At 59.5% G+C, this 112,684-nt stretch carries 110 protein-coding genes, 3 pseudogenes and 1 riboswitch (2 of these 114 only partly in view); of the genes and pseudogenes, 70 read left to right on the forward strand and 43 right to left on the reverse strand.

Translation table 11 applies throughout. The features are described from left to right. On the forward strand, positions 1-498 hold the 3' portion of the coding sequence (locus RGAI101_RS14210) for an NAD(P)H-quinone oxidoreductase (RefSeq protein WP_037229631.1). 489 nt of this gene lie to the left of the window's left edge; only the last 498 of its 987 coding nucleotides appear in the window; the start codon falls outside the window, past its left edge; it ends in the stop codon at positions 496-498. 11 nt (positions 499-509) lie between these two features. Then, on the forward strand, positions 510-1,487 hold the full coding sequence (locus tag RGAI101_RS14215) for a quinone oxidoreductase family protein (RefSeq protein WP_008225829.1): 978 nt from the start codon (positions 510-512) through the stop codon (positions 1,485-1,487). A 125-nt stretch (positions 1,488-1,612) separates the two neighbouring features. On the opposite strand, the gene RGAI101_RS14220 is transcribed toward RGAI101_RS14215, so the two are convergent. Then, the gene (locus RGAI101_RS14220; RefSeq protein WP_037228355.1) at positions 1,613-2,257 is read right to left on the reverse strand and encodes a ribonuclease T2 family protein; all 645 of its coding nucleotides are present in this window, start codon (positions 2,255-2,257) and stop codon (positions 1,613-1,615) included. Between the two features lie 129 nt (positions 2,258-2,386). Between RGAI101_RS14220 and RGAI101_RS14225 the strand changes: the two genes are divergently transcribed. The 4 genes from RGAI101_RS14225 (at position 2,387) to aspS (ending at position 7,809) form a co-directional block, all read left to right on the forward strand. Further along, complete coding sequence (locus RGAI101_RS14225) at positions 2,387-3,151, forward strand: DUF1013 domain-containing protein (RefSeq protein WP_037228357.1); 765 nt, start codon at positions 2,387-2,389, stop codon at positions 3,149-3,151. Positions 3,152-3,263: 112 nt separating this feature from the next. Then, entirely contained in the window at positions 3,264-4,364 is a 1,101-nt protein-coding gene (locus RGAI101_RS14230; protein ID WP_008226119.1) for an endonuclease/exonuclease/phosphatase family protein, read from the forward strand. Between the two features lie 252 nt (positions 4,365-4,616). Then, the gene (locus RGAI101_RS14235; RefSeq protein ID WP_008228172.1) at positions 4,617-5,789 is read left to right on the forward strand and encodes a type III PLP-dependent enzyme; all 1,173 of its coding nucleotides are present in this window, start codon (positions 4,617-4,619) and stop codon (positions 5,787-5,789) included. A gap of 169 nt (positions 5,790-5,958) precedes the next feature. Continuing rightward, the gene (aspS, locus tag RGAI101_RS14240; protein ID WP_008228169.1) at positions 5,959-7,809 is read left to right on the forward strand and encodes an aspartate--tRNA ligase; all 1,851 of its coding nucleotides are present in this window, start codon (positions 5,959-5,961) and stop codon (positions 7,807-7,809) included. 67 nt (positions 7,810-7,876) lie between these two features. On the opposite strand, the gene RGAI101_RS14245 is transcribed toward aspS, so the two are convergent. Both RGAI101_RS14245 and RGAI101_RS21930 read right to left on the reverse strand, forming a co-directional pair. Beyond that, positions 7,877-8,353 carry a hemerythrin domain-containing protein gene (locus tag RGAI101_RS14245; RefSeq protein WP_008224999.1) on the reverse strand — a complete coding sequence of 159 codons (477 nt, stop codon included), beginning with the start codon at positions 8,351-8,353 and terminating at the stop codon, positions 7,877-7,879. A gap of 89 nt (positions 8,354-8,442) precedes the next feature. Next, positions 8,443-8,616 carry a hypothetical protein gene (locus RGAI101_RS21930; protein WP_157044687.1) on the reverse strand — a complete coding sequence of 58 codons (174 nt, stop codon included), beginning with the start codon at positions 8,614-8,616 and terminating at the stop codon, positions 8,443-8,445. Between the two features lie 153 nt (positions 8,617-8,769). Here RGAI101_RS21930 and RGAI101_RS14250 point away from each other — a divergent pair, with 153 nt between their 5' ends. After that, positions 8,770-9,495, forward strand: a complete 726-nt coding sequence (locus tag RGAI101_RS14250; protein ID WP_037229634.1) for a GNAT family N-acetyltransferase — start codon at positions 8,770-8,772, stop codon at positions 9,493-9,495. 6 nt (positions 9,496-9,501) lie between these two features. Here RGAI101_RS14250 and RGAI101_RS14255 read toward each other — a convergent pair whose 3' ends face one another. Continuing rightward, positions 9,502-10,218, reverse strand: coding sequence for a response regulator (locus RGAI101_RS14255; protein ID WP_008225138.1), 717 nt, complete (start codon positions 10,216-10,218; stop codon positions 9,502-9,504). A 132-nt stretch (positions 10,219-10,350) separates the two neighbouring features. Between RGAI101_RS14255 and mce the strand changes: the two genes are divergently transcribed. After that, positions 10,351-10,755, forward strand: coding sequence for a methylmalonyl-CoA epimerase (gene mce, locus RGAI101_RS14260; RefSeq protein ID WP_037229637.1), 405 nt, complete (start codon positions 10,351-10,353; stop codon positions 10,753-10,755). A 2-nt stretch (positions 10,756-10,757) separates the two neighbouring features. Next, complete coding sequence (locus RGAI101_RS14265) at positions 10,758-11,051, forward strand: DUF1467 family protein (RefSeq protein WP_037228361.1); 294 nt, start codon at positions 10,758-10,760, stop codon at positions 11,049-11,051. On the opposite strand, the gene RGAI101_RS14270 is transcribed toward RGAI101_RS14265, so the two are convergent. The 4 genes from RGAI101_RS14270 to RGAI101_RS14285 all read right to left on the reverse strand — a co-directional run bounded on the left by RGAI101_RS14270 (position 10,984) and on the right by RGAI101_RS14285 (position 13,935). Continuing rightward, positions 10,984-11,718: an EI24 domain-containing protein gene (locus RGAI101_RS14270; RefSeq protein ID WP_008225025.1), complete on the reverse strand. Its 735-nt coding sequence runs from the start codon at positions 11,716-11,718 to the stop codon at positions 10,984-10,986. The two genes, RGAI101_RS14265 and RGAI101_RS14270, sit on opposite strands and share 68 nt — an antisense overlap. Continuing rightward, positions 11,709-12,281: a nitroreductase family protein gene (locus RGAI101_RS14275; RefSeq protein ID WP_008225816.1), complete on the reverse strand. Its 573-nt coding sequence runs from the start codon at positions 12,279-12,281 to the stop codon at positions 11,709-11,711. The genes RGAI101_RS14270 and RGAI101_RS14275 overlap by 10 nt, the downstream gene beginning before the upstream one ends. A gap of 10 nt (positions 12,282-12,291) precedes the next feature. Next, positions 12,292-13,398 (reverse strand): class II histone deacetylase, encoded by a 1,107-nt coding sequence (locus tag RGAI101_RS14280; RefSeq protein ID WP_008227805.1) that lies wholly within the window; start codon positions 13,396-13,398, stop codon positions 12,292-12,294. A gap of 63 nt (positions 13,399-13,461) precedes the next feature. Next, entirely contained in the window at positions 13,462-13,935 is a 474-nt protein-coding gene (locus RGAI101_RS14285; RefSeq protein WP_037228364.1) for a VOC family protein, read from the reverse strand. Positions 13,936-14,076: 141 nt separating this feature from the next. On the opposite strand from RGAI101_RS14285, the gene RGAI101_RS14290 reads away from it, so the two are divergent. Further along, the gene (locus RGAI101_RS14290; protein ID WP_008225817.1) at positions 14,077-15,000 is read left to right on the forward strand and encodes a DMT family transporter; all 924 of its coding nucleotides are present in this window, start codon (positions 14,077-14,079) and stop codon (positions 14,998-15,000) included. Here the strand turns inward: RGAI101_RS14290 and trpS are convergent. Further along, positions 14,997-16,019, reverse strand: a complete 1,023-nt coding sequence (gene trpS / locus RGAI101_RS14295; protein WP_037228367.1) for a tryptophan--tRNA ligase — start codon at positions 16,017-16,019, stop codon at positions 14,997-14,999. The two genes, RGAI101_RS14290 and trpS, sit on opposite strands and share 4 nt — an antisense overlap. 75 nt (positions 16,020-16,094) lie before the next feature. Between trpS and RGAI101_RS14300 the strand changes: the two genes are divergently transcribed. Further along, entirely contained in the window at positions 16,095-16,781 is a 687-nt protein-coding gene (locus RGAI101_RS14300; protein ID WP_008225636.1) for a rhomboid family intramembrane serine protease, read from the forward strand. A gap of 72 nt (positions 16,782-16,853) precedes the next feature. On the opposite strand, the gene murJ is transcribed toward RGAI101_RS14300, so the two are convergent. The 3 genes from murJ to RGAI101_RS14315 form a co-directional block, all read right to left on the reverse strand. After that, positions 16,854-18,446: a murein biosynthesis integral membrane protein MurJ gene (gene murJ, locus RGAI101_RS14305; RefSeq protein WP_008225506.1), complete on the reverse strand. Its 1,593-nt coding sequence runs from the start codon at positions 18,444-18,446 to the stop codon at positions 16,854-16,856. Between the two features lie 270 nt (positions 18,447-18,716). Continuing rightward, positions 18,717-21,503 (reverse strand): [protein-PII] uridylyltransferase, encoded by a 2,787-nt coding sequence (locus RGAI101_RS14310; RefSeq protein WP_008228214.1) that lies wholly within the window; start codon positions 21,501-21,503, stop codon positions 18,717-18,719. Between the two features lie 10 nt (positions 21,504-21,513). Beyond that, positions 21,514-22,698, reverse strand: a complete 1,185-nt coding sequence (locus tag RGAI101_RS14315; protein WP_008227868.1) for a penicillin-binding protein activator — start codon at positions 22,696-22,698, stop codon at positions 21,514-21,516. Positions 22,699-22,787: 89 nt separating this feature from the next. Here RGAI101_RS14315 and rsmI point away from each other — a divergent pair, with 89 nt between their 5' ends. From rsmI to RGAI101_RS14335, 4 genes are read left to right on the forward strand one after another with little or no spacing between them, the layout of a single operon-like run. Then, positions 22,788-23,654 carry a 16S rRNA (cytidine(1402)-2'-O)-methyltransferase gene (gene rsmI / locus RGAI101_RS14320; protein WP_037229640.1) on the forward strand — a complete coding sequence of 289 codons (867 nt, stop codon included), beginning with the start codon at positions 22,788-22,790 and terminating at the stop codon, positions 23,652-23,654. After that, the gene (locus RGAI101_RS14325) at positions 23,651-24,028 is read left to right on the forward strand and encodes a YraN family protein (RefSeq protein ID WP_008228124.1); all 378 of its coding nucleotides are present in this window, start codon (positions 23,651-23,653) and stop codon (positions 24,026-24,028) included. Before rsmI ends, RGAI101_RS14325 begins: the two co-directional genes overlap by 4 nt. 58 nt (positions 24,029-24,086) lie before the next feature. Further along, positions 24,087-25,022 carry a glutathione synthase gene (gene gshB / locus RGAI101_RS14330; RefSeq protein WP_008227491.1) on the forward strand — a complete coding sequence of 312 codons (936 nt, stop codon included), beginning with the start codon at positions 24,087-24,089 and terminating at the stop codon, positions 25,020-25,022. Beyond that, positions 25,019-25,936 carry an alpha/beta hydrolase gene (locus RGAI101_RS14335; protein WP_008226597.1) on the forward strand — a complete coding sequence of 306 codons (918 nt, stop codon included), beginning with the start codon at positions 25,019-25,021 and terminating at the stop codon, positions 25,934-25,936. The genes gshB and RGAI101_RS14335 overlap by 4 nt, the downstream gene beginning before the upstream one ends. Here the strand turns inward: RGAI101_RS14335 and RGAI101_RS14340 are convergent. The 3 genes from RGAI101_RS14340 to RGAI101_RS14350 form a co-directional block, all read right to left on the reverse strand. Continuing rightward, positions 25,902-27,416: a YifB family Mg chelatase-like AAA ATPase gene (locus tag RGAI101_RS14340; protein WP_008228195.1), complete on the reverse strand. Its 1,515-nt coding sequence runs from the start codon at positions 27,414-27,416 to the stop codon at positions 25,902-25,904. The two genes, RGAI101_RS14335 and RGAI101_RS14340, sit on opposite strands and share 35 nt — an antisense overlap. A gap of 113 nt (positions 27,417-27,529) precedes the next feature. Further along, positions 27,530-28,213, reverse strand: coding sequence for a glutathione S-transferase (locus RGAI101_RS14345; RefSeq protein WP_008228763.1), 684 nt, complete (start codon positions 28,211-28,213; stop codon positions 27,530-27,532). A 59-nt stretch (positions 28,214-28,272) separates the two neighbouring features. Beyond that, a complete protein-coding gene (locus RGAI101_RS14350; RefSeq protein ID WP_037228371.1) occupies positions 28,273-28,854 on the reverse strand; it encodes a histidine phosphatase family protein in 582 nt (193 codons plus the stop codon). Positions 28,855-29,135: 281 nt separating this feature from the next. Here RGAI101_RS14350 and RGAI101_RS14355 point away from each other — a divergent pair, with 281 nt between their 5' ends. The 7 genes from RGAI101_RS14355 to RGAI101_RS14385 all read left to right on the forward strand — a co-directional run bounded on the left by RGAI101_RS14355 (position 29,136) and on the right by RGAI101_RS14385 (position 36,542). Next, entirely contained in the window at positions 29,136-30,014 is an 879-nt protein-coding gene (locus tag RGAI101_RS14355; protein ID WP_037228372.1) for an RNA polymerase factor sigma-32, read from the forward strand. Beyond that, positions 30,011-30,817 carry a ChaN family lipoprotein gene (locus RGAI101_RS14360; RefSeq protein WP_008225003.1) on the forward strand — a complete coding sequence of 269 codons (807 nt, stop codon included), beginning with the start codon at positions 30,011-30,013 and terminating at the stop codon, positions 30,815-30,817. Before RGAI101_RS14355 ends, RGAI101_RS14360 begins: the two co-directional genes overlap by 4 nt. Before the next feature lie 65 nt (positions 30,818-30,882). Next, positions 30,883-32,076, forward strand: a complete 1,194-nt coding sequence (gene coaBC / locus RGAI101_RS14365; RefSeq protein WP_008228129.1) for a bifunctional phosphopantothenoylcysteine decarboxylase/phosphopantothenate--cysteine ligase CoaBC — start codon at positions 30,883-30,885, stop codon at positions 32,074-32,076. A 76-nt stretch (positions 32,077-32,152) separates the two neighbouring features. Continuing rightward, the gene (gene dut, locus RGAI101_RS14370; protein ID WP_008225764.1) at positions 32,153-32,602 is read left to right on the forward strand and encodes a dUTP diphosphatase; all 450 of its coding nucleotides are present in this window, start codon (positions 32,153-32,155) and stop codon (positions 32,600-32,602) included. A 205-nt stretch (positions 32,603-32,807) separates the two neighbouring features. Beyond that, positions 32,808-33,857, forward strand: a complete 1,050-nt coding sequence (locus tag RGAI101_RS14375; protein WP_008228907.1) for a HesA/MoeB/ThiF family protein — start codon at positions 32,808-32,810, stop codon at positions 33,855-33,857. A gap of 62 nt (positions 33,858-33,919) precedes the next feature. After that, complete coding sequence (locus tag RGAI101_RS14380) at positions 33,920-34,351, forward strand: DsrE family protein (protein WP_008228656.1); 432 nt, start codon at positions 33,920-33,922, stop codon at positions 34,349-34,351. Positions 34,352-34,526: 175 nt separating this feature from the next. Next, the gene (locus tag RGAI101_RS14385) at positions 34,527-36,542 is read left to right on the forward strand and encodes a M3 family metallopeptidase (RefSeq protein WP_008228138.1); all 2,016 of its coding nucleotides are present in this window, start codon (positions 34,527-34,529) and stop codon (positions 36,540-36,542) included. A 116-nt stretch (positions 36,543-36,658) separates the two neighbouring features. On the opposite strand, the gene RGAI101_RS14390 is transcribed toward RGAI101_RS14385, so the two are convergent. From RGAI101_RS14390 to RGAI101_RS14415, 6 genes are all read right to left on the reverse strand, one after another. Further along, positions 36,659-37,591 carry a 2-hydroxyacid dehydrogenase gene (locus tag RGAI101_RS14390; protein ID WP_008229203.1) on the reverse strand — a complete coding sequence of 311 codons (933 nt, stop codon included), beginning with the start codon at positions 37,589-37,591 and terminating at the stop codon, positions 36,659-36,661. 6 nt (positions 37,592-37,597) lie between these two features. Continuing rightward, complete coding sequence (gene rodA / locus RGAI101_RS14395; protein ID WP_008228720.1) at positions 37,598-38,737, reverse strand: rod shape-determining protein RodA; 1,140 nt, start codon at positions 38,735-38,737, stop codon at positions 37,598-37,600. Continuing rightward, positions 38,734-40,677 (reverse strand): penicillin-binding protein 2, encoded by a 1,944-nt coding sequence (mrdA, locus tag RGAI101_RS14400; protein ID WP_008228003.1) that lies wholly within the window; start codon positions 40,675-40,677, stop codon positions 38,734-38,736. The genes rodA and mrdA overlap by 4 nt, the downstream gene beginning before the upstream one ends. A gap of 16 nt (positions 40,678-40,693) precedes the next feature. After that, entirely contained in the window at positions 40,694-41,233 is a 540-nt protein-coding gene (locus RGAI101_RS14405; protein ID WP_008225855.1) for a hypothetical protein, read from the reverse strand. After that, positions 41,230-42,135 (reverse strand): rod shape-determining protein MreC, encoded by a 906-nt coding sequence (gene mreC, locus RGAI101_RS14410; protein WP_037228376.1) that lies wholly within the window; start codon positions 42,133-42,135, stop codon positions 41,230-41,232. Before mreC ends, RGAI101_RS14405 begins: the two co-directional genes overlap by 4 nt. Before the next feature lie 73 nt (positions 42,136-42,208). After that, positions 42,209-43,255, reverse strand: a complete 1,047-nt coding sequence (locus RGAI101_RS14415; RefSeq protein WP_008225554.1) for a rod shape-determining protein — start codon at positions 43,253-43,255, stop codon at positions 42,209-42,211. A gap of 175 nt (positions 43,256-43,430) precedes the next feature. On the opposite strand from RGAI101_RS14415, the gene RGAI101_RS14420 reads away from it, so the two are divergent. Further along, positions 43,431-44,012 carry a VOC family protein gene (locus RGAI101_RS14420; RefSeq protein WP_008225483.1) on the forward strand — a complete coding sequence of 194 codons (582 nt, stop codon included), beginning with the start codon at positions 43,431-43,433 and terminating at the stop codon, positions 44,010-44,012. 34 nt (positions 44,013-44,046) lie between these two features. Here the strand turns inward: RGAI101_RS14420 and RGAI101_RS14425 are convergent, their stop codons facing one another. Then, positions 44,047-45,618: a 2-isopropylmalate synthase gene (locus RGAI101_RS14425; protein WP_008227520.1), complete on the reverse strand. Its 1,572-nt coding sequence runs from the start codon at positions 45,616-45,618 to the stop codon at positions 44,047-44,049. A gap of 265 nt (positions 45,619-45,883) precedes the next feature. Between RGAI101_RS14425 and RGAI101_RS14430 the strand changes: the two genes are divergently transcribed. Then, the gene (locus tag RGAI101_RS14430; protein WP_008225551.1) at positions 45,884-46,549 is read left to right on the forward strand and encodes an SDR family NAD(P)-dependent oxidoreductase; all 666 of its coding nucleotides are present in this window, start codon (positions 45,884-45,886) and stop codon (positions 46,547-46,549) included. Then, entirely contained in the window at positions 46,543-48,072 is a 1,530-nt protein-coding gene (locus RGAI101_RS14435; protein WP_008225096.1) for a cryptochrome/photolyase family protein, read from the forward strand. Before RGAI101_RS14430 ends, RGAI101_RS14435 begins: the two co-directional genes overlap by 7 nt. Before the next feature lie 86 nt (positions 48,073-48,158). Here RGAI101_RS14435 and RGAI101_RS14440 read toward each other — a convergent pair whose 3' ends face one another. Together RGAI101_RS14440 and RGAI101_RS14445 are read right to left on the reverse strand one after the other, a co-directional pair. After that, complete coding sequence (locus RGAI101_RS14440) at positions 48,159-48,509, reverse strand: antibiotic biosynthesis monooxygenase family protein (RefSeq protein ID WP_008226810.1); 351 nt, start codon at positions 48,507-48,509, stop codon at positions 48,159-48,161. Next, the gene (locus RGAI101_RS14445; protein WP_008226470.1) at positions 48,506-49,888 is read right to left on the reverse strand and encodes an MORN repeat-containing protein; all 1,383 of its coding nucleotides are present in this window, start codon (positions 49,886-49,888) and stop codon (positions 48,506-48,508) included. The genes RGAI101_RS14440 and RGAI101_RS14445 overlap by 4 nt, the downstream gene beginning before the upstream one ends. Before the next feature lie 182 nt (positions 49,889-50,070). Between RGAI101_RS14445 and RGAI101_RS14450 the strand changes: the two genes are divergently transcribed. The 3 genes from RGAI101_RS14450 to RGAI101_RS14460 all read left to right on the forward strand — a co-directional run bounded on the left by RGAI101_RS14450 (position 50,071) and on the right by RGAI101_RS14460 (position 54,615). After that, positions 50,071-51,729 (forward strand): NAD+ synthase, encoded by a 1,659-nt coding sequence (locus RGAI101_RS14450; protein WP_008227593.1) that lies wholly within the window; start codon positions 50,071-50,073, stop codon positions 51,727-51,729. A gap of 66 nt (positions 51,730-51,795) precedes the next feature. Further along, the gene (gltX, locus tag RGAI101_RS14455) at positions 51,796-53,121 is read left to right on the forward strand and encodes a glutamate--tRNA ligase (protein ID WP_008226499.1); all 1,326 of its coding nucleotides are present in this window, start codon (positions 51,796-51,798) and stop codon (positions 53,119-53,121) included. Positions 53,122-53,217: 96 nt separating this feature from the next. Continuing rightward, positions 53,218-54,615: an MATE family efflux transporter gene (locus tag RGAI101_RS14460; RefSeq protein ID WP_008226974.1), complete on the forward strand. Its 1,398-nt coding sequence runs from the start codon at positions 53,218-53,220 to the stop codon at positions 54,613-54,615. Here the strand turns inward: RGAI101_RS14460 and RGAI101_RS14465 are convergent. Next, entirely contained in the window at positions 54,595-55,149 is a 555-nt protein-coding gene (locus RGAI101_RS14465; RefSeq protein ID WP_037228382.1) for a gamma-glutamylcyclotransferase family protein, read from the reverse strand. The genes RGAI101_RS14460 and RGAI101_RS14465 overlap by 21 nt on opposite strands. 137 nt (positions 55,150-55,286) lie before the next feature. Further along, a riboswitch (glycine riboswitch) is annotated at positions 55,287-55,373 on the forward strand. 156 nt (positions 55,374-55,529) lie between these two features. Between RGAI101_RS14465 and gcvT the strand changes: the two genes are divergently transcribed. From gcvT to gcvP, 3 genes are all read left to right on the forward strand, one after another. Next, a complete protein-coding gene (gcvT, locus tag RGAI101_RS14470; RefSeq protein ID WP_037228385.1) occupies positions 55,530-56,654 on the forward strand; it encodes a glycine cleavage system aminomethyltransferase GcvT in 1,125 nt (374 codons plus the stop codon). Between the two features lie 18 nt (positions 56,655-56,672). Continuing rightward, positions 56,673-57,032 carry a glycine cleavage system protein GcvH gene (gene gcvH / locus RGAI101_RS14475; protein WP_008225285.1) on the forward strand — a complete coding sequence of 120 codons (360 nt, stop codon included), beginning with the start codon at positions 56,673-56,675 and terminating at the stop codon, positions 57,030-57,032. Positions 57,033-57,097: 65 nt separating this feature from the next. Beyond that, complete coding sequence (gene gcvP / locus RGAI101_RS14480; RefSeq protein ID WP_008228394.1) at positions 57,098-59,941, forward strand: aminomethyl-transferring glycine dehydrogenase; 2,844 nt, start codon at positions 57,098-57,100, stop codon at positions 59,939-59,941. A gap of 31 nt (positions 59,942-59,972) precedes the next feature. Here gcvP and RGAI101_RS14485 read toward each other — a convergent pair whose 3' ends face one another. From RGAI101_RS14485 to RGAI101_RS14495, 3 genes are read right to left on the reverse strand one after another with little or no spacing between them, the layout of a single operon-like run. Next, the gene (locus RGAI101_RS14485; protein ID WP_008225419.1) at positions 59,973-60,836 is read right to left on the reverse strand and encodes an inositol monophosphatase family protein; all 864 of its coding nucleotides are present in this window, start codon (positions 60,834-60,836) and stop codon (positions 59,973-59,975) included. A gap of 35 nt (positions 60,837-60,871) precedes the next feature. Then, a complete protein-coding gene (locus RGAI101_RS14490; protein WP_008225451.1) occupies positions 60,872-63,400 on the reverse strand; it encodes an ABC transporter permease in 2,529 nt (842 codons plus the stop codon). Next, positions 63,397-64,065, reverse strand: a complete 669-nt coding sequence (locus RGAI101_RS14495) for an ABC transporter ATP-binding protein (protein WP_008225972.1) — start codon at positions 64,063-64,065, stop codon at positions 63,397-63,399. Before RGAI101_RS14495 ends, RGAI101_RS14490 begins: the two co-directional genes overlap by 4 nt. Before the next feature lie 48 nt (positions 64,066-64,113). On the opposite strand from RGAI101_RS14495, the gene RGAI101_RS14500 reads away from it, so the two are divergent. Then, entirely contained in the window at positions 64,114-64,761 is a 648-nt protein-coding gene (locus RGAI101_RS14500; protein ID WP_008227660.1) for an arylesterase, read from the forward strand. 47 nt (positions 64,762-64,808) lie between these two features. Here RGAI101_RS14500 and RGAI101_RS14505 read toward each other — a convergent pair whose 3' ends face one another. Next, positions 64,809-65,015 (reverse strand): cold-shock protein, encoded by a 207-nt coding sequence (locus RGAI101_RS14505; RefSeq protein ID WP_008227897.1) that lies wholly within the window; start codon positions 65,013-65,015, stop codon positions 64,809-64,811. A gap of 285 nt (positions 65,016-65,300) precedes the next feature. Here RGAI101_RS14505 and RGAI101_RS14510 point away from each other — a divergent pair, with 285 nt between their 5' ends. Both RGAI101_RS14510 and preA read left to right on the forward strand, forming a co-directional pair. Beyond that, positions 65,301-66,623: an NAD(P)-dependent oxidoreductase gene (locus RGAI101_RS14510; RefSeq protein WP_008224944.1), complete on the forward strand. Its 1,323-nt coding sequence runs from the start codon at positions 65,301-65,303 to the stop codon at positions 66,621-66,623. A 22-nt stretch (positions 66,624-66,645) separates the two neighbouring features. After that, entirely contained in the window at positions 66,646-67,947 is a 1,302-nt protein-coding gene (preA, locus tag RGAI101_RS14515) for an NAD-dependent dihydropyrimidine dehydrogenase subunit PreA (RefSeq protein ID WP_037228390.1), read from the forward strand. Positions 67,948-67,953: 6 nt separating this feature from the next. Here preA and RGAI101_RS21935 read toward each other — a convergent pair whose 3' ends face one another. Both RGAI101_RS21935 and RGAI101_RS14525 read right to left on the reverse strand, forming a co-directional pair. Then, positions 67,954-68,424 (reverse strand): hypothetical protein, encoded by a 471-nt coding sequence (locus RGAI101_RS21935; protein ID WP_157044688.1) that lies wholly within the window; start codon positions 68,422-68,424, stop codon positions 67,954-67,956. A 118-nt stretch (positions 68,425-68,542) separates the two neighbouring features. Beyond that, positions 68,543-69,160 carry a TetR family transcriptional regulator C-terminal domain-containing protein gene (locus RGAI101_RS14525; protein ID WP_037228392.1) on the reverse strand — a complete coding sequence of 206 codons (618 nt, stop codon included), beginning with the start codon at positions 69,158-69,160 and terminating at the stop codon, positions 68,543-68,545. A gap of 169 nt (positions 69,161-69,329) precedes the next feature. Here RGAI101_RS14525 and RGAI101_RS14530 point away from each other — a divergent pair, with 169 nt between their 5' ends. The 7 genes from RGAI101_RS14530 (at position 69,330) to RGAI101_RS14560 (ending at position 76,232) form a co-directional block, all read left to right on the forward strand. After that, positions 69,330-70,580 carry a Zn-dependent hydrolase gene (locus tag RGAI101_RS14530; RefSeq protein WP_008225629.1) on the forward strand — a complete coding sequence of 417 codons (1,251 nt, stop codon included), beginning with the start codon at positions 69,330-69,332 and terminating at the stop codon, positions 70,578-70,580. 64 nt (positions 70,581-70,644) lie between these two features. Then, the gene (locus RGAI101_RS14535; protein ID WP_008224917.1) at positions 70,645-70,968 is read left to right on the forward strand and encodes a hypothetical protein; all 324 of its coding nucleotides are present in this window, start codon (positions 70,645-70,647) and stop codon (positions 70,966-70,968) included. Positions 70,969-71,081: 113 nt separating this feature from the next. Continuing rightward, a complete protein-coding gene (hydA, locus tag RGAI101_RS14540; RefSeq protein WP_008229111.1) occupies positions 71,082-72,542 on the forward strand; it encodes a dihydropyrimidinase in 1,461 nt (486 codons plus the stop codon). 108 nt (positions 72,543-72,650) lie between these two features. Then, on the forward strand, positions 72,651-73,433 hold the full coding sequence (locus RGAI101_RS14545) for an ABC transporter ATP-binding protein (RefSeq protein WP_008226666.1): 783 nt from the start codon (positions 72,651-72,653) through the stop codon (positions 73,431-73,433). Positions 73,434-73,502: 69 nt separating this feature from the next. Next, positions 73,503-74,369, forward strand: a complete 867-nt coding sequence (locus RGAI101_RS14550) for an ABC transporter permease (protein WP_008225208.1) — start codon at positions 73,503-73,505, stop codon at positions 74,367-74,369. Continuing rightward, on the forward strand, positions 74,366-75,205 hold the full coding sequence (locus RGAI101_RS14555) for an ABC transporter permease (RefSeq protein WP_008225928.1): 840 nt from the start codon (positions 74,366-74,368) through the stop codon (positions 75,203-75,205). The genes RGAI101_RS14550 and RGAI101_RS14555 overlap by 4 nt, the downstream gene beginning before the upstream one ends. 37 nt (positions 75,206-75,242) lie before the next feature. Next, a complete protein-coding gene (locus tag RGAI101_RS14560) occupies positions 75,243-76,232 on the forward strand; it encodes an ABC transporter substrate-binding protein (protein ID WP_008224975.1) in 990 nt (329 codons plus the stop codon). 77 nt (positions 76,233-76,309) lie between these two features. Here the strand turns inward: RGAI101_RS14560 and RGAI101_RS14565 are convergent, their stop codons facing one another. The 3 genes from RGAI101_RS14565 to ettA form a co-directional block, all read right to left on the reverse strand. After that, positions 76,310-76,861, reverse strand: coding sequence for a L,D-transpeptidase (locus RGAI101_RS14565; RefSeq protein WP_008228442.1), 552 nt, complete (start codon positions 76,859-76,861; stop codon positions 76,310-76,312). A 139-nt stretch (positions 76,862-77,000) separates the two neighbouring features. Next, positions 77,001-77,207 carry a cold-shock protein gene (locus RGAI101_RS14570; protein ID WP_005851393.1) on the reverse strand — a complete coding sequence of 69 codons (207 nt, stop codon included), beginning with the start codon at positions 77,205-77,207 and terminating at the stop codon, positions 77,001-77,003. A 281-nt stretch (positions 77,208-77,488) separates the two neighbouring features. After that, positions 77,489-79,144, reverse strand: a complete 1,656-nt coding sequence (gene ettA / locus RGAI101_RS14575; RefSeq protein WP_037228394.1) for an energy-dependent translational throttle protein EttA — start codon at positions 79,142-79,144, stop codon at positions 77,489-77,491. A gap of 88 nt (positions 79,145-79,232) precedes the next feature. Here ettA and RGAI101_RS14580 point away from each other — a divergent pair, with 88 nt between their 5' ends. The 4 genes and pseudogenes from RGAI101_RS14580 to RGAI101_RS14590 all read left to right on the forward strand — a co-directional run bounded on the left by RGAI101_RS14580 (position 79,233) and on the right by RGAI101_RS14590 (position 82,569). Continuing rightward, on the forward strand, positions 79,233-79,700 hold the full coding sequence (locus RGAI101_RS14580) for an MOSC domain-containing protein (protein WP_008228623.1): 468 nt from the start codon (positions 79,233-79,235) through the stop codon (positions 79,698-79,700). A 195-nt stretch (positions 79,701-79,895) separates the two neighbouring features. Beyond that, positions 79,896-80,222: pseudogene (locus RGAI101_RS22440) on the forward strand (universal stress protein); the annotation flags it as partial. Positions 80,223-80,327: 105 nt separating this feature from the next. Further along, the gene (locus tag RGAI101_RS14585; RefSeq protein ID WP_037229643.1) at positions 80,328-81,881 is read left to right on the forward strand and encodes an alanine/glycine:cation symporter family protein; all 1,554 of its coding nucleotides are present in this window, start codon (positions 80,328-80,330) and stop codon (positions 81,879-81,881) included. Between the two features lie 76 nt (positions 81,882-81,957). Then, a complete protein-coding gene (locus RGAI101_RS14590) occupies positions 81,958-82,569 on the forward strand; it encodes a nicotinate-nucleotide adenylyltransferase (protein ID WP_037228396.1) in 612 nt (203 codons plus the stop codon). On the opposite strand, the gene RGAI101_RS14595 is transcribed toward RGAI101_RS14590, so the two are convergent. After that, positions 82,552-83,376 (reverse strand): DMT family transporter, encoded by an 825-nt coding sequence (locus tag RGAI101_RS14595; protein WP_008227362.1) that lies wholly within the window; start codon positions 83,374-83,376, stop codon positions 82,552-82,554. The two genes, RGAI101_RS14590 and RGAI101_RS14595, sit on opposite strands and share 18 nt — an antisense overlap. Before the next feature lie 89 nt (positions 83,377-83,465). Here RGAI101_RS14595 and dacB point away from each other — a divergent pair, with 89 nt between their 5' ends. Continuing rightward, the gene (gene dacB, locus RGAI101_RS14600) at positions 83,466-84,959 is read left to right on the forward strand and encodes a D-alanyl-D-alanine carboxypeptidase/D-alanyl-D-alanine endopeptidase (RefSeq protein ID WP_008226769.1); all 1,494 of its coding nucleotides are present in this window, start codon (positions 83,466-83,468) and stop codon (positions 84,957-84,959) included. A 51-nt stretch (positions 84,960-85,010) separates the two neighbouring features. Here the strand turns inward: dacB and RGAI101_RS14605 are convergent, their stop codons facing one another. Beyond that, the gene (locus tag RGAI101_RS14605) at positions 85,011-85,433 is read right to left on the reverse strand and encodes a tellurite resistance TerB family protein (RefSeq protein ID WP_008229269.1); all 423 of its coding nucleotides are present in this window, start codon (positions 85,431-85,433) and stop codon (positions 85,011-85,013) included. A 118-nt stretch (positions 85,434-85,551) separates the two neighbouring features. On the opposite strand from RGAI101_RS14605, the gene RGAI101_RS14610 reads away from it, so the two are divergent. From RGAI101_RS14610 to RGAI101_RS14620, 3 genes are all read left to right on the forward strand, one after another. Next, entirely contained in the window at positions 85,552-87,132 is a 1,581-nt protein-coding gene (locus RGAI101_RS14610; protein WP_037228398.1) for a lysine--tRNA ligase, read from the forward strand. Positions 87,133-87,193: 61 nt separating this feature from the next. Next, positions 87,194-87,607: a DUF4864 domain-containing protein gene (locus RGAI101_RS14615; protein ID WP_008229461.1), complete on the forward strand. Its 414-nt coding sequence runs from the start codon at positions 87,194-87,196 to the stop codon at positions 87,605-87,607. A 202-nt stretch (positions 87,608-87,809) separates the two neighbouring features. Then, the gene (locus RGAI101_RS14620) at positions 87,810-90,098 is read left to right on the forward strand and encodes a glycosyl hydrolase family 28-related protein (protein WP_008227468.1); all 2,289 of its coding nucleotides are present in this window, start codon (positions 87,810-87,812) and stop codon (positions 90,096-90,098) included. 36 nt (positions 90,099-90,134) lie between these two features. On the opposite strand, the gene RGAI101_RS14625 is transcribed toward RGAI101_RS14620, so the two are convergent. From RGAI101_RS14625 to RGAI101_RS14640, 4 genes are all read right to left on the reverse strand, one after another. Then, positions 90,135-90,806, reverse strand: a complete 672-nt coding sequence (locus tag RGAI101_RS14625; protein ID WP_008226555.1) for a hypothetical protein — start codon at positions 90,804-90,806, stop codon at positions 90,135-90,137. Between the two features lie 136 nt (positions 90,807-90,942). After that, a complete protein-coding gene (locus tag RGAI101_RS14630; protein ID WP_008228860.1) occupies positions 90,943-91,128 on the reverse strand; it encodes a PLDc N-terminal domain-containing protein in 186 nt (61 codons plus the stop codon). 186 nt (positions 91,129-91,314) lie between these two features. Next, positions 91,315-93,531, reverse strand: coding sequence for an excinuclease ABC subunit UvrB (gene uvrB, locus RGAI101_RS14635; protein WP_008228471.1), 2,217 nt, complete (start codon positions 93,529-93,531; stop codon positions 91,315-91,317). 69 nt (positions 93,532-93,600) lie between these two features. Continuing rightward, the gene (locus RGAI101_RS14640; protein ID WP_037228402.1) at positions 93,601-93,885 is read right to left on the reverse strand and encodes a hypothetical protein; all 285 of its coding nucleotides are present in this window, start codon (positions 93,883-93,885) and stop codon (positions 93,601-93,603) included. Between the two features lie 139 nt (positions 93,886-94,024). Between RGAI101_RS14640 and RGAI101_RS14645 the strand changes: the two genes are divergently transcribed. The 6 genes from RGAI101_RS14645 (at position 94,025) to RGAI101_RS14670 (ending at position 99,547) form a co-directional block, all read left to right on the forward strand. Then, the gene (locus tag RGAI101_RS14645; protein WP_037228405.1) at positions 94,025-94,336 is read left to right on the forward strand and encodes an ETC complex I subunit; all 312 of its coding nucleotides are present in this window, start codon (positions 94,025-94,027) and stop codon (positions 94,334-94,336) included. A 413-nt stretch (positions 94,337-94,749) separates the two neighbouring features. Then, positions 94,750-95,241, forward strand: a complete 492-nt coding sequence (locus RGAI101_RS14650) for an Lrp/AsnC family transcriptional regulator (protein ID WP_008225176.1) — start codon at positions 94,750-94,752, stop codon at positions 95,239-95,241. A gap of 161 nt (positions 95,242-95,402) precedes the next feature. Next, positions 95,403-96,545: a glycine cleavage T C-terminal barrel domain-containing protein gene (locus RGAI101_RS14655; RefSeq protein WP_008224978.1), complete on the forward strand. Its 1,143-nt coding sequence runs from the start codon at positions 95,403-95,405 to the stop codon at positions 96,543-96,545. 84 nt (positions 96,546-96,629) lie between these two features. Continuing rightward, a complete protein-coding gene (locus RGAI101_RS14660; RefSeq protein ID WP_008226582.1) occupies positions 96,630-97,079 on the forward strand; it encodes an OsmC family protein in 450 nt (149 codons plus the stop codon). A gap of 22 nt (positions 97,080-97,101) precedes the next feature. Continuing rightward, positions 97,102-97,902, forward strand: coding sequence for an enoyl-CoA hydratase (locus RGAI101_RS14665; RefSeq protein WP_008227744.1), 801 nt, complete (start codon positions 97,102-97,104; stop codon positions 97,900-97,902). 1 nt (position 97,903) lies between these two features. Beyond that, entirely contained in the window at positions 97,904-99,547 is a 1,644-nt protein-coding gene (locus tag RGAI101_RS14670; protein WP_008225194.1) for an acyl-CoA synthetase, read from the forward strand. Between the two features lie 338 nt (positions 99,548-99,885). Here RGAI101_RS14670 and RGAI101_RS14675 read toward each other — a convergent pair whose 3' ends face one another. Next, on the reverse strand, positions 99,886-100,782 hold the full coding sequence (locus RGAI101_RS14675; protein WP_008227165.1) for a LysR family transcriptional regulator: 897 nt from the start codon (positions 100,780-100,782) through the stop codon (positions 99,886-99,888). Positions 100,783-100,893: 111 nt separating this feature from the next. Here RGAI101_RS14675 and RGAI101_RS22165 point away from each other — a divergent pair, with 111 nt between their 5' ends. The 9 genes and pseudogenes from RGAI101_RS22165 to RGAI101_RS14700 all read left to right on the forward strand — a co-directional run bounded on the left by RGAI101_RS22165 (position 100,894) and on the right by RGAI101_RS14700 (position 105,544). After that, positions 100,894-101,295 carry an MFS transporter gene (locus RGAI101_RS22165; RefSeq protein WP_008226612.1) on the forward strand — a complete coding sequence of 134 codons (402 nt, stop codon included), beginning with the start codon at positions 100,894-100,896 and terminating at the stop codon, positions 101,293-101,295. Beyond that, complete coding sequence (locus RGAI101_RS22170) at positions 101,256-101,582, forward strand: MFS transporter (RefSeq protein WP_198133703.1); 327 nt, start codon at positions 101,256-101,258, stop codon at positions 101,580-101,582. The genes RGAI101_RS22165 and RGAI101_RS22170 overlap by 40 nt, the downstream gene beginning before the upstream one ends. Before the next feature lie 18 nt (positions 101,583-101,600). Continuing rightward, positions 101,601-102,041 (forward strand): annotated as a pseudogene (locus RGAI101_RS22175) (MFS transporter); the annotation flags it as partial. 3 nt (positions 102,042-102,044) lie between these two features. Continuing rightward, on the forward strand, positions 102,045-102,887 hold the full coding sequence (locus RGAI101_RS14685) for an SDR family NAD(P)-dependent oxidoreductase (protein ID WP_037228410.1): 843 nt from the start codon (positions 102,045-102,047) through the stop codon (positions 102,885-102,887). After that, positions 102,872-103,177, forward strand: coding sequence for an SDR family NAD(P)-dependent oxidoreductase (locus RGAI101_RS21820; protein WP_008225727.1), 306 nt, complete (start codon positions 102,872-102,874; stop codon positions 103,175-103,177). Before RGAI101_RS14685 ends, RGAI101_RS21820 begins: the two co-directional genes overlap by 16 nt. Positions 103,178-103,321: 144 nt before the next feature. Then, positions 103,322-103,564, forward strand: a pseudogene (locus RGAI101_RS21825) (SDR family NAD(P)-dependent oxidoreductase); the annotation flags it as partial. Positions 103,565-103,672: 108 nt separating this feature from the next. Then, on the forward strand, positions 103,673-104,500 hold the full coding sequence (locus tag RGAI101_RS14695) for an aldo/keto reductase (RefSeq protein ID WP_037228412.1): 828 nt from the start codon (positions 103,673-103,675) through the stop codon (positions 104,498-104,500). A 69-nt stretch (positions 104,501-104,569) separates the two neighbouring features. Next, positions 104,570-104,743: a hypothetical protein gene (locus RGAI101_RS21945; protein WP_008226264.1), complete on the forward strand. Its 174-nt coding sequence runs from the start codon at positions 104,570-104,572 to the stop codon at positions 104,741-104,743. A 237-nt stretch (positions 104,744-104,980) separates the two neighbouring features. After that, on the forward strand, positions 104,981-105,544 hold the full coding sequence (locus RGAI101_RS14700; protein ID WP_037228415.1) for an MOSC domain-containing protein: 564 nt from the start codon (positions 104,981-104,983) through the stop codon (positions 105,542-105,544). Between the two features lie 168 nt (positions 105,545-105,712). Here the strand turns inward: RGAI101_RS14700 and RGAI101_RS14705 are convergent, their stop codons facing one another. Next, complete coding sequence (locus RGAI101_RS14705) at positions 105,713-106,234, reverse strand: Crp/Fnr family transcriptional regulator (RefSeq protein WP_198133704.1); 522 nt, start codon at positions 106,232-106,234, stop codon at positions 105,713-105,715. A 69-nt stretch (positions 106,235-106,303) separates the two neighbouring features. Here RGAI101_RS14705 and RGAI101_RS14710 point away from each other — a divergent pair, with 69 nt between their 5' ends. The 6 genes from RGAI101_RS14710 (at position 106,304) to RGAI101_RS14730 (ending at position 112,398) form a co-directional block, all read left to right on the forward strand. Beyond that, entirely contained in the window at positions 106,304-106,891 is a 588-nt protein-coding gene (locus tag RGAI101_RS14710) for a hypothetical protein (RefSeq protein ID WP_198133705.1), read from the forward strand. 253 nt (positions 106,892-107,144) lie between these two features. Next, positions 107,145-107,651, forward strand: coding sequence for a molybdopterin-dependent oxidoreductase (locus tag RGAI101_RS14715; protein WP_008226712.1), 507 nt, complete (start codon positions 107,145-107,147; stop codon positions 107,649-107,651). Between the two features lie 15 nt (positions 107,652-107,666). Further along, positions 107,667-107,870, forward strand: coding sequence for a hypothetical protein (locus RGAI101_RS22445; protein WP_008225496.1), 204 nt, complete (start codon positions 107,667-107,669; stop codon positions 107,868-107,870). A 36-nt stretch (positions 107,871-107,906) separates the two neighbouring features. Next, the gene (locus RGAI101_RS14720) at positions 107,907-110,267 is read left to right on the forward strand and encodes an ATP-binding protein (RefSeq protein ID WP_008228072.1); all 2,361 of its coding nucleotides are present in this window, start codon (positions 107,907-107,909) and stop codon (positions 110,265-110,267) included. Between the two features lie 60 nt (positions 110,268-110,327). Further along, a complete protein-coding gene (locus RGAI101_RS14725) occupies positions 110,328-111,788 on the forward strand; it encodes a cobyric acid synthase (protein ID WP_008226101.1) in 1,461 nt (486 codons plus the stop codon). Between the two features lie 64 nt (positions 111,789-111,852). After that, complete coding sequence (locus RGAI101_RS14730) at positions 111,853-112,398, forward strand: biotin transporter BioY (protein WP_008226610.1); 546 nt, start codon at positions 111,853-111,855, stop codon at positions 112,396-112,398. Between the two features lie 64 nt (positions 112,399-112,462). On the opposite strand, the gene RGAI101_RS14735 is transcribed toward RGAI101_RS14730, so the two are convergent. Next, positions 112,463-112,684, reverse strand: partial view of a mannose-1-phosphate guanylyltransferase/mannose-6-phosphate isomerase gene (locus tag RGAI101_RS14735; RefSeq protein WP_008225762.1) — the 3' portion only. It continues 1,200 nt past the right edge of the window; the window shows 222 of its 1,422 coding nt (coding positions 1,201-1,422); its start codon lies beyond the right edge, outside the window; the stop codon is at positions 112,463-112,465.

Below are 112,684 nucleotides of genomic sequence, written 5' to 3' on the forward strand. Positions count from 1 at the left end.
GCCCGCGAACTGGGTGCGCGCGTGTTTGCAACGGCTGGCACCGACAGCAAATGCGCCGCCTGCGCCAAGCTGGGGGCCGAAGCCGCGATCAATTATCGCGACACGGATTTTGTCGATGTGCTCAAGGCCGAAGGCGGGGCGGATCTGATCCTTGACATGGTCGGCGGCGATTACATCCCGCGCAACCTGCAGGCGCTCGCCGAAGACGGTCGTCTTGTGCAGATCGCATTCCTGACCGGCCCCAAGGTCGAAGTGAACTTTGCAACCTTGATGACGCGTCGCCTTACCATGACGGGCAGCACCCTGCGCCCGCAAAGCGATCTGGCCAAAGCCCGCATCGCAGACCAGCTGCGCGAACATGTCTGGCCGCTTCTGGATGCCGGTAAAATCGCGCCGGTCATGGACAGCGAATATGAATTCGAGCAAGCCAGCGAAGCCCACGCGCGGATGGAAACCAGCGGTCACATCGGCAAAATCGTTCTGAAAGTGAATGGATAGGGGTTACGCATATGGCACTGACAGCAATCATCGAAGCCCATGGCGGGCCGGAACAGTTCAAACTGGTCGATCGCCCCGTCGGCGACCCCGGCAAAGGTGAAATTCGCATTGCGCAAAAGGCCGTAGGCCTGAACTTTATCGACGTCTACCAGCGCACGGGCCTGTACCCCATGCAACTTCCCCATGCGATGGGGATGGAAGCTGCCGGTATCATCGAAGCGGTCGGTGAAGGGGTCACGCACCTGAAGGTCGGCGATCGTGCCGCCTATGCCGCACAACCGCCCGGTGCCTATGCCGAGGCCCGCGTGATGCCCGCCGCGCAGGTCTGCCCCTTGCCTGACGGCATCTCCTTTGAGGAAGGGGCGGCTATGATGCTCAAAGGCCTGACGGTCGAATATCTGTTCCACCGCACGACGCCCCTGAAACGCGGCGACACCGTCCTGTTCCACGCAGCGGCTGGCGGGGTCGGCCTGATCGCATGCCAATGGGCACGGTCCGAAGGGGTCACGCTGATCGGTACGGCGGGGACGGATGAGAAATGCCAGCTGGCCCTGGATCACGGGGCGGCGCATTGCATCAATTACCGTGATGGCGATTGGGCCGCACGCGTTCAGGAACTGACAGACGGCAAGGGCGTTGATGCGGTCATGGATGCGGTTGGCGCGGATACGTTCGAGGGATCTCTGAACAGCCTCAAACCGCTTGGCATGATGATTTCATTCGGCAATGCCTCTGGCCCGGTACCGCTTTTCAATCTGGGTATTCTTGGCCCCAAAGGGTCGCTGAAAATTACCCGGCCAACAATTTTCACCCATATCGGGGATCATGCCACCTGTCAGGAAATGGCCAAACATCTCAGTGACAAGGTGCTGTCGGGGGATGTGAAAATAAACATCGGCCAACGGTTTGCGCTGAAAGATATCGCACAGGCGCATGAGGCACTTGAGGCGCGCCAGACAACCGGCAGCACCGTGCTTGAAATCAGGTAAAGCGCCGCATCCGCGCCGCTGCCTCCGGCGGGGATATTTAGGAAGCCAGAGAAGGGGAGAAGGCGTACCATCTTCTTTGGCTCTTAAATATCCTCGCCGAAGGCTATCGCCCGCAGGGCGATTTCCTATCTGATTGGTGTGAACACTGCGTTGTCCATGGTGCAGTCTTTTATGACATCACGTCCGCATGGAACCGGTACCAGGTCTTTTGACAGGCAGATCCGGACGTCCTGGATGAAGCCACTCTTGCAGGTCACAGTAATTCCATCTCGGTCCATGTCAGGGTTCGCTTTTACGAAGGCGTCTTCCACCACTGATGCCGGTAACCTGATATCGGTTTTGACTTTGCGAAATACAGGCGGGCGCACCACAGTTTCATACGCGGCACGGGATGTTGCATAGTAGCGCTGGGCGGACAGGCCCGTGCAACTGCCGTGCTTTTTCCATTGGTGCCAGGCAAGGCCCGGGGTCCCCATAATGTCGGCCATCGCGGCGGTCCTCCCACGTGACGGGGAAATTTCGACGGTGCGGCAATAGGAGGGGTACCCGCGGTGAAACTGTGGCCAAAGGCCATGCATGATCCAGCCATGATCCTGTGCGTCGTCGCATTGTGGTGACCGCCTTGCATCGCCTTCAAGCGTGCACCAATTGGGCGACCAGCTTAGCGCCAGGACGTAATAGTCGAACTCTCCTGCGATTTCGTCTGCTGCCGTGGCAGTTTGCGGCAAGGCGTGGCACGTCAATAGCAGGCATAAAAAGAGCGAACGCATTGAGGTCTTTCCTTATTTGCAAAATCCCAGTATAAGCCACGCAAGTTCCCCCACAATGGAAACCGTTCTGCCCCGGCAGGACAGCCAGTTTCAGGCGACGGGGAAGGTGCGTTTTAAGGAGAGACCGACATGGCAAAACCAATTATGGCCCGCGCCACTGCCGTATGGCTGGTGGACAACACGACCCTCAGCTTCAAGCAGATTGCGGATTTTGTTGGGATGCACGAGCTTGAAATCCAGGGCATTGCGGACGGTGATGTGGCCCAGGGCGTCAAAGGGTTTGACCCGGTCGCCAACAACCAGCTGACCGAAGATGAGATCGAGAAGGCGCAAGCCAATCCGCTGCACAAGCTGAAGCTGAAGTTCAACGCCGCAGCCCAGGGCGAGGAAAAGCGCCGTGGCCCGCGCTATACGCCTTTGTCCAAACGTCAGGACCGGCCCGCGTCGATCTATTGGCTGGTCAAGTTCCACCCGGAATTGTCAGACGGTCAGATCAGCAAGCTTGTCGGCACGACCAAGCCCACGATTCAGGCGATCCGCGAGCGGACCCATTGGAACATCGCCAACATCCAGCCGATCGATCCTGTTGCTCTTGGCCTGTGCAAACAGTCCGAACTGGACGCGGCCGTCCAGAAAGCGGCAGCCAAGAAGGCAGCCGAAGGCGGATTGATGAGCGACGACGAACGCCGCCGTCTGGTCAGCACGGAACAGTCCTTGGGCATGGATACGGAACCCAAGATCCCGACCGCCATCGAAGAGCTTGAAACCTTCACCCTGTCTGGCAATCCGGCAGATGATGACGACCGGGACCGGGGGGATTACTCTGATGCGGACAGTTTCTTCAAGCTGCCTGAAAACGGTGCAGATGACGAAGATGAAGACGACGACAAGTAATAACTGATCTTGTTTTTGATTGTTTTCGGAACAATCCGGATCAAGCGGTCGTTATATTTGGGGTAAAGGGCAGTGATCCTTTACCCCATTTGTTTTTGAAAGGACCGAATAAATGAGCCTGATTTTGAAATCTTTATTCTGGCTCGTGGTCGGTATCCTGTTTTTATCCAGCGTTCTGCCGCTCAGCAAAATCCCGCATGGCGCGATACGCGGTCTTGCCTTCCCCCGAGAGCAATTTTTCCTCCTCACCTTGGTGATGTTCGTTTTTGCGCTGGTGTTTTTCGACTCACATCTCAGGCTTTATGCTGTGATCACGCTGACAGTCGTCGCGGCGATCCATCTGGCCTATGTGGTCAAATTCACCCCGCTCTGGACACAGCAATCAGTAGATGCGTCCCAGGCCGAGCTTGACGATACGGACAGTCACGTGACCATTCTTGCGTCCAACGTGAAACAGTCCAACCGCGATTTTGGTGCATTGATCGACTTGATCAAAGAGAAAAAGCCCGAGATCGCGACGGCGCTGGAGGTGGATCAAGAATGGACCGATGAACTTCATGCCGCGCTCAAGGATGATTACGCCCATTGGGTGACTGTGCCCAAGGATAACTCCTATGGCATGGTCCTGATGTCCAAGCTGCCCTTGGCCGAAACGCAGGTTCGCGAGCTGCTGGTCGAGGACGTGCCGTCGATCAGGACCACGGTGCGTAACGCCAACGGGCAGGAATGGCGCTTGTACATCGTGCACCCCGAACCCCCCGTTCCCAACCACGACACCAAGGGGCGCGATGGCGAGATTGCGCTGATCGGGATCGAGGCCAGCAAGGACGACATGCCTGCGATCGTCACTGGTGACTTGAACGATGTCGCATGGTCCACGACCACGCGCCGTTTCCAACGCCTGTCTGGGTTGCTGGATCCGCGTGTGGGTCGCGGGTTCTACAACACCTTTCATGCGGGCATTCCGATGATGCGCTGGCCGCTGGACCATCTGTTTCACGATGCCGAATTCCGTCTGATCAGCATGTCGCGGCTGCGCAACATCGGCTCCGACCACTTTCCGATCATGTTTTCGCTTGCGCTGACCCAGACGGAGGCGGCGATTACCACCCCCGAGCCGAGTGACGCAGAAGAACGTGACGAGGTCAGGGAAATCGTCCAGGATGAAAAGGAAAAAGACCGCGAAGCCATCGGGACCGACTGGGAAAAATAGCCCGGTTCCGGGGGTGAAACACAGACGAGAGACAACGGATTTGCGTGCCGGAAAATAAAATTATGCGGCTTGGATTTTGCCACTTGCAAGAATCTGAAAACAGCGTAAATGCGCCGCTACAGACGCCAACGCACGCGCCTCTGGCCGGTCAGCCCTTGTACTGATTGACCCGCGTTTATGCAGCGACGGTAACGTCTCTTGAAACGACAGGTTTGGGCGATCCTGCCCACCCATGCTCTTTGGAGATGACACATGACCGCTCTTGATTCTGGCGCTGCACCTGCGCCTGCACCATCGAACTTTGACGAATCCGCAGAATACATCTGGAACAACAGCTTTGATAAACCGACGCTTGTGGTCAGCCGCGAACGTGTGGGCATCCAATACGACGCGCTGAGTGCCGGGTTGGGAAATGCGCACATCCATTATGCCGTCAAAGCCAACCCCGCCCCCGAGATCATCCGCCTGTTGGTCGAACGCGGTTCGGGCTTTGACGCCGCATCGCGCCAAGAGATCGAGCTTTGTCTGTCCCAAGGGGCGGATCCCAAAAGCATTTCCTTCGGCAATACCATCAAGCGTGGTGTCGATATTGCATTCGCCCATTCCATCGGCGTGACCCTGTTTGCCGCCGATTGCGAATCCGAGCTGGACAAAATCGCAACGCACGCCCCCGGTGCGCGGGTCTATATCCGCCTGATCGTGGAAAATTCGCTGGCCGATTGGCCGCTGACCCGCAAATTCGGGTGCGCCGATACCCTGCTGCCAACTCTGCTGGATTATGCAAAATCCGTTGGTCTCGTGCCTTATGGCCTGTCCTTCCACGTCGGCTCGCAGACCCGCAAGGCGGAATACTGGAACCCTGTGCTGGATCAGGTGGCCCCGCTGTGGCACGCCGCCAAGGCAGCCGGTCATGATCTGCAACTGCTCAACATCGGCGGCGGCTTTCCGGCGTATCACGGTGATGTCGTGGACGCGCCGCGCGGCTATGCGGCTGCTGTCATGGCCGCGGTCAAGGAACGCTTTGGCGAGATCGCATATATCATGGCGGAACCGGGTCGCGGTATGGTCGCCGAAGCGGGCCACATCGCTGCCGAGGTGCTTTTGGTGTCGCGCAAATCCGCTGTGGCCGAACGCCGCTGGGTGTACCTCGACATCGGCCGTTTTTCCGGGCTGGCCGAAACCGAAGGTGAAGCGATCCGGTATGAATTCATCACCGCACATGACGGCGGGCCGGTCGGACCGTGCGTGATGGCTGGACCATCTTGCGATTCTGCAGATATCCTGTATGAAAGAAATCCGGTCGACTTGCCGCTCGCCTTGCGGGATGGTGACAAGATCATGATTAAGAATTGCGGGGCCTACACGAGCTCTTACAGCTCTGTCGGCTTCAACGGATTTCCGCCGCTTGATGTGCTGGTTCTGTAAAGAACCGGAAACGTCGCGCGGGAAGGACCGCCTGCTTTGGGAGGAGCAGGCGGTCTAATTTTTTTTGCCCTAGAGTTCCTTATGCTGAATAGTCCAGAAACTCTTGACTTCCCCGGTGCCAAAAGGTGTACCTGCCCCGAACATTTCCAGCCCTAGGAAGGGACCCGTCATGCATCCATATCGCAGCCACACATGCGCCGATCTGAGCAAAGAAAACGTAGGCGACAAGGTGCGTCTGTCCGGTTGGGTGCACCGCGTGCGCGACCATGGCGGCATCCTGTTCATCGACCTGCGTGACCATTACGGCATCACCCAAGTGCTGTGTGACCCTGATTCGCCGGCTTTTGCCGATGTCGAAAAGGTTCGTTCGGAATGGTGCATTCGCATCGACGGCGAAGTCAAAGCACGCGCGGACGATCTGGTGAACGCCAAGATCCCGACCGGCGAAATCGAAGTTTTCGTGCGCGACATCGAAGTATTGGGCGCGTCGAAAGAGCTGCCGTTGCAGGTGTTCGGCGATCAGGAATACCCCGAGGAAACGCGCCTGCGCTACCGCTACCTGGACCTGCGTCGCGAGAAGATGCAGGCGAACATGGTTCTGCGCTCCGATGTGGTTTCGTCGATTCGCAAGCGCATGTGGGACCGCAAGTTCAAGGAATTCCAGACGCCGATCATCACCGCATCTTCCCCCGAAGGTGCGCGCGACTTTTTGGTGCCGTCCCGTTTGCATCCCGGCAAATTCTACGCGCTGCCCCAGGCCCCCCAGCAGTTCAAGCAGCTGTTGATGGTGTCCGGCTTTGACAAGTATTTCCAGATTGCCCCGTGTTTCCGTGACGAAGACCCGCGTGCCGACCGGTCGCCCACGGATTTCTACCAGCTCGACCTCGAGATGTCCTTTGTCGAACAGCAGGACGTGTTCGACACCATCCAGCCCGTGCTGACCGGTATTTTTGAAGAATTCGGTGGTGGTAAATCGGTCGATCAGGAATGGCCGCAGATTTCCTACAAGGACGCGGCGCTTTGGTATGGGTCGGACAAGCCCGACCTGCGCAACCCGATCAAGATGCAGGTTGTATCCGAACATTTCGCGGGTTCCGGCTTTGCGATCTTCGCCAAGCTGCTTGAGCAGGAAGGCACGCAAATCCGTGCGATCCCGGCACCGACCGGCGGGTCGCGCAAGTTCTGTGATCGCATGAATGCCTTCGCGCAAAAAGAAGGTCTGCCCGGCATGGGGTATATCTTCTGGCGCGAAAAGACCGCTGACAGCGTTGCGCAAGAACTGGGTATTCCGGTGAAAGAAGCCCAGGCCAAGCTGAAATCCGGCGAAGTCGAAGGCGGCATGGAAGCGGCAGGCCCGCTGGCCAAGAACATTGGACCAGAGCGTACCGAGGCCATTCGCCAGCAGCTTGGTCTGTCCGTCGGCGATGCGGCGTTCTTCCTTGGTGGCAAGCCAAAGGCGTTCGAGGGCGTTGCAGGACGTGCCCGCAACGTTATCGGTTCCGAGTTGGGCCTGACGGACGAAAACCGCTTTGCCTTTGCATGGATCGTCGATTTCCCGATCTACGAAAAAGATGCCGAAACCGGCAAGATCGATTTTGAACATAACCCGTTCTCCATGCCCCAGGGCGGGATGGACGCGCTGATGGGCGATCCGCTCGAGGTGCTGGGCTATCAGTATGACTTGGCCTGTAACGGTTATGAGCTGGTGTCGGGTGCCATCCGGAACCACAAGCCAGAGATCATGTTCAAGGCGTTCGAGATCGCTGGATATGGTAAGGATGAGGTTGAAAAGCGTTTCGGCGGCATGGTTAACGCCTTTCAGTATGGTGCCCCGCCCCACGGCGGTTGTGCTGCGGGCATTGACCGCATCGTGATGCTGTTGGCCGAAGAGGCGAACATTCGCGAAGTCATCCTGTTCCCGATGAACCAGCGCGCCGAAGACCTGATGATGAACGCGCCCAACGACCCGATGCCGGATCAGTTGATGGAACTTGGTTTGCGTGTGATCCCGCAAGACTGACCGCTGACCAAATAAAAAGCCCGCCTCCGATAATCCGGGGCGGGCTTTTTGCTGCCTTCAAGGCGGATTAGTCTTCCAGACTGTCTTCGCGCTTTTCGTCGACCAGCTTCATCTCTTCTTTTTTGCGCTCTTCGAAGCGCTTGCCAAAGGCGTCGTTGTGTTCTTCGCCGATCACTTCCTTGGCGCGTTTGAACACGTCTTCCTCTTCTTCTTCCATGTGATGTTCGTAATCATGCTTGAGCGTTTTGAACTTTTGCAACCATGCAGGCGATGACATGTCCGTGACGTTCAACTCCTCCATCAGATCGTCCAGTTCCTTATGTTCGGAGACCGAGTGGCGGGCGGCGTCCTGCCCCCAAGTTTCCTGCATCAGCTTGGAATAGAACGTTTCTTCCTCGGCAGCGGCATGGGATTTGACGTCGTTGAAAAATTCTTGCCATGCGTGTTGGCGGTCCTTGCTGTCGCCGGACGTGTCGGCGATTTTGTCAAGCAATGTCCGGTGGTTATCGTGGTCCGCCTTGATGGCGTCATAGATCGAAGTCATTGTGTGTCCTCTCGTCAAATTCAGTGATCAACGCGAGGGCAATTCAGTTTGTTCCGGCTCTTGGCCAAATGGCCAAAGATGACCCCGATTCAGAAGCCGGAACTGGCGATCTGGACGACCGCAGCCGTGCTGTCTGTGCTATGGGCGATAAAATAGGCGACGGACACGATGATGGCCCCCGTCATGTTGGCCCCCCAGACGATCCAGTCCAGACGGGTTTCGTCGCGGTAGATCGCGTGCGCTTTTCGAAGCGTGGTCAACATGCGTCGGAATCCTTGGGTCTGGTACCGGTTTACGTTCTAAAGCAGTGCAGGGGGTTTGTGTCCAAAATTTGCCATGATGGTGAACACGATTGGGCACGTCGAAGCGATTTTGAGGGCTTGGCGCTGGCTACACTTCATCTTAACGTGATCGGTATGAACAAGATTGATCCCGTTGAGGCCCCCGTTGGCCCACCCGTCCCCGGCTTTACCCCACCGCCGTTACCGCCCCGCGAAGTGATGCAGGGGACGTATGCGATGCTTCAACCTTTGAATGCCCAGGATCACGCCGCCCTTCTGTTCCGTGTGTTCGAAGGGCAGGATCAGCTTTGGCGCTATATGTATGATGGCCCGTTTTCGTCCTCTGCGCAGTTCCATCGCTGGGTAAGGGACGTTGAAACCCGTGATGATCCGCTGTTTTACGCGATCAAGAACCTCGAGACGGGACATTGGGAAGGTGTGGCCAGCTATTTGCGAATCGCACCGGCGGCAGGGTCGATCGAGGTGGGATCGATCACGTTCAGCCCGGCACTGCAACAGACCCGCGCGGCCACGGAAGCGATGTATCTGATGATGGCGTGGGCCTTTGATGCCGGCTACCGGCGTTATGAATGGAAGTGCAACGCGCTGAACATGCCGTCGCGGCGCGCGGCACAGCGGCTGGGTTTCAGCTATGAAGGTATTTTCCGTCAGGCGGCAGTGGTGAAGGGGCATAACCGGGACACCGCCTGGTTTGCCGCGATTGATTCTGAATGGCCGGGCCTGAAAGAAGCGTTCGAAGCGTGGCTTTCGCCCGCCAATTTTGACGAAACAGGCAATCAGCTGGAACGGCTGGGCGATTTGACGGGCCTGGTGCGGGTGGCAAGTGATCCGTTGATCTGAACGCGTTCAGATGGCGACGCGCTGCGCCAGACGTGTCTGCACCAACCCGGCGACAACTGCCTTTTCGGATTCTGCTGAGTGTCCCAAGGCGCGTTTGCGGGCCAAGGCCAGTGCCGCCGTTTCAAGCGCCTTGTCACTGGCGCTGCGGGCGACGCCGCCCAGAAACTGCGCCACATAATCCAGCGTCGTGCTGTCGCCCGCGTCGTCCAGCACGTCGGCAATATGGGCCATATCGTCCTGAAAGGCGATGTGATCGGGTTCGACCATCTCGTCAACGATCATGCGCAACCCTTTGGGCTGGCGTTCGGGCGGCAATGTCGACAGCACCGATTGTTGGAACTGAACCAGTGACGTCAGGGGTTTTTCGATGAATCCGTCCGCGCCTGCTGCAATGGCATCGCCCGCCAGATGGGTATCGCCGGAAATCGCCAGCAGGGCATCCACACGCGGCTGTGCCTTGGACAGTTCCTCGATCAGGTCAATGCCGTTGCCATCCGGCAGGCCCAAATCGGCGATCACCACCGAAGGGCGGTAAACCTGAAGGTGGCGGCGTGCGGCACGCAGGCAATCGGCGCGCCGGATGCGCGCACCGGACCGCAAGCACAGCAGGCGCATCGCCTCGCAGGCGAAGCGGCTGTCTTCGATGACCAGGATGGTCAGGCCCAACAGGGGCCGTTCAGCCGTGGGGGCAGGGCTGTGCGCATGTGTTTCAAGCTTGTCCATGATTCCTCCGGTGAAATGACTGATGTCCTCATGGTTAGGGGCGCTTGGCTAATAGGCCGTTAACGTGACGCATTGCTCTTGCGCACAGGGCAGCCCATAACCTTGGCAACATTTGAAGTTGAGGAGAAGATGATGATCGGTCGCCTAAACCACGTAGCCATCGCCGTGCCGGATCTTGAGGCCGCGGCAGACCAGTATCGCAACGCGTTGGGGGCCAAGGTCGGGCCTGCACAAGATGAACCGGACCACGGTGTGACGGTGGTGTTCATTGAATTGCCGAACACCAAGATCGAGTTGCTTTATCCGCTGGGCGACGACAGCCCGATCAATGGCTTTCTGGAAAAGAACCCCGCGGGGGGCATTCACCACATCTGCTACGAAGTCGATGACATCATCGCTGCCCGTGACCACCTGAAGTCCACCGGTGCGCGTGTTCTGGGCACCGGAGAGCCCAAGATAGGGGCCCATGGCAAGCCCGTCCTGTTCCTGCATCCCAAGGACTTTAACGGCGCGCTTGTCGAGCTGGAGCAGGTGTAACCATGGCTGTTATGTCAGGCATTGTTCTGTTTACCGTGATCTGGGCGATGGTTTTCATGATCGCCCTCCCGATCCGTGTACAGACCCAAGGCGACTTGGGCGAAATCGTCGAAGGTACCCACGCAGGCGCGCCCGAACATCACCACCTCAAGAAAAAGGCGCTTTGGACGACGGGCATTTCCATCGTCCTTTGGGCGTTCATCGCGGGCTTTATCGTGTCAGGCTGGGTTACCGTGGCGGATATTGAACATTGGTTGCACGGCGAGGCGACACCAATTGGTGGAACAAATGGGTAAAGGTCGCCGCGCCTAGGATCGGTACGATCAGGTTCAGGAGCGGCACCGACAGAGGTACCGCCATCAACACGCCTGCAGCCCAGATCGTGGGCATGTGACGCCGGCGCAGGCGCTTTGCCTCGGTCGGCCCCACCCGGCGGATCGCCGCGAGGGTGAAATACTCACGCCCCAGCAAAAAGCCGTTGAGCCCCCAGAAGATCAGCGGGGCCAGCGGTGCGAAAAACAGATACAGCACCAACGCCAGCAGGTTGGCCGCAATCAACACCCCCAGAAAGCTTATCGTATCGCGCAGTCCATCCGCGAAAGACACATGGCTGGCGGGGGGCAGCTGTGGGTAGTGCTCGGCCTCGACCGCGTCGGCCACATCGTCCAGAAAGAACGACGTGATGGCAGACGCAACCGGCATCATTAAAAACACTGACAGTACCAACAGCAGAACTGCGGCCCCCCAGCTGAACAAATCATCCAGCCATGTGACCGTACCGATCAGGGGCAAACTGTTGTCGTCGCCCACCAGCCAGTCGACCAGCCACACGAACCCCGCCGATGCCCCGATCAGCATAAGCAGGGCCAGTCCGATCCCCAGGAAGAACACCCGCCGAAAGCGCGGATCGGACAGCTGCCCGACCGCCAGCCGGAAGGCGTGAAATATCTGCGTCAAAGCCATGTGGTAAGCGCTGCGATGTCGGGGCGCGGGCGCTCTGGCGGGGCGGCGGTTTCGGTCCCGATATGGATGATCCCCGCGATCCGTTCATTGTCGGCCAGACCAAAGCCTTCGGTCATGAAGCCGCGGTCATGGCTGGGCCACCCGCTTAGCCAATTTGCACCCCAACCGGCGGCAAGGGCGGCATTCAGCAGTGCTAGGCATACGGCACCCGCCGAATAGGTCTGTTCAAGAGGGGGGATCTTTGGCGACGGTTTTTGCACCTCGACCACGACCACGGCCAGATGACCCTGATCGAACTGCCCGCGCCCTTTCTGGATTTGCTCTGCATCAAGGCCAAGCGCCGCGCCGCGGGTCTCTGCGATGTCGGCCAGACGGCCCATGGCGGGTTTGTCGATGACGATAAAGCGCCACGGCTCAAGCTTGCCATGGTCCGGCGTGCGCGCGGCGGCTGTCAGCAAGGGCAGCAGCGTGTCGCGGTCCGGTACAGGGGTGGTCAGCGTCTTGGCAGGGCGTGAACGGCGGGTTTGCAGGAAATGCAGCGCGTCTGGGTTCGGTGTCGGCATGGGGTCTCTCTTACAGGTTCAGCTCTTGCGCCATCGCATCAATGGAATCGCGCAGGAAGGCGTCAAATTTGGGGCTGGGCTGGCGGATACGATAGTTCTCCGCGTGCGGATCTGGCGCGATGGTATCACTGTCTGCGAGGGCTGCGATGGTGGCGTGGCCACAGAACGGGACATAGGCCTCTGAATAGCCGCCTTCGTGGACAAGCACCAGCTTGCCGTCGCAAAGTTTTTGTGAAGTCTCTTTGATCTTGCGGGTCATGGCGGCAAAGGTTTCCGCCGTAGCCTGCATTCGCGCCAGCGGGTCCACGATGGCGGCGTCAAAGCCGCAGGCGACGATGATCATGTCCGGCTGGAACGCCTCGAGCGCGGGGATCACGATACGGTCCAGCGCGTGCAGATAGGCGGTGTGCCCGGATCCGGCATGGAGCGGCAGGTTGATGTTATACCCTTCGCCAGCGCCCTTGCCACGGTCCGTCAGCGCGCCGGTATCAAGCGGATAGTTGCCTTCCTGATGCAGGGAAATGGTCAGTACGTCGTCGCGGTCGTAGAATATCGCCTCGGTGCCGTTGCCATGGTGCACATCCCAGTCCAGCACTGCGACGCGGTTGACCAGCCCTTTGGCTTTGGCGGCTTCGATCGCGATGGCGATGTTGGCGAGCAGGCAGAAGCCGTTGGGGAAATCGGGGAGGGCGTGGTGGCCGGGGGGGCGGCTAAGCGCGTAGGCGTTTTCAATGTCACCCGATGCAACCGCTTCGACAGCGGCAATGGACAGCCCTGCGGAAAGCGCCGCAATCTCGAACCCGCCGGCGGCGAAAGGCGTGCGCAGGCCCAGTTCTCCACCGCCAGTGTCAGAGAGACGCTTGAACTCGTCCAGATAGGCTGCGGGATGGACGCGTAACAGATCGTCATGCGTGGCCTGCGGCGCACTGCGCACGTCCAGTTCGGCCATCAGGCCGGTGACTTCCATCAGGTTGCGCAGCCGCCGCTTGGTTTCGGGATTCTCGGGCAGCCCGCCCGAGGCCAGCGGCTGTACCAGCCCGCCGATGGGCATGGTAAACGCATAATTTCCGCCCGCATGCCAAAAGCAGCGTTCATCCATGAAAAAGCCTGTCGTCATTGCCTTGCCTCCGGTTTGTTCAGCGGCAAGGCTGGCGCAGCGGCGCTGATTTGTCCATGGCTGCTAGGCGGGTGCTTCGGCCAGAAGCGCGTCCAGATCAAGGCGGCTGTTTGACATCTTGATCGCGCCATCTGCCGTGCGCGGCCAGTCGGCTCGGGGCTTGTCGCAGTAGATTTCGACGCCGTTATTGTCAGGATCGCGCAGATAGATCGCCTCGCTGACGCCATGATCGGCGGCACCGTCCGACGGTATGCCCGCCTGAAGGACGCGTTTCAGAACGGTGGCCAGCGCAGCGCGGTCAGGATAGAGAAAAGCGGAATGGTACAAGCCGGTGTGGCCCGGTGGCGGCGGTGTGGCCCCGGCGCTTTCCCAGGTGTTAAGCCCGATATGGTGATGGTAGCCGCCCGCCCCAAGGAATGCCGCCTGGTTGCCCATCTGCGTGACCAGATCAAAGCCCAGGACGTCGCGGTAAAATTTGATTGCGCGGTCAAGGTCCGCGACCTTGAGGTGAACGTGACCGATAGATGCGTGTGACATGGGCTGTGCCTTTCGTTGTTTGAGGCCAAGCATCCGGGGGAATTGCATAAAACGCCAGAGATTTGACCGCGCGGACCCTGTGCGAAAATGCGCAGCGCCGTGCCAGATTGCATCGCCGCTGATCTGTGATAGCCAGAAAGCATGACAGATAACGCCATCCCCCTTCAGACAGGCACGACACCGGCGTTTGCGTTGGTGCTGGTCGCGGCGGCCATGTTCGGCACGGTGCCTTACTTTGCGCTATCCCTGACGCAATCGGGCATGGCCCCTGCTGCGGTGGCTTTCTACCGCTATCTGATCGCGGCGATGATCTTCTTGCCGGCCCTTTGGGGCGCACGGCAGGAATGGCGGGTTCTGCTTTGGGGCGTCGGTACCGGAATGTGCATGTCGCTGGGCTGGCTGGGCTATGTCAGCGCGCTGAAGGTGATCCCGGTCAGCACCGCAGGCGTGATCTACATGAGCTATCCGATCTTCACGCTGATCATCGGCTGGCTGCTTTGGGGCGAACGCCCGACACGGCGGGCGGTGGTCGCCTCCGGGCTGGTGCTTGCTGCCGCAGTTCTGGCGACAGGCGTGGCACGGATCGGGGTGGGGCAGGCGGTATGGATCGCGGCGGCCTTTGCGGCCCCGCTGGGCTTTGGTTTCGGCATCACGGTGCTGGTGCACAAGCTGACAGGCGTCCCTGCAATGGCGCGGATATCGGCAATTTCCCTAGGGTCGGTCTTGGGGCTGGCACCGTTGATCCTGGCGCTTGAGACGGAACAGCTGATCCCGCAAACCATGCAAGGCTGGTCTTGGGTGGCTGGCATTGCCTTGGTCACGGCAACGGTGCCGCAGCTGATCTATACCTATTTCGCGCCAATGATCGGGTCCGCGCGCACCGCCACGGCAGGCAGCATTGAACTGCCCACGATGTTCATCATCGGCTGGCTGGCTTTCGACGAAACCATCGGCCCCGCGCAATGGGCCGCCTGCGGGCTGATTTTACTGTCGGTGCTGTTGGTGCAGGCACGGGTGACGCGGCCCTTTTTCGGCAGGGCCGCGACGGAAAAAACCGACGTTTAGCTGACCATCCCGACGATTTCGTAGGTTTTCTTGAGGATCGGTGCCGTGATCTCGCGCGCCTGGTTGGCCCCATGGGCAAGGATGCGGTCGATTTCGGCGGTGTCGGCCATCAGCTCGGCCATCCGGGTGCTGATTGGTGACATCTTGGCGACCGCCAGATCGGCCAGAAGAGGTTTGAACGCGCCAAACTGCTGGCCGCCGACCTCGGCAAGAACCTGTTCGACCGTCTGGTCATTCAACGCGGCATAGATATTCACCAGATTGCGCGCCTCGGGGCGGTCCTTCAGGCCTTCGACTTCGGAGGGCAAGGCATCCGGATCGGTCTTGGCCTTGCGGATTTTCTTGGCGATCGTGTCGGCGTCATCGGTCAGGTTGATGCGGCTGGCATCCGACGGATCGGATTTCGACATTTTCTTGGACCCGTCCCGCAAGGACATCACGCGGGTCGCAGCCCCTTCGATCACGGGTTCGGTCAGCGGAAAGAAATCAACGCCGTAGTCGTGGTTGAACTTGGCCGCGATGTCGCGGGTCAGTTCCAGATGCTGCTTTTGATCTTCGCCCACAGGCACATGGGTGGCGTGATAAATCAGGATGTCGGCGGCCATCAGCGCGGGGTAGGCGAACAGGCCCAAGGACGCGGCTTCGGCATTCTTGCCGGCCTTGTCCTTCCACTGTGTCATGCGGCCCATCCAGCCCATGCGGGCGACGCAGTTGAAAATCCAGGCAAGCTGCGCATGTTCGGGGACCTGGCTTTGATTGATCAGAATGGACTGTTCAGGGTCGATCCCCGCCGCGATGAAACCTGCGGCCAATTCACGGGTGTTGTGGCGCAGGGTGGCAGGGTCCAGCCATTTCGCGGTGATCGCATGCAGGTCGACCATGCAGTAAACGGTCTGGAAGGACCCTTCGTTCTGCATGTCGACGAAACGCTTCATCGCGCCCAGATAGTTGCCAAGCGTCAGACCCCCGGAGGGCTGAATGCCCGAGAACACGCGCGGGGTGAATTGGGTGTCGGTCATGGAACGCTCCGATAAGGCTGGAAAAGACGGCACGATGGGCTTACCCATGCGCACCAACCCCGTCAAGGAGGCCCTATGGAAGACCCCGATTTTCAACCGCCCGTGAACCCCATGCCAGCGGTGGTGACCCTGCTGTTCCTGGCCATTGCCGGCATTGAGGCCGGGCTGTCGCTGGCCGAGGCAGGCATTATCGGCGGCCCCGGTGCTGTCGGATGGCGGCTGGCGCTGATCCGCGACTATGGGTTTTCAGGTGAAATCTTTGACTGGATGATTGCCAATTGGCGGTTTCCGCTGGCCGAAATCCCCCGCGCGGTGACCTATTCCTTTGTGCATCTGGGGTTCACCCACGCGATTTTTGCGATGGTGCTGCTGCTGGCGCTTGGCAAGATGGTGGCAGAGGTCATGGGGCAGGTCGCATTTCTGGCGATCTTCTTTGTCTCGGGCATTCTGGGCGCTGTTTTCTATGCGCTGGTAATGAATGACCCTGTCTGGATGGTGGGGGCCTATCCCAATGTTTACGGGCTGATCGGCGGTTATTCCTTTGTGATGTGGCGCAAGTTGTCGACCCTCGGGGAACAGCAGCTTCGGGCATTTTCACTGATTGCGGTGCTGATGGGGATCCAGCTTTTGTGGGGCGTGTTCTTTGACGCAGGTACCCAGTGGCTGGCCGAGTTGTTCGGATTTGCCGTGGGATTTGGATTGTGTTTCGTTCTGGCACCCGGAGAATGGGTCAAGCTGCGCGAGCGTGTCCGGCATCGTTGAGTATCCGGCGCGGCAAGGGGGGCCAGCCCCCCTGACCCCCCGGGATTTTGAGCCATTTGGAAACGGGGGGCGTTAGCTGCGTTTCAGCGAGCGTTTGAATTCACCCAGTTTGAAGGCCCCGATCAGGTGGCCCGATCCGAAGTAACTGATTGCGGCGATGACCAGCAAGGCCAGCAGCGCCATACCGCGCCACCAGGGCTGGCCAAGAAGCGGTTGCATCAGGAGGTTGCTGATCCAGAGGGTGACGCCCATGATTGCCGAGGCCGCAAGGATGCGCCAGATGCGCGTGTGAAACCGCGCATCGAATTTCGCGGCAAGCCCGAAGCCGCGCGCCCCGAAGGCGAGCAGACCGAACATCGCCCAGCCCGCCAGCGTCGTGGCGATCGCGGGCGCGATCCAGCCGACGACGGGGCTGAGGCCGACGGCAAGAACGACGTTTACAACCATGGCGCAGACGGCAAAGTAAAAGGGGCGTTTGGTATCTTCGCGTGCGTAGTAAAGCGGCTGCAGGATTTTTTGCAGCACGAAGGCGGGCAGGCCCAGACCGTAGATGGCCACCGCGATGGCTATGGCGGCAGCGTCATCCACAGAGGTGGCTCCGCGTTGGAAGAGAACCGATGCCAGCGTGAAGGGGATTACCATCAGCGCCACGGCAGAGGGAATGGTGAGGGCGAGGGATACCTCGGCTGCGCGGCTGATCTGGGTGTGCGAGCCTTGCTCGTCCCCTGCCTTGAGGCGGCGGGAGAGATCAGGGAGCAGGACGACCCCGATCGCGATGCCGACCACACCGAGGGGCAGTTGGTAAAGCCGGTCGGCATAGCTGAGCCATGCGACAGCGCCTTCGTAGAAGCTGGCGACCTGGCGTCCGACCAGCAGGTTGACCTGCATCACGCCACCGGCCAACGCGGCGGGGGCCGCGATGATGGCCAGGCGTTTGAGTTCGGGGGTCATGCGGGGGCGGCGGGAGAAGCCCAGGGAAAACCCGGCGCGCTTGGCTGCCCACCACACCAGCGCCAGTTGCGCGATGCCCGCAACAGGGACCGACATCGCAAGCGTATCGCCGACACGCAGGCCAAGTGCCCGGTCGATCCCCAGACCAAGGGCTTCTGAGCCATCGCGCCCCAGGGCTGCGCCGATCAGCACGGCGGCGATGAACACGATGTTAAGAACGACCGGGGCGGCGGCGGCGGCCATGAACCGGCCCGTGGCGTTCAGGACCCCGGACACAAGGGCGGCCAGCGAAATGAACAGGATATAGGGAAAGGCGAGGCGACCGTATTCGACCGCCAGATCAAAGCGTTCATCGCCCGCGAAGCCGGAAGCCATCAGCAGCACCAGACCGGGCATGGCGATGATGCCGATGATGGTGAACAGGGTCAGGATGAACGCCATGCCGACAAATGCATCCTGGGCGAATTCCTCGGGGCCATCACCACTTTCGAGCTTTTTTGAGAACATCGGCACGAAGGCCATGTTGAACGCGCCTTCTGCAAAGAAGCGGCGGAACATGTTCGGCAGGGAAAAAGCAACCAGGAATGCTTCGGCTGCGGGGCCGGAGCCCAGATAGCCCGCGACCATCACGTCGCGCAGAAACCCCAGAACGCGGCTAAGGAGGGTCCAGATTCCCACGGTGAAAAAACCGGACATGAGGCGGATGGGTTTCATTGGATGGGCTGCCCTGTAACTGCGTTGCAGTGGGGGTAGCGGTTGGCGCGGGCTTGCGCAATTGGTGATGTTTGGATGGAAGGGGGAAGGGGGCTTCAGACCGCCGACTTTGGCGGTCTGGGGCAGGGGGGCGCAAGACAGGCAAGCGGGTCTGAAGCGGCCAGATCAGGCCTGAAGCCTGTACCTTGCCTACTACCTCCGGCCTGGGGGCGAGGCCGTTCGACGGTGACCTTGTCTGCCTTGACCGCAGAACGCGGGTCATGACTTCGCTCAATCCTGCGCGCGTTCGACCCCTGCGGCAATCGCGGTACGCAGGCGTTTTTCCAGCGTCTTTTGCTTGCTTTCCGAATAGTATTTCAGCCCGAACATGTCCTTGACATAGAAAGTGTCGACCACCTGTTCGCCGTAGGTCGCGATGACGGCATTGGCGATATAGACGTTTGATTCCGCCAGAGACCGCGCCAGATCGTACAGCAGGCCGGGGCGGTCGCGGGTGTCGACCTCGATGATCGTGTAAATCTCGGAGCCTTCGTTATCAAAGGTGATATGGGTCGGGACCCTGAATGCTTTCTCGCGTTTTTTGACCTTGTCGCGCGATTTCAGCTCTTCCCGTGCCTTGATCTCGCCCTTGAGCGTCTTGCCGATCATCTGCCGCAGACGGGGCAGGCGCGCGATATCATAGGGATTGCCATCGGCGTCCTGTATCCAGAACGCGCCGGTGACGTAGCCATCCTTGGTGGTATAGCTGCGCGCATCGACGACATTGGCTCCGACCAGCGCCAGGGCTCCGGCGAGGCGCGCGAAAATGCCGGGATGATCTGTCATGACGAAACAGGCGCGGGTAGCATCGCGGTCTTCGTCAGGGTGCAGGTCGATCCTGATTTCGCCTTCCTTGATGTCGCGGAGCAACTCGGCAAAGACCACTTGGGCGGTGACGTGCAAACCCTGCCAATAGGGGTCGTAATGACGTGCCGTTTCCGCCTGCAGTTCTTTGCGCGGCCAGTCGGCAAGCGCTGCGCGCAAGGTCTTTTTCGCCTCTGCGCCACGGTTCTTGCGGTTCAGGTCTTCCAGTCCGGTTTCCAGCGCGCGTTTGGTCTGGCGGTATAGCCCGCGGATCAGCACGGCCTTCCAGTTGTTCCACGTGTTGGGACCGACGCCGCGAATGTCGCACACCGTGAGCACGCACAGCAGATCCAGCCGCTTGACCGTCTGCACTGCCTTGGCAAAGTCGCGCACGGTGCGCGGATCGGCGATATCGCGTTTCTGCGCCATGTCGGACATCAACAGATGATAGCGGACCAGCCATTCGACCGTGTCGACTTCGTTCTGGTGCAGCCCCAGTCGCGGCGCGATTTTGCGCACCATCTGCGCGCCCAGGATCGAATGATCCTCGGGGCGCCCCTTGGCGATGTCATGCAGCAGCAGCGCGACATAGATCACCCGCCGGTTCACACCGCGTTTCAGGATCGACGAAGCGACAGGCAGGTCCTCTTCCAGCTCGCCCTTTTCGATCAGGGCAAGGTTGGTGATGCACTGGATGATATGTTCGTCGACTGTATAGCTGTGGTACATGTTGAACTGCATCATCGCGACGATGGGTTCGAATTCCGGAATGAACGCGGACAGCACGCCAAGTTCGTTCATCCGGCGCAGGCCCCGTTCCGGGTTACCGTGCTTCAGCATCAGATCAAGGAAAATTCGCTGCGCTTCGGCGTCGTTGCGCATATCGTCGTCGATCAGTTTCAGGTTGGATTTCACCAGCCGCATGGCGTCGGGGTGGATCAACATGCCCGTCCGCAAGGCCTCCTCGAAGATGCGCAGCAGGTTCAGCTTGTCGGCGATGAAGGCTTTGTCATCGGTGATCGCAAGGCGGCCCACGACAACCTCGTACCCGTCGCGCATCTTGGGTTTGCGGCGGAAAATGCGTTCCAGCAGGGGTTCGGCCTTGATGTGGATCGATTCCAGTTTGGTCAGGAAAATCCGCGTCAGTTCGCCCACCTGGGTGGCGTGGCGGAAATAGGCCTGCATGAACACTTCGACACCGCGGCGCCCGCCGGTGTCGGCATATCCCATCGCCTCGGCGACGGCGACCTGCATGTCAAAGGTCAACTGTTCCGTTGCGCGCCCCGACAGCAGATGCAGATGCCCGCGGACGGCCCACAGGAAATTCTCGGCGGCTACGAAAGTCTTGAACTCTTCTTCAAGAAACACTCCGAGGTCCACCAGATCAGCGGCGTTTTCGACGTTGTAGATGTGTTTCGCGATCCAGAAAAGCGATTGCAGATCGCGCAATCCACCTTTGGCCTCTTTTACATTGGGTTCGACCACATAGCGCAGACCCTGTTTGCGGTGGCGCAGGGCGCGCTCTTCCAGCTTGGCCTCGATAAAGCTGCGGCCGGAACCGGCGAACAGATCCTTTTTGAGCGTCTTGTCCAGGTCTTGCGCCAGCTTGAGGTCCCCCGCGACAAAGCGGTGTTCCAGCAGGGCGGTTTGAATCGTGAAATCCTCTGCGCCCAGTTGTACGCAGCCGCGGATGGTGCGGGTGGAGTGGCCAACCTTCAGCTTGAGATCCCACAGCATGTAAAGCATGGATTCGATCACGCTTTCGGCCCAGTCCGTCGCCTTCTTGGGCATCAGAAACAGCAGATCGACATCTGAAAACGGGGCCATCTCGCCCCGGCCATAGCCGCCGACGCCAATCACCGCCAGGCGGTCATCGTCAGTCTTGTCGCGCTTGGGGTGCAACCGTTGGGTCGCGATTTGAAGGGTGCTGCGCACCAGTTGATCGGTCAGATAACAATAGGCCGAGGTCATCGCGCGCGCATCAAAGGGGGCGACTGCAAAGGCCCTTGCGATTTCATCCCGCCCGGCCTTCTGGGCCTCACGCAGGATTTGGACCGCAGCCGATTTGACCTGTCCGGAATCCGTGGCGCTGTCAAAGGCATCTGACAAAGCCTGGGCGACGGCACCTTCGTCAAAGATAAGTTCGGGAGCGCTGATCAGGTGAAGCGCGGTTGCCTCACCTGATTCTGCCTGCGCAATAAGGGGTCTTACCAATTGCTTTCCTTTAGAAGCCCACGCCGCCAAAGGCTCTGGGGGCCGGATCTACGATCACAACGGATTTGTTGCGGATCGTGGCAACGGCCAGACCATGCTCGGCTGTACCGTCTTTTTTCAGGCGGAACACGCCATTCGCGCCGCGGAAGCCCGCGCTTTGCGTCAAGCGACCTGCCGACAGGGCATTTGATTTCCCTGATCTGACCAATGCGCCGACGGCGGCGATCCCGTCAAATGCCAGACCGGCGATTGGCGTTGGTGCTTGGCCGTATGCGGCCGAGTACCGCTGCGAAAAGGCAGCAGCGGCGGCAGGGTCAGGCAAGGCGAACCAGCCGCCCTGAACACCGGGAAGCGCCAGCGTCTGCGCCGGGATGTCCCAGCGTGTCAGGCCGATATATTGCGTCGATGCAACGGGCAGGCCCGCCTCTGGCAACAGTTGTGCAAACAAGGGCAGGGCGCTGGCAGAAGACGTGGTCAGAAAGATCGCGTCTGCGCCGTTCGCATCATAAGCGGCCTTTGCACGCGGTACGGATGCGATCACTGATTCCTGGCTTAGCGCATAATCAATGGTGCCGGCGTTCTTGGCACCATTTTCCGCGATAGCCCGCAGGATGGCGTCACGGCCAAGCTGTCCGGCAAGATCCTGTCCGTGCAGGATCAGGATATTGTCCTTGCCGGTGGATTTGGCGTAGCGCACCAAACGGTCGGCCGTGTCGCCAAAGCCTTGGCCCAAAGCGAAAACATTCCCCCCCGCAATGTTGGGGTTGTTCGAGAAGGACAGGACATTGACGCCTTGTGCCGCGACAGCATTGCCCGCGGCATTCGCAGCCTCGCCGTACAGCGGGCCGATGATGATCTGCGCACCGTCGTTTACAGCCTGCGCTGCGGCTGTGCCTGCAACGGCAGCATTGCCGCCAGTACCATAGACACGCAGGTCAATCTGCACGCCGCTAAGGTCGCGGATCGCCAGACGCGCCGCGTTTTCAAGCTCTTGTGCCAATTGGTTGTCCCCGGGCGTTCCGCCGCGCGGGACCAGAAGGGCGACCGGAACAGGTTTGTTGGGATCAACCTTGGGGCCGCTTCCGGTGTTCATGTTCGTGGCGATCCCCGGTTCGCAGGCGGCAAGCGCCAGTGCCACGAAGGGCAGGATCAAAAGCCGCAATGGCTTGCGGATGGTGTTTAAAACAGCGATCATTATTGTGTCACTCCATTGGTGGCGGATTGGCGGCCTTCGGCCCCGAAAACATATGCACGATCATAGAGAGTGCGAAAGGCGGGTCCAGCTTGAATTATCAAAAGATACCGTTGCAGGCGGGCTTGTACTTTGTCGGCGTGCCGATCGGGACGGCGCGCGATATCACGCTGCGGGCGTTGGATGTGCTGGCTTCGGCGGATGTGCTGGCCGCCGAAGACACCCGCAGCCTGCGCCGTTTGATGGAAATCCACGGCGTACCGCTTGAGGGCAGGCATATCGTGGCGTTGCACGATCATTCTGGGAATGCCGTTCAAGACAAGCTCTTGGCAGCGATCCGCGAAGGAAAATCCGTCGCTTATGCCTCCGAGGCTGGGATGCCGTTGATCGCCGATCCCGGGTTCGAATTGTCGCGCGCCGTGGGTGAAGCGGGGCTGATGCTGACCTGCGCACCAGGGCCTTCGGCAGTGCTGACGGCACTTGCCTTGGGAGGGTTGCCGACGGATGCTTTTTTCTTCGCCGGCTTTCTGCCTAACGCCACGTCAGCGCGGCAAACTGCCCTTCAAAAGCTGAAAGACGTGCAGGGCACGCTTGTTTTCTACGAATCACCCAAACGTCTGGGGGCGATGCTGAAGGACGCCGCATCGGCGTTGGGTCCCGAACGTGCTGGCGCAGTATGCCGGGAATTGACCAAAAAGTTCGAAGAGGTGAAACGCGGCACCCTTCAGGAATTATGCGATATTTATGCTGACAAGGGGCCCAAAGGCGAAATCGTCGTCCTGATTGATCGTGGGCGTTTACAGTCCGTTAGTGAAACGGATGTAACATCGGATTTGTCGGCTGCGCTGCTGACACATTCGATGCGCGATGCGGTTGATATGGTGGCGCAGGCGCACAACTTGCCGCGCAGAAAAGTGTATCAGGCGGCGCTTGAATTGGGAAAAGGAAATGCATCATGACGGTTTCGGCCAAACGTATCCGGGGATCTGTCAGTTATCATGCGGGCCTTTCGGCAGAATTGCAGGTGACGCAAGACTACGAGCGTCGGGGTTTTGCGCTGGCGCGGGAAAGATGGCGGGGCAAAAGCGGTGAAATTGATCTGATTATGCGCGACGGTGATGCGCTGATTTTCGTCGAGGTCAAGAAAAGCCAAAGCTTGCAGCGCGCAGCCCAACGGATCACGCCGCGCCAGATGAACCGCATCTATTGCGCTGCCGAAGAATACCTGGCGGGGGAGCCCAACGGCACATTGACGGACGTGCGGTTTGACGTGGCATTGGTCGATCAGACCAGTGATATCCAAATCATGGAAAACGCCTTCGGTCACGGTTGACCCATTGCACCCCGCGCCCTGCTGCGTCATCTAATGATGAACAGCACGGAGACCTCAGATGAAGATCGCCTTTCAGATGGACCCGATCGGGGCCGTTAATATTGATGCAGATAGCAGCTTTCGCCTTGCAGAAGAGGCGCAGGCGCGGGGGCATTCTCTTTTCTACTACACGCCGGACCACCTTGCGTTTCAAGAAGGGCGCATTACCGCGCGCGGCCATGACCTTACCGTTCAACGGGTACAGGGCGACCATGCGACGCTGGGGGAAGAACGCGAAGTAGACCTGGCGGAGTTCGACGTAGTCTGGTTGCGTCAGGATCCGCCTTTCGACATGCATTACATCACGTCGACCCATCTTCTGGATCGGCTGCGGAAAACAACCCTGGTGGTGAATGATCCGTTCTGGGTGCGCAATTTCCCCGAGAAGTTGCTGGTGCTGGATTTTCCGGACCTGACGCCACCCACGACGATCGCGCGTGATTTCCAGACGATCAAGGCGTTCAAGGCCAAGCACAGCGATGTCATCCTCAAGCCGCTTTACGGTAATGGCGGGGCGGGTGTCTTCCGGCTGGACGAAAACGACCGGAACCTGGGTTCTTTGTACGAACTGTTCACGGGGTTTTCGCGCGAACCGTTGATTGTTCAGAAATTCCTGCCTGCCGTTTCCAAGGGCGACAAGCGTATCATCCTGGTTGACGGTGAGGCCGTTGGTGCGATCAACCGCGTGCCTGCGGAAGGTGAGACGCGGTCGAACATGCATGTCGGTGGGCGGCCGGAAAAGGTTGGCTTGACCAAGCGCGACCTTGAAATCTGCGCCGCGATTGGCCCATTGCTCAAGGAGAGGGGGCAGATCTTTGTCGGCATCGACGTGATCGGCGACTATCTGACCGAGATCAACGTAACCTCCCCGACCGGTATCCAGGAGCTTGAGCGTTTCGACGGTACCAACATTGCCGCCAAGATTTGGGAGGCGATTGAGGCGCGCCGCGCGTGAGCCTCATCCGGCCTATCCTCAATAGCTATCTGCGTAATATCGAAAAGCGGCGCTTGGCGAAAACTGCGGATGTCGCGGAAATCCGCAAGAGGTTTGCCTTGAACGCCCGGCTTTTCTTTCATGCGCCACGGGGCACGCAGATGGCAAAGGTCACTTTGCCAGACGCTTGCGAACTTATGGAAATCACGCCAAGGCAAGTCACAAGCGATCTGGTGATTTTTTACATCCACGGCGGTGGTTTCGTTTTTGGCAGTCCGGAAACCCACGCGGCGATGTTGGCGCAATTGGCGGCCCGCACCGGTGCGCGGGTGGTGATGCCACGGTACCGTCTGGCCCCTGAATACCCCTATCCCGCCGCGATCGAGGATGTAGAGAACGCTTACCTTGCACTTGTCCGTTCGGGTGTGGAGACGGGGAGTATCGTCATTGGCGGCGACAGTGCAGGCGGCGCGTTGACGTTCAGTTTGCTGGGGCAGATCATGGCAAACCGCTGGCCCATGCCGCGCGGTGCTTTCGGTTTTTCGCCCTTCGTTGATTTCGCACACCAAGGCGCAAGCCATCGTGAGAACGCCAAACGAGAGGCTGTCTTGCCGGTCGAGCGTGCGGAACGGATGGTGCAGATGTATCTGGCCGGGGCCGATCGGAATGATCCGCGCATCAGTGCGCTGAACGCCGATTATCAGGGTGCGCCACCAGTGTGGATCTGTGTCGGTGACACCGAAATCCTGCGCGATGACGCACGGCGCATCCAGCAACGGCTAAAGGATCAGGGCGTGGCGGTGACGTTTCTGGAGGCCCATGACCTCCCCCATGTTTGGCCGATTTTTCACAATATCCTGCCCGAAGCCCGTCAGACACTTGCCACCCTTGCAAGTTGGATCAAAGCGCTGCCGCGCCCGGCAGGCGAAAGCTGAGCGCCTCGGCCAGATGTGGTTTTTGCACGCTGTCAGAACCGTCCAGATCCGCAATCGTGCGCGCCACCCGCAAGACCCGGTGGTAGCCTCGCGCTGACAGTTGGAAACGCTCTGCCGCGCGTAACAGAAGCGCGCGCGCCTCGGCATCCGAGCTGGCGATCATCTCGAGCAGGTCGCCGTCGGCATCGGCGTTCAGGCTGGCCTTGGGGTGGTCTGCAAAGCGGTCTTCCTGAGTTTGCCGCGCCCGCGCGACACGGGCCGCGACCTGAGCCGAGCTTTCGCCATCGCTTGGCAGATCAAGATCGGTAAAGGCAACGGGGGGCACATCGACACGCAGATCGAAACGGTCCATCAGCGGTCCTGAAATGCGCCCGATATAATCTTCACCGCAGTTGGGGGCCTTGCTGCAGGCGCGGGAGGGATCGCTAAGGTGCCCGCATTTGCAGGGGTTAGCAGCGGCGACGAGCATGAATTTGCACGGGTATTTCACGTGGGCGTTGGCGCGGGCGATCATGACTTCGCCTGTCTCGACGGGTTGTCTGAGGGTTTCGAGCACCATACGGGGAAATTCCGGGAACTCATCCATGAACAAGACGCCGTTATGCGCTAGGCTGACCTCTCCCGGTCGGGCCTGCCTGCCCCCGCCGATGATCGCGGCCATAGAGGCGGTGTGATGCGGTTCGCGAAACGGTCGTGTTCGGGAAATCCCGCCTTCGTCCAAGAGCCCGGCCAAAGAGTGGATCATGGAGGTGCTGAGCGCTTCGCGTGGCGTCAGCGGCGGCAGGATCGTGGGTAAGCGCGCCGCCAACATGGACTTGCCCGCGCCCGGCGTGCCCACGAACATCAGATGGTGACGCCCGGCGGCGGAAATTTCCAACGCCCGTTTGGCGCGTTCCTGGCCTTTGACGTCGCGCAGGTCTTTGGTCTGGTGGGGTTGTGCGACTTCACCGGGGTCGGCGGGGGATATGGGGACCTGCCCGGTATAGTGCCTGACCACATCGCCCAAGGACGCAGCGGCAATGACCTGTGTGTTGCCCACCCAAGCGGCTTCGGCCCCAGATGCGGCGGGGCACAGCAGGCTTCGGTTGTGTTCTGCCGCAGCCATAGCAGCCGGCAGCGCACCGATCACCGGGATCAACGTACCGTCCAGCGAAAGCTCGCCCAGGGCGACCACGGATTGGACCACGTCACTGGGCAAGATATCGATCGCCCCCAGCAGGGCGAGCGCGATGGGTAGGTCGAAATGGCTGCCCTCTTTGGGCAGGTCGGCGGGGCTGAGGTTGATGGTGATGCGCTTGCTGGGCAGCGCGATCGCCATTGAGGTGAGCGCTGCACGCACGCGGTCGCGTGCCTCTGACACCGCCTTGTCGGGAAGGCCGACAATCGAGAAAGCGGGCAGCCCCGCCGATACGGCGCATTGCACTTCGACAATGCGGGCTTCGACCCCTTGAAATGCGACGGTATAAGCGCGTGAAACCATGATGAGCCTTTGATGACTGGTATGGTTAATGCGTAGGTAGGGGATGTTTAAGAAGCGTTAACGCCTGAGGGTCCCGGGGGATTTGAGTTTATTTTGCAAAATGAAGCAGCGGATCAGTTCGTTGGCCAAGCCCGTGTTTCCACACCCATGTCGTAGGGGAAGGGGGCATAGGTGGTCTTCAGGCCCTCTGCCCGCCATGCTTTGAACGCGGGATCGTTGATGGTCGTGTCGCAGTACCGCCGCGCCTGTTCCGAAACGGGCAGGTCGTAGCCGATAATCCGGGCGCAAACGGGGGCATAGAAGGCGTCTGCCAAGCTGTAGCTGCCAAAGAGCCAAGGCCCATTCCCGTCAGATGCCGGTGCCGCGTGGTCCCACAGTTGTTCAAGCCTGGCCAGATCCTTGGCCAGAGCGTCTGAAACGGGAAGTCCCGTGTTTACGTGTTGCAACTGCATCGGGCATTCGCCGCGCAAGGCGGAAAATCCGGACACCATCGCCGCGCAAAGCCATCTGGCGCGGGCGCGCGCGGACGGGGCTGCGGGCCACATGGAGGTGTCGGGATGACGTTCTGCGAGGGTTTCGGCCATGGCCAGTGTTTCGCCGATGACCTCACCGTCGGGGAGCTTTAGGGCAGGCACCAATTCGGCGGGGGCGAGGGGGGCCATATCCTGGGCCATCGTACCGCCGTACAACCCGATCATATGACTGCGATAGGGCAGGTCAAATTTTTCCAGCATCAGCCAGCCACGCAGGGACCAACTGGAGAAGGTTCTGTCGCCGATATAAAGATCATATGTCATGATTGAATTACTATCCCGCCCCTTCTGAAAACTGCAATCTGAAAATCGCAGCGGTCCGATTATGGGGCGTGATTAATCCTCGCCACGTGCCATCCATCCTTGCCAAAGTGGATTTCAGTTGCCGACAGATTGTCGATCTTATGGGCCATCGCATCTTTTGGTCCGACATCAAGCGCGCGTTGCACCTGTGTCAGGATCGCACCGAAATGCGCCACGGCAATGATATGCGCGTCTGGATGCGCCGCGTTCAGCCTGTCGACAGCTGTATTGATCCTGCGGGCGGCCTGGTTCCAGCTTTCACCATTTGGCGGCGCGACATCACCGGGGGTGGTCCAATAGGCGCGGCTAAGTTCAGGGTGCTGTTCAGACACATCCTTGGCATGGAGCCCGTCCCAGATACCGAAATCGAGCTCTCTGAAGCCGGGTTCGTGGGGCAGGCGGTTGCGGGTCTGGTGGGCCAGCACATCTGCCGTGGCGATCGCACGGATCAAGTCCGAGGACACCACCAGGGCGTCATCCGGCAAATGGGCACTTAGCCGCGCGATCTGTTCTATGTCCGACAGGTCTGCAGGGACATCGCGCCATCCGACCAGTGTTTTTTCGTGGGTAGGGCCATGCCGCACCCAGTGCCAAGTTGTCATGAAGCCGTCCTTTGGAAGTCCAGGTCGTGTAACAGGATCCTAGTAGATAGTCCGCCAGGATCCAAGTCAAAGGAGGTTGGACGCAGGCAATCGGATCAAGGTCGGCAGACATGTTGTAGGTGACCGATGATGGCCATATTTTTAATAGCTCGGGCAGATCCGATAGCGCAATTTAACCCGACAGCAAATTTTTTCTAAAAAAATATGAACCAAACGGGCAAGACGTGCGTTTGATATTGAATAAGAAAAAATCTGCGTAATCACATCAGGGAATTATCACCATGGCGCTTACACCAGCACGCGAATTTTCTTTAACACGGACAGCGATGAAAGCAGAGCTTTTGGATGCTGAGACCGAGTTGAAGTTGGCCTATGCCTGGCGTGATGAGCGTGACGAGGAAGCGCTGCACCGTTTGATCACCGCGTACATGCGTCTGGCGATTTCCATGGCTGGCAAGTTCAAGCGATATGGTGCCCCTATGAACGACCTGATCCAAGAGGCCGGATTGGGGTTGATGAAAGCGGCAGACAAGTTTGACCCTGACCGTGGCGTACGGTTTTCGACCTATGCCGTCTGGTGGATCAAGGCCAGCATTCAGGACCATGTGATGCGCAACTGGTCGATGGTGCGCACCGGGTCGACGTCATCGCAGAAATCCCTGTTTTTCAACATGCGCCGTGTTCAGGCCCGTCTTGAGCGCGAAGCGCAGGCGGCCGGCGAAACGCTGGACAAGCACCAGCTGCGCCAGATGATCTCGACCGAGATTGGTGTGCCGATGCATGATGTCGAGATGATGGAAGGGCGTTTGTCCGGGTCAGACTATTCGTTGAATGCCACCCAATCGTCCGAAGATGAGGGCCGTGAGTGGATCGACGCCTTGGTCGATGATACCGCGCAGGCAGCCGAGCGGGTCGAGGAAAGCCATGATATCGTGACCTTGCGGAACTGGCTGTTGGGCGCGATGCAGGCTTTGAACGATCGTGAACAGTTCATCGTGCGCGAGCGCAAGTTGCGCGATCAGCCGCGGACACTGGAAAGCCTCGGGCAAGAATTGAACCTGTCCAAGGAACGTGTGCGCCAGCTTGAGGCGGCGGCCTTTGCCAAGATGCGCAAGACGCTCGAGACACAATCAGCCGAAGTACATCATTTCCTGATGTGAAGGCTCTGTTTCTAGCCTTTGCCTTTCTTGCCTCTGCGGCTTTTGCAGCAGAGCTGGGTTCAGATGATTTTGCGCAGCTTTCCGCTGCGAAAATCGTCATTTTGGGCGAAACCCATGACAATCCGGTGCACCATTTGCTTCAGGCCGATATCGTTTCGCGCCTGCGCCCGAAGGCAGTCGTTTACGAAATGCTGACGCCGGAACAGGCGGGATCAGTGACCTCTGGTTTGGTTGGCAATCAAGTCGCGCTTGAGGGCGCGCTGGGTTGGAACGCCGCAGGGTGGCCTGATTTCGCCATGTATTATCCGATCTTCAAAGCGTCCGGCGATGCAACGGTCTTTGGCGCAGCCGTCCCGCGACAGGTGGCACGGTCTGCCATGAAAGACGGGCTTGCGACCGCTTTCGGGGCGCAAGCCGGACAGTTTGGGTTGAACACGCCGCTTGGCCCCGATGAACAATCCGCCCGCGAGGCATTGCAGATGGCTGCGCATTGCGACGCTTTGCCAGAAGATCTGCTGCCCGCCATGGTGGATATTCAGCGGCTGCGGGATGCACGGCTCGCGCAATCTGCGCTTCAAGCATTGCAGGAAACGGGCGGGCCGGTGGTTGTGATCACCGGCAACGGGCACGCGCGCAAAGACTGGGGCGTTCCGGCGGCCCTGGCCCATGTGCAGCCAGAAACAGCCGTTTTTGCCGTTGGCCAAGGCGAGGACGGGCAAGCGCCGGAAGGTGGGTTTGATCTGGTGTTGGATGCGCCATCTGTCCGGCGCGCCGACCCCTGTGACGGCTTTCGGACGAACTGAGGGGGCTGGCAGATCGGCGGTGACGGGCCTATGGTCTGATCGACTGACGCAACGAGGGGCCGAACATGCTGGCTGGCAAACATATTCTGCTGATCATCGGGGGCGGCATCGCTGCTTTCAAATCCCTTGATCTGATCCGCCGCTTGCGCGAACGCGGGGCGATTGTAACGCCTGTACTGACGCGCGCCGGCGAAGAATTCGTGACCCCGCTTTCGGTGGCGGCGATTGCAGGACAAAAGCTGTACCGCGACCTGTTCGATCTGGGGGACGAGGCCGAGATGGGTCATATCCAGCTTAGCCGTGTCGCCGATCTGATCGTCGTTGCCCCTGCGACTGCCGACCTGATGGCCAAGATGGCGGGGGGGCTGGCGAATGATCTTGCGTCGACCTTGCTGCTGGCCACGGACACACCTGTACTGATCGTGCCGGCAATGAATGTGCGCATGTGGGACCACCCCGCGACACAGCGCAATCTGAAAACCCTGCGCGGCGACGGGATCAACGTCATCGGGCCGAACGACGGTGACATGGCCTGTGGTGAATTCGGGCCGGGGCGGATGTCTGAACCGCTCGAAATTGTCGCGGCGATCGAGGCGCATCTGTCGGAGGGGCCGCTGAAGGGGCGGCGTATCCTGGTCACGTCAGGACCCACGCATGAGCCGATTGATCCGGTGCGCTACATCGCCAACCGCTCATCGGGGGCGCAGGGTACCGCGATTGCCAAGGCCCTCGCTGATCTGGGGGGCGAGGTTGTTTTTGTCACCGGTCCCGCCGATGTGCCGCCACCGGAGGGCGTGCAGGTGATCCGCGTCGAGACTGCCTTGCAGATGCAGGCGGCGGTCGAGGCGGCGTTGCCGGTGGATGCCGGTGTCTTTGCCGCCGCCGTCGCCGATTGGCGTGTGAGCAGCGCCAGCGACCGCAAATTGAAGAAGTCGAAAGACGGCTTGCCGGCGCTGGAATTTGCGGAAAACCCCGACATTCTAAAGGCGGTGAGCCATTTGAAAGAAGACCGCCCCAAGCTGGTTGTCGGCTTTGCTGCTGAAACCAACGACGTGGTCGAAAACGCCACTGCGAAACGGGTGCGAAAGGGGTGTGATTGGATCGTTGCCAATGATGTGTCCCCTGCGACGGGCATCATGGGCGGGTCCGAAAATGCGGTTGTGATTATCACTGCGGATGGGGTCGATAGCTGGCCCCGCATGGGCAAGGATCAGGTTGCCAAACAGTTGGCCGCCCGGATCGCCGAGACGTTGGGCTAAAGAGATTTTATGCCTTCGGCGAGGATTTTTTACCATTTGGAAGCAATGGGTCGGGCAAGGGCCGGAAGGATGAGTGATGTCTGAGATCAAGTTCAAGCGCGTGGCGGGGAACGACAGTTTGCCTTTGCCCGGCTATGCCACAGCGGGTGCCGCTGGGATGGATTTGCGTGCATTTTTGCCAGACGGACCTCTGGTCTTTGAAACGGGTCAGATCAGCCTGATTTCTACCGGGTTTTGTGTCGAAATCCCGCGCGGAACCGAGATGCAGATCAGGCCGCGGTCGGGTCTTGCGCTCAAGCACGGGTTTTTGATCCCAAACGCGCCGGGAACGGTGGACGAGGATTATCGTGGGGTCGTCATGGTCGGGCTTTATTACATCGGCGCAGAGCCGTTCACGATCAGCCATGGTGATCGCATCGCGCAGGCGGTGGTGGCGGATGTGCGGCGCTTTGCCTGCGTCGAGGTGACCGAACTGTCCGAAAGCGGGCGCGGTGCCGGCGGGTTTGGGTCGACCGGCCTGAAATAGGCACGAGGTTACGGGGGTGTGGGAAATCGGGGCGACAGGGCAACGGGTTGTCTAAACCTGTGCTGCCGCATGTTGATTAGGGTTGGGCTCGGCGGAAAATAGCTTAGGTTCATGCTTTGACACAGAGCGATAGCAGAACAGTGCGGGGGCCCATGCGCCGATACGAAAAACAGCAATTCAGTCCTTTGACCAGCGGAGCGTTTTGATGCTGTTGGTGTTTATTCTTGCCGCTGTCATCTGGTTCGCCGGGGCCGCGATGGGCCAGTCGCGTGATACACGTTTCAAGGTCTTGGGCGCATTGTTCGGGGCGGTGATTGGCCTGAATGTGCTCTTGCCGCCCTTGCATCCCTTGCGCGTGGCCACGGGGGGCAGCGCGGCACCCTGGTTGCTATTGACGGGCTTCATCTTGATCGTTCTTGGGTATCGCTGGGGGCTGAACCGGCTGCGCGCCAGGACCAAGCCGGTCACCGAAAAGCCAGCGCAAAGCGGCGCGTTTTCGGAAACTGAACTGAACCGCTATGCCCGCCATATCGTCCTGCGCGAGGTCGGAGGAGCCGGTCAAAAGGCGCTGAAAAATGCCAAGGTACTGGTGATTGGCGCGGGGGGGCTGGGGGCCCCGGTGTTGCAATACCTTGCGGCGGCAGGAGTGGGCACGATTGGTGTGGTCGACGATGATACGGTCGAGAATGCGAACCTTCAGCGCCAGGTCATCCACAAGGACAGCGCCATCGGCATGCCCAAGGTCTTTTCGGCCCAGGCCGAGATGGAGGCGCAGAACCCCTTTGTCACCGTGCGGCCCTATCACCGTCGTCTGGACGAGGAGATCGCTGCAGACCTGATCGGGGACTACGATCTGGTGCTGGATGGCACCGACAATTTCGAAACCCGCTATCTGGTCAACCGTGCCTGTGTGGCCGCTGGCGTTCCGTTGATTTCAGGGGCACTCAGCCAATGGGAAGGACAGTTGAGCGTGTTTCACCCGGCCTCGGGCGGGCCCTGCTACCAATGTATTTTTCCCCGTGCGCCCGCTGCCCATCTGGCCCCGTCCTGTGCGCAGGCGGGGGTCATTGGCCCATTGCCGGGCGTGATTGGTGCGATGATGGCCGCCGAGGCGATCAAGCTGATCACCGGGGCCGGCGCGCCGCTGCGGGGACAGATGCTGATGTATGATGCGTTATATGGTGAAAATCGCGTGATCGGGGTCAGCCAGCGCGCGGATTGCTCTGTCTGCGGGGCGGTTTCCGAAGAGGACTGAAAAACCGCTGCATTGCCGGAAAAGACCGCTACAGTCCCTTCATCTAACAGGAGGAGATTTCCATGAAACGATTCGCACTGGCCGCCGCACTGGCCTTGACCCCGCTTGCTGCACTTGCCGAAGGCATGGCCCATAAGGTTGCCATCCACGTCGATCAGAATGACCCGCAGGTGATGAATATGGCGCTTAACAACGCCCAAAACGTCGCCAGCTATTACGAGAGCCAGGGCGATACGGTCACGATCGAATTGGTGACCTATGGCCCCGGTCTGAATATGCTGGTCGCTGACAAAAGCCCGGTAGCGCAACGTATTTCCACCATGTCGCTTGAAATGGAGAACATCACATTTTCGGCCTGCGCCAATACGATGGCGGGGATGAAGAAGAAAACCGGCCATGATGTCGTGCTGATGTCCGAGGCGGTTGTCGTGCCGTCGGGCGTCGTGCGTTTGATTGAGCTGCAAGAAGACGGCTTTGCCTATGTCCGTCCTTGATCGGACATCCCGCCCCGACGGAGTACCATTCGTCGGGGCGGGTTTTAAAAGGCACGCCGTTGCGTTCGGGCGGCGGTGACCTCAAGATTCTGGGCTGGTGCAGGCCCCGAGTTTTCGCGTCGGTGATTGCAACCTCCTGTCTCGGCACCTACCTTGTTGGGCAAAGGAGAACACCATGACAAACCCGCTGCTGAGCGACTGGGACACACCATTTGAACTGGCCCCGTTCGACAAGATTTCCGACGATGATTTCGAACCCGCGCTGGAAGAGGCGCTGGCCACCCATCGTATGGAGATTGATGCGATTGCATCCTGCGACGTGGCCCCCAGTTTCGGCAACACGATTGAAGCACTGGAAGAAGCAGGCAGCCAGCTTGACCGCGTGTTGGGCGTATTCTTTACGGTTGCGGGGGCGGACAGCAATCCGGCCCGCGAAGACCTTCAGCGCAAGTTCTCGCCTTTGCTGGCCGCGCATTTTTCCGAAATCTCGAGCAATAAACAACTGTTTAGCCGCGTGGCGGACGTATGGGCGAACAGGGACAGCCTTGATTTGACGCCTGAGCAGGCCCGCGTCCTGATGCTGACGCATCGGGGGTTTGTGCGTTCGGGGGCCGCGTTGGACGGGGTGGACGATGCACGGATGAAGGAGATCAAAGGACGGCTTGCCGTTCTGGGCACCCAGTTCACGCAGAACCTGCTGGCGGATGAACGGTCGTGGTTCATGAAACTGGACGAAGCCGATTTGGAAGGCCTGCCGGACTTTGTCGTTGATGCGGCCCGCAGCGCAGGTGAGGAAAAAGAGGCTGGTGGCCCGGTGATCACCCTGTCGCGGTCCTTGATCGTTCCGTTCCTGCAATTCTCGCCGCGGCGCGATCTGCGCGAACGCGCATTTCTGGCGTGGCAGGCCCGCGGTGCGAATGACGGTGAGACGGATAACCGTGCCATCGCCGCCGAAACGCTGGCCCTGCGCGAAGAGCGCGCCAAGCTGTTGGGCTACAGGAACTTTGCAGCCTTCAAGCTCGAGACCGAAATGGCAAAGACGCCAGATGCGGTGCGCCAGCTTTTGATGGATGTGTGGGAGCCCGCCAAGGCCCAAGCGGAATCGGATGCCGCAGTACTGACCGAAATGATGCACGCAGACGGGGTGAACGGCGATCTGGCCCCTTGGGACTGGCGGTATTACACGGAAAAGCGTCGGATCGCCGAGCATGACCTGGATGAGGCCGCGTTGAAACCGTATTTCCAGTTGGACCGGATGATTGACGCGGCCTTTAGCTGCGCCACCCGTTTGTTCTCTCTCGAATTCGCACCTCTTGATGTGCCGCTCTATCATCCGGATTGCAGAGCCTGGGAAGTGACGCGCAACGGGGAACATGTAGCGGTGTTCATCGGCGACTATTTCGCGCGAGGGTCCAAGCGATCCGGCGCGTGGTGTTCGGCGATGCGGGCGCAGGCAAAATTCCCCGACGTTCAATCGCCTGTCGTGATCAACGTCTGCAACTTTGCCAAGGGCTCGCCTGCGCTGTTGTCTTATGACGACGCGCGCACTCTGTTTCACGAGTTTGGCCATGCGCTGCACCAGATGCTGTCAGATGTGACCTACGAATCCGTCAGCGGTACATCCGTTGCGCGCGACTTTGTGGAGTTGCCCAGCCAGCTTTACGAACACTGGCTGGAGGTGCCCGAGGTGCTTGGTGAGTTTGCGACCCACGCCAAGACAGGTGCAGCGATGCCGAAGGAGATGTTGGACAAGGTCCTTGGGGCAGCAAATTTCGACATGGGCTTTTCCACGGTGGAATATGTGGCCTCCGCCCTCGTGGATTTGGAGTTTCATGATGGCGGTGCCCCGGTTGACCCCATGGAAAAGCAGGCCGCCGTTCTGGCGTCTTTGGGGATGCCCTCTGCGATCACGATGCGCCATGCGACGCCGCAATTCGCGCATGTCTTTTCGGGGGATGGTTATTCCAGCGGCTATTACAGCTACATGTGGTCAGAGGTGATGGATGCCGACGCGTTTGAGGCGTTCGAAGAGGCGGGGGGGCCCTTTGATCCCGAACAGGCCAACGCGCTGGAGAAGCATATCCTTTCCGCCGGTGGCAGCATGGACGCGGCAGAGCTTTACACTGCCTTCCGCGGGCGTTTGCCGGGGGTTGAGGCTTTGCTGAAGGGGCGTGGCCTGAAAGCCGCGTAGGACAAAGAACTTTTATGCCTTCGGCGAGAGTTTAAGGGCAAAATGAAGTTGGGGCACATCGCTTCAGCTTCATTTTGCTAAATAAACTCAAAAACCGAAGCTCTCGGCCGGGCCTTTCAGTAGCCCAGATTGCGATCGACCAGATGCAGGAACTCTTCTTGAGCCTGACCACGGCGAATATTGTCGACGATTACTTTTGACGCGGTAGTCGCCCTGGTTTCGGCGGCGATGTGGGGGGTTACCGTGACCTTGGGATGCGCCCAGTAGGGGTGGTCTTTGGGGAGGGGTTCAATCCGGAAGACATCTAGGGTCGCATGGGCGATTTGACCGCTGTCGAGCGCGGCAAGGAGCGCATCGTCGTCAATCAATGGACCCCGGCCAGGGTTGATGATGAACGCGCCCTTTGGCATCAGCGCCAGTGTTTCTGCGTTCAGCGTGTTTTCCGTAGCGGATGTGTTCGGCAGGAGGAGTACCGCAATCTCAGCTGTGCTGAGGGCTTGCTTCAATCCTTTCGCCCCGTTCAGGCAGGTGACGCCAGGCACGTCTTTCGGGCTGCGCGACCATCCGGTGACGTTGAAACCCAAGGAGACAAGCGTTTCGGACACGGCCGTGCCCAAAGCCCCAAGGCCAAGGATCGTGATATTGCGTTCCTGGGCCAACGGAGGCGTGCGCGGTACCCAGGTGGCGTCGGTCTTGAGGATGTCGGTATCAAGGCCAAGGTGATAGCGCATCACATGGCCAGTCACCCATTCCACCATACCCTTGGTCAGGCCCGGGTCGACCATGCGTGCCAGCGGGATCTTCAACGTCGGGTTGCCGGTGATGTTTTCAACACCGGCCCACAGGTTCAGCACTGCCTTTGCGCGGATGTAGGGCGTGAAATCCTGCAAGGTGCTGTTGGGCGCGTAGATAATGTAATCAACATCTTCGGGTGCAATATCGGTGCTGAGATGCGCATCGATCCCCTCGTCCTTCAGTGCCGCCCGCAAGGGTTTTTCATAGGTTGTCCAGCGTTCTGGGCGGGCGGCAAATAGGATATTCAGGGGCATTCAGTTCTACCTTGGACGATGGACATGGGCGGATTGCACCAGCCCGAAGGCCAGCAGAAGCACCAGCATAGCAGAGCCGCCATAGCTGACCAGTGGCAAGGGCACACCAACGACAGGGGCCATGCCCATTACCATCGACATGTTCACGGCGAAGAACAAAAAGAAGTTCAGTGCAACCCCCAACGTCAGCAGGGACGAAAACCGGTCCTTGTTGATCAGGGCGGATGCCACGCAGAAAACGATGATCAGCGCATAGAGCGTCAGCAATGAGACCCCGCCAACAAAGCCGAATTCCTCGGCCAATGTGGTAAAGATGAAATCGGTGTGCTTTTCGGGCAGGAAGTTCAGCCGCGACTGGGTCCCTTGCATGAAACCACGTCCGGTCCACCCGCCAGAGCCGAGGGCGATCTTGGATTGGGTGATGTGATACCCCGCCCCCAGCGGATCGGTGCTGGGGTCGATGAAGGTGTCGATGCGGCGAAACTGGTAGTCCTTCAGCATTTGCCATGGGGTGCCACGCGACTGGAACACTGCCGTCACAAGGCCGAAACCCGCCGTGATGACGACGGCGAAATATGCCCAATGAACCCCCGCCAGAAACATCAATCCGCCGCCTGCCGCGAGCAAAAGCAATGCCGTGCCAAGGTCGGGTTGCTTGAGAACCAGAAAGGTGGGGACCATGATCAGCACCACCGGGATCAGCACCCAGAGCGGTCTTGAGGTTTTCTTGGACGGCAGCCAGTCGTAGTAGGCCGCAAGCATCACCACCAGCGTGATCTTCATCAACTCGGACGGTTGCAGCCGGAAGGAGCCCAGTTCGATCCAGCGCTGCGCGCCCATGCCGACAGCCCCGAACAGTTCCACCCCGATCAGCAGCGTCACCGTTCCAAGATAGGCGACCCCCGCAAGGTTGCGCCACATCCAGATCGGCACCATGCCGACCGCGATCATCAGCCCAAGGCCAAGGGCAAAGCGTTTCATCTGCGGTTCGGCCCATGGGGTAAACGTGCCGCCCGCCACGGAATACAACATCAGAAAGCCGACCCCTGAAACGGTCGCCAGCAAAATTGTCAGCGGCCAATTGAGGTGCAATATCTTTGCCAGCCCCGTGGGGGCGTGTTTGACGCTATATTCAAGATAGCTCATGCTTGGTCTTTTCCGTCTATCGCGGCTTGGGGGCGGACGTCGCGCAAGGTGTTCTGCTGGGTCTTGATCCGCCCGCGATCCGCTGTCGGATAGGCGTCCAGGGGGGGCTCTCCGCCATAGAGGGCCTGTAGCATTACGTCACGCGCGATGGGGGCCGCAGCCGCAGACCCGCCGCCGCCATGTTCCACCAGTACCGACACCGCATAGCGTGGTTTGTCATAGGGCGCGAAGCCCACGAAAAGCGCGTGGTCACGACGTTCCCATGGCAAATCCTGGTTACGGGTCACGCCGCGCGCACGTTCTGCCGCGGTGATGTTACGGACCTGGCTGGTGCCGGTTTTGCCAGCCATGCGCATGTCATCGGCGATGATCCTTGATCTATAGGCCGTGCCGCGTCTGTCGTTGACCACCACATGCATACCCTTGCGGACCTTGCGCATGTTGTTTTCGTTCATGCCCAAAGGTTCGCCCGCGCCCGAGGGCTGTTCGATCCCGTCAATTGATTTGATCAGCCGCGGGGTGACCTCGCGGTTGGTCGCAATCCGTGCGGTCATCACCGCGAGTTGCAGCGGCGAGCTGAGCGTGAAGCCTTGCCCGATCGAGGCATTGACCGTATCCCCGATGACCCAGTCCGCCCCTTTGTTCTGCTGCTTCCATAACTTCGTGGGTGCAAGCCCCGCCGCGACCGATGACAACGGCAGATCATGGCGGATGCCAAGGCCGAAGCGGTTGGACATCGCCGAAATTTTCTCGATCCCGACTTTCAGGGCGAGGTCGTAATAATAGACGTCGCACGACTGCTTGAGCGAATTTTCAAGATCAACCCAGCCGTGGCCGGCGCGCTTCCAACAGTGGAACCTGCGCCCGCCGACCTCGAGGTGGCCGGGGCAGTACACCGTTTCATCCGGCCCGACTATGCCTTCCTCAAGGGCGGCCATGGCAACCATCATCTTGAAGGTCGATCCGGGCGGATAGGTCCCCTGGACGGTCTTGTTGACGAGGGGGCGATACTTCGATTGCAACAGCGGATTGTAATCTGCCGATGAAATCCCGCCGATGAACAGGTTCGGATCATAGCTGGGCGACGAGGCATTGGCGACCAGATCGCCATTCTCGCAATCCACGATCACGACTGCGGCGCTTTCGTCGCCCAGTCTGGCCTGCACATAGTTTTGCAGGTTGGAGTCGATGGTCAGCTGCAAATCAGCACCCGATTGCCCCTCGCGGCGGGCCAGTTCGCGCATCACGCGGCCGGTTGCGTTGACCTCGACCTGTTTGGTGCCTGCGACCCCGCGCAGCAGCGATTCTTCGCGGGCTTCGACATTGATCTTGCCGATCTGGAAACGTGGTATCCGCAGGACAGCGTCGGGGTCTTCCAGCGCGTCCAGATCCGCCTGACTGACGCGGCCCACACGGCCCACGATATGGGCGAAATCCGACCCGCGCGGATACACCCGCGTCAGGCCGACCTCGGGGCTGATGCCGGGCAGGGCGGGGGCGTTCACCGATACGCGGCTGACATCGTCCCAGCTGACATCATCGGCGACGGTCACGGGCAAGAACGGGGCGGAGCGTTTGATTTCGGCCATCGTACGCGCGCGTAATTCGGGATCAAGCGTGATGATCTGGGCAAGGCGGTCCATCACCGCATCCACGTCATCGGCGTCTTCGCGCACCATCACGATCCGGTAGGACGGAGAATTCTGGGCCAACCGTACCCCGTTGCGGTCAAAAATCTCGCCGCGGGCGGGCGGGATCAGGCGGATGTTGATGCGGTTTTCCTCGGCCAGCAGGCGGAACTGGTCAGCCTGATCGACCTGAAGGTAATTCATCCGTGCGGCCAGACCGCCCATGAACAATAGCTGCACGCCGCCCAACAAGGCCGCGCGGCGGCTCAGCTTTGCATGGCTTGCCTCGCTGTCTGCTCTGCTGCGTCTCATGGCTTTGGTTTCCTTGTCATACCCGTTTGCCCATGCCGTCCAGATCGCCCGGTGCCGATTTGCGTATGCCCATCAGCCCGTGCGTGACCAGAACCATCACGGGGTAGAATAGCAGGGTGTTGCCCGTTTCGAAAAGAGTAAGCCCCAGCGGCGGCATGTCGACCAACAAGATCGCGAGGATCAGCCGGTTCGCCGCGGCGATGACGATGATCACACCGCTGACCGTCAGCCATTCGGACACAAACCCGGAATCGCGCAAACCGCGCCCGGAAGATTTCAGGTATTCGCACCCAAGCAGCGCCAACACGGCCCACAGCCCCGGCGGGCGTTGAAACAGCAGATCCGTCAGCAGGAACATTGCGGCAAGGGACACGGCAGGCACGTATTCGGGGCGTCGCAAGCTCCAGGCGCAGGCAAAGCCCAGGATCAGGTCGGGGGCGGCCCACCTGCGCGGCGATGTTTCAAGCGGCAGCAGGTGAAAGAACAGGATCACCACCACAAGCAAGACAAAGCCGGCGCGCATCAGCCACAGGCGGAGGGGCGACAGATCATTCATTGGTCGGGGGCTGCGGGTGGTGCTTGGGTCTGCGCGATGGGGCCGTCCGGTCCGATCACCTGCGCGCTGTCCGAGACGGTTTCACTGCCATTGTGACGCAGAACCCGCAGAAATTCGAGCCGCTCGTAATCGGCGGCAAGGCGCACGCGCAAGCGCCCGCCGGGGTCAGCGGCAACCTGACCGATCAACAAACCGGCGGGGAAAACCCCCCCATCACCAGAGCTGATCACCCGGTCACCGGGGCGCACCAGATCGGGGTTTTCCAGAAAATCGACCGGGGGCGCGCTTGAGTTATCGCCCGCCACGATCGCCCGCTGCCCCGAAGGCTGGATCGTCGCGGGAATGCGGCTGCTGGCGTCGGTCAGCAAAATCACGCGGGCAGTGTTTTGCGCCACACCCGAAATGCGTCCGACCAGGCCGATCCCGTCCATCGCCGCCCAGCCGTCGACCAACCCGTCGCGCGCGCCTACGTTCAGCAGTACCGATTGCCGGAAGGGCGATCCGCTATCGGCCAGAACGACACCGGTGATATAGGTCAGCCGCGGGTCCAGCCGCACATTGTTAAGATCAAGCAGCCGTGCGTTTTCCTGCTCTAGCTGCAATGCCGCCTCTTTCCACGCCTGCATCTGGCGCAGTTCGGACCGCAGTTCCTGATTTTGGTCGGCCAGCCGCTGGTAGCTTTGGAAATCCCGCAACAGGTTCACGGTGCCGGTCACCGGGGCCATCGCCCAATCCAGATTGGGCACGATCCTGTCGGTGATCTGCGCGCGAAACCGTTCAACGCGGGGGCTGTCGATCCGCCACAGCAGGAACACGCCCAGTAGAATCAGGATCAGCACAGCCAGAAGCATGCGGCGCAAGGGGCGTCCGAAGTCGTTCGAAGATGATCGGTCCATGGCCATGCGTCACGTGTTCCCTGCCGGTTGGGCAGGGCCGTCCTGCCGCTGATCGGGCCTTTGCGAAATTCTGCCTGATTTAGCTGTCGTAGTCGATGGCGTGGCGCAGTTGTTTTTCGTATTCCAGCGCTTTGCCGGTGCCCAAAGCCACGCAGTTCAGAGGCTCGTCGGCGACGGAGATCGCCAGACCGGTCTGTTCACGCAGCGCCAGATCCAGATCGCCCAGCAATGCGCCACCACCGGTCAGCATCACGCCGCGGTCGACGATGTCGGCGGCAAGGTCTGGGGGTGTCGTCTCGAGGGCGGTCATCACCGCTTCGCAGATTTGCACGACAGGTTCTGCAAGCGCCTCGGCGATCTGCGCCTGGGTCACTTCGATTTCCTTGGGGACGCCGTTCAACAAATCGCGCCCGCGAATTTGCATCGACGTGCCGCGCCCGTCGTCGGGCATGCGAGCGGTCCCGATAGATGTCTTGATCCGTTCCGCCGTGGTTTCACCGACCAGAAGGTTTTGCTGGCGGCGCAGGTAGCTGATGATCGCCTCGTCCATGCGGTCGCCGCCGACACGGACAGAGCGCGCGTAAACGATGTCGCCCAGCGACAGCACCGCAACTTCGGTCGTACCACCACCGATATCGACAACCATGTTACCGGTCGGGTCGGTGATCGGCATGCCGGCACCGATGGCGGCTGCGATGGGCTCAGCAATCAGGCCCGCGCGGCGGGCACCGGCGGACAGCACCGACTGGCGGATGGCACGCTTTTCAACGGGGGTCGCGCCATGGGGCACGCAGACGATGATCTTGGGCTTCGAGAAGGTCGACCGTTTGTGCACCTTGCGGATGAAGTGCTTGATCATTTCCTCGGCTGTATCAAAGTCGGCAATCACACCTTCGCGCATCGGTCGGATCGCTTCGATGCTGCCCGGGGTCCGGCCCAGCATCAGCTTGGCGTCTTCACCCACGGCGAGCACTTTTTTCACACCGTCCTTGACGTGATAGGCCACCACCGAAGGTTCCGACAAAACGATGCCCTTGCCTTTGACATACACAAGCGTGTTCGCGGTCCCAAGGTCGATTGCCATATCTGACGAGAACAGACCGCGGAAGTTATCAAATATCGACATGAGCAGTGGGACCTTGCAAAAATTCGTATTGGCCCGACGACTCTGATCAGATGCGGACTGTGTCAGGTGTATAGGCGGATGCGCCCCAAGACGAAAGGGGGGTTGACTATCCGGGTGGCATGATGCCGCCGCTGCGCTATTATTTTAAGTAAGCGATAAAGTAAGGGGAGACAAAATGCAGAAAATTCAGGTCATCGGGGTTCATCACATCACGTTGATGGGGGCGGACCGCCAGACAAGCATTGATTTCTGGGAAGGGCTGCTGGGGATGCCGTTCGTCTTTGACCAGCCCAATCTGGACAACCCCGAAGAGGGGCATTTGTATTTCGACCCTGGCGACGGGCGCTTGATCACGATCTTCAGCAACGAAAACCGCAAGCCCGTCCACGACCGCACGCCCACTGATGCGGGCTGCGTGCATCATGTCGCGTTCGAGGTGGACCGCGCCATGTTTGACCAGGTACTCGAGCGCCTCGAAGAACGCGGTATCGGCAATTCGGGGATCAAGGATCGCGGCTTTATGCATTCGATCTATTTCAAGGATCCGCTTGGGTTCTTGATCGAACTGGCCTGCTATACGTTTATTCCGCCGCGCGGATCGTCCCATGCCGAGGTGATGCTGGAGGCGCATAAACTGCGCGTTGCCCGTGGGGACCACCACATCGAACGCCAGCATCTGGCCGATGCAACGGTGATGATCGTAGAGCGGTCACAAAGGTCCCTGTCGGATGACCGGTCGCCAAAGAACCCGTACTGAAAGAAAAAAGGCAGGGTCGAAACCCTGCCTGATCCTACCAACCAGCGTCTTTGTAGCTGATTTCGCGTTTGTCGGTGCCGCCTTTTTCACGGCGCACCAGCAGACGGTTGAGCGCGTGAATATAGGCTTGGGCTGAACTGACGACCGTATCCGTATTGGCGGCCTGTCCGGTCACGATGCGACCGTCTTCCTCAAGCCGGACGGAAACCGTGGCCTGCGCATCGGTACCTTCGGTCACGGCGTTCACCTGATACAGTTGCAGGCGGGCGCTGTGGTCTACCAGTGCCTTGATGCAGTTGAAGGACGCATCGACGGGGCCATCGCCTGTTTGTTCGGTGCTGTGTTCGGCACCATCGACGATCAGCGTCATCTTGGCTACGTTCGGCCCCTCGGTGCCGCAGACAACATGCATGGATTTCAGCTTGATCCGGTCGCTTTCAGGATCGGTCGCTGTGCGCATCAAGGCAATCAGGTCTTCGTCATAGATTTCCTTTTTGCGATCGGCGAGTTCCTTGAACCGCACGAACACATCCTTAAGCTGGTTGTCACCCAATTCGTAGCCAAGGTTCTCCAGCTTGGAGCGCAACGCGGCACGGCCCGAATGCTTGCCCATGACGATATTCGTCTCGGTCAGACCCACATCCTCGGGGCGCATGATCTCGAATGTTTCGGCGTTTTTCAGCATGCCGTCCTGATGGATACCGCTTTCGTGGGCAAAAGCATTTTTGCCGACGATGGCCTTGTTGAACTGCACGGCAAAGCCGGACACGGTCGCAACACGGCGCGAGATGTTCATCAGCTTGGTGCTGTCGACGCGGGTCTGGTAAGGCATGATGTCGTTGCGGACGCGCAAGGCCATCACGACTTCTTCCAGTGCGGTGTTGCCCGCCCGTTCACCAAGCCCGTTGATGGTACATTCGATCTGGCGGGCACCTGCCTCGACGGCCGCAAGGCTGTTGGCGGTCGCCATGCCAAGGTCATTGTGGCAATGGGTGGCAAAGATAATCTCGTCCGCGCCGGGTACGTTTTCCAGCAGCTTGCGGATCAATTCGGCGCTTTCGCGTGGCGCGGTATAGCCGACGGTGTCAGGGATGTTGATCGTGGTGGCCCCGGCCTTGATCGCGATTTCGACGGTCCGGTACAGATAATCCAGCTCTGTCCGGGTGGCGTCCATTGGGGACCATTGCACGTTGTCGCACAGGTTGCGCGCATGGGTGACGGTTTCGTGAATCCGTTCGGCCATTTCATCCATGGTGAGGTTCGGAATGGCGCGGTGCAGCGGGGAGGTGCCGATAAACGTGTGAATGCGCGGTTGGGCTGCGTGTTTCACGGCCTCCCAGCAGCGGTCGATATCGCCAAGCTGCGCGCGGGCCAGACCGCAGATCACCGAATTCTTCGACAGCTTTGCGATCTCGCTAACGGCGGCAAAGTCACCCTCGGAAGCGATGGGAAAGCCCGCCTCGATGATGTCGACACCCATTTCGTCCAGCAGACCGGCGATTTCGATCTTTTCGGCGTGGGTCATGGTCGCACCGGGCGATTGTTCGCCATCGCGCAACGTCGTGTCAAAGATCAAGACGCGGTCTTGTTTGGTCGTATCGGTCATGTTTTGGGTTCTTTCATTCTGCTTTTCAAATCCTTGGCGCGCTGCACATCCCTCTGAGCGGGCGCGCCGGATGGCACGCTCAGAGGCGGATTAGCAGGAGTAGGTTTGCACACAACGACAGCACGCTTGCACGCGTCAATGTCGGTGTATGATCAGCATAAGTCATGGGGCACGTTATACCGCTGCAAACCAAAATGGGAAGAGTTTTTTAGGCGGTTGCGTTTGGGGATATTGAAGGACGCCTTTTGCCTGCTACCTGTGGGCCATGAAACAGATTTTGATTATTGGCGCGTCTGGCGGGGTCGGATCGGCCGTGGCGGATGCGTATACGGCACGCGGCGATCAGGTGACGGGTTTGTCACGGTCGCGCGACGGATTGGACCTGACGGACGAGGCGAGCGTCGAGAGGCATATCGGCGGGCTGGAAGGCCCGTTTGATGTGGTTCTGGTCGCGTCCGGTGCGCTTGAGATTGACGGGGCGGAGCCCGAGAAAACCATCAAGTCCATCAGCCAGAAGGCGATGATGGATCAGTTCGCGTTGAACGCGGTTGGTCCTGCGCTGGTCTTGCGCCATGCGTCCGACCTTTTGCGCCGCGACGGGCGGGGCGTCTTTGCGGTGCTGTCGGCGCGGGTCGGGTCGATTGGCGACAACAGGACCGGGGGCTGGATCAGCTATCGCAGCGCCAAGGCGGCGGTGAACCAGATCGTGCATACCGCGTCGATCGAACTGGCTCGTTCGCATAAACAAAGCATCTGCGTGGCGCTGCACCCCGGTACGGTCAAAACGCCGTTCACCGAAAAATACCTTGCCCGCCATCCGGCGGTCGACGCATCCGAGGCGGCGGAGAACCTGGTGTCGGTGATTGACGGGCTTGAGCCGAAAGACGCCGGCCAGTTCTTTGACTGGGCGGGAAAGCCGGTGCCATGGTAGCGCGGCTGGTTCTGGTCCTTGGCGACCAACTGTCGGAAGGGCTAAGCGCGCTTTGCGCGGCGGACAAGGCGAACGATACAATTGTCATGGCCGAGGTCACGGACGAGGCCAGCTATGTCAAACACCACCCGAAAAAGATCGCGCTGATCTTTGCCGCGATGCGCAAATTCGCCCGCGCGCTTGAGGAGGATGGCTGGACCGTTGCCTATACGCAACTGGATGATACGGAAAATGCAGGGTCTATCGTGGGGGAATTGCTGCGCCGTGCCGAACAGACCGGCGCGACCGAAGTGCTGGCGACAGAGCCGGGCGAATGGCGGCTGATTGACAAGCTGAAATACGCGCCCCTGAAGGTCGAGGTTTTGCCCGATGACCGGTTTCTGTCGTCGCATTCGGAGTTCGAGACATGGGCAGACGGGCGCAAAGCGCTCCGCATGGAGTATTTCTACCGCGAGATGCGGCGCAAGACCGGTCTTTTGATGGAAGGCGACAAGCCCGCCGGCGACAAGTGGAACTTTGACCACGACAACCGCAAGGCCGCGCCGGATGATGTCACCGTTGATGGCCCCCTGCAGTTTGAACCTGACGCCATCACCCGCGAGGTGCTGGAGTTGGTGGCGGCACGCTTTGGCGACAGTTTCGGCGATCTGGAACCGTTCTGGTTTGCCACAACGCGGGCCGAGGCATTGCAGGCGTTGGATCATTTCATCGAACACGCGCTGCCCAGGTTTGGTGACTATCAGGATGCGATGCTGAACGATAACCAGTTTCTGTATCACGCCGTGATCTCGCCTTACCTGAACATCGGCCTGCTTGGTCCGCTCGAAATTTGCGAGGCGGCGGCTGCGGCCTATGCCAAGGGGGATGCGCCGATCAATGCCGTCGAAGGGTTCATCCGGCAGATTATCGGTTGGCGCGAATATGTGCGCGGAATCTATTTCCTCGAGGGGCCTGACTACACGCAGCGCAATGTCCTGGGCCACACGCGGGACTTGCCGTGGTTCTATTGGGGCGGCGAAACCCGAATGAATTGCGTCTCAAAGGCCGTTGCGCAGACCCAAAGCGAAGCCTACGCGCACCATATCCAGCGGCTGATGGTGACGGGCAATTTTGCTTTGCTGGCGGGGATTGATCCGCATCAGGTGCACGAATGGTATCTGGCGGTCTATGCCGATGCGTTTGAATGGGTCGAGGCCCCCAATACCGTGGGGATGAGCCAGTTCGCCGATGGCGGGGTGATCGCGTCAAAGCCCTATGTGTCGTCAGGGGCCTACATCAACCGGATGTCGGACCACTGCAAGGCGTGCCACTATTCCGTCAGTGCCAAGACAGGGGAAAAGGCTTGTCCGTTCAACCTGCTGTACTGGCATTTCCTGGACCGGCACCGGGACAGATTTTCAGGCAATGCGCGGATGGGGAACATGTACCGCACATGGGACCGGATGGATGCTGAAAAGCGCGAGACGGTTCTGGCGGAGGGGGATGATCTGCTAAAGCGCCTGGACGCGGGTGAGGTTATTTAGGCCGATATTGCGTTCCGGAAGAGGTTTTTTGCGCTCCGCGCGGGGGATATTTAAGAGCCAGAGAAGGGGAAGACCCGTCGTGCGAACTAGCCTGCGTCGTGGACCGCGCGGCTGTCTTCGGGGGCCTCGTCGCGGTCGAACATCCCGTAGTCGCGGATCACGTGGGCGATGCGCAGGTGGTAGTCTTGGAAAATAGTGTCGCGGCCCGCTTTTTGTGCGCCGCGGTGGGCTGTGAGTGCACGCCATTCATCAAGCGCAGCTTCGTCGCGGAAGAAGGATATCGACAGCAGCTTGTCCGGGTTGGTCAGCGACTGGAAGCGTTCGACCGAGATGAAGCCGTCGATCCGGTCCACCAAGGGGCGCATCCTGGCGGCCATATCAAGGTAGTCGGCGCGTTTGTCGGGGTGGGGTGAAACCTCGAAGATAACGGCGATCATTCGGACAGCGCGCCGTTGACCCAGTTGCCGGTCGCTTCTTCGCCGGTGCCGTAGCGCATTGTACCGGTGCCCTGGCGTTTGCCGTCCTTGAACATACCCTCGTAGACATCGCCGTTGGCATAGGTCGCGATGCCCTTGCCCGAGATGACGCCGGCGGCCCATTCACCTTCATAGGTAAACCCGTCGGCCATCGTGATCTTGCCGATGCCGTCACGCTGACCGTTGGTGAAGTTGCCAGTGTAGATCGTGCCGTCGGGATAGGTCGCGGTGCCCGCGCCGTGGCGCTGTCCGTCTTTCCATCCGCCCTCGTAGCGGTAGCCATCTGCGTAGGTCATCACCCCCTGGCCGTCGTTGCGGGCGTTCTTGAAATCGCCCTCGTAGACGACGCCGTTGGGGTAGGTCGCGGTGCCGCTGCCTTCGATCACACCGACCGACCATGCGCCCTCGTAGGTGGAGCCGTCGGGATAGGTGATCTTGCCCTGGCCATCTGCCAGATCATCGCGGAATGTGCCGACATAGACGGACCCGTCAGGATAGGTCACCTGACCTTCGCCTTCGATCTGGCCCGCCACCCAGGACCCTGTGTAGACATAGCCGTCGGTCCCGGTGAAGGTGCCCTGACCATCGCGCCGGTCGTCTTTGAACTGGCCCTCGTAGGTGTCGCCATTGGCGTAAGTGACTTTGCCCGTGCCCTGGCGTTGACCGGAAACCAGTTCTCCCTCGTAGACGTCGCCGTTAGGTTGGGTCAGTTTGCCGGTGCCGTCGATCTGGCCGTCCTTCCAGGTGCCCACATAGGTCAGCCCGTCCGGCATCGTCAGCGTGCCTGTGCCGCTGCGCTTGCCAGCCTCGATATCGCCATCATAAACCGCGCCATCCGGATAGGTGATTTTCCCGACGCCCTGTTTGACGCCATCGACCCAGTCACCCTGATATTCATACCCACCCGGTGACTGCATCACGCCCTTGCCGTGGTGCTTGGCGTTGCGGAATGCGCCCTCGTAGCGCACACCATTGGCGTAAAGCGCGATGCCCTGGCCCATGATGGCACCCGCTTGCCATTCGCCCTCGTAGGTGCCGCCGTCGGCAAAGGTGATCAGGCCAAAGCCATCTGGCTTGCCCTTGGAAAAGCTGCCCTCGTAGACCGAGCCATTGGGGAAGCGCGCTACGCCCTGGCCCTTGATCTCTCCGTCGACCCATTCACCGGTGTATTCATAGCCGTTGGGCAGGGTGTATGTGCCTGTCCCGTGCTGAACGCCGCCGCGAAAGGTGCCCTCGTAAATGCCGCCATCGTCATATTGCTTGCTCAGGACATCTGCGTCTTGCGCCACAGCCGAAAAGGGCAGCAGGCTAAGGCAGAAGATCAAGGGGCCAAGGGGCATTCGGGACATGTCACTGCTTTCAAACGGGGGTGGCCAATCGTTGGCTGGCGCATTTGTTAACCATCAGACTAAGCAATGGGCCCCAGCGGGGCAATCGTCTTTTGCGCGCCCAAGCGGTGCTTGGCCTTTCCCTTGCCGCGTGATCTGCTACATCGTGGCGCAAGTTATCGAAGGATTGCCATATGACGTCGCGTTTTCGCATCACGCTGGGCCAGTTGAACCCGACCGTCGGGGACTTGGCCGGAAATGCCGACCTTGCCCGCGATGCCTGGGCAAAAGGCAAGGCGGCTGGCGCTGATCTGGTTGCACTGCCCGAGATGTTCATCACCGGCTACAACGCCCAAGACCTTGTGATGAAGCGCGCGTTTCAACTGGATGTGATGACGCACATCAACGCGCTGGCGGCGGACTGCGCCGATGGGCCTGCGCTGGCAATCGGTGCGCCCTGGGTCGAGGGGGCTGAACTGTATAACGCCTATCTGATCCTCAAGGGCGGGAAGGTGGCAAGCCGCGCCTTCAAGCATAACCTGCCGAATGAAACGGTGTTCGACGAAGTGCGCGTCTTTGACAGCGCACCTTTGGCGGGGCCCTATTCTGTGGGCGACACCCGCATCGGCAGCCCGATCTGCGAAGACGCCTGGCACCCCGATGTAGCGGAAACTCTGGCGGAAACCGGGGCTGAATTCCTGCTGGTTCCAAACGGGTCGCCCTATTATCGCGGCAAGTTCGAGACGCGGCTGAACAACATGGTCGCCCGCGTGGTCGAGACGGAATTGCCGCTGATCTATCTGAACATGGTTGGCGGTCAGGACGATCAGGTGTTCGACGGGGCCAGCTTTGGCTTGAACCCCGGCGGCAAGCTGGCGTTCCAGATGCCGACTTTCGACGCTGAAATCGCCCATGTCGATCTTGAGCAGGGGTCGGAAGGCTGGCGCATCGTTGACGGTCCGAAGGCGCATTTGCCATCCGAATACGAGCAGGATTACCGCGTGATGGTGCAGGGCCTGCGCGACTACATGCGCAAGACGGGTTTCAAGAAAGTATTGCTGGGACTGTCGGGCGGGATCGATTCGGCGATTGTTGCCGCGATTGCAGTCGATGCGCTGGGCGCGGATAAGGTACGCTGCGTGATGCTGCCCTCCGAGTATACCTCGCAGGCATCGCTGGATGATGCCGAAGCTGTCGCCAAGGCGCTGGGCTGCCGCTATGACTATGTGCCGATCAAACAGGGGCGCGCGGCGATCACCGAAACCCTTGCCCCGCTGTTCGAGGGGATGAAGCCCGACCTGACCGAGGAAAACATCCAGTCGCGTTTGCGCGGCCTCTTGCTGATGGCGATGAGCAACAAGTTCGGTGAAATGCTGCTGACCACCGGCAATAAGTCCGAGGTCGCAGTGGGCTATGCCACGATTTATGGCGACATGGCGGGCGGGTATAACCCGATCAAGGACCTGTACAAAACCCGCGTTTTCGAGACCTGCCGCTGGCGCAACGAAAATCACCGCGACTGGATGATGGGGCCTGCGGGCAAAGTCATCACGCCGCGCATCATCGACAAACCGCCCTCGGCGGAACTGCGCGAAGATCAGAAAGACAGCGACAGCCTGCCTGATTACCCCGATCTGGACGCGATGCTGGACATTCTGGTGGATCAGGACGGATCAATCGCCGATTGCGTCGCGGCAGGCTTTGATCGCGACGTGGCCAAGAAGGTCGAACACCTGATCTACATCAGCGAATACAAACGGTTCCAGTCCGCCCCAGGCCCGCGCCTGACCAAGGGAGCCTTCTGGCTGGACCGTCGCTATCCGATCGTGAACCGCTGGCGCGACCCCAGCTGAACGCCGCCTCATTTTCTGGACAATCTGGCCGCGCTGTGACAAGCCAGCGGCCAACAGGAGAACCCAATGACCATCACCCGCTTCGCCCCGTCCCCCACCGGATATATCCACGTCGGCAACCTGCGCACGGCGCTGATGAACTATCTGATCGCCCGCAAGAATGGCGGTACATTTATCCTGCGTATCGACGATACGGACCCGATCCGCAGCAAGGAAGAATACGTCGAGGGGCTGAAAGAAGACCTGACATGGCTGGGCCTGAAGTGGGACCGGGTGGAGCGCCAGTCCGAACGGTTGGACAAATACCGCGCCGCGGCAGACAAGCTGCGCGAAATGGGCCGGTTCTATGAAGCGTGGGAAACGCCGACGGAACTGGACCTGAAGCGCAAGAAGCAGCTGAACATGGGCAAGCCGCCGGTCTACGACCGCGCCGCGTTGAACCTGACCGAAGCGGAAAAGACCAAACTGCGCGAGGAGCGCGGCCCCGGTGTATGGCGCTTCAAGCTGGATCAGGAGCGCATCGAATGGAAAGACGGCATTCTGGGCGATATCTCGATCGATGCGGCGTCGGTTTCCGACCCTGTGCTGATCCGCGCAGATGGTCAGATCTTGTACACGTTGGCGTCGGTCGTCGATGATACCGAAATGGGCGTGACCAACGTGGTGCGCGGATCGGACCACGTGACCAACACGGCGACGCAAATCCAGATCATGAAGGCGCTTGGCGGCACTGTTCCCGAATTTGCGCACCATTCCCTGCTGACCGGCCCGCAAGGCGAAGCGCTGTCCAAACGCCTTGGTGTGCTGGCGCTGCGTGATCTGCGTGCCCGTGGCGTGCAGCCTTTCGCGCTGCTGAGCGTGCTGTCGCGGATCGGGTCGTCTGATCCGGTCGAACTGCGGACCACCATGGAAGATCTGGTCGAAGGGTTCGACATCGGACACTTCAGTTCCGCCCCGACAAAGTTCGACGTCGAGGACCTGTTCCCGATGACTGCCCGCTATTTGCAGACCTTGCCGCTTGAGGCCGTCGCGGATGACATCGCCGCCCTTGGTGTGCCCGAGGACAAGGCGGCGCTGTTCTGGCAGGTGACCCATGAAAACATCACCACGCTGCAAGACCTGAAAGGCTGGTGGGACATGTTCAGCCAAGGGGCCGAGCCGGTGATCGCGGACGAGGATCGCGACTTTATCGCCGAAGCGATGGCGCTGCTGCCTGAGGGTGAATTTGATGAAACCACATGGGGCACGTGGACTGCAGCGGTGAAGGAAAAGACCGGCCGTAAGGGCAAGGGGCTTTTCATGCCACTGCGTCTGGCGCTGACCGGACAGGCGCGCGGACCCGAGATGGCCGCCGTGATGCCACTTTTGCAGGTCGTGAAGGCGCGCGGATGATCGAGCGGGGGCACCGGGACGCAAGTTCGGGAGCCTTCGGCGAGAGTTTATCTGGCAAAATGAAGCCGGAGGAAGACAACAAAAGGCGCGTTCATCATGGCTGATGGGCGCGCCAAATTTTTGTCGGGCAACCTGTTCGGTCATGTGGCGACGATGTCGTTGTTGGCGTCCGTGGGGCTGGTTGCGGTTTTTCTGGTCGATTTCGTCGACATGATTTTCATATCCATGCTGGGCAAGGCGGAACTGGCTGCAGCCGTGGGCTATGCCGGCGCGATTTTGTTTTTCACAACGTCTTTCGGGATCGGCTTGGGGATCGCGGCGGGGGCCTTGGTCGCGCGGGCCTTGGGGCAGGGTGACATGACGTTGGCGCGCGAGCGGACGACCCATGCGCTGTGTTACGGCGCGATCTTCGGGATCGTGTTTGCGGTGTTGGTGTTTCTGGCGCTTGATCCGCTGGTGCATCTGGTCGGCGCGCAGGGCGAGACGGCAGCGTTGGCGGTGCATTTTTTGCAAATCGTCGTGCCGTCGGTGCCTTTTCTGATGCTGGGGATGATGGGCAGTGCGATCCTGCGCGCCCACGGAGACGCGCGCCGTGCGATGATGGCGACCATTGCGGGCGGGATCGTGAATGCGATCCTTGATCCGATCCTGATCTTTGGCCTTGATCTTGATCTGACCGGGGCCGCTTTGGCGTCCTTTGTGGCGCGGGTGGTGATTGCCTATACCGCGCTTATGCCCATCGTGCGTCATTATGGCGGGATTGCGCGGCCCAAGCTGGGCGGCATGTGGCGCGATCTTTTCCCAGTGCTTGCAATTGCGGTGCCCGCGATCCTGACACAGGTCGCGACCCCCGTGGGCCAGGCCTATGTCACGCGCGCCATGGCGGCTTATGGCGAGGATGCCGTTGCGGGAATGGCGATTGTCAGCCGCATGATGCCGGTGGCCTTTGCGGTGATCTTTGCGTTGTCGGGGGCCGTGGGGCCGATCATCGGGCAGAATTTTGGGGCCGGTGATTTGGGGCGCGTGAAGCGGACGTATAACGCGGGCATACTGTTTGCCGCGCTGGTGATCGTGTCGATCTCGGCGCTTTTGTTTCTGACGCGCGGACCATTGGCGGCCCTGTTCGACGCGAGCGGTATCTCTTTGACGCTGATCTTTTTGTTCTGCGGTCCGCTGTCACTGGCGTTTTTCTTTAACGGGGTGCTTTTCGTGTCGAACGCGGCGTTCAACAACATGGGCCATCCGTATTATTCCACCGTCACCAACTGGGGCCGAAACACCGTCGGGATGATCCCGCTGGTGTGGCTGGGCAGTCTTTTGTTCGGCGCGCCGGGGGTGCTGGTGGGTCAAGCGGCAGCGGGGGTGCTGTTTGGCGCGCTTGCCTGGGTGCTGGCCCACCGCATGATCGCGCAAGGCGGGCGGCCAAAGGGGACTGGGCCTGATATCTTTGGCCGCGAGGGCCGGTTGATGGCGCTACTGCACCTGCGCCGCTAGCCGGTCGAGGTTGTCGTCGACCAGCGCTTTTTCCTGTGGGGTCAAGGTCTGGTGCCTTGGGTAGGCGGGGGCCGCGCGGTCGTTCAGCACCGGCGTGTCCCAGCCATGCGTGGTGTCGAAAAACCGCGTGACGCCTTCGGTCCCGTATTCGCGCAGAAACCCCTGAACCACCACATCAAGATAGCTGAGAAGGATGGCGTGATCTCCGCCCGGTTGGCGGTGTCGGGGCGCAATGGAATAATGCGCCATATCGGGGGCGGGCAGGACGTCATGCGCCACGGCACCGCCTGAGCTGATCCGGTCATATCCGAATTCCCGCGCATCAAGGGCGTCCCAGTCGGCACCGGGCACGGCAGCGATCAGACCTTCGACGGTCGTCTGCGGGTCGGGTTCCACGCTCAGGAAAACCACGTCACGCCGGGCTGTCCGCACCCAGACCCGCCGCCAGCCCTGTAGCTGGGCCCTGCGTGCATTGGGATAGGTATGGGTGTTGCGGTTCACGAGGCTGCCATAGCCGAAAAAATAAGGTGTCATGGCAGTCTTTTTCGCCGATGATGCCTGCGATGTCCATCGGGCAGCGCGGACTGCCCAAACTGTCGGCATTCTGAAAAACAAATGACCGTATCTGCGCGACGATACTTGACGCTGCGCCATCATCCGGCATAGCAATAGCCACCGTAACGGGAGAACTGGGACCACCCAGTGCCGAAGGAGCAACCGCCCCGGAAACTCTCAGGCAAATGGACCGTTGCGGGACCGAAACACTCTGGAGAGTGGTGCCACATGCACCCGCCGAAGGGATAACGATCTCAGGCGAAAGGACAGAGGGGGCATTTTGTTGGTCGCATTCCTGCGGCCTGCTGAATGCCAGTTTGGTCCAAGGCCTTCTGGATATGAAAAGAGAGCCTGCGACCATGAGTGATTTGCACCAAACCCCGCTATACGATCTGCATCTGGAACTGGGCGGCAAGATGGTGCCCTTTGCCGGGTATTCGATGCCCGTGCAGTATCCGATGGGGGTGATGAAGGAACACCTGCACACCCGTGCCCATGCCGGTCTGTTCGATGTCAGCCACATGGGGCAGGTCATGCTGACCGGCGCATCCTGGGATGCGGTCGCGACGGCGTTCGAGACGCTTGTGCCGATGGATGTGCTGGGGCTGGGCGACGGGCGGCAGCGCTATGGGTTGTTCACCAACGATGCAGGCGGGATCGAGGATGACCTGATGTTCGCGCGGCGCGGTGACGCCCTGTTCGTGGTTGTGAATGCGGCGTGCAAAGGCGCGGACATCGCGCGGATGAAATCAGCGCTTGAACCCGATGTCACGGTTACGCCGATCACCGATCGCGCCTTGATCGCGTTGCAAGGGCCAGCGGCCGAGGCGGCATTGGCCGCCCTTGATCCGGCAGCGGCAGACATGCGGTTCATGGATTTCCGCACATTGAACCTGGACGGGATCGAGGCATGGGTATCACGGTCCGGCTATACCGGCGAAGACGGCTTCGAGATCTCGGTGCCCGATGCGGATGCGGAAGCACTGGCGCGCCGCTTGCTCGCGATTGACGGGGTCGAGCCGATCGGCCTTGGCGCACGGGATTCCCTGCGCCTGGAGGCCGGGCTGTGTCTGTACGGCAATGACATCGACGCGCAGACCAACCCTGTCGAGGCAAGTCTGACCTGGGCGATCCAGAAGGTGCGCCGCGCCGGTGGCGACCGCGCAGGCGGCTATCCGGGGTCGGAGGTCGTGCAGGCCGCATTCGAGAATGGCGTGACGCAAAAGCGTGTCGGGCTGGCACCGCAGGGCCGCGCGCCGATGCGCGAGGGCACGCAGCTTTATGATGCCGAAGAGGGTGGGCGGCTTGTCGGGGCGGTGACCTCGGGCAGCTTTGGGCCGACTGTCGGCGGGCCTGTTGCCATGGGCTATGTCAGTGATGAATATGCCGGGGTGGATACCGCGCTGTGGGGCGATGTGCGCGGCAAGAGATTGCCCGTACATGTGGCCAAGCTGCCCTTTGTGGCGGCGAATTTCAAACGATAATCAACGAGGGACGAACCGATGAAATTTACTGAAGAACATGAATGGCTGCGCGTCGAGGGTGATGAAATCACCGTTGGCATTACCACCCACGCCGCCGAACAGTTGGGCGATGTCGTCTTTGTCGAACTGCCGTCCGAAGGGACGGTCGTGAGCAAGGATGACGAGGTCGTGGTGATCGAATCCGTCAAGGCAGCGTCCGACATCCTTGCCCCTATCGATGGCGAGATCATCGAGGTGAACAGCGCGCTGACCGATTCCCCCGCCATGGTGAACGACGATCCGCAGGGCGAGGCGTGGTTTTTCAAGATGAAGGCATCGGACCCGAGCCAGATGGACGAATTCATGGATGAAGCCGCATATCTCAAGTTCATCGGGTAAACCGAACAGCCCCGTCGGAGCCTCCGGCGGGGATTTTAGACCATTTGGAAGAGGGGCGTTGCGCCATGGTTTTCAAGCCAACCGAATATTTGCCGTATGATTTTGCCAACCGCAGACATATCGGTCCGTCTCCGGCGGAAATGTCGGACATGCTTAAGACTGTCGGGGCGCAAAGCCTTGCGGCGTTGATCGATGATACGATGCCTGCGAACATCCGGCAAAAGGACCCGTTGGCTTTCGGCAAGCCGATGTCCGAGCGCGAGGTGCTGGAGCACATGCGCGTCGTCGCAGGCAAGAACAAGGTTCTGACATCCCTGATCGGGCAGGGCTATCACGGGACGGTGACGCCGCCCGCGATCCAGCGCAATATTCTTGAGAACCCCGCATGGTACACTGCCTATACGCCCTACCAACCCGAGATCAGCCAGGGGCGTCTTGAGGCGCTTTTGAATTTCCAGACCATGATCAGTGATTTGACCGGGCTTGAGGTCGCCAATGCGTCCTTGCTGGACGAGGCGACCGCCTGCGCCGAAGCGATGACCATGTCGATGCGCGTTGCCAAGTCCAAGGCCAAGGCGTTTTTCGTTGACCGTGATTGCCACCCCCAGAACATCGCGGTGATCCAGACCCGCGCGGCCCCTTTGGGGATCGAGGTGATCATCGGGGACCCTGACAAGATGGATGCCAGTGCGGTATTCGGTGCGCTGTTCCAATATCCCGGCACCTACGGCCATGTGCGTGACTTCACGTCACACATCGCGGCGCTGCACGACGCTGGTGCTTTGGGTGTCGTGACGGCTGACCCGATGGCGCTAACCTTGTTGAAAGAGCCCGGTGCCATGGGGGCGGACATCGCCGTTGGATCGACCCAGCGGTTTGGCGTGCCCGAAGGGTATGGCGGCCCGCACGCCGCTTACATGGCCTGCAAGGATGCCTACAAACGCGCGATGCCGGGGCGGATTGTGGGCGTATCTATTGACGCCCATGGCAACCGCGCCTACCGCCTGTCCCTGCAAACCCGCGAGCAGCACATCCGCCGCGAGAAGGCCACGTCGAACGTCTGTACGGCGCAGGCACTGCTGGCCGTGATGGCGTCGATGTATGCGGTCTTTCACGGGCCCGAGGGTCTGAAGGCAATCGCGCAACGCATCCATCGCAAGGCGGTGCGGCTGGCGAACGGGTTGGAGGAAGCCGGGTTCAAGGTCGACCCAAAGGCGTTCTTTGACACGATCACCGTGGACGTTGGCCCGTTGCAGGCGGCTGTCATGAAATCCGCAGTGGATGAGGGCATTAACCTGCGCCGCGTCGGTGAAACCCGCGTCGGGATCACAATGGACGAGCGCAGCGTGCCTGCCACGATCGAGGCCGTCTGGCGTGCGTTCGGCATCGTCAAAAGCGACGAGACGTTCGAAGCGCAATACCGTTTCCCCGAGGAAATGCTGCGCGAGAGCCAGTATCTGACGCACCCGATCTTTCACATGAACCGCGCCGAAACCGAGATGATGCGCTATATGCGCCGTCTTGCCGACCGCGATCTGGCGTTGGACCGCGCAATGATCCCGCTTGGGTCCTGCACGATGAAGCTGAACTCGGCTGCGGAAATGATGCCGGTCAGCTGGCGCGAGTTCTCGATGATCCATCCGTTCGTGCCCGAGGATCAGGCGCTTGGATACAAGCATATGATCGACGACCTGTCGGCCAAGCTGTGCGATATCACCGGCTATGATGCGATTTCGATGCAGCCAAACTCGGGCGCTCAGGGGGAATATGCCGGCTTGCTGGCGATTGCCGCCTATCACCGCGCTAATGGCGACGAGCACCGAAACATCTGTCTGATCCCGATGTCGGCGCATGGTACCAACCCCGCGAGCGCCAATATGGTCGGCTGGAAGGTCGTCGTGATCAAAACCGCCGCCAACGGTGATATCGATCTGGAGGACTTCCGCGAAAAGGCTGAAAAGCACAGCGAGAATCTGGCCGGTTGCATGATCACCTATCCGTCCACCCACGGCGTGTTCGAGGAAACCGTGACCGATGTGACCCGCATCACGCATGAACACGGCGGTCAGGTCTATATTGACGGGGCGAACATGAACGCGATGGTCGGGCTTGCCCGGCCCGGCGATGTGGGCGGCGACGTGAGCCACCTGAACCTGCACAAGACGTTCTGCATTCCGCACGGCGGCGGTGGCCCCGGCATGGGCCCGATCGGCGTCAAGGCGCATCTGATCCCCCATGTGCCGGGCCATCCGAATGGCGGCGAAGGTGCGGTGTCAGCGGCCCCTTACGGGTCGCCGTCCTTGCTGCCGATCTCGTGGTCCTATTGCCTGATGATGGGCGGTGACGGGCTGACGCAAGCCACGCGGGTTGCGATCCTGAACGCCAACTACATCGCAAAGCGGCTCGAAGGGGCCTTTGATGTGCTGTACAAAGGGCCAACGGGGCGCGTCGCGCATGAATGTATCTTTGATGTACGTCCGTTTGATGACAGCGCAGGCGTTACCGTCGATGACATCGCCAAGCGCCTGATCGACGCAGGGTTCCACGCCCCCACGATGAGCTTTCCTGTCGCGGGCACGCTGATGGTCGAACCCACTGAATCAGAAACAAAGGCCGAGCTGGACCGTTTTTGCGATGCGATGTGGGCAATCCGCGAAGAAATTCGCGCGATCGAAAACGGCGATATGCCGCGCGAGAACAACGCATTGAAAAACGCGCCGCACACGGTCGAAGACCTGGTTGGCGATTGGGACCGCCCCTATAGCCGCGAACAGGGCTGCTTCCCTCCCGGTGCGTTCCGGGTGGATAAATACTGGCCGCCGGTCAATCGGGTGGACAATGTGCATGGCGATCGCAACCTGATCTGCACATGCCCTCCAATGTCGGATTATGCCGAGGCGGCAGAGTAAATTCACGCGCGCGGGGAAACCTGCGCGCGTTTCATTCGACCAGGAAACTGAACACTTTCCTCAGCCGGTTCCACGTTGTCTTGTCCGGCGCGGCCAGCAGATAGCCGCTTTTCAATGTGGCATCATACGGGCCACCCGACAGCATCTCGACATGTCCGCCGGCTTGCGCACAGATCAGCGCCCCTGCCGCGTGGTCCCAAGGATGCGTTGACCCGCTAAGCACGAAATCGGCGTTGCCCTGTGCAACCGTCCGGTATTCATGGGCCGAACAACGCAGTGAATTTGCCCGTCCAAAGCTTGGCAGTGTCGCGGCCAGTTTGACGCGCATGTCCATCCTTAACACGCCCAGCGGGACAAAACCGGTCATCTCTTCAATCGGTTTTCCCATGCTGACGCGCAGATCGCGCGGCGCTTTCAATGGGCTCTCAAGGCGTGCCGGGCCAGCGCTGTCGGCCACCACCCAGTCATCAATCACCGGGTCATAGATCACGCCGAAGGCGGGCTTGCCATAGCGGGTGACACAAAGGATCATCCCGAAAACCGTCAGCCCGTTTGCAAAATTCCACGTGCCATCCACCGGATCGATCAGGAAGGCCAAAGGCGCATCGCCGATCTTGTCGGGCAGCGACGGATCAGCGGCGACAGCCTCTTCGCCGACGATCAGGGCCGTCGGGAACAAGTGGCGCAGGGCACGGGTGATCATCGCTTCGGCAGCCAGATCGGCGGCTGTCACCAGATCATTCGGGCCGGATTTTATGTTGATGTCGGACGCGGCCAGATTGCGGAACCGCGGCATCACCTCGGCCCGTGCGGCGCGGCGCAAGATGTTGATGACATGGGCCTGCTGTGCTTTGGTCAGCGCTGGCGGCAGCGGGGCGGGCAGGGTTTCTGTCATGGTGTTGTGTTCCTTTCAGGCTGGAATGTCGGGCCTTATTCCCGGGCGCGCAGCACCTGGGCAGGTCTGGCGTTCAACGCTTTGACGGCAAAGCCGAGAGACGCCAATACCGACGCCACAGCGCCGCCGACGATAATCACAATAGCCGATGGCCACACGATGCCAAAGCTGGTTTCCATCACGAAGCGGCTGACCGCCCAACCGCCCAGGATCCCTGCAAGCAGGGCAACTGCCCCTGCGAACAGGCCCAAAAGCGCTGCCCGCAATAGAAAGCTGGTGGCGATGGCCCTGCGCGAGGCCCCGAGTGTCTTGAGCAAGGCAGCCTCGTAGCGGCGCGCATCGGCCCCTGCCGCCGCCGCGCCGATCAGGACCAAAAAACCCGTCAGCAACGTCGCCGCCGCCCCGTAGGATACCGCAGCGGCCAGCCCACTTAGCACCCCTGCGACGCGGTCGATTGCATCCCGCACGCGGATTGCGGTGATGTTGGGATATGCCGTGGCAAGATCGCGCAGAATGGCGGCTTCGGCATCGGCGTCCGCATATACGGTCGAAATGAACGTATGCGGCGCGCCACTGAGCGCGGAGGGGTTCATCGTCAGGATGAAGCCAATTCCGGCGGTGGAGAAGTCTACCTCCTGAAAGCTGGCAATGGTCCCGGTGATGTCGCGACCCAGCACGTTGATAGTCAGGGTATCGCCCAGCACCAGCCCGATTTCCTCGGCCTCTTCGGCGGCAAAGCTGATGAGGGGCGGGCCGTCATAATCGGCGGCCCACCATTCACCGGCGGTGATGATCGCATCGTCGCCGGGGGTGGCGGCATAGGTCACGCCACGATCACCCCGCACGACCCAGTGATCGCCTGCGACATCCTTGGCCGGACGGCCGTTGATTTCGGTGACAACCCCGCGCAGCATGGGGGCGGAATCAATGCGCTGCACGGCGGGATCGTCCGTCAGCCGCTTGGTGTAGCCGTCGATCTGGTCTTTCTGGATGTCGACAAAGAAATAGGACGGGGCCACCGCAGGCAGGTTGCCCGAAATCGCCTGCCGCAGATTGCCGTCGATCTGACCGACAGCCGCCAGCACCGACAACCCAAGCCCCAGCGACAACACTACGGCGCTGGCCCCTTCGCCATTGCCGCCAATCGCGGTCAGCGCCCACCGGACCCGAGGACGCCCGCGCGCCAGAAGTGAAGCGCGCTGAGCAAGCCAGCGGACAAGCGCGGCGGCAAGGGTCAGGATCAGCAAGGCACCGGCGATGCCGCCCAGCGTCCACAAGGTCAGTCTCCAACTGCCGTTGAACCAGCCTGCCAGCCCGATCAACAGCGCGACCGTCAGCGCAATCACAGCGATGTAGCGCGGTGCCGGGAACCGCGCAGCTCCGTCCCATGCATCACGAAACAGGGTCGCGGCGCGGATGTTCTCACTGCGTGCCAGCGGCCACAGCGTAAAGGCAAAGGCCGTCAGCAATCCGTAAATCGCCGCCTCGAACAAAGGTCCGGGATAGATCGCGAAGGCGGCAGGTATCGGCAGGCGAGCCGAGATCAGCGGCGCGAACACCAGCGGGGCGATTGCACCCAGGACCACACCGATGAATACTCCGAGAAGTGACAACAGGCCGATCTGGATAAAATAGGTCTGAAAGATCGTCGCGCGGTCTGCACCAAGGGCGCGCAGGGTCGCGATGACTTCGGTCTTGCCGTTCAAATACGACCGCACCGCCGCCGACACGCCGACCCCACCCACGGCCAGACCGGACAGACCGACCAGCACCAGAAACGCGCTAAGCCGTTCGACGAAACGCGACACGCCGGGGGCACCGTTGCGCGCATCGGTCCACCGCATACCGCTGTTCTCGAAACGGGTCTGGGCGGCGGCTTTCAACTGGTCAAGGTCGGTGTCCGGCGGCAGAACCAGACGGTATTTTGAATTGTAAAGCGTACCGGGGGCCAGCAGACCCGCCCCTTCAAGGCTGTCGGTGTGCAACAAAGTGCGCGGCCCAAGGGCAAAGCCGCTGGCGGCACTGTCGGGTTCGCGCAGGATCAGCGCGGTCAGGCGGAATTCCTTGGTGCCCAGCTTGAAGACATCGCCGGGGGACAGGCCAAGACGGTCGGACAAGGCACGCTCCATCACTGCGCCGGGCAGGCCGTCCGACGTGGCAAGGGCTTGATCCAGCGGCATTTCAAGGTCCAACGCCATGGTTCCGACCAAGGGATACAGGTCATCGACACCTTTGATTTGGGTCAGCGCACGATCGGCTGCAGCGCCGTCCCCGACCACGGCCATCGACCTGAATTCGACGATCTCGGACACGTCTGTTGCTTGGGCGTCAATCCAGGCGCGTTCTTCCTGCGTCGCAAAACGGTAGGTGAAATCAAGCTCGGCAGCGCCCCCCAGCAGGGCCGCGCCTTCGCGCTGCAACCCGCCTTCGATGGCTGAGCGCACGGAACCGACTGCAGCAATCGCCGCGACCCCAAGGGCGAGGCAGGCCAGAAACAGCCAAAAGCCCCGCAATCCGCCGCGCATTTCGCGGCGGGCAAAACGGCTCGCTAATTTCAGGCTCATACGATGCGCCCATCCGTCAGGGTCACGACCCGATCACAGCGCGCGGCCAGATCATCGGCGTGGGTGACCAGTACCAGCGTTGCGCCATGCTGTTCTCGCAAATCAAACAACAGTTCCATGATCGCGGCACCGTTCGTACTGTCCAGATTTCCGGTCGGTTCATCAGCCAGCAAGATTGCAGGGCGCGGGGCCGATGCCCGTGCAAGGGCGACGCGTTGCTGTTCGCCCCCCGACATCTGTGCGGGATAATGATTCAGGCGGTGGCCAAGGCCTACGGCGTAGAGCTCTGCCTCTGCGCGGTCAAATGCATCCGCGACGCCGTTCAATTCCAGCGGAGTGGCGACGTTTTCAAGCGCGGTCATCGTGGGGATCAGGTGGAACGACTGGAAGACGATGCCCATACGCCCGCGCCGGAATTTGGCCAGACCGTCTTCGGTCATCGCGGTCAGGTCTTCGCCAAGGGCGCGCACGGTGCCGCCTGTGGCTTTCTCAAGTCCGCCCATGACCATCAGCAGCGACGACTTGCCCGATCCTGACGGCCCGGTAAAGGCAACGGTTTCGCCTTGTGCAACGTTCAACGTGATCCCATGTAGGATTTCGACCTGTCCGGCATTGCCATTCAGTTTCAGGGACGCATCTTGAAGTTGGAACACCGGGTCGGTCATGGGGCTGCCTTTTGATATATGGACCCTGTTGGATATGGAGTATTCACGATGATGCGCAAGGTAATGACCGGGATTGTTCTTGTTTTATCGGGTCCCGCAGCGGCGGAGCCTCTTGTTATAGCAGCATTGGGCGACAGTCTGACGCAGGGCTACGGGCTGCCTGCCGAAGACGGGCTTGTGCCGCAGTTGCAAAGCTGGCTGGACCAGAACGGGGCCGATGTGCAGCTGATCAATGCGGGCGTGTCGGGGGATACCACGGCAGGCGGACTTTCACGCGTGGCCTGGACCATGACGCCGGATGTGGATGCGATGATTGTCGCTCTTGGCGGCAATGACCTGCTGCGCGGGCTGGACCCTGCGGTCAGCCGGGCCAATATCGACGGGATCTTGGAAGCGGCGCAGGAAGCGCAAGTCGAGGTGTTGCTGGTCGGGATGAACGCGCCGGGCAATTACGGCCCCGCATACAAAATGTCGTTTGACGCGATTTATCCTGAATTGGCAGACCAGTACGGCACCGAGTTTCTGCCCAGCTTTTTCGCGGGTCTGTCCGTGGATGGCGCGTTGCCGCCGTTGTCAGAGGTTCAGGAATTCTTTCAGCCGGACGGGGTGCACCCGAACAAGCAGGGGGTGGCCAAAATTGTCACTGCCATGGGCCCCAAGGTGCTTGATCTGATTGCAGAGATCAAAGCCGATTAAAAAACGGGCACCGAAGTGCCCGAATTCCTAGTTGATTTGAAAGGCCGTCAGGCCAGCGCGATGTTGCCCGCAGATTCGCGGCCATCGCGGCCCGCTTCGATATCGAAGGTCACTTTCTGGTTGTCAGCCAGACCTGTCAGGCCTGCGCGTTCAACGGCAGAGATGTGAACGAAAATGTCCTTGCCGCCGCCGTCAGGCGCGATAAAGCCATATCCTTTTGTCGTGTTGAACCATTTTACGGTGCCAGTGGCCATGCCCCGTTTCTCCTGTCTTTGGGCTGCCCACATTATGCGGCAGCGTGGCCCGGTCAGAACTTGATCGTACCGTGGCCCAAAGCCGTAGAGGTCGAAATTCTTACGCGTTGCACACTAAATAATGCCAGCAGTTGCGCCAAAATCAAGAGTTTTTGCCCGGTACCGCCCGATCGGCGGGCATCTGCGCATGAAATTTCACGTATTTGAAATAATTTTACCAGTTGATAAAAAAATCATTCCGTTGCACCGTTCTGTCAACAGCAAGTGACAGCAGGGGTTTGATCAATGTCGCAAAAAGTCTTTGAACCGGGAATATCTGCGGGCAGGCTTGAGGCCGACGCCTATGCGGCGCAGTTCTCGGATTTGCATCCGCCACTCGATCCGCATGCCGCGCTCGTGGCGGCGGACCGGTGCTATTTCTGCCATGATGCGCCATGCATCACGGCCTGTCCGACAGATATCGACATCCCGCTTTTCATTCGCCAGATCGCAACTGGAACGCCCGATGCAGCGGCCAAGACGATCCTGAGCCAGAACATCATGGGCGGCATGTGCGCACGGGTCTGCCCGACGGAACAGCTGTGCGAACAGGCCTGCGTGCGCGAAGAGGCCGAAGGCAAGCCGGTCAAGATTGGCCAGTTGCAGCGCTATGCCACCGACCATCTGCAAGAGCAGGGCAAGCACCCGTTCGAGCGCGGCGAAGCCACCGGCAAGCGCGTTGCCGTGGTGGGGGCTGGTCCGGCGGGGTTGTCCTGCGCGCACCGTCTGGCAATGCTGGGGCACGATGTTGTCGTGCATGACGCGCGGCCCAAGCCCGGCGGACTGAATGAATATGGTATCGCGGCCTATAAAACCCCCGATGGTTTCGCACAGGCCGAGGTGGATTGGCTGATGCAGATCGGTGGGATCACGCTGAAAAACGGGTCTGCTCTTGGGGCCGACATCACGCTTGAGGGGCTGAAGGCTGACCATGACGCGGTGTTCCTTGGCATGGGGCTGGGCGGGGTAAACGCCTTGGGCGCAACAGGTGAGAACAAGGCCGGCGTGCTGGATGCTGTCGATTTCATCGCGGACCTGCGGCAGGCCGGTGATGTGGCGCAGGTGCCGATCGGGCGCGACGTTGTCGTGATCGGCGGCGGCATGACCGCGATTGACGCCGCTGTGCAGGCCAAGCTGTTGGGCGCGTTGAACGTGACGCTGGTCTATCGTCGGGGCCGCGACCGGATGAACGCAAGCGTCTTCGAACAAGATCTGGCGGCCTCGAAAGGCGTGCGCATCGTCAACCATGCCGTGCCTGTCGCGGTGCATGGAAATGGCGCGGTGCGCGAGATCGAATTTGAATATGTCGATGCGGACATGAAAGGCACCGGCCAAATGCTGCGCCTTGCCGCGGATCAGGTGTTCAAGGCCATCGGTCAGACGCTGGAAGGGGACGCGCTGCCCGCGCTTGAAGGGCGCAAGATCAAGGTCGACGGTACCGGGCGCACCAGTGTGGACGGCATCTGGGCCGGGGGCGATTGCGCCAGCGGTGGCGATGATCTGACCGTGACAGCCGTGGCCGAAGGGCGCGATGCGGCGATCGATATTCATATGGCATTGGTGGGTTAACCTACCCGACGGGAGAACGCAGATGGCGGATCTAAGAAGCGACTTTGTGGGTATCAAAAGCCCGAACCCATTCTGGCTGGCCTCGGCCCCGCCAACCGACAAGGAATACAACGTGCGCCGCGCCTTCGAGGCAGGCTGGGGCGGTGTGGTCTGGAAAACACTGGGCATCGACCCGCCTGTGGTCAACGTGAACGGCCCGCGCTATGGCGCGATTTACGGTGCTGATCGCCGGTTGCTGGGCCTCAACAACATCGAATTGATCACAGACCGCCCGCTTGCGCAGAACCTGCAAGAGATCAAATCGGTCAAACGCGACTATCCTGATCGCGCGATGGTCGTGTCACTGATGGTGCCTTGCGAAGAAGAGCCCTGGAAATACATTCTGCCACTGGTAGAAGAAACCGGTGCCGATGGGGTCGAACTGAACTTTGGCTGTCCGCATGGCATGTCCGAACGTGGCATGGGCGCGGCCGTCGGCCAGGTCCCGGAATACATCGAGATGGTCACCCGCTGGGTCAAGGCCAGCACGCGGATGCCCGTGATCGTCAAACTGACGCCGAACATTGCCGACATCCGCAAACCGGCCGAGGCGGCGTTGCGCGGCGGTGCCGACGCGGTAAGCTTGATCAACACGATCAACTCCATCACCTCGGTTGATCTGGACCTGTTCGCGCCAGAGCCGACGATTGATGGCAAAGGGGCACATGGCGGCTATTGCGGTCCGGCGGTCAAACCGATTGCGCTGAACATGGTGGCCGAGATCGCGCGCGACCCCGGGCTGTCGCAGGTCCCGATCAGCGGGATTGGTGGCGTGACCACATGGCGCGACGCAGCCGAGTTTATGGCGCTTGGGGCCGGAAACGTGCAGGTCTGTACCGCCGTGATGACCTATGGTTTCAAAATCGTTCAGGAAATGATCAGCGGATTGTCTGAGTATCTGGACGACAAGGGCATGACTTCCGTCGATCAATTGGTCCGCCGCGCGGTCCCGAATGTGACGGACTGGAACCAGCTGAACCTGAACTATGTCGCCAAGGCGAAGATCAACGAGGACCTGTGCATTTCCTGCGGTCGTTGCTTTGCGGCTTGCGAAGATACCTCGCACCAGGCCATTGCCATGTCCGAAGATCGCACCTTTTCGGTGATTGATGCGGAGTGTGTGGCTTGCAACCTGTGCGTCAACGTCTGCCCCGTCGAGAATTGCATCACGATGGAGACGATGGCCCCTGGCACGACTGATCCGCGTACGGGAAAGGTTGTCGAAAAAGAATATGCCAACTGGACGACCCATCCTAACAACCCTGCAGCAACAGCGGCAGAATAAGGCGGGTCAGGCCTTTTTAGTGTTCTTGAAATTCATCAGAATGTCCGCTGTCGGCAACGGCAGCGGGCCTTCTGCTTTCGGAAGCTTGGGTTCAGGATCGGCGGGCGCGTCCCCGCTGACGATGCCATCCACCATGGCTTCTGCACGCGCGTTCTGCATGGCAGTAATCGCGTAGCGGCGCGCGTCGTCATCGTTCATCGCTTTGTTCTGGATAGAAGTTTTCGCGTTCACGACGGACTTTGCCGTGGCGTTCGACATTGCCAAACGCTCTGCATTTGCCTGGGCAGACGCGTAGCCGGATGATCCGCTGCCGGACCCGGCACCATTGTCTGTGGATGATCCGCCATTTCCGCTTGAGGACGAACTTGAGGTCGGGGGTATGCTTGTCGTTGGGGTCGCCGCACTGGTCGCTGCTGGCGCAGGTGCCAAAGGCGTTTGCGGCGGCAGCAGAGTGCTGACAGATGATATGGATACCATTTTCTTACTCCGTTAGGTCAAAGTTTGATCGCCCACCACCACGCGGTAACTGGTTATCATTCTGTGTTAATCGGAGATCAAAAACATCTGTTTTCTGAAAGGCTAGTTAACTAATCCTTTAGGGGCGAAGCATTTTCCCGAACATGGCGCTTAGGTGGTCGGAGGCGCTTTGATGCGGGTCAGCATCTTTTCCCAGCAAAACGGACACTTGGGCGGCGAAATCGGCGTAATGCTGCGTGGCGGCCCAGATCGAAAAGATCAGGTGGTGCGGGTCCAGCGGCGCGATTTTCCCGGCATCTATCCAGCCTGCAATAACCGCACATTTTTCATCAAATAGAGGCTTTAGATCGCTTTCCAGATGGGGGCCCATCCGCGGCGCGCCTTGCAGGATTTCGCCCGCAAACAGCCGGCTTTCGCGGGGCAGGTCGCGGGCCATGTCCAGTTTGCGCTGCACATAGGCAAGAATTTCGGTCTGCGGATCGCCGTCCGGATCAAGTTCGACCAAAGGGTCAAGCCATGTCTCCATAAGCTGGCTCAATAGGGTCAGGTGAATGTCTTCCTTGCCCTGAAAGTAATACAGGATGTTGGGTTTGCTCAGCCCGGCCTCGGTTGCAATCTGGTCCAGCGTGGCCCCCCGATAGCCCTGCTTCGAGAATACTTCGAGCGCGGCATCCAGGATGACACGGCGGTTGCGCTTTTGGATGCGGCTTGGTTTTTTCTGTGTGCCATCGGGCATCTGCGCGTGTTCCTTTGTTGTTGCCTTAAAATCCGGCACTCTTTCAGAGCGGGGCGGATTCTTCCGAAAGCAATTCTTGACAGACACCAACCTAAACGTAATCGTGTATTTACCAAATGGTAAAAATTTTACGTCTTTCGCAAGATTGATTTAGACAAAGGATCCTCCTATGGCCGCGCCCGGTGAAAACCTGAAGATCAACCCCGACCGTTTGTGGGACAGTCTGATGGAGATGGCCCAGATCGGGCCCGGTGTGGCGGGCGGGAACAACCGGCAGACCCTGACCGACGAAGATGCCGAAGGTCGCGCGTTGTTCCAGAAATGGTGCGAGGATGCAGGCTGCACCATGGGGCTGGACCAGATGGGCAACATGTTCGCGCAGCGCGACGGCACGGACCCGGATGCGCTGCCGGTCTATGTTGGGTCGCATCTGGACACCCAGCCGACCGGCGGCAAATACGATGGCGTGTTGGGGGTCTTGGGCGGGCTAGAAATTCTGCGCACGATGAATGATCTGGGCATCAAGACAAAACACCCGGTCGTCGCGACGAACTGGACCAACGAGGAAGGCACGCGCTTTGCGCCTGCGATGCTGTCTTCGGGGGTGTTTGCGGGCATTCATACCCAGGATTGGGCCTATGCCAAGACCGACGCCAAGGGGGCGACGTTCGGAGACGAGCTGAAGCGCATTGGCTGGCAGGGCGAAGAGCAAGTCGGCGCGCGCAAGATGCATGCGTTCTTTGAGCTGCACATCGAACAAGGTCCGATACTGGAAGCCGAAGGCAAGGATATTGGCGTCGTCACCCACGGGCAGGGCCTGTCCTGGACGCAGATCACCGTAACAGGCAAGGACGCGCACACCGGATCCACCCCGATGCCGTTGCGCAAGAATGCCGGGCTTGGCATGGCGCGGATCCTGGAAAAAGTTGACCAGATCGCATGGTCCCACGCGCCCCATGCGGTGGGGGCTGCGGGGCATATAGATGTTTACCCGAATTCGCGGAATGTGATTCCCGGAAAGGCCGTCTTTACAGTGGATTTCAGATCGCCGGACCTTGTCGTGATTGAAAAGATGGAAGCGCAGTTGCGGGTCGATGCGCAGAAGATCGCGGACGACATGGGGCTGGAGATCGCGTTCGAGAAAGTTGGCGGATTTGATCCTGTAACCTTTGACGAGGGCTGCGTTTCGGCCATCAGATCCGCTGCCGAGCGGTTGGGGTATTCGCATATGGATATCATCTCGGGGGCGGGGCATGACGCGTGCTGGATTAACCGGGTGGCACCATCCGCGATGGTGATGTGCCCTTGTGTCGACGGTTTGAGCCATAACGAGGCGGAAGAGATCACGAAGGACTGGGCCAGGGCAGGGGCGGATGTGTTGCTGCATGCGGTGCTTGAGACAGCGGAGATCGTCGGGTGAGACAAGACGTTTTCTTTGAAAGAAAACGGACCGGAATTTTCAAAAAATTCCGTGGTGGCGCGTGATGCTGGAAGCCGGGCTTTCCATCGCGGAGCGGATCACCGCATTGATCGAAGCAGAACTGGGAGAGGCCGCCTTGAGCGAAGATCAGGTCTTTCGGAGAACCGCCGAAGATTTTCGCAAGACGTTACGGGTGCCGCGCGAGATCAAGGTGAATTTCAGCGGCGGGATCACACAGACATGCTGGTCGGTGTCGCGCGGGGATGGCACGTACCGCGTGGTGTATATGCCGATTGCGGGGTATTTCTCGCTTTGTGTGGAGAGCGATTTCGGCCCATTGGATATTGGGGTGCATGGGCCGGCATTGGGGTGTTTCGGGTCGGTTTGATGGGACTGTCCCGCATGTCTGGGGGCCACCCCATTGCGTGCAGGTGGGGGCCAGCCCCCACACCCCCGGGATTTTGAACCATTTGGAATAAGATATCAGACGGGAGTTTCGAGATGAGCAAGGTGATCAAGGGCGGAATGGTTTGCACGGCAGACCGGACTTGGAAAGCGGATGTGTTGATCGAAGGCGAAATCATCAAGCAGATCGGGGAAGATCTGGTTGGAGACGAGTATATCGACGCCGAGGGGGCCTATGTCATTCCCGGTGGCATTGACCCGCACACGCATCTTGAGATGCCCTTTATGGGTACCACGGCGGCCGAGACATTCGAAAGCGGGACCTGGGCTGCCGCGGTCGGTGGGACGACCATGATCGTGGATTTCTGTCTGCCCGGGGCGGATGGGTCGATCAAGAACGCGATCAATGAATGGCACCGCAAGTCGGCCCCGCAAATCTGTTCCGATGTCGGGTACCACATGGCGATCACCGGTTGGAACGAGAATGTCTTTGACGAGATGAAGGATGCCGTCGACATGGGCGTGAACTCCTTCAAGCATTTCATGGCCTATAAAGGGGCTTTGATGGTCGAGGATGACGAGATGTTCGCGTCGTTCCAGCGTTGTGCCGAATTGGGTGCCCTGCCGATGGTGCATGCCGAGAATGGCGATCTGGTCGCCGCTTTGCAGGAAAAATACTTCAATCAGGGGATTACGGGGCCCGAAGGCCATGCGTATTCGCGGCCTCCGGAGTTGGAAGGTGAAGCGGCGAACAGGGCAATCACCATTGCCGATGCCGCGGGTGTGCCGCTGTATATCGTGCATGTGTCTTGCGAGCAGACCCACGAGGCGATCCGGCGGGCGCGGCAGAAAGGCATGCGGGTATACGGCGAGCCTTTGATCCAGTTTCTGACACTGGACGAATCCGAGTATTTCAACAAGGACTGGGACCATGCCGCACGGCGTGTCATGTCGCCACCGTTCCGGTCCAAGGACCATCAGGACAGTTTGTGGGCTGGTCTGCAATCGGGGTCGTTGCAGGTGGTGGCAACAGATCACGCGGCGTTTTCGACGGCGCAGAAGCGCGCGGGCAAGGATGACTTCCGGATCATTCCCAACGGATCGAACGGACTTGAGGAGCGTCTTGCCGTGTTGTGGACCGAGGGTGTCGAGACGGGCCGTTTGACGCCGAATGAATTCGTTGCGGCGACATCGACCAACGTGGCGAAGATTTTGAACATCTATCCGCGCAAGGGCGCGATTGTCGAAGGCGCGGATGCGGATATCGTGGTGTGGGACCCGAAGATCAGCAAGACGATATCGCCGGCGAACCACCATTCGGTTCTGGATTATAACGTGTTCGAGGGTTTCAACGTTACCGCGCAAAGCCGCTATACGCTGAGCCGGGGCGAGGTTATCTGGGCCTGGGGGCAGAATTCGCAGCCTAACCCGGGCCGCGGGCGATTTGTGCCGCGGCCTGCTTTTCCTTCGGCCAATCTGGCGTTGAGCAAGTGGAAAGAGCTTACTGCGCCCAAGATGATCAAGCGTGATCCGTTGAATATCCCGGCAGGGATTTGACCCCATCCAAAGGAAGTGATCACCTGTTCTGATGCGGTTGATTGAAATACAAAAGAAAGAGAATACCAAAGTGCAAGTGATCTACCGGATGGGCCGCAGGGCAGACATATGACCAGCGCGCCTGTTATCTCAGCCAAGAACCTGTCGCTGACATTCGAAACGAACGATGGCCCCGTGCATGCCTTGAAAGATGTTTCGCTGGACATCGAGAAAGGCGATTTCGTCAGCTTTATCGGCCCATCTGGGTGTGGGAAGACGACGTTTTTACGCTGCATGGCGGATCTTGAGCAACCGACCGACGGTATTATCACGGTCAATGGCGTGAGCGCGGCCGAAGCCCGGCGGGCGCGGGCCTACGGCTATGTGTTTCAGGCCGCCGGCCTTTATCCGTGGCGGACCATTGGCGGCAATATCCGGCTGCCCCTTGAGATCATGGGGTATTCCAAGGCCGATCAGGCTGAGCGAATTGCGCGGGTGTTGGAGTTGGTCGAACTGTCTGGGTTCGAGAAGAAATTCCCGTGGCAATTGTCGGGCGGGATGCAGCAGCGGGCCAGCATCGCGCGGGCGTTGGCGTTTGATGCGGATATCCTGTTGATGGACGAACCGTTTGGCGCGTTGGACGAGATTGTGCGCGATCACTTGAACGAGCAATTGTTGCGGCTGTGGGCGCGGACGGAAAAGACGATCGCCTTTGTCACCCATTCGATCCCCGAAGCGGTGTATCTGAGCACCAAGATCGTCGTGATGAGCCCAAGGCCGGGGCGCATAACCGACGTGATCGAGAGCCCGCTGCCGCGCGAGCGGCCCCTGGAGATACGCGAGACTCCGGAATTTCTGGAGATCGCGCACCGGGTGCGTGAAGGATTGCGGGCGGGGCATGGCGATGTCTGAGCGCGTGTTTTTGGCTGAGCGGCCCTTCGGGGAGGATATTTTTGAGCCAGAGAAGCGGGGGACTTGCGCGTGAGGCAAAGCTTTTGGCCCGTCGTGACCGTGGTCGGTTTGCTGTTGGTGATCTGGTATGCAGCCGCAGTCTGGCTGAATTCGGACTGGACCTATGACAAGGCGACGCGGTCGGGGGAGACGGTGACCGCCACGTCCCTTGTGGCGGATACATGGGCGCAGAAGAAGCCGAAACTGCCCGCGCCGCATCAGGTCGCGGCCGAGATTTGGGAGACCACCGTTCTGAAGAATATCACTTCGAAGCGGTCCTTGGTCTATCATTCCTGGGTGACGTTAAGTGCGACTTTGCTGGGGTTCGGATTGGGAACAGTACTGGGCACGCTGCTAGCTGTGGGGATCGTGTTCAACCGGACGATGGACATGTCGGTGATGCCCTGGGTGATCGCCAGCCAGACCATCCCCATTCTGGCGATTGCGCCGATGATCATCGTGGTGCTGAATGCCGTTGGCATTTCGGGACTGCTGCCCAAGGCGATGATCAGCATGTACCTGTCGTTCTTTCCGGTTGTCGTCGGCATGGTCAAAGGGCTGCGCAGCCCCGACCAGATGCAGTTGGACCAGATGCGGACCTGGCATGCCAGCGCGTCCCAGACGTTCTGGCGGCTGCGGCTGCCCGCGTCGATGCCGTATTTCTTTACCTCGCTAAAGATCGCGATGGCGGCGTCCTTGGTGGGGGCCATTGTCGGTGAGTTGCCAACGGGCGCGGTTGCGGGCCTTGGGGCGCGGTTGCTGGCGGGCAGTTACTACGGTCAGACCATCCAGATCTGGAGCGCGTTGATCATGGCTGCAGCCTTGGCGGCGGCGCTGGTGGGAATGATCGGATTGGTCCAGCGGGTGACGTTGAAACGCATGGGGATGGCGCAATGATCTGGTTGATTTTCGCCATTGCGGCCTGGGCTTTGGGCTGGTGGGTGAACGTCCGGCTGGCGCGGGGGCGGGCCGGGCGCTTGCGTTCTTTGGCGGCACCAATGGTGTTCGGGGTCACCCTGATCGCTGTTTGGGAAGGCGTGGTGCGCGGGCTCGAGATTTCGCCGGTGCTGCTGCCGACGCCGACGGCGATTGCCGCGCGTTTTGCCGCATCGCTTGATGTGCTATGGGTCGATTTTGTGCAGACCGTGCTGAAGGGCGCGCTTTCGGGCTATGTTCTTGGCTGTGGTGCCGCGTTCTTGATCGCGGTGGCGATTGACCGCTTTCCGTTCTTGCAGCGCGGGCTGCTGCCAGTGGGCAATTTCGTTGCCGCCCTGCCGGTGATCGGTATGGCCCCCATTCTGGTGATGTGGTTCGGGTTCGACTGGCAGTCCAAGGCGGCTGTGGTCGTGGTCATGGTGTTCTTTCCGATGCTGGTCAACACCGTGCAGGGGTTGCAGGCCACCGAGGCAATGCAGCGCGATCTGATGCGCACCTATGCGGCCAGCTATTGGGCAACGCTATTCAAGCTGCGCCTGCCTGCCGCGATGCCTTTTGTGTTCAACGGGCTCAAGATCGGAACGACACTCGCCTTGATCGGCGCGATTGTTGCCGAATTTTTCGGCTCTCCGGTCAAGGGGATGGGGTTTCGGATATCGACCTCGGTCGGGCAGCTTGCGCTTGATCTGGTCTGGGCAGAGATTGTCGTTGCGGCAATTGCGGGGTCGGCCTTTTATGGGGCGATGTCGCTGATCGAGAAGGCGGTGACCTTCTGGCATCCAAGCCAAAGAAACTGATGACGATTAAAAAACCAACCAACAGGGAGTTCAAGAAATGAAAAAACTATCAACTTATATTGCAGGGGCCGCCGTGGGCCTGATGGGCACGATGGCCCATGCGGCTGACGATGTGACATTGCAGCTGAAATGGGTCACGCAGGCCCAGTTTGCCGGCTACTATGTGGCATTGGAAAAGGGCTTCTATGAAGAAGAAGACCTGAACGTCACGATCAAGCCAGGCGGCCCGGATATCGCGCCGACGCAGGTGCTTGCCGGTGGTGGCGCGGATGTGACGGTGGAATGGATGCCTGCTGCATTGGCCGCGCGCGAAAAGGGTCTGGGGATGGTGAACATCGCCCAGCCGTTCAAATCCTCGGGTATGATGTTGACCTGCCGCAAGGATGCCGGCGTCACGACGACCGATGACTTCAAGGGCAAGACACTGGGCGTTTGGTTTTTCGGGAATGAATTCCCGTTCCTGAGCTGGATGAGCAAGCTTGGCCTGCCCACGGAAGGTGGCGAAGACGGCGTGACGGTGCTGAAGCAGGGGTTCAACGTCGACCCGTTGCTGCAGAACCAGGCGGCTTGCGTGTCGACCATGACCTACAACGAATATTGGCAGGTGATTGATGCGGGCCTGACGCCTGAGGATTTGACCGTGTTCAAATACGAAGACCAGGGCGTGGCGACGTTGGAAGACGGGCTTTATGCCTTGGAAGAAAACCTGTCTGATCCTGCCTTTGAGGACAAGATGGTACGGTTCGTGCGCGCCTCGATGAAGGGCTGGAAATACGCCGAAGAGAATTCGGACGAGGCTGCTGAAATCGTGCTTGAGTATGATGCATCCGGTGCCCAGACCGAAGAGCACCAGAAGCGTATGATGGGCGAAGTGGCCAAGCTGACGGCGGGCAGCAATGGCGCGCTGGACGAGGCCGATTACGAGCGGACAGTGGAATCGCTGCTGTCTGGCGGATCTGATCCTGTAATCACGATGGCACCGACCGGTGCCTGGACCCATGCCATCACCGACAAGGCCTTGAACTAAGAATTCAGGGTAACGCCAATAAGAAAAGGCCGGTGGAAACACCGGCCTTTTTTGTTGTTCAGATCAAATGTTCCTATTTAGAGAACCGTAACGGTCGTCCCGATTGGCACACGTTGGTACAGATCCTTAACGTGGTCATTGATCATCCGGATGCAGCCGTTTGACACGGACCGCCCGATGCTGCTGGGCTGTGTCGTGCCGTGAATACGGAAATAAGTGTCACGACCGTTCTGGAACAGATAAAGCGCGCGGGCCCCCAGCGGATTGTCCGGGCCTCCGGGCTGCGCTTCGGTGTTGCCGACGAAACGGGCATAGGCTTTGGGGTCGCGTTCAATCATCTCGTCCGTCGGGCGCCATGTCGGCCATTCCTTCTTGACGGAAATCGTCGCGGTTCCGGTGAACTCAAGACCGGCTTTGCCGACACCGACGCCATAACGCATGGCCTGACCGGGGGCCGTGACGAGGTAAAGGTAATGGCTGCGCGGTAGAATCAGCATTTCTCCCACGGCGTACTGGCCTTTGACTGACACCAACTGAGGGGTCGGATCATAGGCGGCACCCTGCGCAATAAGGGCGTGTGGAAAGGCAAGTGCGGCTAAAGAACCCGCGATAAAGCTACGGCGGCGCATGGGATGCTCCTGATATTACATGTGACTGGTACAAGTTTGCCACTTGGATGATGTTTGGCAAGCCTAGGGTACAAAAAAACCGGCTACCCCCGATGGGGCAGCCGGTCAATTCTTCGTGTGGGCCGAAGCCCGGCAAGGCTTACGCCAGTGCGATGTTCGACGCGGATTCGCGGCCGTCACGGCCAGCTTCGATGTCGAACGTCACTTTCTGGTTGTCGGCCAGACCTGTCAGGCCTGCGCGCTCAACAGCAGAAATATGTACGAATACATCTTTGCTGCCGCCATCGGGTGCGATAAAGCCGAAGCCTTTTGTTGTGTTGAACCATTTTACGGTGCCAGTGGCCATATCCGTAGTCTCCTATAGTATGCCATCCGCATCGTGCGATGGCTTGGCGTGGTCGGTCTGGATCGAAGTCTGAACGCCGTAATAGGAGACAGTGGGTCGAAAAAGAATAACGTTTGCCCCCCTTATATGACAGGTCGCTTAGATTCGCGCAAGGGGGACGTCACGCGCAGCGTTCCGCAGGCCGAAGTCGGCTGCGGGGCCGCATATACAGGGCCTGAAACGCAAAACGGAGGCACCTTTCGGCCCCTCCGTCATATTTAACATAATTGTGATGGGCTGGATCAGCGCGAGAACTTCTTGTGCTTCAGGCGCTTTGGTTCCATCGCATCATCGCCCAAGCGGCGCTTTTTGTCTTCTTCGTAATCCGAGAAACCACCTTCGAACCATTCGACATGGGCGTTGCCTTCGAATGCCAGGATATGCGTGCAAATCCGGTCAAGGAAGAAACGGTCGTGTGAAATGACCACGGCGCACCCGGCGAAATCAACCAAGGCGTCTTCGAGGGCGCGCAGGGTTTCAACATCCAAGTCGTTGGTCGGTTCATCGAGCAGCAGCACGTTGCCGCCTTCTTTCAGAAGACGCGCCATGTGCACGCGGTTGCGTTCACCGCCAGACAGCAAGCCGACTTTCTTCTGCTGATCGCCGCCCTTGAAGTTGAACGCACCGCAATAGGCCCGGGAGTTCACTTCGGCATCACCCAGTTTGATAATCTCGGCCCCGCCGGAAATCGCCTGCCAGACGTTGTCCTCCGGGTTCAGATCGTCGCGCGACTGGTCGACATAGGACAGGTCCACAGTGTTGCCCAAGGTGATCGAGCCCTTGTCGGGCTCTTCGTTGCCGGTGATCATCTTGAACAGGGTCGATTTACCCGCACCGTTGGGGCCGATCACGCCGACGATCCCACCGGGAGGAAGCGAGAATTCCAGATTTTCCACCAACAGCTTGTCGCCCATGGCTTTGGACAGGCCTTCGACCTCAAGCACCTTGCTGCCCAAACGTGGGCCGTTGGGAATGACGATCTGGGCGCGGGTCAAGCGTTCGCGCTCTGAACTGTCGGCCATTTCGTTATAGGACTTGATCCGCGCTTTGGATTTCGCCTGACGGGCCTTGGCCCCCTGACGCATCCACTCAAGTTCGCGCGACAGTGTCTTTTGCTTGGATTTGTCTTCGCGGGCTTCCTGCTCGAGCCGTTTGGCCTTCTGGTCGATCCAGTTGGAATAGTTGCCCTCGTAAGGGATACCATTGCCGCGGTCCAACTCGAGAATCCAGCTGGTGATGTTGTCCAGGAAGTAACGGTCGTGGGTGACGATCAGGATGGTGCCCTTGTAGTCGATCAGGTGCTGTTGCAGCCAGGCGATGGTTTCCGCGTCCAGGTGGTTGGTCGGTTCATCGAGCAGCAGCATTTCGGGTGCTTCAAGCAGCAGCTTGCACAGCGCGACGCGGCGGGCTTCACCGCCCGAAAGGGTCGTTACGTCAGCGTCGTCGGCGGGGCAGCGCAATGCTTCCATCGACACGTCGATCTGGCTGTCGAGATCCCAGAGGTTTTCCGCGTCGATCTGGTCTTGCAGTGCTGCCATCTCGTCTGCGGTTTCATCCGAATAGTTCATCGCCAGTTCATTGTAGCGATCCAGGATGTCCTTTTTCTTTTTCACACCCAGCATGACGTTTTCACGCACGGTCAGGGCAGGGTCCAGATAGGGTTCCTGCTCGAGGTAGCCAACCTTGGCACCCTCGGCGACCCATGCCTCGCCCGAGAAATCCTTGTCCTGGCCTGCCATGATCCGCATCAAGGTGGACTTACCCGACCCGTTGACGCCGACCACACCGATTTTCACGCCGGGAAGGAAGTTGAGGTTGATGTTGTCGAAACACTTCTTGCCGCCCGGATAGGTCTTTGAGACACCGGACATGTGATAGACATATTGAAAGGCGGCCATTGGGAATCCTCGGATAAGCTGCATTTTGGTTTGTTGTGCAATATCGCCCAAACCGGGCAAGATCAAACACTCAATATATGGGACGCAGATGGCGGATTTGAAGGCGTTGATTGAAGGTTATTCGCAGCCGGGGCAGGTGGAATGGATCGGTCTGCGGTCCGCGCGGCGCAAGCCGATGCAGCCGGTCGACCAGGTGATGGTGACGGAGGCCGGGCTGGAGGGCGATCATGGCCGCCCCGGTAAGCGCGCCGTGACCCTGATACAGGCGGAACATCTGGCCCCCATCGGGGCGATGCTGGGACAGGGTGCCGTGGCCCCTGACATTTTGCGGCGCAATATTGTCGTGGCTGGCATCAACCTGTCTGCACTCAAGGGCAGGCAGGTACAAATTGGTACGGCGGTGCTGTCCATTGACGTGATCTGCGCGCCATGCAGCCGGATGGAGGAAGCTTTGGGCAAAGGCGGTTATTCCGCTGTGCGGGGGCACGGGGGGTGGTGCGCCAGCGTCATCCGCCCCGGCCTGATCTGCCTGACGGACTCAGTCACGCCGATATAAGGGCCTTTAATCATAGGTTTTCGGCGTAATTTGGCTGCGTTCAAGCGCGAGGCAGGCGATTTTCCTGCGATTTATTTAAAAATCAGGCAAACAAATTCCCAACTCTGGTCTAAGCTGTTTCTATCTAGAGGTGATTTTGCTTCTGGTGAAATGCGACCCGCAAGAGGCCGCGCCAACGACAAGAGGGACAATATAATGACAACATCCACCATTGTTGTGGGTCTTGATGGCGGGGAAGCCGGCGCGCGCGCGCTTGCCTTTGCGTCGAAGCAGGCCCAACTGATCGGAGACTGTGCGCTGAAGCTGGTCTATGTGATCGAGTGGTCGCCGTTCAGCTTTCAGACCCCGGAAGAAAATGACCAGCGTCACAAGCGCCGCGAAGAGGAATTATCGCTGGCGCGGGCACGCATCATGGACCCGGCGGTGAAATCCGCGACCGACAGCGGTCTGACCGTCGAAGGGATCGTCAAGCACGGCGATGTGGCGGATATTTTGAATGATGTGGCCAAAAAACACGGCGCGCAGCAAATCGTCGTGGGTCGTGTCGGCCTGCGCGGATTGAAAGAACGTATGTTTGGCCGTTGCCGCCAGCGTGCCGGTCACGATCATTCCATGAAAGGGCGAATAATGAATAAGTTTCTTACAACGGGGCTTGGGGCTGCTGCTGCATCCGCCTTGCCTGCCATCGCATCGGCCCAAGAGGCCGTTGGCCTGGATCAACGTATCAACGATATTTTCGCCGGCTCGACCGGCTGGTTTGTCAATTTGATCTTCATGTCGCTGCCGGGCACGAACTTTCCATGGATCGTGTTGTGGCTGGTTGTGGCTGCAACCGTTTTCACCCTCTATTTCGGCTTTATCCAGATCAAGGCCTTTGGTCATGCCATCGCGCTGGTCAAGGGCGACTACTCCGACCCCGAAGACGCGGGCGAGGTCAGCCATTTCCAAGCCCTGACGACAGCGCTTTCGGGGACGGTCGGCCTTGGAAACATCGCGGGTGTTGCGGTGGCCGTCGGGATCGGCGGGCCGGGTGCCACCTTCTGGATGATCCTTGCGGGCCTTTTGGGCATGGCGTCAAAGTTTACCGAATGTACGCTGGGCGTAAAATACCGCAATGAATACGCTGACGGTACCGTTTCAGGGGGTCCGATGTATTACATGACCAAGGGCTTCAAGGAACGCGGCCTGCCCTTGGGCGGGTTTCTGGCCATCGTCTTTTCGATCTTTACCATCGGCGGTGCATTGGGCGGCGGGAACATGTTCCAGGCCAATCAGGCGCATGCGCAGATCGCTGGTATCGTCGGGGATTTCCCCGGTTGGATCACGGGCGTCATCTTTGCCGCAATGGTATTCGCGGTCATCGTGGGGGGCATCAAGTCCATCGCGCGGGTCACGGAAAAGGTCGTGCCATTCATGGGCGTCCTTTATGTCGTTGCCGCGTTGATCATCCTGATCGTCGAATATGACAAGATCGGTTGGGCCTTCGGTCAGATCTTTGAAGGCGCGTTCAGCGGGCTTGGCGTTGCCGGTGGCCTTGTCGGGGCGTTGATCCAGGGCTTCAAACGGGCCGCGTTCTCGAACGAGGCGGGCGTCGGGTCTGCTGCGATTGCACACTCTGCCGTGCGTACCAAGGAACCTGTGACCGAAGGCGTTGTGTCGTTGCTTGAGCCGTTCATCGATACGGTTGTGATCTGTACGATGACAGCTTTGGTGATCACCATTTCCGGCGTTTTGGTGACGGATCCCGCAACCGGTCAGTTCATCCTGAACGAAGCAGGCACGTCGATCATGACCGTTGACGGCTCAAGCGGTGTCCAGTTGACATCGGCGGCTTTTGCAACCGGATTTAGCTGGTTCCCCTATGTGCTGGCTGTCGCGGTCATCCTGTTCGCGTTCTCAACGATGATCAGCTGGTCCTATTACGGCCTGAAAGCGTGGACCTATCTGGTGGGCGAAGGGAAAACTAAGGAGATCGTGTTCAAGGTCATCTTCTGCTTCTTCATCATCGTCGGGGCTGCGGCCAATCTGGGCGCTGTCATCGATTTCTCGGATGCGATGATCTTTGCCATGGCGGTTGTGAACATCACGGCGCTGTATTTCCTGATGCCCATCGTCAAGCGCGAGATGAACAGCTATTTCCGCCGGTTGAAAACTGGCGAATTGAAGAAGTTCGTCGATTGATAAGCGCTTAACGCGATTGACAAAACGGGCATGCTGCTCTCCTTTCGGCCCCTGATGCACTTCGGGGGCCGTTTTTATGGGCTATCCATTACCATATGCTGCGCCGGGACAGGTGATCGGCCTATTGGGCGGCTCTTTTGACCCGGCCCACGCGGGACATGCACACATCACCCGCGAGGCGCTCAAGCGGTTCGGGCTGGACCGTGTCTGGTGGATGGTCAGCCCCGGCAACCCCTTGAAAGAACATGGTCCGGCCCCTTTGGACCAACGCATGGCCCGCGCGCGCGCGGTGATGCAGCACCCCCGCGTCGAGGTCACGGATATCGAGGCGCAGCTTGGCACGCGCTATACGGCGCAAACGCTGGCAGCCTTGCGGGCACGGTACCCGGCGGTCCGGTTCGTGTGGTTGATGGGGGCGGATAATCTGGCGCAGTTGCATCTGTGGCAGGACTGGCAGCAGATCGTGGAAACCGTGCCGATCGGGGTGCTGGCCCGCCCCGGTCAGCGTATTTCGGCCCGGATGAGCCGTGCCGCGACGCTTTATGCGCCTTACCGGATTGCGGGACGGCACAGTCATCTTTTGGGGCGCGCGCAGGCCCCTGCGTGGTGCTTTGTGAATGTGCCGATGATGGACGTCAGTTCAAGCGCGATCCGCGCGTCCGGAAAGTGGTCAGCGCAGCCGGGTTGAGGTGATGCCAGCACCCAGAATCACCGCCAGCCCGATCCATGTCAGTAAGTCAGGCAATGCGCCGAACAGCAGCCAGCCAAGGGCGACGGCCGACAGCAATTGGAAATAGATCATCGGCGCGATCTTGGTGGCGGGGGCCAACCTGTAGGCATAGAGCATCAGCAGATTGCCGAGCATTGAGCAGATCGCGCTGGTGACGGTCAGGGCGGCGACGGGGGCGGTCAGCTGGGGCAGGTGCAGCAAGCCCAGAGGCAGCAACAATCCCGCGCTTATGACGAGCTGGCTGAAGGACAGGGCCAGCGGCGGCGCAAGGCCCGACAGCCAGCGGGACATTGTCAGGAAGATGCCATAGAACGTGCCCGCTGCGAGCGCCCACAACAGACCGGTGCTGACGCCAATGCCGGGGCGCACCACCAACAGCACGCCGACGAAGCCCAGCAAGATCAATGCACTCCGCAGGATCGTGATCGGCTCGCGCAGGAAGACGGCGGCCAGAACATAGCTGAGCAACGGGCCGACGAAAAAGGCCGCAAAGACATTCGCGACGTCTTCGGTTTGCAGGGCGGTCTGGATGCAGGTGATACCACCAGACAGCATCGTGGCACGGACCCAGATCCGCCAGTTCCCGAAGAGCGCGCGGGTCCGGGGCGGCACGAAGGGGATCAGAAACAGCGTCCCGAGCGCAAAGCGCGACCATGCGACAAAGACCGGGGCGACACCCAGTTGAGAGGTCAGTACCTTGCCGGCACTGTCCCCTGCGGGGATGAGTGACATGGCGATGAACATGATAAGGACGGCGCGTTGCATGCGGCTTTGGCTAGCATGGGCAGGCACCAGTGAAAATGTGAAGCGAACATGCTTGTGCCGGATTGTTTGCTCAGGTTTAACTCGGCGGCATGGATAGATTGCTTTCAAGACGTTTTTTCATGGGCTCCGCTGCGGCAAGTGTCTTGGCACCTGCGGCTTTCGCGGCCCCGCCCGATACATCCCTGCGCCCCGTGCTGCGTGGCGCGGACCATTTCCGCAGTGCCGTTCCGAAAGCCGCCGATCTGATTGCGCAGGCCAGGTTGAACGGCCGTGTGGCCTTTGCCGTAGCCGATGCCAAGACGGGTAACATGCTGGAAGAGATGTCGCCGAGCGCGGGCATGCCGCCTGCCAGCGTGACCAAAGCGATTACGGCGCTTTATGCGCTTGATACGCTGGGGGCGGATCACAGGTTCCAGACGCAGTTGCTTGCCACCGGCGGCATTCTGGACGGGGAAGTCCAGGGCGATCTGATCCTTGTGGGCGGGGGCGATCCGACCCTTGATACTGACACGCTGGCGCTGATGGCGGCCAAGCTGAAAGAGACAGGTGTGCGCGCTGTCAAAGGTACTTTCCAGGTCTACGAGGCCAGTCTGCCGGTGCTGGACGGGATTGATCCGAACCAGCCTGACTATGTCAGCTACAATCCGGCGGTGACGGGGGTCGCGCTGAATTTTAATCGGGTCCATTTCGAATGGAAGCGCGCCAGTGACGGTTATGCCGTGACGATGGACGGCAGATCCGCAAAATACCGCCCCGCCGTGGCAATGGCCGCGATGCAGGTCAGTGACCGGGCCACGCCGCTTTATACCTATAGCGACGGGGGCGTGCGTGACAACTGGACGGTGGCAAAGCCGGCGCTTGGGCGAAGCGGGGCGCGTTGGTTGCCCGTGCGCAAGCCCGGACTGTACGCGGGGGATGTCTTTGTCACGATGGCAGGCGCACAAGGTATCCGGTTGCGGGGGCTTGCCATGATTGAAACCCTGCCTGAAGGGGCGGTGCTGGTGACGCAGCAAAGCGCGCCGTTGCGCGATATCATGCGCGATATGCTGAAGTATTCGACCAACCTGACGGCGGAAATGGCCGGTCTTGCGGCAACGATGGCGCGGGGCGGCAAGCCAGACACGCTCAAGGCGTCAGCGGCCGAGATGAACCGCTGGGCCAAGGGGGCATTGGGAATGCGCAACCCGGGATTGGTCGACCACTCGGGGTTGGGCGACGATAGCCGTGTCTCGGTGCGGGACATGTTGTCAGCGTTGATCAAGGTCAACGGGTCCGGGGTTCTGAAGCCTATTCTGAAGACCATCACGATGCGTGATGCAAAGCGAAACCTTGTACCGAACCATCCGATCAAGGTGGTCGCCAAGACAGGCACGCTGAACTTCGTGTCGACCCTGGCGGGTTATATGACCGGCCCGAACGGGCGAGAGATGGCGTTCGCGATTTTCTGTGCGGATGAACCCCGCCGCGCCACTATCGCCCGCGCACAGCGTGCCAGCCCGGATGGCGGGCGCGCATGGAATGTGAATGCCAAGCAACTGCAACAGGGCCTGATTGAAAGATGGGGCACCTACCACGCGGCGTGAGCGGGCGGTTTTTCGAAAAAATCGGTTCGGAGTTTTGAAAATTCCGGTCTGCTAGGTGACGTGGCGCGCCCGCGCACCGCGTTCGATTGCCGCTGCGTGAAGCCGGTCAAGATCCAGCTCGTAGCGGATTTCCTCGAGTAGGCGCAATTCGGTTTCCTCCAATGTGCCATCTGCGGCAGCCACGTCGCAGGCCAGGGCATAGGCCGTTTCGTTCAACCGGTCCGGCAAGGCCCCCTTGATCAACCCGAACAGCGCATCAAGCCCGTCTTCCTGTTCGAACAAGTCAAACACCATCCGGCTGACGGTGCTGATCCGGTCGATGTCATATTGCGCAAAGATCGGCAGCAAGTTCACGGCAGTCTCGATCTTGATCAGCTCGGTCGTGCGGATATCTTCATCCGAGGCCGAGACTGCGATCATCAGCGCCACCAGGCAATCCTGTGCGCTCAGCGTCAGGGACGTATCGTCGTTCATGGGATTTCCTATCTATCAAGCTGTCTTTGTGCAGATTATTGACGCCCCTTCGGGGACGCAATAGGTACGGGCTGCCTGCGCGCATTGGGTGCGGGGCGAAATTGATGGAAAACAAGACATGTCGCAGATGCGTGAAGCAGCCCTAACCAGCAAAGCGTGGCCCTTTGAGGAAGCACGCCGGGTGTTGAAACGCTATGCAAACAAGCCCCCCGAGAAGGGATTCGTGCTGTTCCAGACCGGCTATGGCCCGTCGGGTCTGCCGCACATCGGGACCTTCGGCGAAGTTGCGCGCACGACCATGGTGCGGCGCGCTTTTGAGGTGATCAGCGACATTCCGACCCGTCTGATTTGTTTTTCGGACGATCTGGACGGCATGCGCAAGGTGCCGGGCAATGTGCCGGACCCCGAAGCACTGGCCGAACACTTGCAGCGCCCGCTGACATCTGTGCCTGATCCGTTCGGCACGCATGACAGCTTTGGGGCGCATAACAATGCCATGCTGCGGCGGTTTCTGGATACCTTCGGGTTTGAATACGAGTTCATATCGGCCACCGAATTCTATCGTTCGGGCCAATTTGACGAGGTGCTTTTGCGTGCCGCCGAAAAGTACGACGAGATCATGGCGGTGATGCTGAAATCCCTGCGCGAAGAACGTCGCCAAACCTATTCGATCTTCTTGCCGATCCACCCCGTTACCGGTCGCGTCCTGTATGTGCCGATGAAAGAGGTCAACGCCAAGGAAGGCACGATCACTTTCGACGACGAAGACGGGAGCGAAATGACCCTGCCGCTGACCGGTGGCAACGTAAAACTGCAATGGAAGCCTGACTTTGGGGCCAGATGGGCGGCTTTGGGCGTCGATTTCGAGATGTACGGCAAGGATCACAGTACCAACACGCCGATCTATGACGCCATCTGTCGCATTCTTGGCGGCAAGGCCCCGGAGCATTTCACCTATGAGCTCTTCCTGGATCAGGACGGTCACAAGATTTCCAAATCGTCCGGCAACGGCCTGACGATCGATGAATGGCTGACCTACGCCAGTGCGGAATCGTTGTCTTATTTCATGTATCTCAAGCCCAAGACGGCCAAGCGGATGTATTTCGACGTCATTCCAAAGGCTGTGGATGAATATCATCAGCAGTTGCGAGCGTATGAAACACAGGACGACAAGGGCAAGTTGAACAATCCGGTCTGGCATATTCACGGCGGTGATGTGCCCAAGTCGGATATGATCGTGCCCTATTCGATGCTGTTGAACCTTGCATCGGTATCGTCTGCCGAAGACAAATCGCAACTTTGGGGTTTTATCCAGCGCTATGCGCCTGATGCGACGCCCGAAGACAACCCCGGTATGGATGCGGCTGCAGATCATGCCGTGCGCTATTACAACGACTTTGTGAAGCCGACCAAGGTATTCCGCGCGCCGACCGATCTAGAGCGTGAAGCGTTGGAGGATTTGCAGGCCCAGCTAAAGGCATGGGACGGCGGGTTGGATGCCGAGGCTTTGCAGACGATGGTTTTTGCCGTTGGCAAGGAGCGGTTCGATCCGCTGCGCGACTGGTTCACGGCGCTGTACGAGGTGTTGTTGGGGGCCAGCCAAGGCCCGCGTTTCGGCGGATTCATCGCGCTGTACGGTGTGGATGAAACCATTGCACTGATTGATGATGCGTTGGCGGGCAAGCTGACCGCTGAATGAAACTCTTGCCCTGTGGTGTGCGTGACTTAGGTTTAACCGCATCATCACAGGGAGACAGCCAATGCGCGGCGTATTTGTTTCGGTTCTTTTCGGGGCGTTGCTGACGCTGGTCACGGCCTTTGGCGCGTCAGCCCAGCAGGCCGAGATCGAAGGCACGATCAGCCAGCAGTTCGAAGCCTTCAAGGCGGATGATTTCGACGGCGCGTTTCAATTCGCCAGCCCCATGCTGCAACAGCTTTTCCAGTCGCCCGAGAATTTCAGACGCATGGTGACCACCGGCTATCCGATGGTGCGACGCCCCGCTGAAGTGAAATATCTTGAGCTGCGCGAAATTGCCGGATTTTGGTGGCAAAAGGTGCAAATTACCGACCAGAAGGGCTTTGTTCATCTGCTGGATTACCAGATGACCCAGACAGATGCAGGCTGGCGTATATCGGGTGTTCAACTGCTGGATGCGCCAGCTGTGACGGCCTGATCGCAGGCAAAACTCTCCTTTTCAGAAATTCGCCCGCCTTGGTCCGCCAAGGCGGGTTTTGCCGTTTCAGCGCGCGGTGGTCTTAGACCCGATTAACCGCAGCTGCGTATCCCAGACCCCGTGCCGGTGTGCTGCCGGAGTTTCGCAACTGGTGGGGCGGCGGGCCGGTAGGGCTTGTGGTGGATCTTGGAAAGGGAATTCGATGAACAAGGCGATTACGGATGGGGTGGTATTCACACCCGCAGCGTTTGCAAACGGGCTTGATATGTATTCAAGCGGGGATGGAACCTCTGGATCTGATACATATGCCAACGCGATCAACGCCGCATTCATTACGGCGGATCAGGATTTTGGCGGCGCGCTTGAACTGATCAAGACGCAAAGCACGCAAAAGCTGCGTTATATGGGGCAAACGCCACTTTTGCCGGGGTGCTATTTGCGCATCACGGCAAAGGTCAAGGCGATCAGTGGCAACCTGCCATCGGTCCGGATCGCTGGCTATCCCGCGCTTGGTAATGGGGCGCGCGTGGGCGGGTTGGTCGAATTCGGCACACCGGTTCAACTGACCAGCTACGGCGAGGTTGTCGAAATCAGCGCCATCGTGGGGTCCGGCCAGCGCGGCGGCGTGGATATGGTTTGGGGGACGAACCCGGTTTACGGGCATTTTGGCCTTGATATGACCGGGCAAAATGGCGGCGTGATCCGCATTGACGACCTGCAGATCGAAGACATCACCAGTGCCTTCTTGCTGGATATGCTGGCGCAGGTCGATGTGCGCGATTTCGGTGCCGTGGGGGATGGTGTCACCGACGATACCGCGGCTTTCAACGCGGCGAATGCGGCCGCGGACGGGCGCAGCGTGCTGATTCCCAAGGGGCTGTTCCTTTTGAACGGGGATGTGACGTTCGACACCGAGACGTTATTCGAAGGCAAGCTGGTCATGCCTGCGACAGCGATCCTGTCGCTGCGCCATAACTTTGATCTGCCCCACTACATCGACGCGTTTGAGACCGAAGAAATCGCATTCCGCAAGGCGTTTCAGGCTTTGCTAAGCAACTCTGACCATGAATCCCTGGATATGGGCGGGCGCAAGGTCTATGTGACCGGTCCCATAGACATGCAGGCAGCGACGCCTGAACGCACCAGCTATTCCACCCGCAGGATCATCCGCAACGGACAGTTCGAGGCCGCCAGCAACGGCAATTGGGATACGGTGACGGTGACCTCGCAGGGGACCTATTCGCCGTCGGATGCGCGCAAGCTGACGAATGTAACCAACATCGCCAATATTCCGATCGGTTCCCACATGACGGGCAATGGTGTCGGTCGCGAAATCTATGTGCGTGACGTCAACATCGCCACCAAGGAAATCACCCTGAACGCGCCGCTGTTCGACGCGGCGGGAACGCAGAATTTCAGCTTTTCGCGTTTTCAATACATGCTGGATTTCAGCAACTACCATTCGCTCAGCAAATTTGTTCTGTCCGACATCGAAATCCAGTGCAACAACGTGGCGAGCGGGGTCAATCTGGCACCTTCCGGGGTGACGTTCCACATGCGCGATTGCTTTGTCTCGCGGCCCAAGGATCGCGGCATCACGTCGATCGGTGGCGGGTGTCAGGGGATGTTCATCGACCGCTGCCAGTTCCTGTCCTCCGAGGATGGGCTAAACGTGTCGGAACGCAAAAGCATTGCGATCAACTGCAACGCCAATGACGTGAAAATCCGGGACAACCGCGCGACCCGTTTCCGGCATTTTGCCTTGGTTTCCGGGCAAAACAACATCATTACTGGCAATCATTTTTTTCAGGGTGACACGGTGACAAATGGCATCCGGTCGGCCGGATTGATCATTGCAGCACAGCACACCGGGTCCGTTGTTCATGGCAATTACGTCGATAACTGCTTTATCGAATGGACCAATGAACAAGACCCAGCCCCTGAATACAGCAGCGAATATTCGTTCAGCTCTTTGTCGATCACCGGCAACATCTTTTTGTCGGGCGAGGTGGCCCCGTGGTTCAGCTATATCGTGATCAAGCCGCACGGCGCAGGGCATGTCATCAACGGTTTGACGATCTCCGACAACCGGTTCCGCAGTTTGAATGGCCCGATTGATCACGTCGAACGGATCGATACGACCTATGCGGATATGGACTTTTCGCGGATGCGGAATATCGAGATCACCGGCAATTCGTTCCATGGCGTGAACTATCCCGTCGCCAATCCGGTGCAGGTCGAACATTCGCAAGAAAGCCATGCGCAGACCTGGGTCGTGGATATCGCTGACAGGTTCCCCTTTGGCGGTTGGGCGATTGCCGTGGACAGCATCACGATGGACGGGCCGGTGCGCAACACATCGAATGTCGCGCAGTTTTCGCACCCCTATGTCTTGACAGATCAGGGGCCTGACCGCGATTTGCTGCATCTGGTGTGGAGCGCCAGTGTCAAAGGCGCGATCTTCATGCAGGCGCGCATGGACAAGCGCTAGACTTCATTCAGGCTCCTCATGAGCAGTATGAGGAGCCTAGAAATCGCGCCAGAAAGAAATCTTGAACGCAGTGGCGTCCATATTGCCGATTTGCGTTTCTGTCCCGATCTTCAGCCTGATGTGGGGCCGCTTTTTAAGGGGTCTGACGACAAGGGACGGTGCGATCGACGTGGTCGCGCCGGCATTCACGCGCGCATGAAACACCTGAACCATTACCGAAAAACGGTCGTTGAAATTCATTCCGACAGTGCTGTCGAGCTTGAGCAGATGATTGGCATTATAGACGTCCCATTGAATGGTCGTATCCACCCCCACCCAACCGCTGCGCGTGCCAAGAGTGAAGCCGCGCCCCCACGAAAGCCCGGTGCGCAGATAAGGATTGACGGTTTCGCCCGTCCAGGTCGCGCCGATGCCCAGTTCATAGGCCCAAAGATCCGGCCCCGCTTTATCGCCAATCGGGCGGCGCAGGAATAGTGTCGCGTAGTCTGACCGACCGCTATTCGCCGACATGAGAAATCCCAGCTCGGCCCCCAGCGTCAGATCGTGGCGCACCCCGTATTCAAGGTAGGTCTTCTGACCAAAGTCCAATGTCATCGCGCCACTCGCCGTCAAAGACGAAAAGCCGCTGTCTTTTTCGCGCAGCCAAGCCCCGGCAAAAGCCGAATGCGCCAGGAAAATAGAAAGTAAAGAAACTGAAATGCGAAGCATGTTCAAAATACCGAATTTTCGGGAAGCATGCTAAAAGAAGGTTAATAAGGTTTTTATAATTTGAAATAATTAGGCTATTAAACGACAAAAACCCACAGAGTTATCTGTGGGCTTTCGTTTGAGTGCGTCGCGTTTGTTATACGCTGACGGTGCCGCCTTTTGGACCAGCAATGAGCCATACGATAAAGCCCAAAACAGGGAAGACCACGATGCCGACGATCCAAAGCAACTTCGACAATGTCGAGGCACCAGAGCCGAGAACCTTGACGATTGCATAGATGTCAGCGATAAGTATAATCAGACCCAGAATACCATATTCCATTGTCGTTCTCCTTTTGAGTTGTTCTGCTAGGTGAACGTATTGCTGTTCTGAATCGTTCCCAATTTTATAAAAATTTCTGGAAGCCGGATAATTTAGATTTGCGCAGTTGCGCAGAAATCCAACCGCCAATCGGCGATAGATTTAATCAGCGCAATCGCAAAAGTGGGGCTGGCGGGTAACGAAATCCTATCGTTTTTTCCCGCCATACCGTGACTTGCCGCCGCGCATGCCGCCCCGCCCGCCAGTGGATCGACCCGACGCCTTTTGCGCATCGTCCACAGCCTTGTCGACGGCATACTGCCGCGCCATGGGGTCGTCCGCGATGGCCAGATCGACGGCTTCAAGGCGCTTGACCTCGTCGCGCAAACGGGCGGCTTCTTCGAACTCGAGGTTCTCTGCGGCCTTGCGCATGTCGGTCCGCAACCCGTCCAGCACGGTTTTCAGGTTGCCCCCCGCCAGCGGGTTGTCGATCTTGGCGGTCACGCGGTTCATGTCCACGTCGCCTTTGTAGAGACCGGCAAGGATGTCATCGACGTTCTTCTTGACCGTGGTCGGCGTGATGCCGTGCAGTTCGTTATAGGCGACCTGCTTGGCGCGGCGGCGGTCGGTTTCGCCCATCGCGCGTTCCATCGACCCGGTGATGCGGTCGGCATACATGATCACGCGACCTTCGGCGTTCCGCGCAGCGCGGCCGATCGTCTGGATCAGCGAGGTTTCAGAACGCAGGAAGCCTTCTTTATCCGCATCCAGAATAGCCACCAGCCCGCATTCGGGAATGTCCAGACCCTCGCGCAGAAGGTTGATGCCGATCAGCACGTCGAATGCGCCCAAACGCAGGTCGCGCAGGATTTCGATCCGCTCGATCGTGTCGATGTCGCTGTGCATATAGCGCACACGGATACCCTGTTCATGCATGTATTCGGTCAGATCTTCGGCCATGCGTTTGGTCAGAACGGTGCACAGCGTCCGGTATCCGTCGGCGGCGACCTTGCGGACCTCGTCCAGCAGATCGTCGACCTGCATTTCGACCGGGCGGATTTCGATCATGGGGTCGATCAGGCCGGTGGGGCGGATGATCTGTTCAGTGAAGACGCCGCCGGTCTGCTCAATCTCCCATGCCGCCGGAGTGGCAGAGACGAACACCGATTGCGGGCGCATGGCATCCCATTCCTCGAACTTCAGCGGGCGGTTGTCCATGCAGGACGGCAGGCGGAAACCATGTTCGGCCAGCGTGAACTTGCGCCGATAGTCGCCTTTGTACATGCCGCCGATCTGGGGCACGGATACGTGAGATTCATCAGCGAATACAATCGCATTGTCCGGAATGAACTCGAACAGTGTGGGGGGCGGTTCGCCGGGCGCGCGTCCGGTCAGATAGCGCGAATAGTTCTCGATCCCGTTGCAGACGCCCGTCGCTTCCAGCATCTCGATATCGAAATTGCAGCGCTGCTCAAGCCGTTGTGCTTCCAGCAATTTGCCTTCGCCGACCAACTGGTCCAACCGCATGCGCAGTTCTTTTTTGATCCCGATCACCGCCTGGTTCATGGTCGGTTTCGGCGTCACATAGTGGCTGTTGGCATAGACGCGGATCTGGTCGAACGTGCCGGTCTTTTCCCCGGTCAGCGGGTCGAATTCCGTGATGCTTTCCAGTTCTTCGCCGAAAAACGACAACCGCCAGGCGCGGTCCTCAAGGTGGGCCGGAAAAATCTCGAGACTGTCACCCCGTACACGGAAGGTCCCGCGCTGGAACGCCGCATCGTTGCGTTTATAGGCCTGTGCGATCAGATCGGCGATCACCTGCCGTTGGTCGTAGGATGTGCCGGTTTTCAAGTCCTGCGTCATCGCACCATAGGTTTCGACCGACCCGATGCCGTAGATGCACGAGACAGAAGCGATGATGATGACATCGTCACGCTCCAACAACGCGCGCGTGGCAGAGTGGCGCATCCGGTCGATCTGTTCGTTGATCTGCGATTCCTTCTCGATGAAGGTATCGGATCGCGCGACATAGGCTTCGGGTTGGTAGTAGTCGTAATAACTGACGAAGTATTCGACGGCATTGTCCGGGAAGAAGCCCTTGAATTCGCCGTAAAGCTGCGCGGCCAAGGTTTTGTTCGGGGCAAGGATGATCGCAGGGCGTTGCGTCTCTTCGATCACTTTTGCCATGGTAAAGGTTTTACCCGTTCCCGTCGCCCCCAGCAGCACCTGGTCCCGCTCGCCGGATAGAACGCCCTCGGACAATTCCTTGATCGCGGTGGGTTGGTCGCCTGCGGGGTCAAATTCTGTCGACAGCACAAACCGTTTGCCGCCCTCAAGCTTGGGGCGTTCGCGCACATCTGGTGCGGGGTTGGACAGGTACGCATCTTTGCGTTCCGGTAGGCTGTCGGAATGGGCGTAGGCCATGGCAGGTTCCTTTGGATGACGTCCCTAAGGTGTCATCATTTGCGTCAGGATCAAGGGGTTGCGCGGGTGTTACTTTGTCAGACGCTTGCGGTTTGCACGGACCTTCTTGCTGACGGGGGCCATTGCGGCGGTCATGATCTGATCGGGTCTGCCGCCTGCAATCGCGGTTTTGGTGGCGGCAACATAGGCTTTGGCCAGGGCAGGGCCTTTTTCATTTACCATGCGTTCATTTTCGCCGCGCGCATGTGGCATGGCTCCGGCCATACCCATAAGGCGAAGGGTCATCACAGCATGGGTATCCAGAAACAGGGACACCATCCGGGTACTCAGTTCCATCATTATCAGGGGGGTCATTGGCTTGCTCCGTTGTGCGTCTCTTAATGTGTGCTGCATTGCAGCATTTGCAATGTGAAATGTTTAGCATTGGCGGTGATCGCTTGATCCTTCGGGCAAAATGACCGATATAACATCTAAACCAGCCGGAGATTTCCATATGCGCGCTCGCATTTACCAACCTGCACGAACAGCAATGTCCTCGGGGACCGCAAAGACCCACATCTGGCTGCTCGAGTTCAATCAGGAAAGCGCACGTGAAGTTGACCCGTTGATGGGTTGGACATCCTCGAACGATACCCAGACACAGGTCAAACTGCGATTCGAGACCAAGGAAGAAGCTGTTGAATATGCCCGCTCCCATGGGATTGATGCGGTTGTGCAAGAACCCCACAAACGCCGCGCTAACATCCGCCCAGGCGGCTACGGCGAAAACTTCGCAACGGCCCGTCGTGGTGCGTGGACCCACTAAGGCGCATTAAATCGGGGTAAAGTTGTCTTTGAATCTGGGGCAAGCGACCGCGAAGAGAAACTGAAGTCAATATATAGGGCACCTGACGGGTGCCTTTTTCTATGGCCCTTTTGTTCGTCGCACAGATTAGACCGTATCAGCGTCAGCAGCTAGCATTGAAGGCGCACGCTAAGTTGATGATGCTTGATCACCATTCTTCGCCTCGCTTCCACATGCCGATCTGGCTTGGGTGAAATGCGTGCTTCCTGGACAGGTTCGCCAACATCGTCTCCTCTGATATTTACCAATAAAACCGATAACGGGTCGCAAACGCCCATGCGGATTTTTAGTATTTGCCTGAAATTATGCGTGTAAGGTTCTCTTTAGGGAAAATCGGGCAAGCGGCAGGTCAACGAATTGAAAGAATCACGCGCATGAAAAAACTGGGCCTTGATGCCACGGATATTCGGATCCTCAGCGCAGTCCAGCAGCACGGGCAACTCAGCAAGACGCGTCTGGCCGAACTGGTGAACCTGTCGCCCACGCCGTGCTGGGCACGTCTCGACCGGCTGAAAGCTGCGGGGTATATCCGTGGCTATCACGCCGAGTTGGCTTTGGAGCGTATCGTTGATTTCACGCAGGTTGTTGTCACTGTCTCTCTTGGCTCGCACCGGAAAGCTGAATTCGTTCGCTTTGAGGATTACATCCGAAAGCTTGACGAGGTGACGGATTGCATCGCGACCGGTGGCGGCATGGACTATGTGATGAAAACGGCAACGCCCAGCCTTGCCGCCTTTCAACTGCTCATGGATGAGATGCTTTCGTCCGATCTCGCGATTGAACGCTACATGACATACATCGCGACTCGTCAAATCAAAACCAGCCAGCCCAACCTGGCAAAACTGATCGCGACAAGCGGGAAATAGTCCACAAAGTCTGAACGGACGGATCGTGGCCCGATAATCGGACTGATCGGCCTAACAGAAGCGCGTTATCAAACCAATAGCTCTGCGGATTTCAAATTATATCTTGGCCAGGTTTCATCACTTCACTGGTCTGTCAGGCCACCTGCTATGAGGGCGAAAATATGACACAAGCAGACGACTTTGGCTTCGGCACACAAATCCGCAAATCACCTTATTTCGATGCAACGGTTCGTTGGGGTGCCAAGGGTTTTTCTGTTTATAATCATATGTATATACCGCGTGACTTTGGTGATCCCGAGCAGAACTTCTGGAACCTTGTGAACGAGGCGATCCTGTGTGATGTGGCCGTTGAGCGTCAGGTCGAAATCACCGGGCCGGATGCCGCAAAATTCGTGCAGATGCTGACGCCGCGCGATCTGTCGAAGATGGCCGTAGGCCAGTGCAAATACATCCTGATCACAAATGCGGATGGCGGCATTCTGAACGATCCGATCCTGTTGCGTCTGGCTGAAAACCATTTCTGGATTTCGCTGGCCGACAGCGACATCCTGCTTTGGGCGCAGGGCGTGGCTGTGCATTCGGGCCTGGACGTGCAGATTGGCGAACCTGACGTGTCGCCGCTGCAGCTTCAGGGGCCTAAATCGGGCCTGATCATGCAAGAGCTTTTCGGCGAAAGCATCATGGATCTCAAATACTACTGGCTGCGCGAAGTAGATCTGGATGGCGTTCCGCTGATCGTGTCGCGCACAGGCTGGTCCAGCGAATTGGGCTACGAACTCTATCTGCGGGATGGCTCACGAGGCGATCTGCTTTGGGAGCGGATCATGGCTGCAGGCATGGAGCATGGCCTTAAACCGGGTCACACATCTTCGATCCGCCGGATCGAAGGCGGCATGCTTTCGTATCATGCAGATGCGGACAACAAGACAAATCCCTACGAGCTGGGTTTTGACCGGCTTGTGAACCTCGATATGGACGCGGATTTCATCGGCAAGGACGCGCTGCGTCGCATTAAGGAAAACGGTCCAAAGCGCAAACAAGTTGGTCTGTTGATTGACTGCGACCCGCTGAAAGGTCCGAACACCACGTTCTGGACGGTCAACCAGGGCGGCAAAGAGATTGGCAAAGTAACATCAGCCGTATATTCGCCCCGCCTTGAGAAAAACATCGCGCTGGCGATGGTCGAGGTCGATGCAGCAGTGCTGGGGGCCGAGGTGGAAGTCGTGACAAAGTCCGGCCCGACAAAGGCCACTGTCGTCGAACGCCCCTTCTACGACCCAAAGAAGCAGATCGCGGCGGCATAAATCCCGTTGCATCGCCGGCGGCGCACCCTCTCACCAGAGTGTACGCGCCGCCGGTGCGCCTCATCTTCAGAAGAGATTTCAGATATGTCCGATCTTTCAATCGAGCTGCATTGGCAGCGCGCCGAGCCCGTGTTCGCGACAGGCACCTATTCAAACGCACATACTGTGCAGATGAACCGATTGTATGACATCACGGTGGACTCTGCCCCCGATTGGGGTGGCGATCCGTCAAATACAAACCCCGAGCAGGCGCTGGCGTCAGCGCTTTCAAGCTGCCACATGATGACCTTCCTTGCGCTGGCGGCCAAGGCCGGCTGGCCGGTGGCCAGCTATCACGACTATGCCGAGGCGCATCTTGGCAAGAATCCAAAGGGGCAGATGTCGGTCACGCGGATTGATCTTCATCCTGTGGTGCGGTTCGATACGGGCTTTACCGTCACCGATACGCAAATGGCAGAGATGCAAGAGCGCGCGCACCGGTATTGCTTTATCGCCAACACCCTTGCGGACAGTGTTGAAATCAACATCCGCTAACCCTCTGCCAAGGAGCGGCCCCATGGCGTCGAGCGATATTTTAACCCGTGATCTGGGCACTGACGGCATCCTGCGCCTGACGCTCAATGATGTGAAACGGCGCAATGCGCTTTCAGAGGCGATGCTGAGCGCGCTTGGCAACGCCTTTAAAAGGGCAGGTGATGACCCTGCTGTTCGCGTGATTATTCTGGCCGCGAACGGACCTGCGTTTTGCGCGGGCCACGATCTGAAAGAGATGACAGCCGGACGCACCGGCGCGGATGGCGGAAAAGCCTATTTTGCCAAGGTCATGTCCATGTGCTCGGGCGTGATGCAGGCCATTGTCCTTTGCCCCAAGCCGGTGATTGCCGAAGTCACGGGGGTCGCAACAGCCGCGGGCTGCCAACTAGTGGCTAGTTGCGATCTGGCCATCGCGGCCGAAACCGCGCAATTCAGCACGCCGGGGGTTCATATCGGCCTGTTCTGCTCGACACCTATGGTCGCCCTGTCGCGAAATGTATCAAACAAGCACGCGATGGAAATGCTTCTGACAGGCGACATGACCTCTGCAGCACGCGCTGCCGAGATCGGGTTGGTGAACCGCGTTGTATCCGAAGACAGGCTGCAAGACGCTACAACCGAAATGGCCCGCAAGATTGCTGCCAAATCAAGCATGACGCTGGCCACGGGCAAGCGCGCCTTTTATGAACAACGTGACATGCCGCTTGCCGAGGCCTATGACTATGCGTCTCAGGTGATGGTCGACAACATGCTTGCGTATGATGCACAAGAAGGGATTGGTGCCTTCATTGAAAAGCGCGCACCCAAGTGGCAGGACGCATGACGTGACATCTGAAAACCCCTACAACACTGGCCTCGACCGTAATCCGGCAAACTACCAGCCGCTGACACCGCTTACGTTTCTGGAACGTGCAGCCACGGTGTTCCCCGAACATACGGCGATCATCCACGGTGCACTGCGCCGCAGCTACGCAGTGTTCTACGCCCGTTCCAGGCGGCTGGCATCGGCGCTGGCGCAGCGCGGGATCGGGCGTGGTGATACCGTTTCGGCCATGCTGCCCAACACGCCGGCGATGCTCGAATGTCACTACGGCGTCCCCATGTGCGGCGGGGTGCTGCACTCGATCAACACGCGTCTCGACGCGGCGATCATCGCCTTTCAGCTGGATCATGCGATGTCCAGGATCGTTATCGTGGACTCCGAATTCATGCCGCTGATGCAGGAGGCACTGGCCTTGGCCGAGGTCCGTCCGCTGGTGATCCAGGTTGACGACCCCGAATATGACGGCACAACGGAGGCATTCGACGGGGCGGATTACGAATCCTTCCTCGCAGAGGGCGATCCCGCGTTCGCATGGCTCATGCCCGAGGACGAATGGGACGCGATTTCGATCAACTATACGTCCGGCACGACCGGTGACCCAAAGGGCGTCGTCTCGCACCACCGCGGCGCATATCTCCTGGCACAAGGCAACGCGCTCACCACCTCGATGCGCAAACACGCTGTCTACCTGTGGACGCTGCCGATGTTTCACTGCAACGGGTGGTGCTTCCCGTGGACACTCTCTGCCATCATCGGCACCCATGTTTGCCTGCGCCAAGTCCGCGCCGAGCCGATCTGGAACGCATTGGCCGATGAAAAGGTGACACATCTGTGCGGTGCGCCAATTGTCATGTCCCTGATGATCTCTGCGCCCGCAGAGACGCAGCGTGCCCTTGATCATACTGTGCAATTCTTCACGGCCGCCGCTCCGCCGCCGGAAAAATTGCTGGCCGATATGCAAACGGCAGGCTTCGAGGTGACGCATCTTTACGGGCTGACCGAAACATACGGCCCGGCGGTTGTGAACGACTGGCACGAAAGCTGGTCATCGCTTCCCAGCGGTGAACAGGCGCGCCTGAAATCGCGCCAAGGCGTCCGCTACCTGCCACTAGAAGGACTGGACGTGCTTGACCCCGAGACAATGCAGCCCGTTCCGCGCGATGGCGTGACGATGGGGGAGGTGATGTTTCGCGGCAATGTCGTGATGAAGGGATATTTCCGCAATCCTCAAGCCACGCAAACGGCCTTTGAGGGGGGATGGTTCCATTCAGGTGATCTGGGTGTGGTGCATCCCGATGGATATATCCAGCTTAAGGACCGTTCGAAGGACATCATCATCTCGGGCGGCGAGAACATTTCCTCGATCGAAGTCGAAGAAGTGCTCTACAGTTACCCCTCCGTAGAAATTGCGGCGGTTGTTGCGATGCCCCATCCGAAATGGGGAGAAACACCTTGCGCCTTTATAGAACCGAAAAGCGGCCACGAGATCGATACAGACGCGCTGCGCACTTGGTGCCGTGAAAGGCTGGCTGCCTACAAAGTTCCGGGAAAGTTTGTCGTGACGACCATTCCCAGAACCTCAACCGGCAAGATCCAGAAATTCGCCCTGCGTGATCGCGCAAGAGAACTGGTTGCCAAACCGTGAGCCAGCACCCCGAATAATGCAGTCAAACGTTTCTGGATTTTTGCGGCCGGTACAAAAGCAAGAGACATTGGGCCCGGCTAATCATCCGTTAGCGGATGTGGGCATATTAAATCTGTCTGTTTCGCTTTCCAGAATGCCATCCAAGTCACTTATGATTTGGAGCAGTCCAGCGGTTCAGCAGTCCAGCGTAACCCTGTGAAGTCGCCGGGTGACACCGAACAGCAAAAAGCTCTTTGCTTCGATGCCACCGATGGCACCGTCTGATATTAAACAGTCCAGCTAAGGAAGGCGAAACAGCCCCCGCGGCTTGACATCCTCTCGGTCGTGCCGGTGGCGGGTCACCTTGGACTACCACGCTGCATGATCCTGAGCAGGGCGCGCAGGGCTTCGGGAAGCTGTCGGCGGCTTGGATAGTAAAGGTGGAAGGCAGGCCCCATGGACCACCAGTCAGGCAGGACATGGACCAGACGTCCGTCGGCAAGCTGCGGGCGGATGCGGTCTTCCAATGTGTAGCAGATACCGCCGCCGTTCTCGGCAATCTCAAGTGACAGGACAGTCTCGTTGACGATCACGGCCCAGTCCAGGGAAAGGACGACTTCCTCGCTCCCGCGTTCGAGTTCCCAGTTGTAAAACCGCCCGGTTCCCATCCGCAAACCGATGCAGCGGTGGGCCTTCAGATCATCGGGATGCTCCAGCGGCGGGGCCGATGCAAGATACTCGGGCGAGGCGACGGCGATCCAGCGCAATTCGCGACCGAGCGGCAACGCGATCATGTCTTCGGGCACGGTGCCGCCATAGCGGATGCCCGCGTCGAACCCTTTCTGCACGATGTCGATGACATGGTCGTTGATCTCGATCTCGACACTGACTTCGGGAAACTGCCGCATGTAGTCGGCAAGGACCGGTGCGATCACCAGCCGCGCCGCGTCTGACGGCACGTTGATCCGAAGGGTCCCGGCCGGACGGTCCCTGTAACGGTTAAGCCCTTCCAGACCAGCCTCGATGGCATCCAGCCCGGCCTGGACATCGGCCAGCAATTCAAAGCCGGCATGGGTCAACGTCACGCTGCGGTTGGTCCGGTTGAATAGGCGCACGCCCTGACGCTGCTCGAGCCCGCGCATGGCGTGGCTAAGCGCCGAGGGCGACAGATCAAGCAGGGCTTCGGCCTTTCTGAATCCGCCCGTTTCGGCGACGACACGAAAGAAGTTGAGAACGCCCAGATCGGTGCGGGTCACCTCGCACGTTCTGAGGTGAATTCCATTCATCACTGCGTGCAGCTCTCGTTGCCTTACCACACTGCCGCTTGGCCTCTATGTCTTTTCCGGAACGCAAGACAGCAGACACGTATGAACATTATCGCCGCCCAGATCGTCCTCGCCCTCGGCGGGCTTTTCCTCGGCACCGCGGAGTTCGCTGCCATGGGTTTGGCACCGTCGATCGCCGACACCTACGAGGTCGACATGCCCACGGCGGGTCATCTCGTCAGCCTCTATGCCCTCGGTGTGATGGTGGGCGCTCCGCTGCTTACCGTCGTCACGGCCCGCATGGAAAAACGCAAGCTGCTGATGGGGCTGCCACTGCTGATCCTTGTCGGCAACGCTGGGTCGGCGCTGGCGGCGAGCTTTGGCCAGATCGGCGCGGCGCGCTTCATCTCGGGGCTGCCGCATGGTGCCTACTACGGCACGGCGGGGGTGGCGCGGCGTCGCTGGTGGCACCCGAAAAGCGTACGCAGGCGATCGGCCACGTGATGCTGGGGCTTGCCGCCGCGAACGTCGCGGGCGTGCCTCTGGTCACCTGGATGGGGCAGGTCTTTGGCTGGCGCTCGGCCTTCGGTCTGGTGGCAGCTGGCGGAGCCTTGCTTTTCGTGCTGCTGCCGATCTTTGTGCCGACGCGGCCCGCCGGCGAAGGTGCCTCGCCGCTCTCCGAGCTTTCGGCTTTCCGGTCGTTGCAGGTCTGGCTGACGCTGGCCACGGCGGCCATCGGCTTTGGCGGGATGTTCGCGGTCTACAGCTACATCACGTCAACGCTGACCTAGGTTACAGGCCTTGCCGAAGCGCAGGTGCCCTGGATGCTGGCGCTATGGGGGCTGGGCATGGTCGTTGGGAACACAGCCGGTGGCTGGCTTGCCGACAAGGCACTGACCCGTGCGATCCTCGGTTTCTTCGTCTGGACCGTCGCAACCCTGGCGCTCTTTGCCGCCGTGGCAAGTTCGGTCTGGCTTGCGGGGCTGGAGCTCTTCCTCGTGGGCATCGGCTTTGGTCTGGTCCCGGCCTTGCAGGCCCGGTTGATGGATGCGGCACCGCGTGCGCAATCGCTGGCCTCCGCCATGAACCACTCGGCCTTCAACCTCTCCAACGCCATCGGTGCCTGGACCGGCGGGCTCGCCATCTCTGCCGGGCTCGGCTGGGCCGCGACTGGCTATGTCGGTGCGGCGCTGGCGCTGGCCGGGCTCGTCATCTTCATCATCGCTCTCAAACTGAAAGAAAGGGACTGACCCATGACAAGGATGCAACAGATCGTCGCCCAGGGCTCCGTCGCCGTCATCACCGGTGCTGCCAAGGGGATCGGCGCGGCCATCGCCACCGACCTCGCCGCGCGGGGCATGAAACTGGCGCTGTTCGACCGCGACGGCGAGGCGCTCAAGGCGCTTGCGGCCGGTCTCAACACCGAAGTGCTGACGGTGACTGGGGACGTGTCCAAGGCCGCAGATTGCGAAAACCTGCACGGAGAGGTGGCCGACCGCTTCGGCACGCCGCAACTGCTGATGAACAATGAGGGGCTCATGCGCCGTCCGGGTCCCTGGGTCTCGCCCGAGGCGTGGCGCGAGGTGCTGGACGTCAATTTTACCTCGGCGCTGCGCCTGCAGCACCTCTTTGTGCCCGACATGATCGCCGCAGATCGGCCCAGGGCCATCGTCAACCTTGGCTCCAAGGAGGGGATCACCACGCCTCCGGGGCAGGCCGCCTATTCGGTGGCGAAGGCCGGAATCAAGGTGCTGACCGAGCAGCTTGAACACGAGCTGCGCAACGCCACGCAGGGCCGGGTCTCTGCCCACTTGCTGGTGCCGGGCTACACCTACACGCCGATGAACTTCCCGGACGCCAAGCCGGAGGACCCCAAACCCGACGCGCCCTGGTCGGCGGAACAGATGGTCGACTACTTCATGGGGCGGCTTCTGAACGGTGATTTCTACATCCTCTGCCCGGACAACGAGGTGACCCCCGCCATGGATGCCAAGCGTATCCGTTGGGCCGCCGATGACATGATCTTGGGCCGTCCGGCGCTGTCGCGCTGGCACCCCGACTTCAAGGAGGACTTTGCACAATGGATGAAATCGTGAGGCCCCGCGCGCTTGTGACTGGCGGCTCTGCCGGGATCGGGCTGGAAATTGCCAAGCTGCTTGCCGCTAATGGCCATGACCTGATCATCACAGGGCGCAGCACCAGGGTCCAAGCGGCTGCGCAAGAGTTGCGTGGCCTCGGGGCCGGCGTGGTTGCGGTGCAGTCGGACCTGTCGCGGCCGGAGGGCGTGCAGCAGGTCATCGACGCGGTGCATGCGGCCGGCCCGCTGGATGTCATGGTCCTGAACGCGGCATCGCGGTCGGCGGTGCCTTCCTCGATATCGCGCTGAAGCGGCACCTTGACCTTATCGACCTGAACATCGGATTGACGGTGCGGCTGTGTCACGCGCTGGTGCCTGATCTGATCAAGACCCGCGGCAAGATCCTGATGGTCAGCTCGATCTCGGCCTTCGGCCCCCCCCTATGAGAGCGTCTACGGCCCGTCGAAGGCCTTTATGTCCTCTTTCGGGCATGGTCTGCGGGAAGAATTGCGGGGAACCGGGGTGAGCGTCACGCTTCTGCATCCCGGTACCACGGCAACCGAATTCCACCATCACGCCGGCATGGATGCCACCCGCTTTGGTGACAACCGCTGGAAGAACGATCCGGTGCTGGTCGCCCGTCATGGGGTCGAGGCGATGCTTAACGGCGTAAGCAGCGTAGATCAGTGGGGATGAGGCGACCCAGAAGGCCGGAGCCGAGCGAAAACATCAGCCCGAAGAGCTGAAGGCCCGCCATCACGCCGAACACACACGGCCGCCCGCGGCCAAATGAAGGAGAAAACCATGCATAATGTAACCGCAAACGGGGCCGCGATCCCCGCCCTGGGCTTTGGCACCTTCCGGATGAGTGATGCCGAGGTGGCCGAAGTGCTGCCCGAGGCCCTGAAACTGGGGTTTCGCCACGTCGATACCGCACAGGTCTATGGCAACGAGGCCGCCGTCGGGGCGGCGATCCGGGCATCCGGCGTGCCCCGTGACGAGGTTTTCCTGACCACCAAGGTCTGGGTGACCGAGTTCGCAGAGGCCGACTTGCTGCCGTCGGTCGAGGAGAGCCTGAAAAAGCTCGGCGTCGACCACGTGGACCTGCTGTTGCTGCACTGGCCGCATGGCAACGACACCCCGCGCGAAGTTCAGATCGCCGAGTTGAACAAATCGGTGAGCAAGGGCGTGGCCCGGCACATCGGCGTCAGCAACTACAACGTCGCCGGGATGCACGAAGCGGCGGAGCTGTCCAACGCGCCGCTTGTCACCAACCAGGTCGAATACCACCCATACCTGTCCCAGGCCCCGATCCTGAAGGCCTGTGCAGACCTCGGCATGGCGCTGACTGGTTACTATGGCATGGCGGATAGTGCCGTGCCGCAGGACGAGGTGCTGCAGGACATCGGCGCGGCACACGGCAAGACCGCGGCGCAGGTGGCACTGCGCTGGCTGGTCCAGCAGCCGCGCGTAGTGACCTTGTCGAAGACAGCCAAGCTGGCGCGCCTGCCGGAGAACTTCGGCATCTTCGACTTCGAGTTGAGCGCCGCCCAGATGACGGCCATCCACGGGCTGGGGCGGCCAGACGGGCGGATCATTTCACCAAAGGATCTTGCGCCCGACTGGGACTGACGCCGCACAGATCGGCCTCATGCCCTCGCTGCGCGCTCTGGCGGGGGCATCTTGTGAAGGAGAGCCGTCATGCCGCTCGATAGCTATGATCGGGACGTCAGCGGACTGTTTGGCGTAGATACCGAGGTACGGGCGCTTTGGCCCGGCGGTGGCTGGCTGGAGGGGCAGACATGGCTGCCGGCCAGTGATGGTCTGCCGGAATGTCTCAACGATCGCCAAAGCGCTGTACCGTTGCCGAACTAGAGCGTCGTATCGCGCCGCGCCAGATTATCGACGTGACTTCCAAAGCCTCTGTCTTGATGCTATTCCACACGCATCGAAATGCATGCGCCGTGCCCTTCAGTGATCAAACTGTACTTGTAAGTTCGGTCCAACCGGCGCGGTGAGATTTGGGCAAATGCGCAGCGTGCCGCAGGTCTGTGCAGGATTTGCCGGACGACGTATCGAAAAGCTGGACGGGGAGTTCTGAAGTTGGAAACGATGGAGCCACAAGCACCGAAACACGCGACGATGGCTGATTGCGACGCCGCGCTGGATCACATTCTGGCTGCACCAACCAGTGGCGCTACGATTGGGCAGCTGTGCTTTCGACCTGATTTTGGCCTTCGGACGTTTCCCGAGGCGTTAGATATGACCGTCAATCACGGGATCATCGGCGAAAGATGGACCAAGAAGCCTTGGTTAACTCTGCCGAATGGAGACCCCGACCCCAGAATACAGGTTTCCATTCTGTCACAGAGGGTCATGGATCTGTGCTGGCGCGATCAGGCAAACACTGTCCATCCCGGCGATCCTATTGTGGTGGATATGAACCTCGGCGCTGCAAACCTACCGGTTGGAACGCGGTTACGTGCTGGATCGGCGATCCTTGAGGTAAGCGATAAATTCAACAACGGGTGCATAAAGTGGCGCGAAAGATACGGGAACGATAGCCTGCGATGGATCAACAAGCGCGAAAACCGCGATTTTCACCTTCGTGGAATTCTCTGTAAAATCGTGCAAGACGGGACTGTGAAGGTTGGGGATCAACTGATCAAACTTTGACGGGTTCGGGCCATGCCTAACCGTGAAGCATAGGGCCGCTTGTCAAAGGTTCATCTGCATTTTCCCAGCACTCTGTCATTGAGACCGATCAATGGACACAAAGTAAGACGTCAACGGCAGCAGCGTGCTTGAAACCCCACGACTTGCAGTTTTGTCAAAATATCTCACTCACTGCTTTCGCCGAAGAGCAAGCTCTCGATAAAGCGCCGGTTGGGATACTCCAATCGCGTTTGCTACCTTCGTCCATTCGCCCTTCTCGGGCGGGCCGTAAAGGGTCAGCCACGCATCCAGCCTGTCGGCCACACGACGCAACCGAAGAATTTCAATGCGCGCTCTTTGGCTCTGGATCTCGCGGGCATTGGCCTTGATCAGCGCAAGCGCCAACTCTGGCCTATCGACCAGTGCAGTCAGAAAAGTCGAGCGCGCCACATACGAGATGACAGCCGGTTCCCGGACTACTGCATCGCAATGATAGGCCTCCGCGAAAAGAGAGGCCTCTGCCAGCAGCATGCCATCGGACGCAATATGCAGCGTGAGCAGTGTGCCATCTGTCATTGGCCGCTGCAGGGCAATCTGCCCCGATCGCACCAGATACACAGACCGCACGGGGTCTTCTTGCCGGAACAGTGTTTCGCCTGCAGCAAAGCTGCGCACCGGGGCGTCGTCAAAGAATTGCTGCAAGCGTGACATGATAGATATCATGCACGGTTCTGGCCGCAGATTATAGGCTGACCCTGAACACATCTTAGGGAGACGCAAATGCGAAAGATACCCGCCCTTGCCCTGACCGCTTTTTTGGGCACCGCCACAGCCAGTACTGCCCAGACAAGCCACGCGGATCACGCAATGCCAATGGATCACGGCAAACATATGCAAAGCGCCACACCGGACGGCGTCATTCTGACAGAGCCGGGTCAAGGGGCATTCGCCGCCTTGTCGGAAGTGGTCAGCGTTCTTGAAGCTGATCCCGAAACCGACTGGTCCAAGGTCGATTTGGGTGCTCTACGCGATCACCTTGTGGATATGGATCGGGTCGTCAGTAATACGGTGGTCGAGGAAACGAAACTGCCGGACGGTATTCGTGCGGTTGCCACAGGCGATGCAGATACGATTGCATCCCTGCGCCGGATGGTGCCCGCACATGCTGCGGAACTGCAATCCGACGGCCATTGGACCGTTGCCGTTTCCGAAGATGAGAAGGGCGCAACGCTGACCGTCACAAGTGACAACGCAGCGGTTGTCGCGCGGATCAAAGCGCTCGGCTTTTTCGGTCTGATGGCGAGCCGGGATCATCATAGGGCCCATCATATGATGATGGCCCGCGGGCAAGCCCCACACCGCCACTAAGATCAGCTTTACCGCGATCATAGTGCGATGATTGAAAGAGGACCCGATGGCACATTGCGTTCAACGCACAGGTTTCTGACGATGCCGTCCATCTGGGTGAGTGCCAACAGCAGCTGAACTGCGCGCAGGATGCACATTGGATCATCTGACGTTTGTAAACGTATCCGTAACGATAGATCACTATCCCTCTGCGTGTCGAAGACGCACTGTTTCCGATGGTAATTGAAAGCAAGTCGGGAAAGGGACCCTTTATATGGTGAAATCGTTGTTCGCAGCCCTTCAGATTTTTATTGTTACAGCTTTGCCAGTCTGCGCCAAAGACATGAAAGTGCCGGAAGGCGACGTCATTCTGACGGTCTGGGGGGCAGTCGGTGTGACAAATGTGGACGAAAAAGCCCAATTCGATCTGGGGATGCTTGAAGCGCTTGGCGACCGAACGGTTGAGACGTCAACCATCTGGACCGACGGGCCCCAGACCTTTCAGGGGGTTTCCCTGGATCTGTTGATTGAACGGCTTGGTGCCAGCGGCGATGTCCTGCGGGCCAGCGCTATCAACGATTATTATGTCGAAATTCCCGTATCTGACGCGGTCGAGGGCGGGCCGATCATTGCCTACAAGATGAACGGCAATGTGATGTCCGTGCGGGACAAGGGCCCGCTTTGGGTGATCTACCCCTATGATGCTGACCCCGAATACCGCAGCGAGGTGATCTATTCGCGCAGCATCTGGCAGCTCGACCGTATCGAAGTGATGGATTAACCTTTTTGGTGTGACATGACCGGTGATCGGGTGCTGCCCAAGACAGGAACAATGGACATGCCGCGCTTTGTGACTCTGGTTTTCCGCCTTCGGCTGCCGCTGTTGCTGCTGTTGGGGACGTTTGTGATTGTCGCGATCCTGTACTTGTCGGGAAATGTCACGCGTGACCTAAGACTGCTGAATTCTGCCAGCTCCGACAATGTGCAATGGTCGCTTTAACAGACCGAGGTCGAATTTCTGGAATTCGAACTTCATTTGGCAAAGCTGCCCCTGAACACGCCTGATGCACTGGTCACGCTCAGGCGCGAGTATGATATTTTCTTTAGTCGCATCAATACGCTCAAAGACGCGTCAAATTACGAAGCACTGCGGGCGGAACGATATTTTTCAGACAGCCTGCAAAGTGTTGAAACATTCCTGGATGATACCGTCGGCATCATCGATGCGCCGGATGCCGAACTGGTCGCGCGCTTTTCAGAATTGCAGTCAAAGGCATCAGAGGTAGGCCCGGCGGTCCGCAGGCTGTCTAACTCCGGTCTTAGCTACTTTGCGCTGCTGTCGGACAGGCGTCGCACCAATGTTGCCGTGACGCTCAGCCAGATGGCCGTCGGCGTGACGGTCCTGTTGCTGGCCATGCTGTTTCTGGCGCTTTATCTGGGCTATCTGAACCGCCAAAGCAACCGCCAGCGCATAGCCGCAGTTGAGGCCAGTCACCGGATGAACATCGTGACAAGCACCTCGCTTGATGCGGTAATTGTGGCGGATGCGGCGGGCAAGATCCTTGATTTCAACGCGGCGGCAGAACAGATATTCGGCTATCAGGCCGGGGACGCCATCGGTCAGGATCTGGGCGCGCTGATCGTGCCGGATGATCACCGCCCCGGTCATGAGGCCGGCATGCAGCGGATGCGCGAGAATGGCGCAAGACACGTGATTGGCATGGGCCGGGTGCAGCTGGAAGCAAAGCGCAGAGGCGGCGCGTGTTTCCCCATCGAACTGGCGGTACAGTCTGCGCAGACCGAAGAAGGCGAGATTTTCATCGCCTTCCTGCGCGATATTTCATCCCGCATTCAGGCGGAGCAGGAGTTGGTCACGGCGCGCGACCGTGCCTTGGCGGGCGAAAAGGCCAAGACTGATTTCCTGGCCACGATGAGCCACGAAATCCGGACCCCGTTGAATGGTCTATTGGGCAACCTGACCTTGCTGCATGATACCGACCTGACCGCGCAACAAAGCCGCTACATCAAGAACATGGACACATCAGGCAAACTGTTGATGAGCCATATCTCCGATGTTCTGGACATCACGAAATATGATGCGGGCAAGCTGCTTTTGCGGCCCACGGCCATGAACATCAGCACCCTGTTGCAAGATATCGTCGACAACCAAAGCAGCGCTGCGACGGCCAGGGGGACGACGCTGGAATGGGCCTGGACGTCGCCACCGGTCGACTGGATTCGCGCGGATCGCGAGCGTGTCCAGCATATCTTGATGAATGTGATCGGGAATGCCGTCAAATTTACCCATCAGGGCCGGATCACCGTGCATGTCGCCGTGGCGAACCGCGAAGGTGGTATGCCCGAAATTGAATTCATCGTCGCAGATACCGGTATTGGCATTGATCCGGACCTGCAATGCCAAATCTTCGATGATTTCACCACCGGGGACAGCTCTTATGATCGCAATGTCGGCGGAACCGGCCTTGGCCTTGGGATCGCCCAGCGTTTTGTCAAAGCCTTCGGTGGGGAAATCGAACTGGAAAGTACCAAAGGCGTCGGCAGTACCTTCAGCATACGCTTTCCTATCGAACCGATTGCTGCCCCCGGCGCGTTGGTCGCCCACCGCAAGACTGCGGGTCACGCGCCGTCGCGGGCGATTTTACTGGTCGAGGATAACAAGATCAACCGCATCGTTGCACGTGAAATGATCACGTCGGCGGGGCATCAGGTCTCCGAAGCGCATAACGGGCGTGAAGCCGTTGAGATGGCCGGCGCGCAAGCCTTTGATCTGATCTTCATGGACATCAGTATGCCTGTTATGGACGGGCGCGGTGCCACCCGCGCAATCCGTGCGGGGCAAGGGGCGAGCGCGCAAACCCCCATCGTGGCCCTGACCGCCAATGCCATGGCCGAGGAACAAGAGGCGTTTCTATCTGACGGCATGAACTATGTTTTGACGAAACCTCTGTCACGCGACGATCTTTTGCACGTGATTGCGCTTCATACGGACAATGCCCATGGCAAATCTTCCGTGCCACAATGCCCGACAGGGGATGTCGCGGCCTCCAGCCTTGATGAGCTTCGACAAACCTTGGGCGCTGAAAAGTTACAATCGCTGCTTGATCGGTTCGGCCGGGAATTTGATGCTTTGGTTACGCGCCTCGGCAACGGGTCAGCCGTGTCGCTGGGCGACGTCGCGCAGACGGCGCACCGCATCGCCGGGTCAGCAGCGACGTTGGGCGCGGTCGAGTTGCGCAGTGCCTTGCTGGCAGTGGAAAAAGCGGCGAAAGCGCAAGATGCAGGTAAGGTGGATAGTCTGGTCACCGACCTCTGTGCAATCTGGGTGACCACCCGGCCTTTGCTGCAGGCGCAAAATCTTGGAAACCCTCATTCCTGATGCTTGACGTGATCCGCGCTGGCTGACACCAAGAGCTGCAGTCTTAGAAGAGGTTTCGCCATGCCCCCCCGCGCCATCATGATCCAAGGGACGGGGTCCAATGTGGGCAAGTCCATGCTGGTTGCAGGCCTGTGCCGTGCGGCGCTGCGGCGGGGCATTTCGGTTGCACCGTTCAAGCCGCAAAACATGTCGAACAACGCCGCAGTCACCGAAGACGGAGGAGAGATCGGCCGTGCGCAGGCCCTGCAAGCCATGGCTTGCGGTCGCAACCTTTCGGTGCATATGAACCCGGTCTTGCTTAAGCCGGAAACCGATACCGGATCGCAGGTCGTCATTCAGGGCCGCGCCCAAAGCCACCTTGAGGCGCGTGATTTCGGCGGTGCGCGCGGTGCGTTGCTGAAGCCCGTGCTGGAAAGCTTTGGAATTCTTGCGCGCAGTGCTGACCTGATCATCGTGGAAGGGGCCGGCAGCCCTGCCGAGACGAACTTACGCAAGGGTGACATCGCCAATATGGGCTTTGCCCGTGCGGCAAACGTGCCTGTCGTGCTGGCGGGGGATATTGACCGCGGCGGGGTGATCGCGCAGATCGTCGGCACGCAATCGGTGATGGACCGCGACGATGCTGCGATGGTCAAAGGTTTCCTGATCAACAAGTTTCGCGGCGATGTGGCATTGTTCGATGACGGCTACGCCGACATCATCCAACGCACCGGCTGGGCAGGGTTTGGCGTGCTGCCCTGGTTCAATGGTGCGCATCTGCTGCCTGCGGAAGATGCGGTTGATCTGGCTCGCGCAGACACGGGCAGCGGGTTTCATATCGTCTGCCCGATGTTGTCTCGGATCGCCAACTTTGATGATCTTGATCCGCTGGCGGCTGAACCCTCGGTGCGGTTGACCATGATTCCGCCTGGCACGCCCCTGCCTGCGGATGCTGATCTGGTGATCTTGCCGGGAACAAAATCAACGCGCGGTGATCTGGCATTTTTGCGGGCGCAAGGCTGGGATATCGACCTGCACGCGCATGTGCGGCGCGGCGGCCATGTGCTGGGGATTTGCGGTGGCTATCAGATGCTGGGGCAGGGGGTTGCTGACCCTGACGGGCTGGAGGGCACCGCTGGCGATGACACCGGGTTGGGGTTGCTGGATGTGCACACGCAGATGGCCGCGGACAAGACGCTGACTCGCGTGACCGCCCGCCATCTGGCGACGGATGCGCCGATTGACGGCTATGAAATTCACATCGGCCAAACGGAAGGCGTGGATTGCCAGCGGCCATTCTGCCGGATCGGGGACACGGCAGACGGGGCCATGTCGCGGGATGGCAAGGTCGCGGGGACCTATCTGCATGGTTTGTTCGCGAATGATGTGTTTCGCAAGGCGTGGCTGGCACAGTTCGGTCTGGCTGCGGCGTCGGTTTCCTACAGCCAGACGGTGGACGATACACTGGACCAGCTTGCCGACCATATGGAGCGGCATCTGGATGTCACGGCGCTTCTGGATTGCGCGGGGGTGATCGCGTAACGGCCCTTGCATCTGATACGCGGCAAAGGGATATAAAGCGCGAACTAACAGAAAGAGCTGTCCCATGGAACGAAATCTGACTCTGGTCGCCTTGTTTGCGGCCCTCATCGCGGCCCTTGCGCTGATCCCGCAATTCACGCTTGGCTTTGGTGTGCCGATCACGGCGCAAAGCCTTGGCATCATGTTGTGCGGCACCGTTCTGGGGGCCAAGCGCGGCGCGCTGGCTGTGCTTTTGTTCATGCTTCTGGTGGCTTTGGGTCTTCCTTTGCTGGCCGGTGGGCGTGGCGGATTGGGTGCCTTCATGCTGCCCTCGTCGGGATTCTTGATCGGCTTTCCGGTCGCGGCCTTTGTCACCGGACTGATCGTTGAAAACTGGCGCAGCGCGTCACTGACGGTGGTTGCTGGGGTTGCGTCAATTATCGGCGGGATCGGTGTGCTGTATATCTTCGGCATCGCCGGGTTGGCTTATGCACTGGACAAGACGATAATCGAGTCGGCGCTGCTGGTGCTGGTCTTTATCCCGGGCGACATCATCAAAGCGGTCTTGGCAGGGCTGATCACCAGCGCTTTGGCCAAGGCGCGTCCCGCCAGCGTCCTGTCACGCAGCTGAGCCCAAACGAAAAAGCGCCCGGTCATCGGGCGCTTTTGAAAGTCTCTAACGGTGTGGATGGCGTTCAGCTGCGCGCGTAAACGTCTTCGTAGCGAATGATATCATCTTCGCCGAGATAGCTGCCTGTCTGCACTTCGATCAGGACCATCGGCACTTTGCCGGGGTTTTCCATACGGTGCACGGCCCCGAGCGGGATGTAGACCGACTGGTTTTCACTGATCAGCTTTACATCAGCGTCCACGGTGACCTTGGCGGTGCCTTCAACCACGATCCAATGTTCCGACCG

Source organism: Roseobacter sp. GAI101, from assembly GCF_000156335.1.
Classification (GTDB): domain Bacteria; phylum Pseudomonadota; class Alphaproteobacteria; order Rhodobacterales; family Rhodobacteraceae; genus Sulfitobacter.

Bases quoted from the DNA above. Each gene is read 5' to 3' on its own strand.
- RGAI101_RS14215 (WP_008225829.1), top strand. From the start codon at position 510: ATGGCACTGACAGCAATCATCGAAGCCCATGGCGGGCCGGAACAGTTC.
- RGAI101_RS14220 (WP_037228355.1), bottom strand. From the start codon at position 2,257: ATGCGTTCGCTCTTTTTATGCCTGCTATTGACGTGCCACGCCTTGCCG.
- RGAI101_RS14225 (WP_037228357.1), top strand. From the start codon at position 2,387: ATGGCAAAACCAATTATGGCCCGCGCCACTGCCGTATGGCTGGTGGAC.
- RGAI101_RS14230 (WP_008226119.1), top strand. From the start codon at position 3,264: ATGAGCCTGATTTTGAAATCTTTATTCTGGCTCGTGGTCGGTATCCTG.
- RGAI101_RS14235 (WP_008228172.1), top strand. From the start codon at position 4,617: ATGACCGCTCTTGATTCTGGCGCTGCACCTGCGCCTGCACCATCGAAC.
- aspS (WP_008228169.1), top strand. From the start codon at position 5,959: ATGCATCCATATCGCAGCCACACATGCGCCGATCTGAGCAAAGAAAAC.
- RGAI101_RS14245 (WP_008224999.1), bottom strand. From the start codon at position 8,353: ATGACTTCGATCTATGACGCCATCAAGGCGGACCACGATAACCACCGG.
- RGAI101_RS21930 (WP_157044687.1), bottom strand. From the start codon at position 8,616: ATGTTGACCACGCTTCGAAAAGCGCACGCGATCTACCGCGACGAAACC.
- RGAI101_RS14250 (WP_037229634.1), top strand. From the start codon at position 8,770: ATGAACAAGATTGATCCCGTTGAGGCCCCCGTTGGCCCACCCGTCCCC.
- RGAI101_RS14255 (WP_008225138.1), bottom strand. From the start codon at position 10,218: ATGGACAAGCTTGAAACACATGCGCACAGCCCTGCCCCCACGGCTGAA.
- mce (WP_037229637.1), top strand. From the start codon at position 10,351: ATGATCGGTCGCCTAAACCACGTAGCCATCGCCGTGCCGGATCTTGAG.
- RGAI101_RS14265 (WP_037228361.1), top strand. From the start codon at position 10,758: ATGGCTGTTATGTCAGGCATTGTTCTGTTTACCGTGATCTGGGCGATG.
- RGAI101_RS14270 (WP_008225025.1), bottom strand. From the start codon at position 11,718: ATGGCTTTGACGCAGATATTTCACGCCTTCCGGCTGGCGGTCGGGCAG.
- RGAI101_RS14275 (WP_008225816.1), bottom strand. From the start codon at position 12,281: ATGCCGACACCGAACCCAGACGCGCTGCATTTCCTGCAAACCCGCCGT.
- RGAI101_RS14280 (WP_008227805.1), bottom strand. From the start codon at position 13,398: ATGACGACAGGCTTTTTCATGGATGAACGCTGCTTTTGGCATGCGGGC.
- RGAI101_RS14285 (WP_037228364.1), bottom strand. From the start codon at position 13,935: ATGTCACACGCATCTATCGGTCACGTTCACCTCAAGGTCGCGGACCTT.
- RGAI101_RS14290 (WP_008225817.1), top strand. From the start codon at position 14,077: ATGACAGATAACGCCATCCCCCTTCAGACAGGCACGACACCGGCGTTT.
- trpS (WP_037228367.1), bottom strand. From the start codon at position 16,019: ATGACCGACACCCAATTCACCCCGCGCGTGTTCTCGGGCATTCAGCCC.
- RGAI101_RS14300 (WP_008225636.1), top strand. From the start codon at position 16,095: ATGGAAGACCCCGATTTTCAACCGCCCGTGAACCCCATGCCAGCGGTG.
- murJ (WP_008225506.1), bottom strand. From the start codon at position 18,446: ATGAAACCCATCCGCCTCATGTCCGGTTTTTTCACCGTGGGAATCTGG.
- RGAI101_RS14315 (WP_008227868.1), bottom strand. From the start codon at position 22,698: ATGATCGCTGTTTTAAACACCATCCGCAAGCCATTGCGGCTTTTGATC.
- RGAI101_RS14325 (WP_008228124.1), top strand. From the start codon at position 23,651: ATGACGGTTTCGGCCAAACGTATCCGGGGATCTGTCAGTTATCATGCG.
- gshB (WP_008227491.1), top strand. From the start codon at position 24,087: ATGAAGATCGCCTTTCAGATGGACCCGATCGGGGCCGTTAATATTGAT.
- RGAI101_RS14340 (WP_008228195.1), bottom strand. From the start codon at position 27,416: ATGGTTTCACGCGCTTATACCGTCGCATTTCAAGGGGTCGAAGCCCGC.
- RGAI101_RS14345 (WP_008228763.1), bottom strand. From the start codon at position 28,213: ATGACATATGATCTTTATATCGGCGACAGAACCTTCTCCAGTTGGTCC.
- RGAI101_RS14350 (WP_037228371.1), bottom strand. From the start codon at position 28,854: ATGACAACTTGGCACTGGGTGCGGCATGGCCCTACCCACGAAAAAACA.
- RGAI101_RS14355 (WP_037228372.1), top strand. From the start codon at position 29,136: ATGGCGCTTACACCAGCACGCGAATTTTCTTTAACACGGACAGCGATG.
- coaBC (WP_008228129.1), top strand. From the start codon at position 30,883: ATGCTGGCTGGCAAACATATTCTGCTGATCATCGGGGGCGGCATCGCT.
- dut (WP_008225764.1), top strand. From the start codon at position 32,153: ATGTCTGAGATCAAGTTCAAGCGCGTGGCGGGGAACGACAGTTTGCCT.
- RGAI101_RS14375 (WP_008228907.1), top strand. From the start codon at position 32,808: ATGCTGTTGGTGTTTATTCTTGCCGCTGTCATCTGGTTCGCCGGGGCC.
- RGAI101_RS14380 (WP_008228656.1), top strand. From the start codon at position 33,920: ATGAAACGATTCGCACTGGCCGCCGCACTGGCCTTGACCCCGCTTGCT.
- RGAI101_RS14385 (WP_008228138.1), top strand. From the start codon at position 34,527: ATGACAAACCCGCTGCTGAGCGACTGGGACACACCATTTGAACTGGCC.
- RGAI101_RS14390 (WP_008229203.1), bottom strand. From the start codon at position 37,591: ATGCCCCTGAATATCCTATTTGCCGCCCGCCCAGAACGCTGGACAACC.
- rodA (WP_008228720.1), bottom strand. From the start codon at position 38,737: ATGAGCTATCTTGAATATAGCGTCAAACACGCCCCCACGGGGCTGGCA.
- mrdA (WP_008228003.1), bottom strand. From the start codon at position 40,677: ATGAGACGCAGCAGAGCAGACAGCGAGGCAAGCCATGCAAAGCTGAGC.
- RGAI101_RS14405 (WP_008225855.1), bottom strand. From the start codon at position 41,233: ATGAATGATCTGTCGCCCCTCCGCCTGTGGCTGATGCGCGCCGGCTTT.
- mreC (WP_037228376.1), bottom strand. From the start codon at position 42,135: ATGGCCATGGACCGATCATCTTCGAACGACTTCGGACGCCCCTTGCGC.
- RGAI101_RS14415 (WP_008225554.1), bottom strand. From the start codon at position 43,255: ATGTCGATATTTGATAACTTCCGCGGTCTGTTCTCGTCAGATATGGCA.
- RGAI101_RS14420 (WP_008225483.1), top strand. From the start codon at position 43,431: ATGCAGAAAATTCAGGTCATCGGGGTTCATCACATCACGTTGATGGGG.
- RGAI101_RS14425 (WP_008227520.1), bottom strand. From the start codon at position 45,618: ATGACCGATACGACCAAACAAGACCGCGTCTTGATCTTTGACACGACG.
- RGAI101_RS14430 (WP_008225551.1), top strand. From the start codon at position 45,884: ATGAAACAGATTTTGATTATTGGCGCGTCTGGCGGGGTCGGATCGGCC.
- RGAI101_RS14435 (WP_008225096.1), top strand. From the start codon at position 46,543: ATGGTAGCGCGGCTGGTTCTGGTCCTTGGCGACCAACTGTCGGAAGGG.
- RGAI101_RS14440 (WP_008226810.1), bottom strand. From the start codon at position 48,509: ATGATCGCCGTTATCTTCGAGGTTTCACCCCACCCCGACAAACGCGCC.
- RGAI101_RS14445 (WP_008226470.1), bottom strand. From the start codon at position 49,888: ATGCCCCTTGGCCCCTTGATCTTCTGCCTTAGCCTGCTGCCCTTTTCG.
- RGAI101_RS14450 (WP_008227593.1), top strand. From the start codon at position 50,071: ATGACGTCGCGTTTTCGCATCACGCTGGGCCAGTTGAACCCGACCGTC.
- gltX (WP_008226499.1), top strand. From the start codon at position 51,796: ATGACCATCACCCGCTTCGCCCCGTCCCCCACCGGATATATCCACGTC.
- RGAI101_RS14460 (WP_008226974.1), top strand. From the start codon at position 53,218: ATGGCTGATGGGCGCGCCAAATTTTTGTCGGGCAACCTGTTCGGTCAT.
- RGAI101_RS14465 (WP_037228382.1), bottom strand. From the start codon at position 55,149: ATGACACCTTATTTTTTCGGCTATGGCAGCCTCGTGAACCGCAACACC.
- gcvT (WP_037228385.1), top strand. From the start codon at position 55,530: ATGAGTGATTTGCACCAAACCCCGCTATACGATCTGCATCTGGAACTG.
- gcvH (WP_008225285.1), top strand. From the start codon at position 56,673: ATGAAATTTACTGAAGAACATGAATGGCTGCGCGTCGAGGGTGATGAA.
- gcvP (WP_008228394.1), top strand. From the start codon at position 57,098: ATGGTTTTCAAGCCAACCGAATATTTGCCGTATGATTTTGCCAACCGC.
- RGAI101_RS14485 (WP_008225419.1), bottom strand. From the start codon at position 60,836: ATGACAGAAACCCTGCCCGCCCCGCTGCCGCCAGCGCTGACCAAAGCA.
- RGAI101_RS14490 (WP_008225451.1), bottom strand. From the start codon at position 63,400: ATGAGCCTGAAATTAGCGAGCCGTTTTGCCCGCCGCGAAATGCGCGGC.
- RGAI101_RS14495 (WP_008225972.1), bottom strand. From the start codon at position 64,065: ATGACCGACCCGGTGTTCCAACTTCAAGATGCGTCCCTGAAACTGAAT.
- RGAI101_RS14500 (WP_008227660.1), top strand. From the start codon at position 64,114: ATGATGCGCAAGGTAATGACCGGGATTGTTCTTGTTTTATCGGGTCCC.
- RGAI101_RS14505 (WP_008227897.1), bottom strand. From the start codon at position 65,015: ATGGCCACTGGCACCGTAAAATGGTTCAACACGACAAAAGGATATGGC.
- RGAI101_RS14510 (WP_008224944.1), top strand. From the start codon at position 65,301: ATGTCGCAAAAAGTCTTTGAACCGGGAATATCTGCGGGCAGGCTTGAG.
- preA (WP_037228390.1), top strand. From the start codon at position 66,646: ATGGCGGATCTAAGAAGCGACTTTGTGGGTATCAAAAGCCCGAACCCA.
- RGAI101_RS21935 (WP_157044688.1), bottom strand. From the start codon at position 68,424: ATGGTATCCATATCATCTGTCAGCACTCTGCTGCCGCCGCAAACGCCT.
- RGAI101_RS14525 (WP_037228392.1), bottom strand. From the start codon at position 69,160: ATGCCCGATGGCACACAGAAAAAACCAAGCCGCATCCAAAAGCGCAAC.
- RGAI101_RS14530 (WP_008225629.1), top strand. From the start codon at position 69,330: ATGGCCGCGCCCGGTGAAAACCTGAAGATCAACCCCGACCGTTTGTGG.
- RGAI101_RS14535 (WP_008224917.1), top strand. From the start codon at position 70,645: ATGCTGGAAGCCGGGCTTTCCATCGCGGAGCGGATCACCGCATTGATC.
- hydA (WP_008229111.1), top strand. From the start codon at position 71,082: ATGAGCAAGGTGATCAAGGGCGGAATGGTTTGCACGGCAGACCGGACT.
- RGAI101_RS14545 (WP_008226666.1), top strand. From the start codon at position 72,651: ATGACCAGCGCGCCTGTTATCTCAGCCAAGAACCTGTCGCTGACATTC.
- RGAI101_RS14555 (WP_008225928.1), top strand. From the start codon at position 74,366: ATGATCTGGTTGATTTTCGCCATTGCGGCCTGGGCTTTGGGCTGGTGG.
- RGAI101_RS14560 (WP_008224975.1), top strand. From the start codon at position 75,243: ATGAAAAAACTATCAACTTATATTGCAGGGGCCGCCGTGGGCCTGATG.
- RGAI101_RS14565 (WP_008228442.1), bottom strand. From the start codon at position 76,861: ATGCGCCGCCGTAGCTTTATCGCGGGTTCTTTAGCCGCACTTGCCTTT.
- RGAI101_RS14570 (WP_005851393.1), bottom strand. From the start codon at position 77,207: ATGGCCACTGGCACCGTAAAATGGTTCAACACAACAAAAGGCTTCGGC.
- ettA (WP_037228394.1), bottom strand. From the start codon at position 79,144: ATGGCCGCCTTTCAATATGTCTATCACATGTCCGGTGTCTCAAAGACC.
- RGAI101_RS14580 (WP_008228623.1), top strand. From the start codon at position 79,233: ATGGCGGATTTGAAGGCGTTGATTGAAGGTTATTCGCAGCCGGGGCAG.
- RGAI101_RS14585 (WP_037229643.1), top strand. From the start codon at position 80,328: ATGAATAAGTTTCTTACAACGGGGCTTGGGGCTGCTGCTGCATCCGCC.
- RGAI101_RS14590 (WP_037228396.1), top strand. From the start codon at position 81,958: ATGGGCTATCCATTACCATATGCTGCGCCGGGACAGGTGATCGGCCTA.
- RGAI101_RS14595 (WP_008227362.1), bottom strand. From the start codon at position 83,376: ATGCAACGCGCCGTCCTTATCATGTTCATCGCCATGTCACTCATCCCC.
- dacB (WP_008226769.1), top strand. From the start codon at position 83,466: ATGGATAGATTGCTTTCAAGACGTTTTTTCATGGGCTCCGCTGCGGCA.
- RGAI101_RS14605 (WP_008229269.1), bottom strand. From the start codon at position 85,433: ATGAACGACGATACGTCCCTGACGCTGAGCGCACAGGATTGCCTGGTG.
- RGAI101_RS14610 (WP_037228398.1), top strand. From the start codon at position 85,552: ATGTCGCAGATGCGTGAAGCAGCCCTAACCAGCAAAGCGTGGCCCTTT.
- RGAI101_RS14615 (WP_008229461.1), top strand. From the start codon at position 87,194: ATGCGCGGCGTATTTGTTTCGGTTCTTTTCGGGGCGTTGCTGACGCTG.
- RGAI101_RS14620 (WP_008227468.1), top strand. From the start codon at position 87,810: ATGAACAAGGCGATTACGGATGGGGTGGTATTCACACCCGCAGCGTTT.
- RGAI101_RS14625 (WP_008226555.1), bottom strand. From the start codon at position 90,806: ATGCTTCGCATTTCAGTTTCTTTACTTTCTATTTTCCTGGCGCATTCG.
- RGAI101_RS14630 (WP_008228860.1), bottom strand. From the start codon at position 91,128: ATGGAATATGGTATTCTGGGTCTGATTATACTTATCGCTGACATCTAT.
- uvrB (WP_008228471.1), bottom strand. From the start codon at position 93,531: ATGGCCTACGCCCATTCCGACAGCCTACCGGAACGCAAAGATGCGTAC.
- RGAI101_RS14640 (WP_037228402.1), bottom strand. From the start codon at position 93,885: ATGACCCCCCTGATAATGATGGAACTGAGTACCCGGATGGTGTCCCTG.
- RGAI101_RS14645 (WP_037228405.1), top strand. From the start codon at position 94,025: ATGCGCGCTCGCATTTACCAACCTGCACGAACAGCAATGTCCTCGGGG.
- RGAI101_RS14650 (WP_008225176.1), top strand. From the start codon at position 94,750: ATGAAAAAACTGGGCCTTGATGCCACGGATATTCGGATCCTCAGCGCA.
- RGAI101_RS14655 (WP_008224978.1), top strand. From the start codon at position 95,403: ATGACACAAGCAGACGACTTTGGCTTCGGCACACAAATCCGCAAATCA.
- RGAI101_RS14660 (WP_008226582.1), top strand. From the start codon at position 96,630: ATGTCCGATCTTTCAATCGAGCTGCATTGGCAGCGCGCCGAGCCCGTG.
- RGAI101_RS14665 (WP_008227744.1), top strand. From the start codon at position 97,102: ATGGCGTCGAGCGATATTTTAACCCGTGATCTGGGCACTGACGGCATC.
- RGAI101_RS22165 (WP_008226612.1), top strand. From the start codon at position 100,894: ATGAACATTATCGCCGCCCAGATCGTCCTCGCCCTCGGCGGGCTTTTC.
- RGAI101_RS14685 (WP_037228410.1), top strand. From the start codon at position 102,045: ATGACAAGGATGCAACAGATCGTCGCCCAGGGCTCCGTCGCCGTCATC.
- RGAI101_RS21820 (WP_008225727.1), top strand. From the start codon at position 102,872: ATGGATGAAATCGTGAGGCCCCGCGCGCTTGTGACTGGCGGCTCTGCC.
- RGAI101_RS14695 (WP_037228412.1), top strand. From the start codon at position 103,673: ATGCATAATGTAACCGCAAACGGGGCCGCGATCCCCGCCCTGGGCTTT.
- RGAI101_RS21945 (WP_008226264.1), top strand. From the start codon at position 104,570: ATGCCGCTCGATAGCTATGATCGGGACGTCAGCGGACTGTTTGGCGTA.
- RGAI101_RS14700 (WP_037228415.1), top strand. From the start codon at position 104,981: ATGGAGCCACAAGCACCGAAACACGCGACGATGGCTGATTGCGACGCC.
- RGAI101_RS14705 (WP_198133704.1), bottom strand. From the start codon at position 106,234: ATGTCACGCTTGCAGCAATTCTTTGACGACGCCCCGGTGCGCAGCTTT.
- RGAI101_RS14710 (WP_198133705.1), top strand. From the start codon at position 106,304: ATGCGAAAGATACCCGCCCTTGCCCTGACCGCTTTTTTGGGCACCGCC.
- RGAI101_RS14715 (WP_008226712.1), top strand. From the start codon at position 107,145: ATGGTGAAATCGTTGTTCGCAGCCCTTCAGATTTTTATTGTTACAGCT.
- RGAI101_RS22445 (WP_008225496.1), top strand. From the start codon at position 107,667: ATGACCGGTGATCGGGTGCTGCCCAAGACAGGAACAATGGACATGCCG.
- RGAI101_RS14725 (WP_008226101.1), top strand. From the start codon at position 110,328: ATGCCCCCCCGCGCCATCATGATCCAAGGGACGGGGTCCAATGTGGGC.
- RGAI101_RS14730 (WP_008226610.1), top strand. From the start codon at position 111,853: ATGGAACGAAATCTGACTCTGGTCGCCTTGTTTGCGGCCCTCATCGCG.